This is a genomic window from Pseudozobellia thermophila (assembly GCF_900141855.1).
Taxonomy (GTDB): Bacteria; Bacteroidota; Bacteroidia; order Flavobacteriales; family Flavobacteriaceae; genus Pseudozobellia; species Pseudozobellia thermophila.
The window spans coordinates 519,044-634,386 of record NZ_FQYU01000001.1; the positions used below are offsets into that span (position 1 = coordinate 519,044).

The window sequence follows — 115,343 nt, forward strand, 5'->3', positions numbered from 1 at the left end:
TTTTTGTCCAAATCTTCGCTCTCTACAAGTTCATCCTCATAATCTTCTTCCAACATTACACGGTCTTCGGTAAGGTTGGGGGTGAATGAATAGGCGAATGAAATTTCATGGGTAACACCCAAGGCTTCCAAGTCGGTGGTAAAACCTTTTTCCATGGTATAGCCCAGGGACAACCTTTTGTTGATGTTGAAACCCGCACCGGCCGAGGCACCGTAAAAACTGTCGTAGCCGCCTTGGAGCCAGCCCAATTTGGGAAGGTCGAGAATAAGGCTGCCGCCGAAGGTAATGTCCTGTGAATCGTCGCTGTCAACCGAAACGTAGCGGTTTTGGCCGTTCATGCGAACGCGGGCCAAGGGCATTAGACGGCTTCCTTCCATTATTCCTGAATCGTTGTCGAATGCGTGGGTATACTGCAAGTGGGCCGAATAGGTCTTATCGGCGAAATCGGTTAGCGATTCGCTGGTCTTTAAATTGTAATCAAAAAGATTTTCGGCAAAGACCCCAAAATCGAAATTGCCGTAAGAAATGTTGAAACCGGGTTGAAACGAAAGTACGTTGCTATCTTCTGTACCGTTCAGTCTATAATCTTCGGTGTCAATGACGTCGACGCTGTTGCGATCGAGGCCCGTGCTGTAATAGGCGAGGTTGCCACCAAAGGTAAAGTTACTTTTTTCGCTAAGTTTGACGCCGTAGGCGTAGTTTGCCAGAACACCTATGTTCGAAACCGGCCCTATCGATTGGGTATATAGGCTTAGACCCAGACCGCTTCGGTCACCGATCCTACCACTGTAGCTCAGGAAGTAAGTTTGGTCGTTGTCCTTGAATTGTACCGATTGGTTTCGGTGCAATAGGTTGATGTACGACTTGTCTTCCTGCACGGTGGAGAAGGTGGGGTTGATCAAAAACCTATTGAACTTCAATAGATTTTGCGAAGCGGGGCTATACAAAAGTATAGGGTCGTCTTCCTGTGCCTGTATATTGGTAAACGAAAAGGCAGCGATCAGGGTTAGCGCTAGGTATTTGGCTAGTTTCATTTTGGTTTATCTGATAACGGTTATGGTACCTTGTTTTAAAGTTTCACTAGCGTTCTTTATGACATAGTAGAAAACCATGTTCTGTTGTGTAAATGACGTCGATGACTCGGGCCAGTTGTTTCTATAGTTCGTGACGTTCAACACCTCGGATCCCTTGGCGTTGTAAATAATAACGTTAACGTCCGATTTGTTTGAATACGAGTTGGGTATGACCCACTGGTCGTTGGCCCCATCGCCATTTGGAGTAATCACGTTGGGGATGTTGAACAGGTCGAGGTAGGCAACCGTCACGGGCTTGACCACATCACAGTTTCCTACGGTGGCGACCAAGGTGTAGTTCCCTTCGGTAGAGAAGGTGACCGAGTCGGTGGTCGCTATCTCGTTGTTGTTGGCATCGAACCATCGGTACGATGTTCCCCCGCTGGCGGTAACGGTCTTCGAGCTTCCTTCCGGGAATATGACATCGCCGTCCACGTCAAGGGTAATTAGTTCCGGATCCAATGGGGAGATTTCTATTTCGTTCGAAATCAACGGACATGCACCTTTTCTAACAACTAGGCGGTAGGTGCCCGTTTCGGTAACGTTGAGGGTGGCATCGGTCGAGTTGATTACTTCCCCGTCACGCTCCCAATTAAAGGTTTCGCCGGCCAAATCCGTTGAAGTGCTTAGGGTAATCACATCATCGGAACTGCAATAAACGGTACTGGTGCTGCTAATGACCAGACTGGCGTTGCTCGACAACTGTACGGGCAAGGAATTGGAAGTGCTGGTCATGGAGGCATAATCGCCTTCAACCGCGTACGATCCATTTTCATCGCTGCTGGTCAGGCTGATGGACCTCGATGTTTCTCCGGGCACGGCCGAACCGTCCTTTTGCCATTGATAGCTAAACGAAGAACCCACATCGTCGGTTACATCCAGTTCGCTTGAATCGGCAAGAACCGCATAGACCTTGGTTTCGAGCACGATACTAGATGCAGAACATTCGGTATATTCTGTGGCGTAGTCGATCTCGAGTTTAAATTCCGTAGGGCTTACGACCGTCGTACTTTCGGAGTTGATGGTGGTGGATGAACAGGTGCCCCCGGTTTGTGTTACCGCAACGTAGTAGGTTCCTTGCTGTGAGACCTCAAGGCTCGCACTATCGGAGCCCGGTATCGGGGTCCCGTTGCGGTACCATTGGTAAGTGGGACTGCTGGCATCGGTGGTTACGGTCAAGGTCTGCGTTTGGCTCGGAAGTACGACCAAATTGTCGCTGTTGGTACGGGTCACGGTGAAGGCTCCGGCATTGGTAATGCTCACAGGCGCCGAGGTTTCGGTGCATAGCCCCGCACCCCTTATCTGTACGGTATATTCTCCGGTAAAGCTGGGATCGTTGGTATCTATGGTGTGGGTATAGGCTCCGAGTTGTTCGGACTGGATAACGGCACCATCCTTATACCATGTATAATAATAGGAACCGTTTTGTACATTGGCCTCCAATGCGGGGGCGGCCTCTCCGGCACACAATGCGGTCGATGCGGGCGTGTTGATGGCAATGCCACTGCTCGTACCGGTATTGATGATTATGTGGTTTGATTCGGTATTGGCCGAACCGGTACAATCGCCGTAATCGATATAGACCCAGTACTCGCCATCGCCGCTGGTTTCAATCGAAGGACCTGTTCCGAGTGGCGTGCCGCTCCTATACCACGAATACTGATAGGAGTTGAGTTCGGAGGCCGGTACGTTGTCAACGGTCAAGGTTACATTGCCCCCGCCGCATACCTCCAGGGTTCCCGGGGTGCTTCCGTCGCCATCGGGACTGATGTGCAGATTGGTGGTGAAGCCCAGGTAATACATGGCGTAGGCGTCGGATGCCGGACTTGTGGCGGCCGGACTGGTACTTCTCGTCCGCATTTTATAGCCCGCGCCCTGCATATCGGTGCTTAGGGCGAATTGGGTAGTGAACTCCGAATTGCTGTTTTGGTCGCTTACGGTTGAAAGAACGGTCGGTGATGCAAACGAACCGCTGGCATCGGATAGTTCGAGTATGAATTGGTTGTCCGAGTTGGCGCTACCGGCCCATTTGATGGTAACGAAGTATTCGTTGTAAGTGGCCGATGCACAAGCCCTGTTCCAGGGGGTACTGCTGCCGGTGTTGGGGTTGCCGGCAGGTTCCGGTGCCTGGAGGGCAATGGTCTGTGCGTTGATGTTCTGGCTTGAAAATAGCATAAAGGCTATCGCAAGCGTTGTTCCGGTGGTAAAGAGTGCTTTTTTCATAAGTAGTCGTAGTTTTGGGGTTTACTACACGTTCTGGTTCAGATTTGGGATTCAGCAACGAACGCTAACAAATATGCTACTTTATACACGCGTAGGGAAGTTTATGTTGTATCGACCCCCAAATGTGTTGTGAAATGCAGGAATTTGTTAGGAAAGAAAATTCGGTTCACCGACAATTAGGGCATTTTAACTACCTTTGTCACTTTAATAGAACATCTATGAGCGAGGCTTCAAAATCCTTGAATTTTATCGAGCATATTATAGAGGAAGACCTTAAAAATGGCTATTCCAAACAGGACCTGCGATTTCGTTTTCCGCCCGAACCGAATGGCTATCTGCACATTGGGCATGCGAGTTCCATTTGCTTGAATTTTGGTCTGGGTATTCGCTACAACGCCCCGGTCAACCTGAGGTTTGACGATACCAACCCCGCAAAGGAGGAACAGGAATACGTAGACGCCATCAAGCGCGATGTGGAATGGTTGGGGTTTAAATGGGATACCGAGCGGTATGCATCAGATTATTTTCAACAATTATACGATTGGGCGGTGATGCTGATCAAGGAAGGAAAGGCCTATGTAGACAGCCAGTCGTCGGAGGATATGGCGGTTCAAAAGGGCACGCCTACCCAAGCGGGAAGCGATAGCCCGTACCGAAACCGGTCTGTAGATGAAAATTTACGGCTTTTTCAAGAGATGAAGGATGGCAAGCACGAGTCGGGTAGCCACGTGCTTCGGGCAAAGATCGATATGGCCTCGCCGAACATGCTCATGCGCGACCCAATAATGTACCGAGTGTTACATAAGGCCCACCACCGCACAAATACCGATTGGTGTATTTACCCCATGTACGATTGGACCCACGGGGAGAGCGATTATATCGAACAGGTCTCCCACTCCCTTTGTACCTTGGAGTTTGCCATGCACAGGGAATTGTACGATTGGTTTCTCGACCAAGTGGTGGAACCGGGTAAAATACGGCCCAAACAGCGTGAATTCGCCCGTAGGAACCTTAGCCATACCGTGGTAAGCAAGCGTAAATTGCTACAGCTGGTCGAAAGTGGGGTGGTCAATGGGTGGGACGACCCACGGATGCCTACCATATCGGGCTTGAGGAGAAGGGGCTATACCCCCCGTTCCATCCGCAATTTTGCCGATACCATCGGTATTGCCAAACGGGAAAACCTTATCGATGTATCGCTGTTGGAATTTTGCGCCCGTGAGGACCTGAACAAAACGGCTCCCCGGGTGATGGGCGTACTCAATCCATTAAAGGTGGTCATTACCAACTATCCCGAGGGAGAAACGGAGTGGCTCGAGACCGAGAACAATCCCGAGGATGAATCTGCGGGTACCCGCGAAATTCCGCTTTCAAGGGAAATATTCATCGAAAAGGAAGACTTTAGGGAAGAGGCCAATAGAAAGTTCTTTCGTTTGAAATTGGGGGGCGAGGTGCGCCTAAAATCCGGATACATCATCAAGGCGGAATCCTGTACTAAAGATACCGAAGGGAATATTATTGAGGTACAGTGCACATACGACCCCAAAAGTAAGAGTGGAAGCGGTACCCCCGAGAGTTTGCGCAAAGTTAAGGGCACCCTGCATTGGGTCTCTTGCCAGCATGCCCTTAGGGCCGAGGTGCGGCTTTACGATAGGTTGTTCTCCCACGAGAGTCCCGATACGCAAAAGGACAAAGACTTCATGGAGTTTCTCAATCCCGAGTCATTGCAGATTATCGAGGCCTATGTCGAACCCGGACTTAAAAATGCCAAGGTGGGAGATCGGTTCCAATTTCAACGCATAGGTTATTTCTGTGTGGATCCCGATACGTCCGATGATAAATTGGTTTTTAACAAAACAGTTGGTCTTCGCGATACTTGGGCAAAGCTCGAGTCAAAATAATTTGTCGTCGGGGCGGTTATAGTTTCGAATGGAGACGAAAACCGTTCTTAAGCCCCCTTTTTTTTTGGTCATAGATTTTGATTATCCTATTTTTCTTCACAATCGATTTAGACAATTTAATTTGACGTTCTCATTTACGATTTGAGCCACTTTTGGATTTTTGATGGGTTTGTGGTCATGCGCGGGACATATCGCCGGTGAGCGGGCCTTAAAACCGCAAATCGCCATTCCTTATGTTTGAAAGTTAATTTTTTAATGGATTGCGGCAACAACTGTGCTTCCTGACCGGTAATTTGGTACCGAAGTAGAAATGGAAGCTTGCCTTCCGTCAAATAATTAATTAAAATAAGATTAAATATGTCAAACGATAGTGGAAATATTTTATTGGCCGTTCTGACCGGAGCCATAATTGGCGCGGGGGCGGGAATCCTTTATGCTCCCGACAAGGGAACCAAGACACGGAAAAAAATCAAAAAAGGAGCCTTAAAGACCAAGGAAGACCTGACGCACCGGTTGACCCAGGCCGCGGATGAGTTGACCAAGACGGCCGAGGAGAAAAAGCTTGATTTTGAGCAAAAGCTCGAAGATACCCTTTCCAACATGAGCTATAAGGCCGACGATATCATCTTGACCTTGGAAAAAAAGCTGGAAGACCTTAGAAAGAAAAACGCACAGTTACAAAAGTAGTTTATGGCCTTTGAAGAAATGGAACGGAACCTGTCGGATGCCGAGGTTACTGCACGGGCGTACATCGACAACAGCCTGAGGTACTACAAGCTAAAGGTATTTAAGTTGATGATGAGGTCGATTGGCGCCTTGATCAAAATGGCCTCGGTTTCGATTTTGTTGGTATTGGCCCTTTCTTGTTTTTCGGTCGGGGCCGCCTTGGGCATTGGAGTATTGGTCGGGAGCAATGCCATGGGCTTCGTACTGGTCGGGTCGGGTTATGTTCTGGTCGGTATCTTATTGTATTTTATTCGGGACAGGGTCGATAAACCCCTGCTCAAGAAGTTTTCCGAATTTTATTTTGAAGAGCTATGATACCGAAGAAATATACATCGTATGAGGAAATAGACCGCGACCTTAAGGTGCTTCGGCTTCAAAAGGAAATCGACAGGGAACATCTTAAACTAAGCGCCCAGCGAATCAAAAGAGGATTCTACCCGACCGAGCTCTTGGGCGGAGTAGGGGGCGTGTTGCGCAAGTTCATGGTCTCCGTAGTGGTAGGAAAGCTGCTCAAGAAATTGGGTTAAAGTAAAAATCCCGGTACATGACCGGGATTTGTTCATTTTAAGGGGATTGGCCTACTATCCCTTTTTCTTTTCCTGCTGGGTTTTCTTCATCGATTCGCCGATCATGTTGCTGGCCGTAAACGAGGCCACCATATTGTTCAGCATATCGCTGCCCGCCTGCGGCGAGTTGGGCAATAGGATCAGGTTGGTATTGGTTTCCTCGCCAATAGACTGCAAGGTATCGTAATGCTGCGTCACCACAATGAGGGCGGAAGCTTCCTGAGAGTTGATGCCCACCTTGTTCAGCACCTCTACCGATTCTTCGAGTCCGCGCGCGATCTCACGGCGTTGGTCGGCAATGCCCTGCCCCTGTAATCTTTTGCTCTCGGCCTCGGCCTTGGCCTTTTCAACGATAAGGATCCGCGCCGCATCGCCTTCGAACTGGGCAGCTATCTTTTCGCGTTCCGAGGCGTTGATGCGGTTCATGGCCTCCTTTACCTGGGCATCGGGGTCGATATCGGTGACCAGGGTCTTGATGATGTCGAAGCCGTAATCGAACATCGCCTCCTGCAATTCGGTCTTAACGGCGATGGCGATGTCGTCTTTCTTGACAAAGACATCGTCCAGCTTCATTTTAGGCACTTCTGCGCGCACAACGTCGAAGACGTAGGAGGTAATCTGCTCGTGGGGGTATTCGAGCTTGTAGAAGGCTTCGTATACCTTGTCCTTAAGAACAACGTATTGCACCGATATCTTCAGTTTGACGAAAACATCGTCAAGGGTCTTGGTCTCTACGATAACGTCCAATTGCTGTATCTTGAGACTCAATCGGCCGGCAATGCGGTCGACAATGGGTATTTTCATGTGTAGTCCGGAAGAGCGTATACTTTGAAACTTACCGAACCGTTCAATGGCAACGGCCGTCTGCTGTTTTACGATAAAGAAGGACGAAAACAGAATGACTAGTCCGAAAAAGAGAATTGGAATTAATAGAAATTGGCCCATAATTAGTGATTTAAGTTGTAGGAATGAATATACTCAGACTTTATCATATTTGTAGCCTTTTACCGATAATTGTTACAAAGTTATTCGACAACCCAGGGCCATACCGATAAAACCTTAAGTATTTTCTATGGGCCGGTTCCCTAAAGGACCGAAAGGGCCTTTTCTATTCTGGCGATACTTTCCTCTTTTCCGATCATGGCCATAATATCGAAAAGATGCGGACCCTTCATATCGCCCACGATGACCAAACGGAGTGGGGGCATTACTTTTCCAAAGGAAAGTTCTTGCTCCCCGATCCAGGCCTTTACCCTGTTTTCCACGTTTTCGGACGAGAAATCGGCGAGTTCCTGCAACAGCGATACCAATTGTTTTAAAATCTCGGGAGTTCCTTCCTTCCATTGCTTCTTCACCGCTTTTTCGCTGTAAGAATCGGGCGCTTCGAAGAAGTAATCCGATAGCTCCCAAAAATCGGAGACAAAGGAGGCGCGATCCTTTACCAATCGCACTACGTGTTCGGTGTATTGCGTATCGGGCGACAGGCCTTTTTTGAGCAGTTCCTTTTCAAACATTTGGGCCAGCGTGGCATCGTCGGTGGCTTGAAGGTAGTGATGGTTGTACCATTTGGTCTTGTCGGGGTCGAAACGGGCCCCCGACTTGTTGACGCGCTCAAGGGAAAAGTTGTCGACCAATTCTTGTAGGCTGAAGATTTCCTGCTCGGTACCGGGGTTCCAGCCCAATAGGGCGAGGAAGTTGACCACGGCTTCAGGAAAATATCCGGCCTCGCGATAGCCCTGCGAATCGTTCCAAGATAGCGGGAAGACCGGAAAGCCCATTTTGTCGCCGTCGCGTTTGCTGAGTTTTCCTTTTCCGACCGGCTTCATGATCAAGGGCAGGTGGGCGAACTTCGGGGCCTCCCATCCAAAGGCATCGTACAATTGCTTGTGCAAGGCCAAGGAGGGCAGCCATTCCTCGCCCCTGATCACGTGGGTGATCTGCATAAGGTGGTCGTCGACGATATTGGCCAGGTGATAGGTGGGCATGCCATCGCTTTTAAAGAGCACCTTGTCGTCCAATATGTTCGTATCGATTTCCATATGGCCGCGGATCATGTCTTGCAAGCCCAGTTTTTGGTCCGCCGGCGTTAAGAAGCGAATGACGTAGTCTTCGCCCGAAGCGATTCTTTTTTCTACCTCTTCAGGGGTTAGCGACAGGGAGTTGTCGAGCTTTTGGCGGTTGTGCCAGTTGTAGATAAAGGTCTTTCCCTTGGCTTCGTGGTCCTTTCGATGAAAATTGAGCTTTTCGGCCGTGTCGAAGGCGTAATAGGCCTTGCCCTTTTCCACGAGTTCCATGGCGTACCTTTTATAAAGGCTTTTGCGTTCGCTCTGCCTGTACGGGCCGAAACCGCCTTCCTTTCCGGGTCCTTCATCGTAGGGGATGTTGCACCAATTGAGCGATTCTATGATGTAATCCTCGGCCCCCTCGACAAATCGGTTTTGGTCGGTGTCCTCTATGCGAAGGATAAAGTCGCCTCCCTGCGACTTGGCAAAAAGATAGTTGAATAGGGCGGTACGTAGTCCGCCGATGTGTAAGGGCCCCGTAGGACTGGGGGCGAACCGAACGCGTGGTGTATTGGCCATAGCTGTGTTTTTTCAGGCCCCAAAGATACACATTGACGGAATTATAAGCGAAAGGTAGGCCCTGTAAGTCCGATCTATTTTCTGCCATCCGACCAAGAAAGATCGTAAAATGTCCATGGCCTTGATTTTGACTATCTTTGTTTGTGTATGGATAATTATCAAAACATACTCGAGAAGCTCGACCATTTTACGAGAAAGTACCACACCAAGATACTCATCAAGGGCGTTTTAATGTTCTTGGCCTTGGGATGCCTCTTCTTTTTCGCCATCCTGGCGGTGGAGTATTTTCTCTGGTTGCAACCTACGGGGCGGTTGGTGCTCTTGTTGCTCTTCGTCGCGGTTTTGGCGTATCTGCTGATTATGTACATTATTAACCCCTTGTTCTATCTCTTTAAGATCAAAATGGGGATCAGCGAGAAGGAAGCATCGCGGCTGATAGGGAAACACTTCCCCGAGGTGGGCGACAAATTGTACAATTTGCTCGAACTGGCTGAAAACCGAGAAGACTCCGAACTGGTTCTGGCGAGTATCGAACAGCGTTCTTCGCAATTAGGTCCCGTACCCTTTAAACGAGCCGTGGATTATAGGGAAAACCTGAAATATACCAAATACCTTATTTTTCCGCTTCTCATATTCCTGGCGATTTGGTTTTCGGGCAACCTGTCGTCTTTCTTCGGTTCGGCCGATCGGGTCGTACACTACAAAATGGCGTACGAACCGCCCGCGCCTTTTCACTTTCAGCTGCTGTCGGAAGATCTCGAGGTACTCGACAACGAAACCTTTACCATAGCGGTTACGACCTTGGGCGACGTTCAGCCGGGCGAGGCCTATATCGGGTTGGGGGGAAAGGAGTTGATGATGCAAAGGAAAAACGACCGGTACGAATATACGCTTTCCGCCCCTTTGCAAAGCCAGGATTTTTACTTTACGGCCAATGGGGTACGTTCGAGGGCCTATACCTTAAAGGTGATCCAAACCCCGGTCATTCATGATTTTAAATTGGTGTTGGATTATCCGGCATACATCGGCAAACAATCCGAAACCATTGAGGGCACGGGTAATGCCTCCTTTCCGGAGGGCACGGTGGTTTCATGGCACATCGAAGGGGTCCATACCGACAAGGTCCGGTTGATGACCAAGGACACGATAAGGTCCTTCAAGCAAAATGAAGGGACTTTTCAGCTGTCCCAACGGGTTTTTTCCAATATGGATTATGAATTGGCCACTTCGAACAAGTACGTCGAAGATTATGAGAAACTGGCCTATAGGTTTGAGGTTATCAGGGACGAGTACCCGACCATAGGTGTCAATGAGGTCAGGGATTCGTTGAACCCCAACGTTGCCTACTACGAGGGGCAAGCTACCGACGATTATAGACTAAAGGGTATAAAATTGGTTTGTTACGACGAGTCGGATCCGGAGAAAGTACAGACCATCGGGCTGGCACAGCCCGAAACGAACTTCCACCAGTTTTACTATACCTTCCCTTCTGGACTCCAACTTGAAGAGGGAAGGCGTTACAGCTATTACTTCTCCGCCGTCGATAACGATGCAATTCATGGAGGAAAGGAGGTAAAGAGCCAAGTCTATTCAATGACCCTGCTCAACGGGGATCAATTGAGAAATGAGGACTTGAGGCTCCAGCAGTCCCTTATTCAGAATTTGGACCGCTCCCTGGATACCTTCAAGGAACAGAAAGAGGCCCTGAACCAAATCAATGAGAGCCAGAGGGAGAAGAAGGAGCTTAACTTTAACGACCAGAGCGAGGTGAAGGATTTTCTCCAACGTCAACGGCAGCAGGAAAGCCAAATGGAAAAGTTCAGTAAGCAACTGAGCGAAAACTTGGGGAAGGACGACCGGGACGACCCGATGAAAAAGCTGCTACAAGAACGACTCGAACGTCAGGAAATTGAGGCAAGAAAGAACCAAAAGCTCTTGGAGGAACTCAATAAAGTGGCCGATAAGATTAATAAAAACGAGTTGACACAAAGGTTGGAGCAACTGGCGAAAAAACAACAGAACAGCGAAAGGAACCTCGAACAGCTTCTCGAATTGACCAAACGGTATTACGTAAGCGAAAAGGCGGGCCAACTGGCCAAGGACCTGCAAGAGGAGGCCGAAAAACAGAAGGGGCTTTCAGAGCTGAAACCGGGCGAGGAGTTTTCGCCCGAAGAGCAGGAACAGCTGAATAAAAACTTTGACGCCATCGCCAAAGAACTCGAAGAACTCAAGAAGGATAATTCCAATTTGAAAAAACCCATGGATCTGGAGCTATCCAAGGAGGATGAGGAGGCCGTAAGGAAGGATCAAGAAGATGCCCTAAAGGAAGTCAAGAAACTTCAGGATGGTCAAGAAGCGCCCAATTCCCCCGAAGCCGGGGAGGCCGCCGCCAAGGCTTCCAAAAAACAGAAGTCCGCTGCACAAAAAATGCAGGAAATGAGCGAATCGCTGTCGCAATCGGCCGCTTCTTCAGGAGGTGAATCAAGTGATACCGAGGATGCCGAGATGCTGCGCCAGGTGTTGGACAACCTCGTTACCTTTTCGTTTAAGCAGGAGGGTCTTTACGAGCGTTTGGACGGCACCGACTCCGACAATGCACAGTTTTCGAATACCATCAAGGAGCAACAAAACCTCAGAGAGCTTTTCGAGCATGTAGACGATAGTATTTTCGCCCTGTCCCTGCGTAGGGCCGAACTTTCGGAATTTGTCAACGAACAGATTACCGAGGTTTATTACAACATTGACAAATCGCTTGAAAGTATCGCCGAGAACCAGATATATCAAGGAGCCTCCTACCAAAAATACGTGTTGAACGCGTCCAACAGCCTGGCCGCTTTTCTGGCCCGGGTCTTGGACAATATGCAGCAGAGTATGATGTCGGGCCAAGGCCAGGGCCAGGGCGAAGGAGAGGGTTTCCAATTGCCCGATATCATCAAGAGCCAGGGCGAGCTTAAGGAAAAGATGGAGGGCATGGGCCAGTCGGGCAAGGAAGGGCAGAGCCAAGGGCAAGGGGGCAAGGGACAACAGAAGGGCCAAGGAGAGCAGGGAGAGGAAAACGGTGGTAGTCCATCGGATAAGGAGGGGAACGAACCCGGAAAAGGTTCGGGCCAAAAGGGGAATGGGGCCGACGGATCGGACGGAAATGGCGAAAAGGGCGGTCAAGGAGGGCTCAGTGAAAGTGAACTCAGTGAAATTTATGAGATTTACAAGGAACAGCAGATGTTGCGCCAAAAACTGGAGCAACAGTTGCAGGACATGATGAACGAGGGCGACAAAAAATTGGGCGAAAAGCTGGTCAAACAAATGGAGGATTTCGAGCGTGACCTATTGGAGAACGGAATAACCCAAAGAGGACTTGACAAGGTGAATCGCATTCAGCACGAATTGATGAAACTCGAGAACGCCACGTTGAAACAAGGCAAGAAGTCCGAAAGGGAAAGCAACACCAATACATCTTCCTTTGTCAATCCCATTATTACCAAGCCTTCAGTACTAGAGAATTATCGAAAGGAAGTTGAGATTTTAAATAGGCAAGCCTTACCTTTGCGCCAAAATTACCAAAACAAGGTCAAGGAGTACTTCAAAGGCGATGATTGAATTCAATTACGAGGTCGATTTTAGGATAGAGGACACAACGAAGTTTTCCGATTGGATAACTAGGGTTGTGATGTCGGAAGGCAAGGTTGTGGGCGACATTTCCTATGTGTTTTGCTCTGACGAGTACTTGTTGGATTTGAATCAAAAGTATCTTTCCCACGACACGTATACCGATATCATCACCTTCGATTATTGTCAGGGCAATACGGTTTCGGGCGATATTTTTATTTCCATAGACCGGGTGGAGGACAACAGTAAGACCTTTCAGGTTCCCTTTCATGAGGAAGTACTTCGGGTGTGCGCCCATGGCGTTTTGCACTTGGCAGGGTATAAGGACAAGACCGAAGGGGATGCCCGCTTGATGAGGCAGAAGGAAGAAGAAAAAATTAGAATGTTCCACGTGGAACAATGAACGATTAGAAGAAGGAAAATATGTTTCTAGAGGAATATGATGTGATTGTTGTGGGTGGGGGACACGCTGGTGCCGAGGCTGCCGCCGCGGCGGCCAACATGGGTTCCAAAACCTTGTTGGTTACCATGAACCTGCAGACCATTGGACAAATGTCTTGTAACCCGGCCATGGGCGGTATCGCCAAGGGGCAGATCGTAAGGGAGATCGATGCCTTGGGCGGCTATAGCGGCATTATTTCGGACAAGTCCGCCATCCAGTTCAAAATGCTCAACAAATCGAAGGGCCCGGCGATGTGGAGTCCCCGTTCGCAAAACGACCGGATGCGTTTTGCCGAAGAGTGGCGATTGGCACTCGAAGGCATACCCAAGCTCGATTTTTATCAGGAAATGGTCGGGGGACTTTTGATCGAGAACAATAGAATTGCGGGCGTTAAAACCTCCCTGGGAATTGAGATCAGGGCCAGGGCGGTGGTACTGACAAACGGCACCTTTCTCAATGGGCTGATCCATATCGGGGAAAAACAGTTCGGCGGAGGTCGTGCAGGCGAAAAAGCCGCTACAGGCATTACCGAGGAATTGACCTCCTTGGGCTTTGAATCGGGAAGGATGAAGACGGGTACGCCACCCAGGGTCGATGGAAGGTCCTTGGATTATTCCGTGATGATTCCCCAACCTGGGGATGAACGGCCTGAAAAATTCTCCTATTTGAACACCCCCGTATTGGAGGTGCAGCGCGATTGTTATATGACGCACACCAGTGCCCTGGTACACGATTTGTTACGCGAGGGCTTTGATCGATCGCCCATGTTCAACGGTCGAATCAAGAGTATTGGGCCTAGGTATTGTCCTTCCATAGAGGATAAGATTAATCGCTTTGCCGATAAGGACAGCCATCAGATTTTTGTCGAACCCGAGGGCTGGGATACGGTGGAGGTTTACGTAAACGGATTTTCCACCTCCCTGCCCGAAGATGTCCAATTCAAGGCCCTGCGCTCGGTCAAGGGCTTTGAGAAAGTGAAGTTCTTTAGGCCGGGCTACGCTATAGAATACGATTATTTTCCACCTACCCAACTGAAGCATACCCTAGAGACCAAGCTGGTCGAGAACCTGTATTTCGCCGGTCAGATCAATGGCACTACGGGCTATGAGGAAGCCGCTTCACAGGGACTTATGGCGGGTATCAATGCGCACCTGAAACTGAACGAAAAAGAGCCTTTTGTCTTAAAAAGGGACGAAGCCTATATCGGGGTTTTGATAGACGATTTGATTACAAAGGGCACCGAGGAGCCTTATCGCATGTTTACTTCCAGGGCCGAATATCGAACCTTGTTGAGGCAAGACAATGCCGATTTGAGGTTAACGCCCAAGAGTTTTGCTATGGGGTTGGCCAGCGAGGAGCGTATGAAAAGGATGGAACGGAAGGAGCAAAAGGCGGCCTCATTTGTTTCCTTTTTTAGGGAGACCAGCTTTCGTCCAGAGGATATTAACCCGATTTTGGAGCGCCTTGATTCTTCCTTGGTCAAACAACCGGACAAGATGTTCAAGGTTTTTTCCAGACCCCATGTGACCATGGACCATATGCTGCAATTGGAACCGGTTTCCCGTTTCGTGGAGGAGCACGATTTGGATAGGGAAGTGCTTGAACAGACCGAAATCCAAATCAAATATTCCGGATATATTGAAAAGGAAAAGCTCAATGCCGACAAATTGCACCGTCTCGAAAACGTTCAGATTCCCCCCAATTTTGACTATTCCAAATTGAAATCCCTGTCGTATGAGGCGCGGGAAAAGCTCAACGCCATACAACCGGTTACCATTGCGCAGGCTGCCCGGGTAAGTGGCGTTAACCCTTCCGATATTAGTGTTCTTTTAGTGTATTTAGGCAGATAGGTTATGGTGGAATTGAAACAGGAAAAACCGTTTACCGTCAAAATTTTGGGCGGCTTTTTATTGCTCTTGGTCGCCTTTTTGGTTGGTTCCGGCCATGGTATGCCCTTGAGTCAATTGCTTACCATGGGCGGACTGGGCTTGTTGTTGCTCGGCTACTCGGTTTCGTACGAGATTTATTCGGATTATAACAACAAAAGGTGCTTTAAGCTTTTTGGTCTTCCCCTGTTCAAAAGCGATTTGAAAATTGAATTCCCAGATTATATCTCCTTGTTTTCCGCACGGGTAGGGAAGGGTTCCGATTGGGGTCCGATTGCAGCCATGGGCGGGTCGGCCGGGAGCCAGAGGTATACAGTACGTATGTTTAGGGGCAGGCAGCATTTTACCCTGTATAGAAGCTCAAAGCTTGAAAAGGCCCAGGAGAAATCGGAGGCCTTGGCTAGCTTGTTGAAGGTGCCGGTCAAGGAGAAAATTGGATAAGGTTCCACGTGGAACGTTTGCAATATGGAAACCTTTTTTGCGTTATATCACGTTAAAAAAATTTGCCCTGCACGCGGATTTTTTAACCCTTTGGGTTTTGATTTGAATGCGGGCAAGGACCTAGGCTTTGAGCTTGGTGTGGTTTTTTGATGTGTTCTCGATGTTCTAAAACTAGGTCCATGCGTAAATCAATAGCCATTGCCGGTCTTTTGTTTTTCTCCTTTTCCTGTATCCCCGTCCGGGTGGCCCCCAGCATAAAAGACTATAAAGTCACCAAGGGAAAACGGTTTAAACGATCGCTTTCGAAAAGGAATTTTTTCATTTTCGAAGACCCCAAGGAAGCCAACGAATTTTATAATTATGTCAATACGAAGTTTCAATTGAACCACGTCAACGTGTATGACGATGTTCCTTTTACGATCGACGGACAAAACTATTTTTTTGCCTTTTACGAAATAAGTATTCCCAATAAAACCTTGAATCTTGCACCGGCGCTTTTTAATGTGGCCATGAACAGGCTTCTCGACACCGAGGACGACACCTACATCGATGGACAGGATATGCTCAGAAAGGATGATTGGTACATCGCCATAGAAGTATATAGCGACGCAGAGAAAGATTGTTTAAGTGAGGATTCCCTTTCCAGGGATTCGGTTTTGGCGTATCTTAGGGGTCTGAAAAACGAATACCTGACCATTCACAACTACCATGAAACTGTTTTTAGAAACTAGGGATTTTTCCGTTTCGGGAGAAGAGTTCAAATTGCTGTACGACCAAGAGCTTGATATGTTGGTCACCGATCCGCAGCCCGAAAAATTGGATGCCTATTATCAAAGCAGCTCGTACATTTCCCATACCGATTCGAACGAAACCTTTACCGACAAACTGTATCAGGGCGTAAAGCGATTCAGCCTATGGACCAAGGTTCTGCTGATCAATACGTATGCCAAGGGCGAAAAGACCGTGTTGGATGTCGGTGCCGGTACGGGAGACTTTTTATTGAAGGCCCGCGATATGGGCTGGTCGGTTGCAGGGGTTGAGCCGAATATCGATGCCCGGCTGCGTTCCCGCGAAAAGAAAATGGAACTCCTGCCGAGTTTGGATGCATTGCCCGAAAAACGCTATAAGGTAATTACCTTGTGGCACGTGTTGGAGCACTTGCCCGACCTCGAAGCGCAGATCGCCAAACTGAAATCGTTGTTGGATGACGATGGGGTTTTGGTCGTGGCCGTTCCCAATTTTAAATCTTTCGATGCAAAACATTACGGCAGGTTTTGGGCGGCCTATGACGTGCCCCGACACCTCTGGCACTTTTCGGCCACCGCCGTGGAAAAGGTTTTCGCCAAACAGGGCATGCGATTGGTCAAGAGAAAACCCATGTGGTTCGATTCGTTTTATGTTTCCTTGCTTTCCGAAAAGTACAGGTCGGGCAAATCCAATTTCCTAAAAGCTTTTTATGTTGGCCTGCGATCAAACTTGATGGCTTTGTTGACCCGTGAGTTCTCATCCGCTATCTATATTATCAAAAAGGGCGGATAGGCCTAAAAATCCATTTTAAAGCTTTTTAAGCGCTCAATGAAGTAGGGGTCGATAAGAACGTGTTCCTGCAAAAAATTGTTGCTTAGAAAGCAAATATAGGCGTCGTTTGTGATAGTCCGGGTCAATCGCCACTCATGATTACCATAAAGAAAGATTATGGCTTCCATTTTTCGCTTTTGACCCTTGTGCGGGCATAAATCGCAATTAGAAATTTAAATATGTAGGGTTTCCAAAAAGCTTTCCTATTTTTGCGCATCCCGATAAACGGGAATTAATAAATCTTTAAGAAAATAGTCGAGTATGAAAAATATGGTTTGGGCGATCGTGGTTTTGGCATTTGTTTCGTGCAAGGAGCAAAAGATCGGTTACGTAGACAATGTCAAGTTGATGGAAGCCTATCAGGAAAAAATTGATATCGAGGAGAACTTCAAGGCCAAGGCCGATGCCCTTGCCAAAAAAAGGGACAGTATATCGCAGGCTTTTCAAAGGGAAGCACAGGCCTTTCAAGAAAAGGCGCAAAAGATGTCGCCGAAAAAGGCACAGGAAGAATATGGCATGATGCAGCAAAAAGGCCAGCTGATCGGCCAGCAGCTTCAACAGGAAGACCAACAGCTCCAGATCGAGGGACAAACCGAAATGGACAGTGTGGTAAGCAAGGTCAAGAAAGAGATCAAGGCCTACGGGAAAGCCAATGGCTACACGTATATCTTGGGAGGCGGTGATGGTGGTAGCGTACTTTACGGTACCGAGGCCAACGACCTGACCCAGGAAATCGTTAAGATCCTAAACGAGAAGTACAGCAAATAAAGGTAGTTGCCCTACCTGGGATACCTGCCCCGAACGGCCGACCGTTCGGGGTTTTTTTATGCCTGAAGCAAATGGACCAAGAATATGGCAGGGATAAAATAAACGGCTATGGTCTTGGCGCCATCATAATCCTTGGCCATGCGCTGGCCGAAAAGCAACATCAAAAGGGCCACACAGGAAAGCACGCTTCCGTAAAGGGCGTAGGTCGTCTTGCCCAACACAATGATCTCATAGAGACCTACCGCGCACAAGGCTCCCGATACGGTCTCGAGAACCAGAATGGTAAGCAATAAAAAGGGAACCAAGGCGTGTAGGGGGGTATTGGCGAAATGCTCCTTCAGCCAAGAGACGTTTCCCTTCCAATCAAAAATCTTGTCGATTCCACTTTGTAGAAATACGATTATCAAAAAAATCAAGAGCAGTACATGTGGGACGTAGGTGGTCAAATTTTCCATAATCTATAGTTTTAAACGGTTAACAAATGTAAGCCGGTCACACAAGGGCCGGCATTTGGGGGAAGAAAGAACTAGGCCGCTTTTTTGTGCAACAGGCGGGTCAAGCGGATGGAAAGGTCCGTCAATATAATCTTGGAATTTCCATTTCGTTCGATGTGGTAAATGGCGTCTTCCAGTTCTTTGGCGATATCTAAAATGTTGTTTTCATGGACAAAGGGGGCGAACTTTTCGAGTTGAAACCCTTCGACCTGCACCCTCATATAGGCGAGTTCCCTTACGTTGTAGTTGATGAGCATGGCCTGCCGCATGACCACGAGGCAATAGTGCAAAAACTTCTTCTGGGTTTCTCGTCCGGTTTTCGACACCTCGTCGCTCCACATAATCAGTTCGTGAATGGCACCTTTGTTGCCCTTGGCCTTAAAGGCACTCCTTACCCATTGAACAAACCACTTTTCAAAGACAAGGTCCTCCGAGTCTTCGTTCATCAGGTCGAGGGCCTTGTTAAAGTTTCCGTTGGCCTCATGGGCTATACGCATGGCTTCCTCGCGGGCCATGCCCCTTTCGACAAGGGCATCACCGATGGCCTCTTCGGCCAAGGGAGGAAAGTGTAGAATTTGGCAGCGCGACCTAATGGTCTGGATAATCTGTTCCTCGTCTTCGGCGATAAGCAGAAAAACGGTTTGCTTGGGGGGTTCCTCGATAAGTTTCAGCAACTTGTTGGCGGCAGCATCGTTCATTTTGTCCGCCATCCAGATCAACATCACCTTGTATCCGCCTTCGTAGGATTTTAGGCTAAGTTTTTTTACGATGTCCTGGGCCTCGTCGACACCGATCTGTCCTTGCTTCTTTTCGATTCCGATAAGTCGGTACCAGTCAAAAAGGTTCCCATAGGGTTGCTCGCGCAGAAACTGGCGCCACTCTTCCATGTAATGGTCGCTTACGGCGTGGCTTTTGACCTTGTCGGAATTGGATACGGGAAAGGCAAAATGCATGTCGGGATGCGAGAACGAATCGAACTTGAGGTTACACGATGCGTTTTCGCCCGTGTTTTCACCGCCCCGGTTGTTGCAGATAATGTACTGGGCATAGGCGACCGCCATGGGCAAGGTGCCACAGCCCTCGGGGCCCACGAACAATTGTGCATGCGGAATCCGCCCTGCCTCGGCACTCGTGGCGAGGTGCTTTTTTATATGTGCAAGACCCAAAATATCTTTGAACAACATGGCCCAAAGATAGTTTTTTTGGGGCAAGTGCTTCATGTGGTCCACCATCTTAATTTTTTAAATTTTACACGATAAGGGTATAAGCCGGCACCGGCGAAGATCGACTTCGAATTTTAAGCGTTAAAGTCTTGTTTATATGCCCTTCACCCTAGCGTCTTTTTATTTACATTTGCGATTCTCAAAAACTTTATTCATGAAAACGATCGACGATTTTAATTTTGAAAATAAAAAAGCACTTATTCGGGTAGACTTCAACGTTCCTTTGAACGAATCGTTCGAGGTAACCGATTCGAATCGAATAGAGGCGGCCAAGCCAACGATTATAAAGGTTCTTGAAGATGGTGGCAGTGCCGTCCTTATGAGTCATTTGGGCAGGCCAAAAGGACAAAAAAACCCGGATCTTTCGCTGAAGCATATCGCCAACAAGGTGTCGGAAATAATAGGCGTCAGTGTCAAGTTCGTCGAAGACTCCGTAGGCAAGGTGGCCGAGGAGGCCGTTGCGGCCTTACAGCCGGGCGAGGTGCTTTTGTTGGAAAACCTGAGGTTTCATGCCGAAGAGGAAAAAGGGGATGAGGAGTTCGCCGAAAAGCTGTCAAAGCTGGGCGATATCTATGTAAACGATGCCTTCGGTACGGCCCATAGGGCCCATGCCTCTACTACCATTGTGGCCAAGTTTTTTCCCGAAAACAAATGTTTTGGCTATTTGTTGGCCAAGGAAATCGAAGCGATCGAAAAGGTGATGCGTACCGGAGAAAAACCGGTGTTGGCCATTTTAGGGGGCGCCAAGGTTTCTTCAAAAATTACCATCATCGAGAATATTCTTGACAAGGTAGACCACTTGATCATAGGCGGGGGCATGACCTACACCTTCGTCAAGGCCCAGGGAGGCCATGTAGGGGATTCTATCTGTGAGGACGACAAAATGGACCTCGCCCTGGATATATTGAAACAAGCCAAGGAAAAAGGGGTTCAAGTGCATATTCCCGTCGATGTCTTGGCCGCCAACGACTTTTCGAACGATGCCGAGACCCAGATAGTGGACGTGAACGAAATTCCCGATGGATGGCAAGGATTGGACGCCGGCCCCAAAACACTTGAGCATTTTAAGAAGGTTATCTTGCAGGCCAGAACCATCCTGTGGAACGGTCCGGTCGGAGTTTTTGAAATGGAGGCTTTTGCAAAGGGCACCATCGCCGTTGGCAACTTCATTGACGAAGCTACCCAAAACGGGGCGTTTTCCCTTGTCGGGGGCGGGGATTCGGTAGCGGCCGTGAAGCAGTTCGGCTTTGAAAACAAGGTAAGTTATGTTTCGACCGGAGGAGGGGCAATGCTGGAAAGCCTCGAAGGTAAAACCCTGCCAGGTATTGCCGCAATAATCGGGCAATAAGACCGTTATCGATAAATGGGGGCGGTACGGCCTTGCGGCTTTATCCGGGGAAAGATTTTATTTTTCCGAAAAAATATACGATTTTAGTGGGATGGCGAAGATTGCCCGCCCCACATGTTTCGATGGTCTATCGCTTTTCTATCACATAAGTTTTTCTATGATAAGAACAAGATTTGGTTTTTTGGTTCTACTTGCCGGCTTTTTTTGTGCCGTGCCGATTTGGGCCCAACAAAAGGATTCCCTTTTAGTTGCCCAAAAGGATTCCCTGTTGGCCTTGAACCAAGAGGTGGGCGAGGATACCTTGGCCATGGACATGAAAGGGGTGCAACTAATGGAACGGATGGCCGCCGATTCGACGGAATTGGGCGACACCAGCCTGTCCTTGATCATCGATAAGGTCAGCCGCAAGTACAATTTGAAGGACCACAGCGAAGCCGCGCGTTACGACAGCCTATGGATGAAGGAGCTGGCCGCGAACGCTTCCCTCTCCGAAGAAATGTTCAACGAAGTGGAAGGAATCGATTTCGAAAGAACCTATCCCACGTCCCTTTCGACCGATACCCTAAAGGCACGTTTGGCAAGGCTCAACGAAAAAACCCCGTTCAACGTAGAGTACAATCCTTCCCTTGAGAATGTGATCAAATCCTTTCTCTTTAGAAAAAGGGAATTGATGGAACGTATGCTGACGGCCAGTCAGTTCTACTTTCCGCTGTTCGAGCAAGAACTCGACAATTACAATATTCCCTTGGAAATGAAATACCTTTCCATTGTCGAATCGGCCTTGAACCCCAGGGCGCGCTCAAGGGTGGGCGCAACCGGACTTTGGCAGTTTATGTACGGTACCGGGAGGCAATACAAGCTCAACATCTCGAGTTACGTAGACGAGCGCAGCGACCCTATCAAATCGACAAAGGCGGCCTGTCAGTTTCTTTCCAAGCTATACGAGATCTATGGCGACTGGGACCTGGCCCTGGCGGCGTACAATTCGGGCCCCGGGAACGTTAACAAAGCCATACGGAGGTCGGGCGGACAGAAAAATTATTGGAACCTCCGTCGTTTCTTGCCCCGTGAGACGGCAGGTTATGTGCCCGCCTTTTTGGCGACCATGTACTTGTTCGAATATGCCGAAGAACATGGGCTGAAGGGACAAAAAGTGGAACGCCCCTATTTCGAGACCGATACCGTGCACGTCAAGGCGCTTATAACCTTCGACCAGATATCGGAACTATTGGAGGTAAGCAAGGAAGAGTTGATGGTATTGAACCCATCGTACAAACTAAATGTAATACCTTATATCGAAGGAAAGACACATGCCCTGCGATTGCCAAAGGATGTCATCGGGAAGTTTGTGGCCAACGAGGAAGCGATCTACGAGCATGTTAAAAAAGAATTGGAGAGCAAGGAAAGTCCGCTGCCCCAATTGGTCAAGCAGGCCGAACAAAACCAAATACGCTACAAGGTGCGAAGCGGCGATTACCTCGGCAAGATTGCCGAGCGATACGGGGTGGGCGTAAGCCAGATCAAACGCTGGAACGGCCTGAGGAGCAACAACCTTAGGGTCGGGCAGCGATTGACCATATTCCCGCGTAGAAACCCCGGGGCGGCGGTAGCGAGTTCGGCCACTACCTCGTCTTCGCAATCCTTCCCCCCCGGAACCAAGACCCATACGGTGAGGAGCGGCGACTCGTTGTGGACAATCTCTAGAAAATATCCTGGAATTACTGTTGAGAATTTACGAAAATGGAACGGTATTAGTGGTAAAAACCTAAAACCAGGCACAAAACTAAAATTGTGCGAATGTTCATCGTAAACCAAAATCAGTAATGAAAAAGACCGGAACACTATTTTTACTACTTGCAGCCCTACTTTCCTCGTGTAAGGAATCCAACGAAAAAACCTATTTACCAGAGTCTACCGGCGCCATAAATTCATTGGTGGTAGTGGTCGGTAACGAGATGTGGCGCGGCCATGTCGGCGACACCATACGAAAGCACTTTGCGGCCCCTATCGTGGGTATGCCCATGGATGAGCCCTTGTTCAGCATCGATCAGATAGACCCCAAGTTTTTTACGGGTGCCGTGCGTAAGACCCGATCTATACTCTATGTGAAGAAAGACACCTTGAGCTTGGCCCATATTAAAAAAGACATGTACGCCACGCCCCAGCGGGTAGGCGTCGTAAAGGGAACCACCGATGCCGAGATCATAAAGAACCTTGAGGAGAAAGCGGATGAGATCATCGCAGCCTTTCGAAGAATGGAGATTGTGGCCGCACAAAGGCGTTTTGAACGCTCTTTGAACAAAGAAGGGGTATTGCAGGAGAAGTTTGGTATCGAACTGAAAATACCCTCGATTTACAAAGTGGGAAAGCAGGAAGACAACTTTGTTTGGATCGATCGAGAGATACAAAAAGGCACGGCCAATATCATTGTCTATACCATGCCTCCCAACAGTTTTAAGAACAAGGAGACCTTGGTCAAGGATATAGTCGCCATGAGGGATTCGATAGGCGAAAAATACATTCCGGGCACCACGGTACCCGGTAAGGTTACTTATATGCGCACGGAGCCCGCTTACGCCCCGGCCGTTTTTCCGGTGGAGATTTCGGGCTTGAAAGGCGTTGAGGTACGGGGTATTTGGGATATTAAGAACTATCCCATGGCCGGGCCTTTCCTAACCTATATCCTTAACGACAAGGAGAACGATAGAATATTGGTACTGGAAGGTTTCGTTTTCGCCCCGGCGACCGAAAAACGCAACGACATGTTCGAACTCGAGGCCATCTTAAAGACGCTCCGCTTCGGTAAGACCGAGAAGTAGGCCCCTGCCTGTACAAACAAAAAACGCCCATCGGTTACGATGGGCGTTCTTGTTCTGTCGGAGAAGTATCCTATACAAAGGCAAAGCCTGTAGAGACTCTATAGACAAACGCATATATCACGACCAACAGCAAAGCAAAACAAAACCACGAATAGGCTTTGAAATACTTTTTGAGCAATCGATACGTCCAATCCTTGAATGCCTCAACATAAATCTCCTTAAATAGTAAAAATTTTCTCATACCTTCATTTTTTATATCCAAGGCAAAGTTGCCAACTCCTTGGCAATACCACAGATATATTGGACGAAGTGTGCCTAAAATGGGGTGGAGGCAAGGGCCTATTGTAAAAATTGGACGAACGTCACGGTTAATACGATAGGCTACATACCCCTTTTTCCGGTTTTGGGCAGAATGACACGTTAAAACGCAACGAAGCCGCTATGTTGGGATAGCGGCTTCGGTCAAATATAGGGTTTTTTGTGTTATTACATTTTTACGATGATAAACTCAGAGCGTCTGTTGAGCAGGTGTTCGGCCTCGGAACAAGCTTCGCTGCCATCACATTCGTTGAGCAGCTTGCTCTCGCCATAGCCGATAGCACTTTCTATGCGTTCCGGGGCGATTCCCTGCGATATAATATAGTCGCGGGTCGATTTGGCCCTCTTGTCGGAAAGGTACTCGTTATAGGCCTTACTACCCCTTGAATCGGTATGTGATTCAATTTTGATGACCATGCCGGGGTATTCCTTCATTACGCTGACCAGTTTGTCAAGTTCTTTTGAGGCTTCCGGCCTGATATCATATTTATCGAAACCGAAATGGATCATTTCCGTCTTGATTTTCTTGATGCCGTCTTCAAGGGCGATCATTTCCTCAAGGCGTTTCATGGCAATGTCTATCTCTACACGTTCGTTGTCGACCGTGGCAACGGGCATTTCATGTTCCACAAATTTGTCCTTGCCTATTTTTAAGGTGTATTTGGTCGAACTTTCCAGGTCTTCGAAAACAAAGCTTCCGTCGTCTTCGGTAACCACTTCCTTAAGCTTTATACCGTTTTCGTCCAGCAGTTGAACCAAGGTCTGGGGCATGAACTCCCCGGTAACCAATTCGGTCACCACACCGGCGATGGCATTTTGGTTGACGGGCGTTTCTTCCAAGCTTAGCCTTTTGAACGAATAGATATCGTCGTCTCCCTTGCCCCCTTCGCGGTTGGAGGCGAAGAAACCGTATTCGTTTTCATTGTCCACGATATACGAAAAGTCGTCCTTGTTGCTGTTGACCGGTTTCCCTAGGTTTTTTATTTCCTGAAAACCGTCCTTTTCGTCATAGACCGATTCGTAAACGTCCAAACCACCGAGGCCTATATGGCCATCGGAAGAAAAGTATAGCTTGCTGCCGTCAAAGAACGGAAACATTTCCCGGTGCTCGGTATTGATTTCCTTTCCCAGGTTTCTTGGTTCGGAGAAGCTCCCGTCTTCAAGTACATCCACGACGAACAGGTCGGTCTCTCCCAAACTGCCGGGCATGTCCGAAACAAAAAAGAGCTTTTTCCCGTCGGGGCTCAATGCGGGATGGCCCGTAGAGTAATTGTCGCTATTAAAGGAGACCTCAACGGCCTCGGACCATTTATCGCCTTCCTTTGTCGATTTGTAAATCTTTAAATGGTTGACCCCTTTGCTGTCCCTTTTCAGCTTTTTCCCGTAATTGTTCCGGGTAAAATACATGGTTTTGTTATCCGGTGAAAAGGTAACCGATGCCTCGTGGTATTTGGTGTTGATTTCCTTTGAAAGCTTTACCGTGTTCCTAAGGTCTTGCGATTCTTTATTGAATTGGGCCACATAGAGGTCGAGATAGGGCTGGTTGTTCCATTTGTACCTACGGGTAGTTAAAAAGGAGGAATCCTTGGCAGAAGCGAACACCACTTGGGTAGAATCCAAGAACATGGGCGAGAAATCGGAGTATTCGGTATTGATGCCGAGGTTCTTGATCTCAATGTTTTGCGACAGGTCCAGGATGTTGTCGAGGGCGGCCTCGGTGTCCTGACGGGCATCGGAAACGGCCGTGGCGGCGTCTGTCTCCTCTTTGACCTTACGGTTGTAAAGGCGCATAAGCCTTTTTGAGCGGGCATATTTACCCGTTCCCTTCAAGGAATGGGAGTATTTGAAAAGGTTGTCGGCCGACATGGCCTTACCGTAGTTTTCGTAGAGTACGTTGTACCACTTGTAGGCATTCTCCATATCGGTGTTGAAGTAGTAGGCATCGGCCGCTTTCTGTACATTTTCCTTGGTAAAGTGCTTATCGCCCTTTGAAAGGGCCTGTTCGTACAGTTGGGCCGCTTCGGCGTACCACATCTTATCGAAATAGGCATCGGCCCTTTCGACCAACTTGCTCTTGCCCGTGTTTTCGCTTAAGGGCGGATGGGCCACAGGAAGTTCCTCTTTCCCGCCTTCATCGCTATTTTCAACGGCAGGGGCCATGTTGTGGGCAGGACCTTCCATTTCATCGACGGCCATGTCGTTGCCGCCGATAGCCATGCTGTTTTCGATTTCCAGTATCCACATGTCATTATTGTACCTTCCGTCGAGTTGCGATCTATACGCATCGATGGCCTCAAGCCCGAAAGGGAAATATTCGAGATATACATAATTGAGGCCGTTGTTTTCATTGTGAATGTAACCGGCATTTTCAAAACCTTTTCGGCGCAGTTTTTTTAGGGTCTTCTTTAGCGGGTCGGGATTGCTGAAGACGCTACCGATCAGGTAATAGCCGTTCTCTACGTCTTCAAGACCGCTAAAGCTTCGATAGGCGATTTCGTTCTTTTCGGCGGCCTCTTCAAAACTTGTATCAATGGTCAGGGGGGCTTCGTAAGGTTCGGTCGGTGATTGATGGGCCGATTCGGCCCCGTTTGCTTCGAAGCCGATGTCTTGAAAATCTTGGGCCCCGAGTCCTAGACAAAACATCAAGAGGTAAAGGTTAAATAGTTTTTTCATGATTTGGGATATTGGAAAAACCTAGGGAATTTAATGGGTCGGGCTTCGAGGTTTGATGGTTTTCGAAGCGTTATTGCTTTAAGATTTATGCGCTATTTGCTCGGCATGGTCAAAAGGTTTGCTCGGCCACATCTGACAGTCAAATGGTTGCCGCGTAATTATCTTATCTATAGCTAACGTCCCGAATTAACTTTTCGTATACCCTAAACCATCCGATACGTCAGAAGAAATGGGCAATACGCCGAAATATTCCCGAAACGGAAGTGGTTTTTGTCAAAGGCTTTGGATGAAGTGCACAAAAATGGTCCGAACGGTCGGCCCTTCCAATGGTGTAGAACGAAAAAACCCTTGGTTTTCGCCAAGGGTCTTTTAAATCGGTATGCTGTAAATCTTATTCCTTTTTATCCTCTATGGGCTCGTCTTCTTTGGAAGCATCCTTAAATTCCTTGATACCGCTTCCAAGGCCGCGCATAAGCTCAGGTATTTTTTTCCCTCCGAAAAGAAGAAGAACTACCAAGACCACTATGGCGATTTGCCAAGGTCCAATTGCCAAAAATATATTTGCTATTGTCATATGAATATCTTTTAACGGGTAACAAATGTAATAAAAAACTAGCAACACATGTGTTAATCTTATGGGAATGGGGGTATTTTTAAATAAATACCAAAAATAAACGCACCTTTAATACTCTCATAAATTTTTGGGGTAAGTCCTAGAGTGTGCTTTTCCATCCGTATATTTGTGTATTATGGCGAAGAAAGTCAAGAAAAGAAAGGAAATCAAGAGAAAGCTGCTGCACAAGTATCGCTTGGTTATTCTAAATGAAAGTACCTTCGAGGAGAAAATTTCCTTCAAGCTTAGCCGGTTGAACGTTTTTGTCACGGGCTCTCTTTGCATTATCGGCCTGATCGCCCTTACCACCCTGTTGATCGCTTTTACCCCGTTGCGGGAGTATATACCGGGCTATTCCTCCACCAAATTGAAGAAACAGGCGACGGACCTTACCTACAAGACCGATTCCCTAGTGGCCAACCTATATAATACCAATAAGTATTTGGAAAATATCAGAAAGGTGCTGATTGGGGATATCGAAAACAATGAAATCAATAGGGACTCGCTTCGCGAGCAATTTAAGATCGATCCTTCGAGCATCGATCTAACCCCGATAAAGGAAGATTCGATTCTTAGGGCAGAGGTGGCCCTCGAGGACAAGTACAACCTTTTTGAGCGGAATGTGGACGGTTCGGGCATGGTGCTGTTTCCTCCCCTGAACGGCGAGATCTCGCAAGGCTATGATGTTGAATCCAATCATTTTGCGGTAGATGTGACCGCTCCCATCGATACCCCGGTAAAGGCCGTGGCCAGCGGGACCGTCATTTTTTCGGAATGGACCGCCGATACGGGCTATGTAATAATCGTAGAGCATCGCGACGGACTCTTAAGTGTCTACAAGCACAACGGCTCCTTGAACAAAAGGCAGGGCGATGTGGTACGGACCGGGGAAGTAATTGCCTCCGTCGGGAATACGGGCGAACTGACCACCGGCCCCCATCTCCATTTTGAACTTTGGAACAATGGCAATAGCGTTGACCCTTTGGACTATATTAATTTTTAACCCATTAATAAACCAGTTGGTTTTATTTTGTTCCCTTTGTATTTTTCCGCACAAATAACCCGTTGAATCGCATGACCGTTAAATCGTTTGCCGCCAAGATATTCGCCAAATACATTGTCAAGCAGACCGCAAAATGGAGGGACAACCCCATTGCCGCCCAAGAAAGGGTTTTTAAGAACCTGATCAAACAGGCCGTATCGACCCGGTTTGGCTCCGATCACAATTTCGCTTCGATCCAATCGCATGCCGATTTTGTAAGGCACGTGCCCATACGCGATTACGAAGCGCTAAAACCCTACGTCGAGGAGGTGGTCAGCGGAAAAGCGGACATCCTATGGCCCGGCAAGCCCATATACTTTGCAAAAACCTCGGGAACCACCTCGGGCGCCAAATACATCCCCATTACCAAAACCTCGATCCGACATCAGGTAGAGGCTTCGCGTAACGCGATCCTAACCTATATCCACGAAACAGGCAATTCGGACTTTGTCGATGGAAAAATGATTTTTTTACAGGGGAGCCCGGAACTACAAGAAAAGAACGGTATTAAATTGGGGCGCCTGTCGGGTATTTCGGCGCATTATGTCCCGAACTATCTCCAAAAGAACCGCTTGCCCAGTTGGGAAACCAATTGTATCGAAGACTGGGAGACCAAGGTCGATGCCATCGTCGAGGAAACCATGGTCGAGGATATGAGCGTAATCGCGGGGATTCCTTCTTGGGTGCAAATGTATTTTGAGCGTTTGCAGGCCCGATCGGGCAAAAACGTGGGCGACCTGTTCAAGAATTTCCAACTTTTTATTTACGGCGGTGTCAACTACGAGCCCTATAGGGCAAAATTCGAGCGCTTGATCGGTAGAAAGGTAGATAGTATCGAACTTTTTCCGGCCAGTGAGGGCTTCTTTGCCTATCAAGATTCCCAAACCGAAAAGGGCATGTTGCTTTTGCTGGATTCGGGCATCTTTTATGAGTTTGTAAAGGCCGACGAATTTTTTGGTGAAGCGCCCGAGCGGATTACCATCAAGGATGTTGAGCTGGGGGTCAATTATGTGATGGTCATTTCGACCGACGCGGGCCTTTGGGCCTATAATCTCGGGGATACCGTACAGTTTGTTTCACTTAAACCCTATCGGGTAATCGTCTCCGGGCGGATAAAGCATTTTATTTCGGCCTTTGGCGAGCACGTTATCGCCAAGGAGGTCGAAGAGGCGATGAGGCAGGCCATTGCAGAAACCGATGCCCGGGTAAACGAGTTTACGGTCGCCCCCCAGATTACCCCTGAAAACGGGGAGCTGCCTTATCACGAGTGGTTGGTGGAATTTGAAAGGAAGCCGGCTGACATGGGCAAGTTTATCGCGGTCCTTGACCAAAGCCTGCAACGGCAGAACAGCTATTATTTTGATTTGATGGACGGAAAAATATTGCAACTGCTCAAGGTAACGCCGATCAAGCCGGGCGGTTTTCAGGCCTACATGAAATCGAAGGGAAAGTTGGGCGGTCAGAACAAGGTGCAGCGATTGGCCAATGACCGAAGTGTTGCCGACAACTTGCTCGAATTTAAGGAATAAGGCACCGGGTGAAGCGGCCCGATGAGAACCGGTCGTACGGGGCTAGTATTATTTAATAGGAATTTATTACTATTTTCGAGGGTATAGAGAACAACTTTGTTACGGTATTAAATTGTAATTTTGTTCGAAATTTGAATATGGGCGAATCAACTACTACTACACGGGCTCAAGAATCTACGAACGCCATAGAGCGTTTATACATTACCATGAGGCATTTGTTCAACCGTGGGTTTTACAAACCCACCGGGGTTTCGGGCGAATCGCTTAAAAATGCACTTCTTCAGCTGCGCCCCGAAATTTATGGGTCGGTCGCCGAAGACAAAGTAGAATTGAACGGCCTGACCTATGTCTTGGAAAGGCTGCCGAAAGGAATCGAACAATGCCGCTTTATCAACCTAACCTCTGACGAAGGCTATGGGCACTCGCATTTTCGGCCCATAGTACCCCCAAAACGGAGACGAAACTGTTACCGTATAGACGATGAGCAGATGAATATCGAGATTACCCGGGGGCGTTCCGATATATACGATATTCTCACCCACCTCACCTTTCTCTTCATCGAATCCGAAAAAATCTGTAGAAAGGTCTTGATAGAGGACACCAATAAGACCATTCGCGACTGGGGCAAGCTCGAAGAGGCCGTCAAGAAAGGCAAGTTGACCCAAGCGGAACGCGAAGTGGCGTTGATCCATACCGCCAACATTTTGGGGCGGCCGTTTGTCGAAATACTGGCCGTTCACAAACACTTTGCAACCGAGAAAGAGCCCGAACGCTTTTTAGAGATCATATATTGGCTCGGTAAGTTGGCCATCGAAGAAGAGGTTACGGGCGAAAAGAGGGCCATTACCTTTAGCCTGCTGCTTCGCGAACGGCTGGGGCACCATATTCACGGGGAACGTTGGGCGACCACGATCAAGGAGACCCTAAACAAGAACGGATTGCTGAAAAGGCCCATGCACATCATCAGTGCCAACATGCACAGCGTTATGAACTCCCTTTTTGCCAGAAAGGCCTTGTCCAAGGAATTTCCAAAGTCCGATTCATTGGAAATATACGAAGCCCTGAGCGATTCGGCGAATGGAAAACTCCGCAATAAGGTAACGGCCTGGGCCAAGAAGAACGGCATGATCGCCATCGATGACTTTTCAGGAACGAATATCGATGTCCAAATATTCGACACGGCCAAAATGGGCGACGGTACCTGTTGTTATTCCTTGCCCGACCTTCCGGAGGAGGAAAAACCGATTATATTTGTTATGGATTATGCCTTTGGCGAACAGGCGTACGAGACCATAGACGAGCTGCTCAAACCCTATCACGAAAAAGACAAGAATCCGGTTTTTATGAACGTCGATTCCATATCGATTATGGGTAAGGCCGGTATCTTGGAGGGGGGAAAAGGGGATTTGATGATTCCGTCGGCCCATATTTTCGAGGGAACCGCCGACAACTATCCCTTTAAGAACGAACTGTGCGCCGACGATTTTAAGGGGTACGGACTAAAGGTTTTTGAAGGGACGATGGTGACCGTTTTGGGTACGTCGTTACAGAACAAGGATATTTTGAAGTTTTTTCACAACTCGACCTGGAACGTCGTAGGACTTGAAATGGAAGGGGTGCATTACCAAAAGGCAATCCAGTCCGCCTCGAAGATTCGCAAGAGCATAAGGGAGGACGTTAAGGTAAGGTATGCCTATTACGCCTCCGACAACCCCTTGGTAACCGGAAGCACATTGGCTTCGGGCGGCTTGGGCACCACAGGGGTAAAACCCACCTATTTGATAACCGATAAGATTTTAAAGCAAATTTTTAATTCATAATTATATGGCAGATACTAGCCCCAAGAATACATCCTCGTCCGACGAAATCGATTTGGGTCAGTTGTTACACATGATAGGTAAGGCCTTCAATAGGCTGGGAATATTCTTTTTGCGGGTATTTCTGTTTTTCAAGAAAAATGCCATTGTGCTGGGTATCCTTATCGCGGTGGGCCTGGGCATCAGCTTCGTTTTAAGTACCTTGGGCAACAAAAAGCTTAAAACCGAGGCCATTGTTAGGCCCAATTTTGACAGTACCGACTATGTCTACGATGTCGTAGACGAAATACAATCGAACATCCTCTCAAAGGATACGGCCTTTTTTAAGAAAATCGACGTCGCCGTTGAAGACCTGGAAGGGTTTAGAGTGGAGATAGAGCCTATTAAAGACCCCGAGGAGGCCGAGGCCGAGACCGAGCAGCGCTTGAGTTATTTGGAGCTTCTGCAAAGCTTTAGCGACGAGGGTTTTGCCATAGACATAATGAGGTCTGAACTTACCAAGAAAAGTGTGGAAGACCACCGCATAACCTTTTCCTATATAGACCATGAAAAGGGAAGCAAAGCAGCCGAAAAGCTGTTGGACTATATCAACGATAACGGCTATTACAAGGGTGTGATCGAAACCTTTCGCGACAATGCCCTTACGAGAATTGACCAAAACAAGGTGTTGATCGACCAAATCGACCAGCTGGTGGCCAATTATACCCAAACCTTGCTGAACAAGGAGGCCGACAAAACTTCCGCATCGGTGTATATGGAGAACGAAAGCGCCCTCAACATTAGTGCCCTCCTTACGCTAAAGAACAGGTTCGTCAAAGAAATCGAAGAAAAAAGATTAGATCTGGCCTCGCAAGGGCAATTGGTCAGTGTCTTGAACATGGGTAAGCCACAAGTGGTTCGAAAGCCATTTGTCGCCAATAAATTTTTCTTGATTCCCTTGGCTATGGTTGTCTTGTTCTTTTTGGTTTCCTTTGTTCGTTTTATGAACAGAAAGGCACGCGAACTGCAACTTTAAGTTCCCATAATGGCACGTAAAACGATACTTGTTACAGGGGGTGCCGGCTTTATCGGCAGCAATTTTATCCCCTATTTTCTGTCCGGGCATCACGATGTAAAACTTGTCAATTTGGATAAGCTCACCTATGCAGGCAACCTCGACAACCTCGTTGAGGTGCAAAACAACGATAGGTATGGGTTTGTTCAGGGCGACATCTGTGATAAAGATTTGGTAGAATCCCTTTTTGACGAGCACCAATTTTCGGCGGTAATCCATTTTGCGGCCGAATCGCACGTCGACAATTCCATTTCGGGCCCCGATGCCTTTATCAAGACCAATATCAACGGAACCTTTACCTTACTGGAGGCAGCGAGAAATTGTTGGTTGGAGGCTGTTGGAAGGCCTAGGGCCGGTTTTGAAAATTCGAGATTCGTCCATATTTCCACAGATGAGGTGTACGGGTCCCTGGGCAAGGAAGGCTACTTTACCGAGGAGAGTCCGTATCGACCCAACAGTCCCTATAGCGCTTCGAAGGCATCGTCCGATTTTTTGGCCAGAAGCTATTACCACACCTACGGATTGAATGTTTTGGTGAGCAACTGTTCCAACAATTACGGCCCGAAACAGCACGGTGAAAAGTTGATACCCACTATTATTAAGAAAGCCTTGCAGGGTGAGCCCATACCCATTTACGGAGACGGAAAGAATGTAAGGGATTGGCTCTATGTGCTCGACCATTGTACGGGGATCAACAAGGTGTTCGCCAAGGGGCAACCGGGACAGACCTATGTAATCGGGGGCAACAACGAGGCCGACAACCTGTCGATTGCCTCGAAGGTATGCGCTGTTTTAGATGCGGAATACCCCAAGGAGCGGGGTAGTTACTCAGAGCAGATTACCTTTGTCTCCGACCGGCCGGGCCACGACTTTAGGTATGCCATCGATGCCACCAAGATCAAAAGGGATCTGGGATGGAAGCCCGAAACGGATTTTGATAGCGGCCTGAAGAAAACGGTGGCGTGGTATCTGGAAAAGTTTAAGAACGAAAAGTAAGTTATAATGAAGGGAATAGTACTTGCGGGCGGATCGGGCACCCGATTGTATCCGCTCACCTTGGCGGTGAGCAAACAGCTTATGCCTATTTACGATAAGCCCATGATCTATTATCCGCTCAGTACCTTGATGTCGGCGGGTATCCGTGAAATATTGATCGTTACCACGCCCAACGACCTATCCCTGTTTAAGAATTTATTGGGCGACGGTAGTCAATTGGGCTGTAGGTTTCAATACGCCGTCCAAAATAAACCGAACGGTTTGGCCGAGGCCTTTATAATCGCCGAGACCTTTATCGGGAAAGACAAGGTAGCCTTGGTTCTTGGGGACAATATCTTTTACGGATCGGGCCTCGCCGATCTGCTGCAACAGAACAACGACCCCGACGGAGGGATTATTTTCGGTTACCATGTTCAAAACCCCAATCGATATGGGGTGGTGGAATTTGACGAGAAGGGCCAGGCCATTTCAATTGAGGAAAAGCCTGAGAACCCCAAATCCAATTTTGCCGTACCGGGCATCTATTTTTACGACAACGAGGTCGTCGCTATCGCCAAAAACATATCACCGAGCGAAAGGGGCGAATTGGAAATCACCGATGTGAACAAGGAGTATCTACGGCAGGGAAAATTAAAGGTTTCGGTTTTGGACCGGGGAACCGCATGGCTCGATACCGGCACCTTTCAATCCTTGGCGCAGGCGACACAGTTCGTTCAGGTAATAGAGGAAAGACAGGGCCTGAAAATAGGGGCGATTGAAGAAGTGGCCTTTAAAATGGGCTATATCGACAGGGCCCAGCTGCAATCATTGGCCGAACCGTTGATTACCAGTGGTTACGGAGAATATCTTTTAAAACTATAATAGACTAGAGCAAATGGAAATTGCTTCCACTCCCATACAGGGTTGTTTTGTTGTTCAGCCCCAATTGTTCCGCGACGACCGTGGCCTGTTCTTTGAATCGTACCATGCCAAAAGGTTCCAACAGGCTACCGGTATCCAGGTCGATTTTGTCCAAGATAATATTTCCGTGTCCAAAAAGGGCGTTTTAAGGGGACTTCACTATCAAAAGGGGGCGGCGGCCCAGGCAAAGTTGGTCAATGTGCTAAAGGGCGAGGTATTGGACGTAGTGGTCGACCTGAGAAAGGACAGTGCCAGTTTTGGCCGGTATTTTGGCATAAGGTTGTCGGAAACCAACAGAAAATCCCTTTTTGTGCCAAAAGATATGGCCCACGGCTTCCTTGCCCTTTCCGAAGAAGTAATCTTCTCCTATAAATGCGATGCCTTTTACGATGCCACTTCCGAGGGCGGTATAATTTACAACGACCCCACCATCAACATCGATTGGGATTACCCTGAGGAAGACCTTATCATTTCGGAAAAAGACCTGAAACTACCCACCTTTAAAGAAGTTTTTGATGATATCAGTTTTGGTAACGGGCTCTAGTGGTCAATTGGGCAGGAGTATTCAAGACCTAGCCCCCTCCTTGCCCGAAATACGCTTTGTTTTTAAAACATCAAGTGAGCTCGATATTACCGATTATCGGCAAGTGAAGGAAGCCTTTGCCGATCAGGGGTTTGATTATTGCATCAACTGCGCGGCCTTTACCGACGTTGAAAGAGCGGAGAGGGAGCCACAATTGGCCTTTAAGGTCAATTCGGAAGGGGTAAAAAACCTGGCCGAAACCTGTCTTTTGTCCCATACGGTTCTGATACATGTTTCTACCGATTATGTTTTCGACGGTACGAAGCGCACACCGTACCTCGTTACCGATAAGACCAACCCCATAAATGTTTACGGAGCATCGAAATTGAAGGGCGAAGAGTACATCAAGGGGTTGTTGACGCGGTATTTTATCATCAGGACGTCTTGGCTCTATTCCGAATACGGTAAAAACTTTTATAAGACCATAGTGGCCAAGGTCCAAGAGGGAGAGGACTTGTCCGTTACCGATGCGCAGACCGGATGCCCGACCCATGCCCGCCATCTGGCGCAATTTATCACGAAAATAATTTCGACTGATAGCAGGGCCTATGGCATCCACCATTTTACCGATGGCGAAGTGCACACCTGGTACTCCTTTGCGGTAAAAATCGTAAAAGAAAATCGTCTTGATGAAAGAGTAGAAATCAAGAAAGTAAAGAATTATAGTACTTTTGCTAAAAGACCTGAATACAGTGTCTTGAAAAATACGACCCTCCAACCAGAATAAAATGTCCGAACAAGAGTTTTATGTACATGAAACGGCCGTGGTAGATAACGGCTGTACCATAGGAAAAGGCACCAAAATTTGGCACTTTTCGCATATAATGCCCGAATGCCGAATAGGGGAAAGGTGCAACATTGGCCAGAACGTTGTCGTTTCGCCCCAAGTGGTGTTGGGCAACAACGTAAAGGTCCAGAACAACGTATCGATCTATACGGGGGTTATCTGTGAGGACGATGTCTTTCTGGGTCCCTCTATGGTATTTACGAATGTGATCAACCCGAGAAGCGCTATCGTACGCCGCGACAGTTACCAAGAGACCTTGGTCAAAAAAGGGGCTTCGATAGGTGCCAATGCCACCATTGTCTGTGGCAACGCACTGGGCCGGTTTTGCCTGATAGGCGCCGGGGCCGTTGTAACGAAGGAGGTTCCCGATTATGCCCTCATCGTAGGAAACCCCGGAAGGCAGATAGGCTGGGTAAGCGAATACGGTCATCGTCTAAACTTTAACGAAGACCAATTGGCCGTATGCCCCGAAAGCGGTCAAGAATACAAGTTGGACGGCAATAGTGTAATACGAATAAAATAATCTTAAACAGAGACCCTATATGAAAATCGATTTTGCCAACCTGACCAAGGCCTATGACGAGCATAGTGCCGAATTTGAGCGGGTATCCTTGGATGTGATGTCATCGGCCCGGTATATTCTGGGCAAGGAGACCGAAGAACTGGAGGCATCGCTACAAGAATTTGTAAAAAGCGATTACGCCTTGGGGGTCTCATCGGGTACCGATGCCCTGCTATTGGCCATGATGGCCTTGGGTATACGTGGCGGTGATGAAATCATAACCACGCCCTTTACCTTTATCGCAACGGCCGAGACCATTGCCTGTTTGGGGGCCAAGCCGGTTTTTGTCGATATCGATGAAGAAACCTTCAATATTGATGTTTCCCAAATTGAGAATGCCATAACCGACAAGACCAAGGCCATTATGCCGGTTTCCTTGTACGGACAAATGGCCGATATGGACGAGATCAATGCCATTGCGGGCAAGCATAATCTGGCCGTGATCGAGGATGCCGCACAGAGCTTTGGGGCCCTTTACAAGGGAAAACGGAGCTGTTCGGCCTCAACCATTGGCTGTACCAGTTTCTTTCCCGCCAAACCCTTGGGATGCTTTGGTGACGGGGGAGCCGTCTTTACCCACGACCAAGCACTTTATGACAAGATGAAGGCGATGCGCGTACACGGGCAGGTCAAGCGTTACACCCACAAATACATCGGTATGGGCGGACGATTGGACAACCTTCAGGCCGCTATCCTGAACGTTAAGCTTAAACATTACGCCAAGGATATCGAAAGAAGACAGCAGGTTGCCAAACAATATACCGAACTGCTCAAGGGCCATGTATCGACCCCGAGCGTAAAAGAAGACCGAACCTCGGTCTGGGCCCAGTATACCATCAGGCTCAAAAACCGGGAGGAAGTACAGCCCAAATTAATGGAAGCTGGCATTCCTACCGCCGTACATTATCCGATACCCATGCACTTACAGGAATGTTTTGCCTATTTGGGGCATAAAAAAGGCGATTTCCCCGTTAGCGAAACCTGTGCCTCGGAGGTCATGAGCCTTCCCATGAACCCGTATTTGACCAACGACGAAATAGAATATATAACGACCAACCTAATAAAACTTTTATAGATGAAAAACTTCGCACTAATCGGCGCAGCAGGTTATATTGCGCCCCGGCATATGAAAGCCATAAAGGATACAGGAAACAATTTGCTTACGGCTTTCGATAAGGGCGATAGTGTGGGTATCATCGATTCCTATTTTCCCAATGCCGACTTTTTCGTCGAGTTCGAGCGTTTTGACCGCCATATTGAAAAGCTGAAATACGAGAAGGATACCTACTTGGATTATGTAAGTATCTGTTCACCAAACTATCTGCATGATGCCCATATTCGGTTCGCATTGCGCAGCGGGGCCGACGCCATTTGTGAAAAACCCTTGGTACTCAACCCGTGGAACGTGGATAAGTTGCAGCATGTTGAGGAAAAGACAGGCAAGAAGATATACAACATTTTACAGTTAAGGGTACACCCAAGCATTATTGCCCTTCGCGAAAAGGTAAAGAATGCCAAGAAAGACACCAAGTTTGAGGTAGACCTTACCTATCTTACTTCACGGGGCAATTGGTACCATACCTCATGGAAAGGAGACAAGACAAAGTCAGGCGGAATTGCAACGAATATTGGAGTGCACTTTTATGATATGTTATCGTGGATTTTTGGCGATGTACAAGAAAATATTGTACATGTACACGAAAACGACCGTGCCGCGGGCTATTTGGAGTTCGAGAACGCCAGGGTAAAGTGGTTTCTTTCGATCAGTTCAAAGTACTTGCCAAAAGAAATCAAGGAAAAAGGGCAGACCACCTTTAGGTCCATTACCATAAATGGCGAGGAATTGGAGTTTAGCGGCGGTTTTACGGACCTTCACACCATGGTGTATAAAGATATACTTGCGGGCAAGGGTTACGGCGTTGACGCGGCCCGAACGGCCATTGAGATCGTTCACGATATTCGAAACGCGAAGCCTGTGGGCTTGAAGGGGGAGTATCATAGGTTTTTGAAGTAAGAATAGTCAATATTGAAAAAACTCGGGGAAAAGTTCAGGAAAATCATTCAATCTGAGTTTGCAAGAAACGTACTTACGTTAACATCGGGTACCGCTTTTGCTCAAGTAATCCCCTTATTATTGGCACCCATACTTTCGCGGATTTACTCTCCGGAAGATTTTGGTAGGCTAGCCCTATACCTTTCCATTGTTCAGATTTTAGGCGCTGTATCGAGCGGAAGGTATGAGTTGGCTATTATGCTGCCAAAAGAAAAGAAAAATGGGGTACAGCTTACTTTATTGGCCATTATAATCACAATGGCGGTCTCTTTTACTACCCTGATTGTGGTTCTTTTTTTTTCAAAAGGTATAGCCAACTCCTTAGGAGACCCAAAATTATCCGAATGGTTATTTTTTGTTCCCCTGAGTGTCCTATTGATGGGAATATTCAATGCGCTTAACTATTTCAATACTAGGGAAAAAGAATTTAAGAACATAGCTAAGGCCAATGTATTTAAATCATTGGGAGGCAATGGAGGTCAATTGGTTTTGGGGCTGGTTAAATATACCAGTGGGGGCCTGATTATTGGACAGTTAGCATCTCATTTTTTTGGCAATCTTCGAATGGCTAAAACGTTTTTGAGAAATACGAGCGTAATAAAAAGAACAGATTGCACAGCCCTTAAAGAATTGGCGTCAAGGTATTCGGATTTTCCTAAATTTTCTATGTGGGGTGTTTTTTTGAATACTACTTCTGTAAATTTGACCAATTTTTTTGTTTCCAGTTTTTATAGCCTAAATTATGTTGGTTTTTATTCCTACTCGACGAGGTATATAGGTTTGCCTATTTCGTTAATTGGGAATTCGATAGGCCAGGTTTTTTTTCAAAAACTATCGGAAGAAAGAAACAATGGGCAAAAAGCATATACTATTTTTAAAAGTACCTTTAAAAAATTAGCGCTTTTAGGGAGTATTATTTTTTTACCGGCTTTTTTTATCATCGAGGATGCTTTTGTCCTGGTATTTGGCGAACGGTGGGAAACAGCAGGACAATTTGCTCGCCTTTTAATACCTCTTTATTATTTAAGATTTATATTCGGACCACTTAGTTTGACGAATATTGTTTATGAAAAGCAGAAACTGGCCCTGTTGTGCCAAATGTTGATAATGGCCGGACATCTAATAGTATTATTTTCAGCATGGTATTTCGATTTTGAAATAACAAATCTGTTATTGTTACAAGTGGGGGTTTTAGGTGGTGTGTATTTATATTTATTTTTTATTTTAAAGTCAGTAGTAAAGGGAAAAATTTAATTATGAAGATAGTCTTTGTAGGCGATGTTTTTCTGGGAGGCGACCTTACTGCTAAAGAGTTAAAATCATGTATTGACGTAAAACGCTTTCATCATGCGGATTATAAAATTATTAACCTCGAGCATCCAATAAGTGATGCTCATAATATTGCGGACAAGTCTGTTTTGTTTACGGGGTCTGAAGTGTTGGAAACGCTTAAAAGAAGTGGAATTAATGCAGTTTGCCTAGCGAACAACCACATTCATGACAAGTTGGACATCGGGATTTTGGAGACAATTGAAAACCTTAGAAAACACCGGATATCCTTTTTTGGTGCTGGTAGAAACTTGCACGAAGCAAAAAAACCATTATGGGTTGATAACAATTTATGTTTGTTAGGTTATTGCCAGTTCAATTCACCTACATTGAACAACATACAACTGGCTACGGAAAATAGTCCGGGAGTTGCACCTTTAACCTTGGAGGGCATCGAAAGCGATTTAGATAAAATACCTAACGACTCGAAAGCCATTCTCTATTTGCACTGGGGGAGGGAACATGTTTGGTTTACACAGTATAAAAATATCGAATTGGCCAAAAAGCTTTTAAAAAACGACAAGGTTGCTTTAATCGTGGGTACTCATCCGCATAGGGTTCAGGGTTTCCTGTCGGTCAACAATAAGAGGGCCTATTTTAGTTTGGGAAACTGTTTGTTTCCCAATTTTTTAATAAAACCAAGTATAGAGGTTGTTAATCAAGCATTGGATATAGCATTAACAAAAAAGGTTGATGTAACCCGGCAATACCACTCTGTCAGTAAGTTGACCTATAAGAAATGGAGGTTTGTCAACAGGGTCTCCCAATTGGTCGAATATGATACTGAGAGTAAAACAATAGATCATATATTTCTATATCAACAAGATGATTTTCCAGTAGTGAAGGAGCTTACTGGTATACCCCGGTTTCTGTTTGTTATTATTGTTAATTACCTAAATGTATTATACCGTTTTCCAAAACTTATTTATCGCCCTATGGAAAAACTGTTTTCGAGTATTAGATTTAAAATATGGCGAGTTCAGGTTATATTGTTCAAAATGAGACAAATGGGTTTTGTACACTCAATTAAGAAACGATTTCAAAAATGAAAAACGATGCTTGTGCGGTTGTTTTAGGGGGGTATGTAAACGGTTATTCGATTATACAGGAGCTCGATTATTTTCGTATCAAGAATATTGCTTTGCTTTACCATGGCAATCAAATAGCAAGGTTTAGTAGAAGAATAAATGAAAAACACAGGATAGGAACTAACAAGGAGGATTTACTAAGCGCCTTGGCAGAGTTGCATAAGAAGTACGACAGACTCGTTCTATATCCAACTGATGACCATCAGATGGAAAATCTTCTTGAATTAAGGAACCTAATAGAATCCTATTGCTTTTTGCCTTTTAACCCAGAAAATCTTCACAGGGTGGCAGATAAAGCGGTTCAGTACCAGTTTTGTGAAAAATTGGGTGTGCCCTACCCTAAAACTGCGGAAGTCAAAAAGGATTCTGATATTGATGACATTAAGCTTCTGGCCTTACCTTTAATTATCAAGCCAAATAAAAGGGAAGATTTAAAAATTAAGATCTTTAGGTCTTATACTATTGATTCGTGGAAGGATTTTGAAACTGTTCGGAACCAATTGACAGCCTTTATGGACAAGGGGGTTACGTTTATCGCCTCCGAGATTATCCCAGGGCACACCAACGGGACCATATATGCTTATACCGCCTATAGGAGCCCAAAGACGAAAAAAATTGAGAATGAATGGATAGGAAGAAAATTAACCCAATTCCCCGATGACTATGGCGTTTTTTCATCCGCATCAAATGAGGCCCCCGAAATCATTAGGGAACAGGGGCGGAAATTATTGGAAGGCATGTCGCTCTACGGAATATGTGAGCCGGAGTTTAAATTCGACGAGAGGGACGGAAAGTACAAGCTAATGGAAATAAACCTTAGGTCTATGATGTGGCACCGAACAGGGCATCTCTCAGGGGTTTATTTGCAATACACCCAATGGTGCGATGCTTTGAACATACCTATACCTAACTATGTTCAAAGTTCAGGTTTGCTACATTTTTGTTACTTTAAACATGAGATTATCAATCTAATTTTCAGGAGAGGATACTTTAAGTATTTCAAAAACAATCTGGGGGGTAAAAACATGAGCTTGGCGCTTTGGGATAAAAACGACCCGCTTCCCTTTTTGGTCGACCAAGTCTATACTGTGGTATCCTTGATAAAATTAATGGGGCGTAAAATCATGGGAAAAAATGCCTAAGTCAATTATAAACAGGTTCAAACTGATAATAATAAAATCCCGATTAAAAAGGAAAGGGGTGATTATTTACAACAATACTACTTTTAGCAATGTGATCTATAAGGGCACTGCGGTAATTGAGCCCTATTGTAGGTTGGTAGGAAGTCCTAAAATACAGATTGGGAACAAGTTTTACTTAAATGCAAATTGTCATCTTTTGGGCGATATTACTATTGGGGACAATGTTATGATAGGCCCCAAAACCATTATTTGGAGTAGGGATCATGGTATTGAATTGGGCGAACCTATGAATATGCAACCCCATGTAGAACAACCTATTTCCATTGGCGACGATGTATGGATTGGTGCAGGGGCCATAATTTTAAAAGGAGTCAGCATAGGTGATGGAGCGGTCATAGGTGCAGGGGCGGTAGTGACCAAAGATATTCCTTCCAATGGAATTGCCGTTGGCAATCCTGCCAAAGTCATTAAATATCGGGGATGATGGTCGAAATTCATACGAACAGGATTTGTTTAGCTGAAAAAAAGTACATTTTTCAATTGGTCCTTCACGAGTTTCTTGGTGTTGAGTTTGTTTTGGTCCTAGACGATAACCTTTGTGACATTAGAATTGTCCGTAACGAAAAGAAAATCGTACTTAACGCTGCTTTTTTTCAGCAGTTTATTGATAAAAAGTGGCTGTCTCCGGACACGCTACCTAGTTTGCCCCTAGAATTTGTCAGTGCCGATATATCACGGGAAAACCCAACTAATTACCCTGTTCTATATGGAAAAGCGGAGTACAAGGTAACTGACAATGTCATTGAAATCGGGTTGGATGTTTTTGGGTCTAGCTTTTTTATGTTATCTAGATATGAAGAGATAATCGTCAAGGCAAAGGATTCCCATGGACGATTTCCTGTAAGAGAATCGATAGCCTTTAAAGAAAATTTATTGTTAAGGCCTATAGTAGACGAATATGTAGAATTGTTGTGGGAGCACTTGCATTTTTTATGGCCTAGTTTGCGAAGGAAGAATGAAACCCCCCAGACCTTTATTAGTTGTGATGTAGATCATATATGGGATAAGGGCATTAGGTTCCCAGGTATCTTTTCCCGATTAGTTGCAGATGTATTAAAAAGAAGGTCGCTAATAAGGTTTATGGATTCCTTAAGATTGTTTTTTGTGGTCAATGTTCTTGGTAAGAGGGAGAAAGATCCGTTCAGGTCATTTCAATTTATGATGGATGAATGCGAAAGGCGTAAACTTCAAATGGCCTTTTACTTTATCCCTAGGAACGAGAAAAAGGGTATAGATGGCTATTACGATATTGAAAGTGAAGAAGTTGTTCAGCTTATGGGCGAAATTATTAAAAGAGGTCATGAAGTTGGCTATCATGGAAGCTATGACTCATATAAAGACAAGGAGAAGACCCTTGAAGAAATTAATTTATTGAGAAAAGTATATCGTAAAGCAGGTGGCAACCCAAATGATATAAAAGGAGGGAGACAGCATTATTTAAGATGGGAGACCGGAGTGACGGAGAAAAATTGGGAGGCCGCCGGAATGGAATATGACAGTACCCTTGGCTATGCCGAACACATTGGTTTTAGGTGCGGCACAGCTCGAGAATATAATTTTTATGATAGTATTGAAAGAAAGGCGCTTAATCTTAAAATAAGGCCCTTGATTATAATGGAAGTTTCTATGTTTAATAAGAATTATATGGGGCTAAACGAAGAAAAGGCACTTGCAACCGCTACCAATTTGTTTAACAAACTAAAGACAAAGAATGTTAATTTAACGCTACTGTGGCATAATTCGTCATTTGAAACAAAAAAGAGAAAACAAACGTTCATTACCCTGCTAAGGGAAATGCATAAAAAGGCGCAAAACCCTATTTAACAATAAGATGTATTGAGTAAAAACACCACTTGGCTTAATGTTTAAAATTTCAAAAAATATAGAATATACGACCTTTCAGAATATTCTGCTATGGTTATTGATGACGAGTGGTATTATAAAACCTTTTTTTTCTTACTTAAATGTGCCTTTTGATTGGACATTTGTGATTTTTGTTATAGTAACGCTAGATATCATCTATAATTTAATAACAAGAAATCGACAGATTGTTTTAAACAAGGAGAAATTATTTATGGTTGCAATTCTTCTTGTCCTGTACCTATTAATTTTAATATCCCTTTTTTACACCCCATCAAAAAATTTTTCCATTGTAAAAAGCTTCTTGTTTTCTATTAACGTATTGTTTTTTATTTACCCGTTGTTTATAAAGGCTCTTGATTTAAATCTACAGTATAAATTATTTCTTTTCATATTACTACCCATTACCCTTTGGTTTATTATTGCAAAGACATTGTATTTTTCCCCGCTAAATAGTGGTTATAGGTTGGTGAGTATTAGGTTTTACGATATCAGGAAGTTTTATCTCGGCTTTGGAATGGGGCTTTGTATTTTGACAATCTTACAAGTCTATTTAAAAAAAAACAATTTGGTAGGGGCTCTTTCAATTGTACTATTGTTGGGACTGGGAGCAAGAGGAGCTTTGATTTTTCTCGTAGTAACGCTTTTGGTGTGGAAATGGAAATCGCTTTTGGCCAAGATAATGGACTTTAGAATAAAACGAAAAGTACTTAATAACATAATTGCGGCTTCAACAATCTTGTCGATTATTTTAATCACACAATACGAAAAAATCTATAATTTTTTGTACTTAGGATTAATACGGTTTACTTCACTTTTTCAAATCGGTGAAGACAAGTCTGTTTTGGGCAGGATTGAGCGAATTACATTTACAATCGACTATATTTTTAGTTCTTTATCTACCTTCTTATTCGGTAATGGCATTGGTAGCTTTGGAATCATTTACTCAGGGCAAGACATAAGGGAATACCCCCATAACATTTTTCTTGAGGTATTGTTTGAGCTAGGTATATTTTTTTTACTGTTATTCCTTGTTTTTTTGTTTTTGCCTTTTTTTTACAAAAGAAAGATTGTGTTCAAATTACTTGTTTTTTACTTCTTGTTAAACGCCTTAAAATCGGGTGATTTAATTGGGTTGTGGTTACTTTTTGCTTTCATGGGGTTGTTGGTGTTTAATCCGAAAATTAAAGATGAAGCTACCTCTTGAGTATTTCTTCGTAATAGTATTCCCCTTGGTGTTGGTATTGCCACTACCTCTTTTGGCCAGTTCAATTGCTTTAGGGGCTGCCCTGCTGAACGTTTTGATAGTTTCTGGGGCACGAGGAGGTTGGAGAACAGTTTCGTTTAAAGGGGTCAATCAAAATATTCTAGTGGTTTTCGGAGCTCTTATTATTATAATAGACTCGCTTACAAGTAGTCTACGCAGTTTTAGTCTTGAGCCTGTTTTTCGCGAAGTACGTGTGTCTTTTATAATTGTTCCCTTGGTTTTATGGTTGGTCAAGGACAAGATATATCGGCTTAGACCTCAAATCTTGTTTTCAATGGTTTTGGGAGTATTACTTTATATTTTATATTCATATGGGTACTTGACCTATTTTTATACCAATGTTATTACGAGCAGAAATTTTGAGCTTAGCCATTTCCTAATTTATGATTTAAGGAAAAATTTGCCAGGTGCATATCATCATACTTATATTGGTATGTACATGACTTTTTCCATTGCTATTCTCTTATATGGTTCATTGGGAATAAACAAAATATATTCATATTTGATTGTTTGTTTTATTCTGTTAAACCAAGTGGGGATTGGAAGCAAACTTACTCTTTTAATGAGCCTTGTTCTTATTGCATATTATTCTAAAAAGTATTTTAAAAGTGAATTGACCAGGGCTTTTAAAGTATTTTTGCTTTTTGTTTTAATTCTACTAGTAGTCGGGTTTTTTATATACGAATCGGGAGTGTTTAATTCAATAAGCTTTAGTTCAAGTAACCGTATAGAGTCTTGGCAATGCGCACTCCAGGGGTTTTTTAGGAAGCCCTTTTTGGGGTATGGCCATGAAATGTCGGTTGTTTATATGGACGAGTGTATTACCTCAAATGCCATCAGTACCCATAATCAATATTTGGAAGAATTGCTTAATTATGGAGTTTTCGGAATTTGGCTACCTGTTCTGTTGATGTTTCTTTATCTCAAGTCAAAAAATGATGGCTTATTCAAAATTTTTCTGGTTATGATTATTGTTTTGGGTTTGTTTGAAAATATATTGAGCCTTCAACGTGGTGTACTTTTTTTCGTGTTTTTCAGCACTTTTTTTTGTTTAAAATCAAACAGTATTGAAGGTCATAAGAGATAACATCTTTGTGTTTTTAACTTTTTTTAAAAGGTAGGCCATAAGGATATAAATGCCTTCCTTGGTTTTCAGGGGCAGGTCTAAATTTCTCTATACTGACTTTAGGACCTTGTTTATTGGTATATGCCCATCTTGTACAGATCAAATAAAGCTTAATGTAATTATGGTGCAAATTTAACAGGTAAACCCTATTTTCGCTTTTAGCATTGAAAGCCGTATAAACACTCAATATCTTTTACCTTGATAAGAAACACCGTTCAAAGAAAAGTATGCCATCTAACCACGGTCCACGTACGGTACGACACCCGCATTTTTGTAAAAGAATGTTGTGGCCTTGCCAAAAGCGGATACGATGTTACCCTGATTGTTGCCGATGGAAAAGGGGATGAAAACATGAACGGGGTTAGGATTTTGGATATTGGAAAACCCTCTGGAAGAATAAAACGGCTATTACATTACCATAAAATTATTTTAAGGAAAAGTTTGGCATTGGACGCCGACATCTATCATTTTCACGACCCGGAATTATTGAGAATTGGCCCAGACCTTAAGAGGAAGGGAAAAATAGTTATCTACGATTCCCATGAAGACGTCCCCAGGCAAGTATTGGATAAGGCCTATATCCCTCGATTTCTGAGAAGACCACTTTCAAGAATAATCGAAAAGTATGAAAGCAAAATTGTTTCTCTGCTCTCTGGCGTGGTTACGGTTACCCCAAATTTGGAAAGACGGTTTTTAAAGAACAACAAGAATGTGGTTGAGGTATGTAATTTTCCTAAAATCCAAGAATTTGAAGTTGTCGATTCGCAGATTGTCGCCAAAGAAAATGCGGTCTGTTATGTTGGTGCCATCTCAAAGGTAAGGGGTGTTTTGAATATGGTAGAGGCCATGCGGTTTACGAATGGCACCAAGCTATTTTTAGGAGGCAAGTTTGAAAATGAAGGGCTAAGGGGACAGGCAGCGAGTAGTAAGGGTTGGAAAAATGTTGATGAACTCGGTTTTTTAAGTAGGGAGGAAGTTAGGGCAACATTGGAAAAATCCGTTGCAGGATTGGTTGTGCTCGAACCGACCCAAAGCTATGTAGATAGTATTCCCGTAAAAATGTTCGAATACATGATTGCCGGGATTCCGGTAGTAGCCTCAGATTTTCCCTATTGGAGGGAACTTATCGAAAAAGAGGGTTGTGCTTTGTTCGTTGACCCGCTGAAGCCTGAAGAAATTGGTAGAGCCATTAAAACCTTGGTCAACGAAAGGCAACGCTCGGCAGAGATGGGGTTAAGGGGTAGAAAGGCGGTGTTGGAAAGGTTCAATTGGGCCAGCCAAGAGGACAAGTTAATAGCGTTTTACGACCGCTTTTTTTCCTTATAAATTGGATTTATTTGCTCTCCAATGATACACCTACGGGCGTAATAGTTATTTGTTGTTCCATTAAATGATTGCTTTCAGCTACTAAAAAGGAATATACGGTCAATTATGCTTAGCTTCGGAATCAAGTCAAAGAACATCCGAAATACGTATGCTATGAAAATAATCACAATCGTTGGCGCAAGGCCCCAATTTGTAAAGGCGGCGGTAGTAAGTAGGGCCATTGAAGAGTTTAATGCCGATAACGGAAGGGACAATATCGAAGAATTGATCGTTCACACGGGGCAGCACTTCGATGAGAACATGAGCTCGGTTTTCTTCGATCAAATGAATATTCCCAAGCCCCATTATAATCTTGAGATCAATAGCCTTTCCCATGGTGCCATGACGGGCAAGATGCTCGAGAAGATCGAGGAGGTATTGGTAAAGGAAAGGCCCGATTGGGTGCTGGTTTATGGCGATACCAATTCGACCATAGCAGGGGCTTTGGCGGCCAAAAAACTGCATATTAAAGTAGCCCATGTCGAGGCGGGCCTCCGCTCTTTTAATATGCGAATGCCGGAGGAGATCAATCGAATATTGACTGATAGGATCAGTGATATTCTGTTTTGCCCTACCCAAACGGCCATCGATAACTTGAAGAACGAGGGCTATGGGGGTATTGATGTAAAACAGGTGCTCTGCGGCGATGTTATGTACGACGCGGCATTATTTTATACCGAACGGGCCAATCGACCCGAATCCGTTAATGAAGATGCGGGTTTTGTATTGTCTACCATACACCGGCAAGAGAATACCGACGACAAAGGAAAGTTAAGTTCTATTTTCGAGGCCCTTAAGTCTATAGCCCAAGACCAAAAGGTAATTTTGCCCTTGCACCCGAGAACAATTAAAAAACTGGATGATTTTGGTATTGTACCCGACAGCAATATACAGATTTTAGAACCTGTCGGTTATTTTGAGATGATATGGTTGCTTATAAACTGTAGCTGTGTGATTACTGATAGTGGCGGCTTGCAAAAAGAAGCCTTTTTCTTTAAAAAACCATGTATCACCGCAAGGGAAGAAACCGAATGGGTAGAACTTATCCATAGCAAAGTAAATTTTTTGGCCGGATCCGATAAACATAAAATTCTCGATACCTTTAGGCATATTAAGAAGGCCCAGATCGATTTTGACATTAATCTGTACGGACAGGGAGATACGGGCCACCGAATTGTTCGCGAATTAGTTGGATTTCGATCGTAGTATTGGAGGGGCAATGGGGTCTCAACTAGGCTCTAAATGCGTAAAGATGGATTTTTGGTTTTACTGGTTTTAGGTTTTTTTGCCGCCTAGTAAAAGACCTTGTTGAACGTTGTATGCTTCTGTATAAATAAAAGTAGATACTTTATGGGTTTGGTCAATATGAACTATATTGTGCACTTTTTAAGTGTCTTGGCCCAATATATAGGTTTTTAAACAGCGTTCTTATGCCGAGCAAGGGCAAGACATTTGGTAAGGAGTGTTCGCTACTTGCCAAAAGAAGTGTTCAACCATGGCCAGTTAAATTAATTTAATACGAATGTGCCTAGTCTCCATAGTTACCCCGGTATACAACTCCGAAAAATATTTGGCGGATAATATCGCCTCGGTGCAAGCCCAAACGCATACCCACTGGGAGCATATTTTGGTAGACGATTGTTCCAACGATGGCAGTGCGTCCCTCATTGAATCATATCAAAAGAAGGATCCGAGAATCAAATATTATAAGCTAGAATCAAATTCAGGGGCAGGCGTAGCTAGAAATAAGGCCATAGAGCTAGCCCAAGGGGAATATATCGCTTTTTTGGACAGTGACGACCAGTGGTACCCGACAAAACTTGAGAAGCAACTTGGTTTTATGCGTAAAAACGGTTATCATTTTACGTTTACCGACTATGACATGATAAATGATGCGGGAGAAAAACTGACCAGGCTTATGAAGGCCAAACCCGTTTTGACCTATAGGAAGGCCTTGTACAAAAACCCAATAGGATGTCTTACCGTAATGTACGATGTTGGTTTTTTTGGGAAACAGTATATGCCGTCAATTAGAAAACGCCAAGATTTTGCGCTGTGGTTAAGTTTATTGAAAAGGACGAACGGATACGGGTTAAATGAGTGTTTGGCCAGTTATAGGGTAGGCAATACATCGATTTCTTCCAATAAATTGAGTTTACTCAAGTACGAATGGCAAATATATCGGGAAGTTGAGGGCCTGCCTCTAATACAGTCCGTTTTTTACACCACTTCAGCCATTGTTTTAAAATTGAAAAGTTACTTTTGCTGATTATAAATTAGTAAAAATGCCAAGGCCATCAGTATTAAATTCCGTAGAACGCAAGTTTATACTGCTTGTGGGCGATTTAATTATAGTACTTGCGTCTTTAAACGTATTGGTGAATAATGCCATTGATGCCAAGTACATTTTGATGGGGCTCAAGCTGATTGTCTTTCTTTTCGGTATAACTTGCTATTTGGCGCTGGCCTATATTTTGGAATTCTACGACCTCGAGAAAGTTTCAAAACGAAAGTACGTGTTCTCACAGTCTTTGTACGTTAGTGCATTGTATGTACTCGTGGTTTTTCTCTTTTTAGTAATCGTATACGATGTTAGTTTTTGGCGTATGCCCTTATTGTATTTTTTGGTCTTGACCCCAATTGAAATAGGCCTGTGGCGATTGTTTTTTAGAAACATATTCAATGTAATTCCCGTTACGAAAAATGTACTCTATATTTATGATGGATATGCCAAGGGATTGGTAAAGGAAGACATTGCCTTGATCAACGGAGATGAGATCGAGACCTTTTATAAGGTCAAACTTACCTACCCCTTGGATGATACCAATTATTTTACCAAACCGTCCTTTGTTTCGGCGGCCGATAAAATTGACGCGTACATCATTAATGTGCGCAGCTATGATGAGTTGCCCAAGGATTTGGAAAAAATGCTCTTAAGGGCCATTTTGTTGGGAAGGGAGGTCGTTACCTTTACCTCCTTTTACGAAAACACGTACGAAGCACTCCCTATTAGGTCTCGAAACGATAGCTTTTACGAGATTCTACAGTTAAGAAACCGGAAAATCAGGTATTTGGGAAGATTGTTCACCTTCAGTGTAAATTTTGTCCTATCCATCGTGGTGGGCTTGGTTTGTGTACTCTGTATTCCCATGGTTTGGTTTATGAACCTTTTTTTTAACAAAGGGCCGTTATTCTACACACAGAAACGTGTCGGCCTACACGGAAAGGAGTTCAAGATATATAAGTTCAGGTCAATGGTCGTCGATGCCGAAAAAAGTGGTGCGGCCATGGCGAAGGCCAACGATGCGCGCATTACTCCCTTTGGTAAAATATTGAGGTTGTTCAGGATCGATGAGTTACCACAGATTATTTCAATTATAAAGGGAGACATGCAATTCATTGGACCAAGGCCGGAGCGTAAGGTGTTTGTCGACCAATTAAACGAAATGATACCCTATTACGGGGTAAGGCATTTGATCAAACCCGGTTTGACCGGGTGGGCCCAGGTAAAATATAAGTACGGTGAAAACCTTGAAGATTCTATTCGCAAGCTCGAATATGACCTGTATTATATCAAAAACAAGTCGATAACACTTGATTTTAGAATTCTGTTCAAAACTGTTAGTACCGTCCTATTTTCCAGGGGTGTATGATGGGGTAGTTGGGTAGACGGGTTATTTGCTTGGCACAACAAATGAATATTTTGTGCATTTTGGTGCTAATTCTACTTCAAATCTTATTTTTGCGCAAACCTTACAACATGAACATTCTTATTTTAGGCTCTGGAGGCAGGGAGCACACCCTTACTTGGAAACTTAGCAAATCGAAACACGACGTTAGCCTTTTTGTGGCCCCCGGTAATGCGGGAACGGCCCGAATCGCAACAAATATACCGATTGGTGTAAACGATTTTGCCGAAATTAAGAAAGCGGTTCTTCAAAACAGTATAGACATGGTCGTTGTTGGTCCGGAAGACCCTTTGGTCAACGGGGTACACGATTTTTTCCTGAACGATGCCGAAATCGCGCATATCCCCGTAATCGGACCGGAAAAGGCGGCCGCCCAGCTCGAGGGGAGCAAGGAGTTCGCCAAAGAGTTTATGATGCGCCACAACATCCCTACGGCCGCATACAAAAGTTTTACGGCAGACACTCTCGACGAGGGCTATGCCTTTCTGGAAACCTTGACCCCGCCATACGTTCTAAAGGCCGATGGCCTGGCCGCCGGAAAGGGAGTCTTGATCATCGACAAACTCGAAGAGGCCAAGAAAGAGTTGAAGACCATGTTGGTGGATGAAAAATTCGGCGCGGCAAGTACAACTGTCGTCATCGAGGAGTTTCTTTCGGGCATAGAACTCAGCGTATTCGTTCTAACGGACGGAGAGGGCTATAAGGTGTTGCCTACGGCCAAGGACTACAAACGTATCGGAGAAGGCGACACAGGCTTGAATACGGGGGGTATGGGCGCCATTTCCCCGGTTCCCTTTGCCGATGACCGGTTTATGGCAAAAATTCACGATCGAATCGTCAAGCCTACCATCGAAGGCCTAAAGGCTGATAAACTACCTTACAAAGGCTTTATTTTTATCGGATTGATCAAGGTAGGCGACGACCCCAAGGTTATCGAGTACAACGTTCGAATGGGCGATCCGGAGACCGAGGTCGTGATCCCGAGAATAAAGAACGACCTCGTTGATGTGTTCCAGGCCGTGGCCGATAAAAAGCTCGATGCAGTTGACCTGGAGCTTGACGACCGTACGGCCGCTACCGTGATGTTGGTTTCGGGCGGATATCCGAACGCCTATGAAAAAGGAAAGGAAATGAAGGGCTTCGATACCATTGAAGACTCCTTGGTCTTTCACGCCGGAACGAAAATCGAAGGAAGCAAGGTGCTGACCAATGGAGGAAGGGTCATGGCGATAACCTCGTTCGGCGATAATTTCAAAGAGGCCTTGAAATTATCGTACCAAAACATACAAAACATCGATTTTGAGGGTATGAATTACCGAAAGGATATCGGATTCGACCTATAAAAAAGGTTGGAAAAAAATAGGCTTCCCGCTAGCGGGAAGCCTTGTATACTTTACAAGTAGGAATGTGAACTGATGCTCTTGTCCTCCTCGTTGTTGTCATCGAATTTTTTCAACTGAAGCATCCAATACACGAAAGCGACAAAACCGATCAGCATAAACAACCAATTCAAGAAATTGGCGCCCCACCAACTTTCCATATAGCGCAGTTGGTCAAGTGGCCAAAATAAGTAGTTTACGAACAAATCCTCTATTCCTCTGAAAAATGAAGTCATCTTATTACCTATATTTACCAGCAAAAATATAAAAAGTCGGGATGATTTCAATCATTTTTGGCAAAACAAAGCCGATTAACTACATCATTGTGCTTTCGTTTCTGTTCGTTTTTTATTGGTTGGTACATTTTTCGCTGTTTGACAGAATTGATGCCCCGGACCAGTTGATCGGACATGTATTGATATTGGGCGTGCTCTTTTTCAGCATATTTATCATCAATTTTATTGTCAAACGCAATAAGATTACGGGCACCAATTCCTTTCCCCTGCTGTTCTACGTGCTGTTGACCGTAATTTTTCCGGAGACCTTGACCGATGCCAATGCTGTCTTTTGTAGTTTTTTTCTATTGTTGGCCTTAAGAAGACTGATCAGTATACGCTCACTTAAGGACATCAAACTGAAGATATTCGATGCCACCTTGTGGATTTTGATCGCTACCTTGTTCTACGATTGGGCCGCCCTGTTTTTGATATTGGTGTTTGCGGCGATTTATTTCTACCAACCCAAGATCAGGAACAACTGGCTGGTTCCCCTGGCCGCTGTATTTACTTTTTTCATGATAGGTGAAAGTGTATTGATATTGGCCGGCAAAACCGCTTTTTGGGAAGATCATTACCGGCTCAACTTTTCGCCCAACATGGTTTATTTTTCCTATTGGGGGCATAGCACCAAGCTTGTTTGCTATACCTTGGGAACCATGGTGGCGGGCATCGTGGCCTTTATCAAGCAGGGCAAGGGCAGTGTGGGGGAGATGGTCACCATTAAACTGATCGCGCTATCGTTTGTACTGGGCATAGTAATGAACGTATTAAAGCTGTCCGACAACGTGTATCCCATCATGGTCACTTTTTTCCCTGCCGTGGTTTTTTTTACCAAGTACATCGAATCCGTTAGGCGCGCCAACATCAAGGAAATTATATTGATTGCAAGTATTGCCATACCCTTTGCCGTGTTCTTTGGCAGCCTGGCGCTAAAATAATGATCGCCCCGGGCATCAAAGAACGGGGCAATTGATAACTTTGCTAAAAATTTGAGCTATGTTCAGTGATTTCGCTTATAGGATTTTCGAGGAAAGCATTCGAAACTACCACATCGAGGACTCGGTCGACCAGGCTTTTGTCAACCCCTACACAGATGATGATATTGCACGCTTGTTGTACCGAAAGAATTGGATAGATACCGTTCAATGGCATTATGAGGACTTGATCCGCGACCCGGAAATCGAGCCGGCCGCCGCCTTGGTCCTGAAAAGGAAAATAGACGCCAGCAATCAAGACCGTACCGATCTGGTCGAGTATATCGATAGTTATTTTCTTGAAAAATACCGGTCGGTCGAAATTAAGGAAGGGGCTACCATAAACACCGAGAGTCCGGCTTGGGCCATAGACCGATTGTCCATCCTCGCCTTAAAGATATACCATATGCAAGAAGAGGTTTCGCGTACCGATGCCTCGCCCGAACATATAGAGAAATGCAGTCAAAAGCTGAACGTGTTACTGGAGCAGCGCAAAGACCTTTCCACGGCCATCGACCAGCTTTTGGCCGATATCGAGGCCGGAAAGAAGTACATGAAGGTTTACCGGCAGATGAAAATGTACAACGACGAGGAAATGAACCCCGTGCTTCGTGGACAAAAATAAAAAGGCGCATATTCTGGTCGTCCGCCTTTCGGCCATGGGCGATGTGGCGATGACGGTACCCGTTCTCAATGCACTGGTAAGGCAGTATCCCCACCTGCGCCTGACCGTATTGACCCGGGGCTTTTTTAAGCCGATGTTTGCCCAATTGAACAATGTTGCCGTGTTCGAGGCCGATGTCAAGGGAAGGCACAAAGGGGTGTTCGGGCTTTACAAGCTCTACAGGGAGTTGTCGAAACTCCAAATCGACGGGGTGGCTGATCTGCACAATGTCTTAAGAAGCAACGTTCTCAAAGCTTATTTTAAATTGGGGGGCGTCCCCTTTTTTCAAATCGATAAGGGGAGAGACGAAAAAAGAGCCCTTACGGCACGGAAAAACAAGGTCTTTAAACCTTTGAAGACAACACATCAACGCTATGCCGATGTTTTCGAGGCCCTTGGTTTCCCTATCGATTTAAAGGGTGCACTTTCCATGTCGCGGCAGAAATGTCCTGAAAAGGTTTACGAACTCGTAGGCCGTGAGGCCCGGCCGTGGATCGGTATCGCCCCTTTCGCGGCCTTTAGGGGAAAAATGTATCCCTTGGGGCATATGCAGAGGGTTATCGAGCAACTGAATGCCCTTGACAAGTACAAAATACTGCTTTTTGGCGGGGGCGATGATGAAAGGAATAAATTGGCCAAAATAGCGAAAGCCAATAAGAATGCCTTTAATATGGTAGGCGAACTGTCGTTTCCCGAGGAGCTTGCCCTGATCTCGAACCTCGACCTGATGTTGTCGATGGATAGCGGTAACGGCCATTTGGCCGCCATGTACGGTGTTCCCGTAATTACCATCTGGGGGGTAACGCACCCCTATGCGGGCTTCTATCCTTTTGGCCAAGACCCCGATAACGCCCTGTTGGCCGACCGAAATCTATTTCCCCTTATACCCACCTCGGTTTATGGGAATAAAATGCCGGAAGGCTACGAAAGGGCCATGGAGACCATAACTCCCGATGATGTACTTGCCAAAATAGATAGAGTACTTGTTACGCCATAGGCTTTATAATCGGTTTATGGGGCCAATCGTTAGTCGCGATTGAACGCATTTTCGGGTTTGGGCTCCAATGATTTGAAGTATTGCCTCAATTGCGACATAAAACGGTATTTTCTTGCGCTAGGTGCCGTTTCTACCATGAGTGTGCGAACGCCAATATAGGCGCTCATAAGATAGACCGCAACCCCTTCGCTGTCGACGTGCCTGTCGATGTATCCATTGAACTTGCCCCGTTGTATGGCCGAGACCAGGTTGGCCTCCCATATTCTGAGAATGTCGTTCAGGTGCTTCATAACCTTTTCGTTCTTGCCGTTGAACTCGTTGACGAAATTGCTGAGCACAAAACCAAAATCGAGTTCGTTGTGCACCGCGGTCTCCAAGGCTTCTTCAAAGCAATTGGTAATTAGGTCGATGGTATTCTCATGCCCTTCTATAGGTTCGATAAGCATGCTGTACATTTTACGGACCAATAGGTTTTCTATAATTTGGATAAAGAAATCTTCCTTTGACTCGAAATGGTAGTAGAAGGCGCCCTTGGATAGTGAAAGCTCTTTTAAAATGTCGTCTACACTGGTGTTGTAATAACCTTTTTTGTAAAAAAGTTCAAGTCCGGTCACTTGCATTCGTTGCATGGTGGCCATGCGTTTCAATGTTTTGTCCATGATGTTAAGATTTGGGTTAAACCGACCGTTAAGTCTCACACAAAGAACTCGCAGATAGTGCTTTGGGTGAAGCTAATTGGTTGTATGAACCCATAATCTCGGTCAAAGGTCAAAATACCGATGTACGACATCCTTTTTAAAAAAAGAAACCGACCGGGGGGTCGGTTCAAAGGGGCTTTTTGTTGGATAAAGGGATAGGGTCGATTCTGCGAGACGATCAAAATGAGGGTTGCAGAGGCTGTCCTATAGGCTCCGGTTCGAGCCCTTTGGCCCCAGGTCTTCAGGCCACGGTTCCTTGGCAACTGCTACCGGCACCTGCCGTACATCCGTAGCAATGTTGCGAAATAACAATGTCCCTATCGTTCAATAAGTCTTCGTTGTAGTCTTTGATATGTTTCACTTTACTCGCCACCTTAAGGCCCAGCATTTGGTTGAAGTCGCAATCGTATAACCAACCGTCCCAACTAACGGAAATGGTGTTGGTACACATGACGTTGGCCACTGCGGCGGGGTTGTAGGCCTCCACCAGCGAGTACATGTAGTCTTCGTAGTTTTCCGAGGCGATCAAATAATCCAAGAACCGTGCTATCGGTAGGTTGGTAATGGCGAAAAGGTGATGGAACTGAATGTTAAAGTCTTCCTTTAAGGCCTTTTTGAAATCGCGCTCCATGGCTTCTTGGTCGGCAGGCAAAAATGCCCCGGAAGGGTTGTAGACCAGGTCGAGTCTCAAATCGCTATCGGGCATACCGTAGCCGACGGCATTGAGTTCTTGGAGCGCCTTGATCGACTTGTCGAAAACACCATCGCCCCTTTGCCTATCGGTTTTGCCGCGGGTATAATGGGGCATCGACGATATTACATGTACGTTGTGCTTCTTGAAAAAATCGGGCAGGTCGTGGTATTTTTTGTTCGCGCGTATAATGGTAAGGTTGGAGCGTACGATAAAGTCCTTGATGCCCGCTTTCGAAGCCTCTTCGACAAACCACCTGAAATTCGGATTCATTTCGGGCGCCCCACCGGTGAGGTCCAAGGTATGCGCTCCGGTATTCTTTATGACCTCGAGGCATTGCTGCATGGTCTCGCGTGTCATAATTTCCTTTCGGTCGGGCCCGGCATCGACATGGCAGTGCTCGCACACCTGGTTGCACATGTAGCCTACGTTGATCTGAAGGATTTCCAGTTTGTTGGGCCGAAAAGGATATTGGCCCAGATCGGCAAGTTTGTCCTTGAAATAGGGCAATTCGCCATCGGCGAAAACCCCGCCGTTCAAGATTTCCAATTGCCTGTTGTGTTCGGCAAGCGCATTGTGCCTTGCCTTTAGGGATTTTACAGCCATTTTTGTTATCGGTTGTTGTTATCGTCGGGGAAAACGGGCCTATTCGTCCGCTTACAATCGATTTTCCGACCTTACATACTGAGCTTGTTGTACTTGTTCATCATTTGTACCCCATGTACCAGGGTGGCCCCGCTTTCGATCGCGGCACCGGCATGCACGGCCTCCATCATTTCCTCTTTGGTTATTCCGCGTTGTAGGCCGTCTTTGGTGTATGCATCGATACAATAAGGGCATTTGACCACGTGGGCAACCGCCAGGGCGATCAATGACTTCTCACGGGCCGATAGGGCCCCTTCCTCGAAAACCTTTCCGTAGTACTCGAAGAATTTATTGCCCAGCTCTTCGCTCCATTCCGTAATATTTCCAAATTTTCTTAAATCCGAAGGGTCGTAATAATTATTTGCCATCTTAAATTTTCTTTATCTGTGGGTAATTGGTCTAAGTTAGGGGCAATTCCATACAATTTCACCCGCAATATTGCCCAATTAAGCAAAATTGCCCGTATTAGGGCCCAACTTTTAATTTTTTTTAGCAGTTGCACCTATTTGTTTGGCATAGGAATTGCCCAATAGGCAGCGCAAACAGGTTTCTTAAAAAAATTTATAAATATGGAAAAATTAACAATTCTTTTGACGATATGCGCCCTAATTTACGGTGGTTTCTTGTTTTTGACCCTTAAAACCTTGTGGCGCGATACCTTTTCGAAAAAGTCGATCTTGATTCCTGTCAAATCCGGGAAGCGCAAGGGCGACATCTGGAACGGAACAAAGTAATGAAGGGAAAGGCGACACTTTGTCGCATGGCCAAACTGACAGTCGTATGCCAGGTTTTAATTAAGGTCTAATCATAATTCTATATAAAATGACAACTAAAGCAAACATTACCCAAGGATGGAAAATCTACCTGTTTTCCGCCCTTGTAGCCCTTGCGGTGAGCTTTGCCGTAATCAAAGGGTATCAAATGAACCAAGGGAAAAACATCAACATTACCCAAGTTGAGGGTGTAAAGGGTAAACACGTGCTGTACACGGCCGATAACGAGGGCAATATAAAACCGCTCGACTTTACCGATACCAGCCAAAAGGTGTTGGATGCCGTGGTACACATCAAATCGATACGGACAAGGGAGCAGGGCAGTTTGGGAAGCACTAGGCAGCTTCCGGATCCCTTTCGCGAGTTTTTTGGCGATATGTTCAAAAACCAAATACCCGATGGGGGCATACAGTCGCAGCCCATGGTCGCCACGGGATCAGGGGTGATTATCAACGAAAAAGGGTATATCGTTACCAATAACCACGTTATAGACGATGCCGATGAGGTCGAAGTGACCCTGTACGACAACGAATCGTACAAGGCTACGGTAATAGGTACCGATCCGACCACCGACCTGGCCCTGCTTCAGATCAGGGCCGATAACCTCAAGGCGATCGATCTGGTCAACTCGGACGATGTTGAGGTCGGTGAATGGGTATTGGCCGTAGGAAACCCTTTGGGACTCAACTCTACCGTAACGGCCGGTATCGTGAGCGCCAAGGCACGAAGCATCAACATCAACAAGGAAAAGTTCGCCGTGGAGAGCTTTATTCAGACCGATGCGGCCATTAACCCGGGTAACAGCGGGGGTGCCCTGGTCAACCTCGAAGGCAATCTTATAGGCATTAATACGGCCATAGCGAGCAGGACCGGAAGCTATACCGGTTACGGCTTCGCCGTACCCAGCAATATCGTAACCAAGGTGGTCGAAGACCTTTTGAAGTACGGTAGCGTACAACGGGGTATGTTGGGCGTTACCATCCGTACGATGGACAGTAACCTGGCCAGGGAAAAGGATGTGGAATTCGCCAAGGGCGTTTGGGTAGAAAACGTAGGTGAGGATAGTGCCGCCGACAAGGCCGGAATAAAATCGGGCGATATTATCACTAAGGTGGACGATGTAATTGTACATACCTCGCCCAGGCTGCAGGAAATTATTGCCAGCAAAAGGCCGGGCGACAAGGTAACCGTTACCGTTAAAAGGAAGGGTAAGGAAAAGGAATTTGACGTGGTGCTTGAAAACGCCAACGGAAGCACCGAGATCGTCAAGCGCGAAAAGAAAGAGGTACTGAATTTGTTGGGTGCCGATTTTGAAGCCTTGGATGCCGATCAGGCCAAAGAGCTTGGTATCGACGGAGGAGTAAAGGTGGTACGCCTATACCCGGGCAAGATCCGCAAGCATACCCAGATGCGGGAAGGTTTCATTATTACCCATATCGACGGTAAAAAGATCAAAGATCTCGAAGATGTTGCCAAGGCCTTGGAGAACAAAGCCGGGGGCGTCATGCTGGAAGGTATATACGAGGGTTCGTCCAACAAGTATTATTATGCCTTCGGAATGGATTCGTAATAGAATCCTCATTTTGACTAATTTAGATGCCGTATTGAACAGGTTCAATACGGCATTTATTATTTTTAAGGAACACATGGAGGATATACAAAACAAGTCTATGGGCCTGATCCTTTCGGGGGGAGGTGTGCGGGGCATGGCACATATTGGCGTTATTCGCGCGATGGATGAATACGGAATGTCGGCCGAAATGGTCAGTGGTAGCAGTGTAGGCGCCCTTGTCGGTGCCCTCTATGCCAACGGAAACTCTATAACCGAAATGCTTTCTTTCTTTAAGGAGACCCCGCTCTTTAAATACAATTTTTTGACCATCATGAAGCCGGGCTTTATAAATACCGATAGGTATTTTGATATCTTTCGGGGTTATTTTCCCGATGATTCCTTTGAAACCCTGCAACGCCGTTTGCATGTGGTGGCCACCAATTTGCAAAACGGGGAACAGACCTATTTTTCGCAGGGCGAGTTGATAGGTCCCTTATTGGCCTCGGCCGCACTGCCCCCAGTATTTAGTCCCGTTGAACTGAACGGCCAGTTGTATGCCGACGGGGGCATCATGAATAATTTTCCCTTGGAGCCCGTTGCCGGGAAGGTAGACTTTGTACTGGGCAGTAATGTCTCGGTGGTCGGACGCTTGGAAAAAAAGGCCCTTAAGAATTCGATACAGCTCACGGGACGTGTTACGGGTTTGATGATCTATGCGATCAACCGGCCAAAGTTGGAGGCCTGCGACCTTTTATTGGAGTTCAAGGAATTGGAAAACATCGGGGTGCTCGACCGCAAGGGCATCGAAAAGGCCTATATGGTCGGTTATGACAGGGCCCGCATCGCATTTGACGGCCTGTTGTCGGGGTAGGATCCAAGATACGGAAAAGGCCTTTGGCATAAAAACCAAAAGCCCGCTCTATACGGCGGGCTTTTTAAATTTTTCGGTGATCGCTTGCCGACTATACATCGTCATAGTCTATGGTAAGGGTCGGTGTAAGCGGATGGGCCTGACACGTCAGGATAAAACCTTCCGCAATCTCGCCATCGGTCAAGATTTGGTTTTTTACCATTTCCGCCTTTCCCTCCTTGATCCGTGCAATACAACTACTGCATACCCCTCCCTGGCACGAGTAGGGGGCATCTATATTCTCTTTGAGTACGGCATCGAGAACGATTTCCTTTTTATCCATGGTCAAATTGAACTCCTCGTCGTCGACGATTACCTTTACCTGGGTCTGTCCTTCGACATCAACGGGCATTTCGTCCAAAATCTCGGTGGTGGTAAATAGCTCGAAGTGGATCCTGTCCTTGGGAATATCGTTTTCTTGCAGGGTCTCCGATACCTGGTTGATCATGGCTTCGGGCCCGCAAAGGTAAAAACCGTCGAAATCGGTATCCTTGTGTTTGTTCTTAAGGGCGTAATTGACGGTCGAGCTGTCGATACGGCCAAAAAGGGAATCGCTTTCTTGGGTCTGACTGGTAATAAAATAGGTAAAGAAACGATCGGGATGGTCGAGCTGCAATTTTACCAGATCGGTATAGAACATGGTTTCCTTGTACGATTTGTTGCCATAGACCAAAACGAACTTACTTTTGGGATGGCTGGCCAAAACGGCTTTTGCAATGCTCATGATGGGGGTAATGCCGCTACCTGCCGCAAAGGCGGCTATTTTTTTGGGGCCGCCCGAAGGGGAAAAGGTAAACCGGCCTTCGGGGGGCATGACCTCAAGTACGTCGCCAACCGCCAATTGCGTATTGGCATAGTCCGAAAAACCGCCCTTGTCCACCTTTTTTACCCCGATGGTCAGGCTGTCGCTTTTAGGCGAAGAACAAATGGAATAGGCCCTTCTCAACTCTTTTCCCTTAATTTCCTTCTTTATGGTGATATACTGGCCGGGCGTAAAATCGAAGGTTTGGATAAGGTCTTTGGGTATGGTAAACGTTATGGCCACCGAACTAGGGGTAAGGGGCTTTATGTGTTTTACCGTTAGCGAGTGAAAATGGGTCATTGTAATTATTTTTATACTAGAAGGTTGCAAAATTAAGCATTGGCAGACCGATATGAAACGGAAAAACAAAAAAAGAGTACCCTACTGTAACAAACTCCATATTTTTGACACCTATTCCAAGAACCCTTCAGCGACCCCTATGTTTAAAAAGTTCGCTTCCTTGCAATGGAAATCCTTTTTTAGGTCCTCCGCCCTAGGCAAAAGTTTGGGAGTGAAAGTCTTAATGGGCTTCTTTGCAGTCTATATGTTGGTGTCCTTGGCCCTTCTGGGGGCAAGCCTTTTCTTTCTCTTGCAAAAAACCGTTCCTGAAACCGACCCCCTGTTGGTGGTCAATCGCTTTCTCTTGTACTGGATCCTGGCCGAACTCTTTTTGCGTTACTTTATGCAAAAACTTCCGGTGATGGACATAAGGCCCTTTTTGATCCTTCCGGTCAAGAAGAGCAGTATCGCACACTACGTACTTGCCCGGTCCACCGTGTCGATCTATAACCTGTTAAGCCTGTTCTTCCTTGTGCCATTTTGCACGGTACTCGTTATGAACGGGTATCCGGCGCCCAATGTGCTGTTCTGGTTTTTGGGTGTGGTCGGTATCACCTTGTCCATAAACTATATCAACTTTATAATCAATAAAAGTGACAAGGCCTTGATCGGGGTAATAACGGTTTTGTTGGCCTGTTATGCCCTGGATCGATTTGATGTATGGCCCGTTACCGAATATGTTGGCCGTCTTTTTTATTCCCTGTACGAAAACCCTTTTTGGGTATTGCTTCCCCTGGCCGTGGCAGCGTTGACCTATTACATCAATTATGCATTTCTAAGGAACAGGATTTTCTTGGACGCCGCCCTAAGGAAAAACACCAGGCAGGTCATTGCCTATGATATGGAATGGACCAGGCGCTTGGGCCGTATCGCTCCCTTTCTTCAGCTCGACCTTAAGCTTATTTGGCGCAACAAGCGAACAAAGACCCAGGTCTTTATTTCCTTGGCCATGATTTTATACGGATTGGTATTCTATACCATGGAGGATTTTGGCCCCACCTCGACCATGCTGGTTTTTGTCGGTATTTTTATGACCGGTATCTTTTTAATGAATTTCGGACAGTTCATCCCGGCGTGGGACAGCGAGTACTACAGTATGATGATGTCGCAGAACATTCCGTTGCGAACGTATTTGGAGTCCAAGGCGGTCTTGATCTACGTGAGCATAGGGGCCATGTTTTTATTGTCCATTCCCTATGTCTATTTCGGATGGGAGGCCTTGGCCATCAATTTCAGCTGTGCCCTCTATAATTTGGGTGTAAACGTGCCCATAATCTTGTTTTTCGGTTCGATGAACAAAAAGCGGATCGACTTGACCAAAAGTGCCATAGGAAATATGCAGGGGGCCGGGGCCGCCCAATTTTTGGTGGGGATACCCCTCTTTGTTGTCCCTCTGGTCATTTATTTTTTGGTAAGTTTTCTCGTTTCCTTTGAAATGGCCCTTATTTTACTTTCGCTGATAGGTACGGTCGGTTTTGCCCTGCGCAAGGCCCTACTCGATAAGATTACCAAGGCCTACCAACGGAAAAAATACGGTATGGTCGCCGGTTTTAAGGAAAAGAACAGTTAAGAACGACGGGCCCTAGGCCCGATAAACAAAACATTGAAATGATATCGGTACAGAACCTTACAAAGAAATACGGGGCGCAAACGGTCTTGAATATTGGGCATTTGGAGATACCCAAGGGGCAGAGCTTCGGCTTGGTAGGCAATAACGGGGCCGGAAAGACCACGTTTTTCAGTTTGTTGTTGGATTTGATCCAGCCTACCGAGGGCCATGTCGTAAGCAATGACATCAGGGTAGACCAAAGCGAGGCTTGGAAACCTTTCACCTCTTCCTTTATCGACGAGTCTTTTTTGATCGGTTACCTGACCCCAGAGGAATATTTCTATTTTATCGGCGAATTGCGGGGCCAGAACAAAGCCGATGTCGATGCCCTGCTGGCTACCTATGAAGATTTCTTTCATGGTGAAATCCTGGGCCAAAGGAAGTATTTGAGAGACCTCTCGAAGGGAAACCAGAAGAAGGCGGGAATCGTGGCCTCCTTTATAGGCAATCCTGAAATAATCATCCTCGACGAACCCTTTGCGAACCTCGATCCCACCACCCAAATACGGCTAAAAGGGATCATCAAGGATTTGGCAGCACGGCAAGGGGTGACCGTATTGGTATCGAGCCACGACCTGATACATGTTACAGAGGTATGCGAGCGGATCGTGGTGTTAAACAAGGGCGAAATCGTGAGGGACATCCAAACTTCGGCGGAAACCTTAAAGGAATTGGAAACATTCTTTGCAGGTAAATCTTCCTCAATGGCCGAATAGCTATCTAAAAAAGCGCTTGCAGGTCACCGAACGGAATGGACCTTAAAGTACCGGACCGACCACGGGGTCGGTTGTTGCCTACCTGCCGCTTGCACAGCGAACTTTTGAAGGGGTCAAAGGGCTCAAAATGCCTATAAAATGCTCTTTTGGGGTCCTTGCTTGCCGCCAAAATAGGATGTGCCGACCCATGGGTTGGTTTGAGGGGGCTTTCTCCATTTTTGCATTTTGGCAAAAGGCCTTAAATTATTTCCTTTGTTCGGCACAAGGGGTATTTTACCTGCAATTCGAATCTGTTTTGCCATTTGGGGTCGGGTTCTAGGGCCTGCTTATAAATATTTTATCGACGAAATACATAATAATCCCGTTGTTTTTTAGTTAGTGTTACGTACATAGATCTACAATTTTGAAACTATATTATAAATTGGTTTTGATTTCGGTTTTTGGGGGCGTGGCGTTAAGTGCCTGTTCCACCAAAAAGGATACGTTCGTGAACCGAAACTGGCATGCGATGAACACCAAGTACAATACCTTGTACAATGGCAATATCGCCTTTGATGTGGGTCGTGAGGAGCTCAACAATACCTACAAGGACGATTATTGGGAAATACTTCCGGTAGAGCGTCTCGAGGTAACCGACGAGATCAAATTGGATTCGGAAGACAACAACCCCAATTTTATTATCGCCGAAGAGAAGGCTACCAAGGCCATACAAAAGCACAGTATGGACATTCGCGACGTAGAGCGAAATCCGCAGACCGACGAGGCCTTTCTGCTTTTGGGCAAGGCCCGATACTTCGACCAACGGTACATACCCGCCCTGGAGGCCTTTAACTATATCATCAACAAATACGATTACAGCGACAAGCTGAACGAGGCCCGCATATGGCGCGAGAAGGTCAATATCAGGTTGGAGAACGAGGAGCTGGCCATCAAAAACTTGAAATGGTTGATGAAGTACGAAGACCTCAAAGACCAGGAATATGCCGATGCCCGGGCCATGATGGCCCAGGCCTATATTAATTTGGGGGTTCTCGATACGGCCGTACAGCAATTGAAGATAGCCTCGGCCTATGCCAAAAAGAAGCCTGAAAAAGGCCGGTACTATTACATTATGGGGCAGTTGTTCAATCAAATGGGGCATAAGGACAGTGCCAATTACGCCTTTGAGAAGGTAATCGCACTTAAGCGCAAATCGCCCCGCGTCTATATGATCAATGCCGAATTGGAAAAATTCCGCAATACGGAGATTACCGAGGAGAACAAGGAAGAAATGTTCGAGTATCTGGCCGATTTGGAAAAGAACCGCGAGAACCGTCCGTTTCTGCATAAGATCTACCGCCAGATCGCCGAATACCACCTGGGGCAAAAGAACGATAGCCTGGCCTTGGTCTACTTCAACAAATCGTTGAGGGCCACTACCGACGAACCCAAGTTGAACGCCCTTAACTACGAAAACCTGGCGGTATACAACTTTGACCGCAACGACTACAAGCTGGCAGGGGCCTACTACGACAGTATGCTGACCAACCTCAGCGAGAATACCAAAAAATACAGGGCCGTTAAAAAGAAGCTCGACAATCTTGAGGATGTGATCAAGTACGAGGACATCGTACACCATGCTGATAGCGTGATCACCCTGTACGAATCGCCCGAAGCGGAGCGAATCGCCTATTTCGAAGACTACGTCAATAGCTTGAAGCAGAAGGAAGAGGCGGCCCGGAAAAGGGAAGAAAAAAGAATGAACGCCGGCTTCGCGCAATTTGCCCAGAGCAAGGGCGGCAAGGAGAACAAGGGCAAGTTCTATTTCTACAACGTAACCAGTTTGGGGTACGGCAAAAACGATTTTGCCCAAAGGTGGGGCAAAAGGGAGCTTGCCGACGACTGGAGGTGGAGCGACAAAAGCAGGGTTCGACAGTTGGAGGCTAGGCCGGGGACAGTCGCCGAAAATTCGGGTGGGGCAGCCGACGCTTCGGAAGACGACCGCATGTCGGTCGACTACTACCTGGCGCGTATACCTACCGATGCAGCCATTATCGATAGCCTTAGGGCCGAGCGCAATTTTGCCAATTATCAATTGGGACTCATCTATAAGGAAAAGTTCAAGGAAAACCTATTGGCGGCCAAGAAATTGGAAGATGTACTGGCGTCTAACCCGGAAGAGCGCCTTGTACTTCCCAGCAAGTACAACCTGTACAAAATATATGAGGAAGAGGGGAGTCCGCTCCTGGCTTCAATGCGGGCCGATATTCTCAAAAACCACGGCGATTCCCGCTACGCGGAAATTATTCTCAACCCCAGGGCCGTCCTTGAGGACGATGCCGACAGTCCGGAGGCACGCTATGCGGCATTGTTCAGGCTCTATCAACAACAGGAGTATTTGCAGACCATAACCAAGGCCGAGGAATACATCGACAAATTTACGGGCGACCCCATTGTTCCCAAGTTTGAAATGCTCAAGGCCAATGCCATTGGCCGCCTAAACGGTTTTGAGCCTTTTGAGGAGGCCCTTAACTATGTGGCCCTGACCTACCCCAATACGCCCGAGGGCAAGAAGGCCGAAAAAATGGTTTCGGAACAACTGCCCAAACTGGCGTCGACCGAGTTTTCTACCGAAGAAGGCGCTACCGGAACGGGCAATTGGAAAGTCGTCTTTCCCTTTAGGCGCAGCAACGACCAAATAGCCCAACGGGTAATGAAGGAACTCGAAGATGCCATAAAGGACCTGCGTTACAAAAACAAGGTTTCAAAAGATATTTATACCTTAGAGGAGCAGTTTGTGGTGGTCCACGGATTTAAATCAAAGGATTATGCCTTGGGCTTCGCCGAACTTATAAAATTTAACAAGGATTATCTTATCGACAATGAGAATTTCGTAATTTTATCTAGCAACTATAAGATTGTGCAAGTGCACAAAAACCTACAAGATTATAAAAATCAAATTTTAACCCCAAAACCTTAATAAATGTTTTCCGACAACAAAAAACCAAGAACTATGAACGAAATAGGCGCGCAACCCAATAGAATTTCAAAGAATACAAAGATCAAGGGCGACATCGATTCCGAGGCAGACTTTAGAATCGATGGAAAACTGGACGGTAACGTAAAGACTACCGGAAAAGTGGTTATCGGCAAAGACGGCTACATCCACGGAAAGGTAGAATGTGTTAATGCCGACATCGAAGGAAGTTTCAACGGGGAACTAATGGTTTCCGATTTGTTGTCCCTAAAGTCCTCGGCAGTAATCGAAGGTACGGTATCGGTCACCAAACTGGCCGTAGAGCCGGGAGCCACCTTTAACGCCTCTTGTACCATGAAGGGCAAGGGAGCATCAGGGGCAGGTTCGGCATCCGGCGGTTTTAAATCGAGCTTAGGCTCTACTTCGGCAAATGGCCCGGCAAAAGCCTCGTGACAACTCGCGTCTGATTCGTAATGCGGCAAGCCTTTCGGGCATTGCCATTCAAATGGGGGCCACTATTTATTTGGGCAACCTTTTGGGCGCTTGGTTGGATGTTAAATTCGAAAAAACCTATTTAGAGGATACGGTTACCTTAATTGCCGTATTTTTGTCGATGTACCTGGTCATAAAAAAGGTAATCAACTTGAATAAATAGATGGCATTGTTAAAAACAGTACTATTATATATAGTCGTGTTCACTTTCGTGGGCGCGACTTCTTATTTTCTGCACAATTGGGCGTTGAACGATACCCAAATGGGTTTCCATGCCCTTTTGCGAAAGGCCTATCTCTTTCATGGACTTTTCTCTTTATCGGTACTAATTGCCTTTCGACTGACGGCCGGTTTCGATTCCATCTTTCCCCAACTGGGTTTTATTTACATTGGATCGGTGGTGCTTAAAATCACGGTCTTTACGGCCATGTTTTACCCGCAACTTATGGGAGATCAGGCCATATCGCGTTTTTACAGGGCTTCACTGCTCGTTCCAATGGCTATTTTTTTAATATTGGAAGTTCTTTTTGTTATAAAAATCCTTCAAAGGAAAGAATCGTAGAATTTTATACCTGAAAAATGGTTTGAAATCAACTAAGAATAACTACTTTTGCGCCAAATTTTAGGAGCTTAATTTTTTGATAAAGAACCCATGAAGGAAGTATCAAGATCGGTCGGAAACTTATTACTACTTTTTACGCTTTGCTTTTCACTCCAAAGTTTTGCCTCTTCGGATTCCGAAGGCGAAGGTACGGTAAGTTCCGCCGACGAAGTCAACGAATACATCTTGCACCACATCAAGGATTCGCACGATTTTCACCTGTTTTCATATACCAATGGCTCGGGCGAACGCAAGCATGTCGGCTTTCCCCTACCTGTAATACTTTGGTCGAGCAACGGCCTGGTTACCTTTATGTCGTCCGAGTTCCATCACGACGATTCGGGCAAGGTTGTCGTTGAGAAAAACGGGTCAAAGTTCGTTAAGCTCCACAGCAAGATCTATGAACTCGAGGCCGGGGCTACCGAAGTTGAGTTCGATGAAGAACACCACGCCGTCAACGCCGCAAGGGTATTGGACTTCTCCATTACCAAAAGTGTGCTCGGTATCTTGTTGGTCGGCTTGCTCATGCTTTGGGCCTTTTCTAGCTTGGCCAAACAATACAAGACGAAAAAGGTGCCTACCGGTTTCGGCCGTGTTTTGGAGCCCTTGGTGATTTATGTCAGGGACGAGATCGCCAAACCGAACATCGGGGAGAAAAAATACAGGAAGTTTACAGGATACCTGCTTACCGTATTTTTCTTTATCTGGATTTTGAACCTGTTGGGCCTGACCCCGTTGGGCTTCAACGTAACGGGCCAATTGGCCGTGACCGCCGCATTGGCCGTTTTCACTTTGTTTATCTATACCTTTAGCGGAAACAAGGACTATTGGATGCACATGCTCTGGATGCCCGGGGTGCCCGTTTTGATCAGGCCGGTATTGGCGGTAATCGAGTTGGCCGGGGCATTTTTGATAAAACCGTTTTCACTTTTGGTGCGATTGTTCGCCAATATTTCTGCGGGCCATATCGTGGTGATGAGCTTGATCGCCATCATGTTTACCCTTAAGGAGACCCTTACGGTCGGAGGGGCTACGGTCTTGTCGTTGGTGCTCTCGTTTTTCATCACATTGATAGAAGTACTGGTCGCCTTTTTGCAGGCCTATATTTTTACCATGTTGTCGGCGCTTTTCATCGGAATGGCGGTTGCTGAGCATGATCACGACCATGAGCACGATGCCCATGGGCACGAAATTCCCGATGCGGAAGACGTAAGGGGGGATTTCATCTAGAATCGAGTTTTTTTATTTAATATATAAATCAATTTACTATGTACAACTTAATTGGAGCAGGTTTAATCGTAATCGGAGCAGGTATCGGACTTGGTCAAATTGGTGGTAAGGCAATGGAAGGTATTGCCCGTCAACCAGAAGCGACAGGAAAAATACAAACAGCGATGATTATTATCGCTGCACTTTTGGAAGGTTTGGCATTCGGTGCCTTGTTCTTGGGAAAATAAGAACTTTTAGACCTAAAAGGTAATTTCCTGCAACGGTTGGTTGCAGGAAATACTTTTAATTAATCAATAGCATTTTAAGATATAGTATATATGGAAACTTTATTAAACGATTTTTCACCTGGGTTGTTCATAGTGCAGACCATTCTTTTGTTGGGCCTGATCTTTCTTTTGGTGAAGTTCGCCTGGAAGCCTATCTTAACTTCTTTGAACGAACGCGAAGAAGGGATCCAAGGTGCATTGGAGGCCGCTGAAAAGGCGCGTAAGGAGATGCAGAACCTACAGGCCGACAACGATAAATTGTTGAAAGAGGCACGTGCCGAGCGCGAGGCCATGCTTAAGGAAGCACGCGAGATCAAGGAAAAAATGATCGCCGATTCCAAAGAGCAGGCAAAGGTCGAAGGCGATAAAATGTTGAAGCAGGCACAAGCGGCCATCGAAAGCGAAAAGAAAGCCGCCGTTGCCGATATCAAAAACCAGGTTGCCGAGCTTTCCGTTGAAATTGCGGAAAAAGTGTTGAAAGAGCAATTGGCCGACAAGGACAAGCAGTTGAAGTTGGTCGAGAATATGTTGGGCGACATTAAATTGAATTAGTAAACAGGAAGGGGATCACCACTTTACCAATAACGAATAAAAAATGAGCGATTCTAGAGCAGCAGTACGATATGCAAAAGCCGTTTTAGACCTAGCGGTCGAAAAAAAGGCGGCCGATGCCGTTGAGAAAGATATGCGTTCTATCGTGGCCACTGTATCCGGAAGCAAGGAGCTTCAGGATTTGCTAAAGAGCCCGGTTGTCAAGGCCGAAATCAAAAATGGGGCTTTGAAGGCCGTTTTTGAGGGCGCCAGTGAAATCACCAAGGGGCTTATCGATACATTGACCTCGAACAAGAGAGTCGCCCTATTGGGCGAGGTGGCCCTAAAATACATCATCCTTAACGAAGACTTGAAAGGGGAGGGCGTGGCCCATGTAACCACGGCGGTTGCATTGACCCCCGAATTGGAGAAAAAGGTCTTGGATCAGGTGGCGCGACTAACCGGTAACAAGGTTACCATAGAGAACAAGGTCGATGGGAGCATTATCGGTGGATTTGTGCTTAGGGTAGGTGATTTGCAGTACGATGCGAGCATCGCCAACAAACTCAATAACTTAAAACTAGAATTTACGAATAGTCTATAATAACAACTAAGACACTGAACGTATCAACGGTCTTTGTCAAAGGTCTAACGTTTATAACAAATGGCAGGAGTAAAAGCCGCTGAGGTATCAGCAATTTTAAAGGAACAATTATCAGGATTTGAAGCTACCGCTACCTTGGACGAGGTGGGTACCGTATTACAGGTTGGTGATGGTATCGCCCGTGTTTACGGACTTTCCAATGCCCAATACGGTGAGTTGGTCGAGTTTGACGGCGGACTTAGGGGTATCGTTTTGAACCTGGAGGAAGACAATGTCGGGGTGGTACTGTTAGGACACTCCAAAGAAATTGTCGAGGGTACAACCGTAAAACGAACACAAAGAATCGCCTCCATCAATGTGGGCGAGGGTATTGTGGGCCGTGTAGTTGATACCTTGGGTAAACCTATCGATGGAAAGGGACCCATTTCTGGCGATACTTATGAAATGCCATTGGAGCGTAAGGCGCCTGGTGTTATTTATAGAGAGCCCGTAACCGAGCCAATGCAGACCGGTATCAAGGCGATCGACGCCATGATTCCCGTTGGCCGCGGTCAAAGGGAGTTGGTTATTGGTGACCGTCAAACGGGTAAGACCACCGTTTGTATCGATACCATTTTGAACCAAAAGGAGTTTTACGATGCAGGTGAGCCCGTATATTGTATTTACGTGGCCATCGGGCAAAAGGCCTCTACGGTGGCTGCCATTGCCCAAACACTTGAAGATAAGGGCGCCTTGGCCTATACCACCATTGTGGCGGCCAATGCTTCCGACCCTGCACCCATGCAGGTGTACGCTCCTTTCGCGGGTGCTTCTATCGGTGAATATTTCCGCGATACGGGTAGACCGGCCTTGATCATATACGACGATTTGTCGAAACAAGCGGTGGCCTACCGTGAGGTGTCCCTTCTTTTGAGAAGACCACCAGGACGCGAGGCTTACCCAGGTGACGTTTTCTACCTTCACTCCAGATTATTGGAGCGTTCGGCAAAGATCATCAACGACGATAAGATTGCCCAGAGCATGAACGATTTGCCCGATGTGTTGAAGCCTATGGTAAAGGGTGGAGGTTCGTTAACAGCACTCCCCATCATCGAAACACAGGCAGGCGACGTTTCGGCATATATCCCTACCAACGTAATTTCGATTACCGATGGTCAGATTTTCTTGGAGCAAGACCTTTTCAACCAAGGTGTGCGCCCGGCGATCAACGTGGGTATCTCGGTATCGCGTGTGGGGGGTAATGCCCAGATCAAATCGATGAAAAAGGTTGCAGGTACCTTAAAACTGGATCAAGCCCAGTTTAGGGAACTTGAGGCTTTCGCCAAGTTCGGTTCCGATTTGGATGCCGCTACCTTAAACGTAATCGAAAAAGGTCGACGTAACGTCGAAATACTGAAACAGGCACAGAACGATCCATTTACCGTAGAAGATCAGATAGCTATCATATATGCAGGGTCTAAAAACTTGTTGAGGGATGTTCCCGTTGAGAAAGTGAGGGAATTCGAAAGGGATTACCTCGAGTTCTTGAATGCCAAGCATAGGGACGTATTGGATACCTTGAAAGCGGGCAAGCTGACCGACGAGGTTATCGATACCCTGACAACGGTTGCAAAAGAACTTTCAAGTAAGTACAGAAACTAGTACAAAGTATGGCGGCCCATTGGCGATTAGGGCTGATGGGATACCAAATACGAATTACTAATTACTAAAGGAAAATGGCCAATTTAAAGGAAATACGAAATAGGATCACATCGGTATCTTCTACGATGCAGATTACAAGTGCCATGAAAATGGTATCCGCTGCCAAGTTGAAGAAGGCCCAAGACGCCATTACCGCAATGCGACCCTATTCCGATAAGCTTACCGAACTTTTACAAAGTTTAAGTGCAAGTTTGGATGCCGATTCCGGAAGCAAGTTTGCCGATAATCGCGAAGTCAAAAAGGTATTGGTGGTCGCCATTACCTCGAACAGGGGCTTGGCCGGGGCGTTCAATTCGAATATCCTGAAACAGACTACGGTTTTGAACGATGAGGTATACGCCGGAAAACAGGTCGATTTTGTCGCCATAGGAAAGAAAGCGAACGATTTTTGGGCCAAAAGGGCCAAGGTTATAGCCAACCATAGCGGAATTTTTGACGATTTGACCTTTGATTCCGTTGCCGCTATTGCCGAAGACCTGATGGAACAGTTCGTTTCGGGTAACTATGACCGCATCGATATCGTCTATAACAAGTTCAAGAACGCCGCCACCCAATTGGTAATGACCGAGCAGTTTTTGCCGATCGTTCCCGCAGCGGGCGGTGACGCCATAAGTGCCGACTATACCTTCGAGCCTTCAAAGGCCGAAATCGTTGAGCAATTGATCCCTAAATCGCTTAAAACACAATTGTACAAAGCCGTAAGGGATTCCTTTGCCAGTGAACACGGCGCACGTATGACGGCCATGCACAAGGCTACCGATAACGCTACCGAACTTAGGGACCAGCTTAAGCTGACCTACAACAAGGCCAGACAGGCCGCCATTACCAACGAGATCTTGGAGATCGTCGGTGGCGCCGAAGCCTTGAACAACTAAGTAAGAATGAAATAGAAAGTTTATATAACCAAGACCCCACGGAAATGTGGGGTTTTTTAATTCTTTTGATCCGCACCAAGCTTAGGGTATTGCCGTTAACAAGGGCATATCGATACAATGGACCTCCTGGTTTTGACCCAATAGGTGACGGTATACGGCGTTTTTTGGTACTTATCCGCCTCTGGTCCGGGCACGAAAGGCAAATAAAGGGGAAGGCCATATAGAATACTTTGCCACATCCTTATAAATGGGTACTTTTGGGTATTAAACTTCGCCATTGAATCCGCTCAAAAAACTATTTAAGCAAACGGCTATTTACGGCCTGGCGACGGTACTGCCGCGCATGATGTCCTTTCTTTTGCTTCCGCTCTATACGGGAGTTCTTGAAACGAAGGGCTATGGCGAGATATCGGTCATTTTTGCCTGGTTCGCCATATTCAACGTCCTTCTGGCCTATGGTATGGAGACGGCCTTTTTTAGGTTTTACAACGGCGGCGACAACAAACAAAAGGTGGTATCGACCTCCTTGGTTTCAATCATGGTGAGTACTGCCATCTTTACCATTTTGGCGCTTTTGTTGCAGAATAGCTTGGCCAGGGCCACCGGAATAGGGGTCGAGTTTATACGCTACGCCATCTTCATCATTGCCTTCGATGCCTTGGTGATCATACCGTTTGCATGGTTGCGGGCCAACGAAAAGCCCATGCGCTATGCCGTGGTTAAAATCCTGAATGTCGCGGTCAACCTCGGACTCAACATCTTCTTTCTGCTCGTATTGCCGAAGATGGTTCAAGAGGATCCCGATACTTTTTTCGGGTGGATGTACAGGCCCGACTTTGAGATTTCCTATATTTTTATTTCCAACCTGGTAGCCAGCATACTTACATTGTTGCTGATGTTGAAGTTGTATATCAGAAGGGACTATACCTTCGATACCGAACTTTGGAAACGCATGATGCGGTACGGCTGGCCCGTGTTGGTCGCCGGAATCGCCTTTACCATCAACGAGGTGTTCGACCGGATCCTTTTGGAGAACCTCCTGCCCGCGGATATCGCCAAGAGCGAAGTGGGCAAGTACTCGGCTTGCTATAAATTGGGCCTTTTTATGACCCTTTTTGCCACGGCCTTTAGAATGGGTATCGAACCCTTTTTCTTTAGCCATGCGGGTAGCGAAAACCCGCAAAGGGCCTATGCCCAAATTACCAATTACTTCGTGGTCTTGGGCAGTATCATTTTGTTGGCCGTTGTGGTTTTCGCCGATATCCTTAAACTCCTGTTCGTACGTAACGAAGCCTATTGGGAGGCCATGGATATCGTCCCCTTGATTATTCTGGCGAGTTTCTTCTTGGGTATCTACCACAACCTATCGGTCTGGTACAAGGTAACCGATAAGACCAGGTACGGAGCCTTTATTTCCGTAATAGGCGCCATTATAACCATTGGTATCAATTATGTGTTCATTCCCTATATCGGTTATATGGCATCGGCCATAGCTACCCTTCTGGCCTATGGAAGCATGATGGCACTTTCGTATTACCTGGGGCGATCGCGGTATCCCGTGCCCTATAATTTTAGAAAAATCACCTTCTACCTGGGTATATCCATCTTGTTCTCCACGCTCTCGTTTTATGTTTTCAATAGGAATTTAATAATCGGGATCGTGCTACTTTTGTTGTTCTTGGGCTTGGTTTATAAGCTTGAGAACGATAAATTGAGACAAATTTTTTTCAAAAAAGGACCTAAGCAGGGCTGATCGAAAACCATAACATTTCAACAATCACAAATACGGGCCTTGGCCCCAAGTTACAAGCTATGCACATCAAGATTATCAATAAATCGTCGCATCAACTGCCCCATTACGAAACCGGGGCTTCTGCCGGAATGGATCTACGGGCCAATATTTCCGAACCGATTACGTTACAACCTTTGGAGCGTTCCATTGTCAAAACCGGACTTTTTATCGAACTTCCGGTGGGATACGAGGCGCAGGTTAGGCCGAGGAGCGGTCTGGCCGCCAAAAAGGGAATTACCGTATTGAACGCGCCGGGCACCATAGATGCCGATTATAGGGGCGAAATCGGGGTTATTTTGGTCAACCTCTCCAACGAGCCCTTCACCATAGAAAACGGGGAACGCGTGGCCCAATTGGTAATCGCCAGACACGAAAGGGCCGAATGGGTCGAGGTCGACGAACTCTCCGAAACGGCAAGGGGCGCCGGTGGCTTTGGAAGTACCGGGGTAAAGTAGCCCAATGCCCCAGGGCATGGCCCGATAAGGATAACGAAATATGAAAAAAAGGGGATACATAGCGTTTTTGTCCGTATGGATGCTGTCCGTAGCGATGCCCTCGTATGGCCAGGAAGAGGCGCCGGCGGTAGACGTTGAAAAGAGTGCCGAGCTCTTTTTGGAAAATTATTCCGATGCCTTTCAGGAGACCTTTTTTGAAGCCCTTAAGCAAAAGGGCATCGAGAATTACGACAAGGCCATCAATCTCTTGCTACAGTGCAAGGAGCTCGATGCGGGCAAGGTGGTGGTAGACCACGAATTGGCCAAGGTATACCTCAAGGAAAAACAGTATCCCCTGGCGCAAGACTACGCCCTGAACGCCCTTGAAAACGAACCTGAAAACCTGTGGTATGCCGATACCTTTGTCGAAACCCTTAGAAAGCAGGGCAAGCCGTTCGAGAGTGTTGTGGGCCTGCTCCCGGCCGGTTCCAAAGTAAAGGAGAATTTGGCCCTGGCCTATTTTAAAAAGAAGGATTATGAAACGGCATTGGGCATTTTAAACACGGCCAAGGCATCGAAGTTTACGGCCGAACTTTCGTCAAAGATCAATGATTCCATCAAGAAAAAAACAAAAACATCCCATACCAATGATGTGCCGGCCCGGGTATCGGGCGAGAACGACGATTCTGGGTCCTACCGGCAGTACAAGGAGAAAATCGACCAATTTATTCGCGACGAAGACTTGAACATGTTGGACCAAGTGGCCCAAGAGGCTTTGGATAACTATCCCCTGCAGCCCTTTCTCTACTATGCCAGGGGCTATGCCCTCAACAGGAGGTCCAGTTTCGAAGAAGCTATCGAAGTACTCGAAACGGGCCTCGATTATCTTGTCGACGATGGTTCGTTGGCCAATAGATTCTACCAAGAGCTGTCCGATGCTTATAATTCCATTAACAATTCAGTCAAGGCAAATATGTATCTTCGTAAGATAAAACCGGGTTTTTAGGTCTTTGGCAAGAAATACCGGTTTTTCATAAACATCGCTTCGCTTATGAGAACAAGGTTTCGGTCGGCTTCACGTTTTGTACTACTTGTGGTTTTTGCCCTTATGGCATTTTCGTGTAAATCGAAAAAGGCCCTTGGCGATAGCGGTATCAATAGGGGCCTTTCGGCCAAGTCCATTATACGTACCCACTACCAGAACGCCTTGGATTTTAAGACCATAAGCGGTAAAATGCGGATCGATTATTCCGACGGGGAGTCGACACAGGGCGTATCGGTAAACCTGCGTATGGAAAAGGACAAGGCCATTTGGATCAGCGCTCCTTTTGGAATGGTAAAGGCCTACATTACCCCAGGGCGGGTTTCGTTCTATAACAAGCTGCAAAACGAGTACTTTGACGGCGATTTTGCCTATTTAAGCAGGTATTTGGGCACGGAGCTCGATTTTAAGCAGGTACAGAACCTGCTATTGGGCGAGGCCCTCTTCGATTTGAACGACGGTAAGTACGAGGCCTCGGTGGTAAACGGTAGTTATCGACTTAAGCCCAAGAAAGCCATGGAACTGTTTAAGGTGCTTTTTGAAATAGAACCCAGGAATTTTAAAATGGCATCGCAACAACTGTCACAGCCCCTGAATAAAAGGTTGTTGCAAATCAATTATACAGGTTATCAAAAGGTGAACAAATGGGTGCTGCCCAAAGAAATTGCCGTAGCGGCCATAGAAGGGGATCAGCGCAATACCATAGATATCGAATACCGCAATATAGAGTTCGACCAAGATTTGAGATTTCCATATAATATACCCAAAGGTTTTAAAGAGATTGTTTTAAAGGATGATGCAAGATAAACGGTTATATTTCATTGTTCTTTATGTCTTTTGTTTTGTAGGATGTTTTGGCCTGAGCGCGCAAAGCGATGAACAGGAGGCCCTTGAGGCCAAGCGCGAACAATTGCAAAGAGAGATCGAGCAGATCAACCACCTCTTGTTTGCCCAAAAGGAAAGGAGGGGTACGGTATTGGATCGCATGGAAGCCCTCGACCAAAAAATCAGGGTCAGGCAACGCTTGATCGACGTTACCAACGAACAGGCGAACCTTTTAAATCGAAAGATCAACGAAAACATCAATGCCATAGCGGCGCTAAAGCGCGAATTGGATGATTTGAAAGACGACTATGCCATGATGATACAAAAAGGGTATCAGAGCAAGATACAGCAGAGCAAATTGATGTTTTTGTTGTCTTCGGAAGATTTCTTCCAGGCCTTTAAACGCTTGCAGTACATAAAGCAGTATACCGATTTTCGCAGGCGGCAGGGAGAGAAAATAGTCGTTAAGACCCAAGAGCTGACCGAGCTTAACCAAGATTTGACCGATCAGCGGAAGCAGAAGGATGTTTTGATCGCGGCCAACCGAAAGGCCAGGAACGAATTGACCGCTGAGAAGAAGGCCCAACAGGCGCTGCTGGGCTCCATAAGGAGGAACGAGACCAAATACGCCGCTGAAATCAGGGACAAACAGAACCAGGCCAGGCAAATCGATAAGGAAATAGAGCGTTTGGTGCGAGAATCGGTGGCCATGGCCAATAAAGATGCCGGCAAGGCCGACAATGACCCCAGCAAATTTTTAATGACCCCCGAGGCGGCCATCATCGCCAACAGTTTTTCGGCAAACAAGGGCAGGCTGATCTGGCCTGTTGAAAAGGGGTTTAAAAGCCAAGGGTTTGGGGTGTACAGCGATGCGATCTACCCGGGTATAAAGCATCAAAGCAATGGGGTGATCATTACGACCGACGAAGGGGCCAAGGCCCGTGCCATTTTTAGGGGAGAGGTCATCGCCATCTTGTCCATTCCCGGGGGAAACAAAGCGGTACAGATCAAACACGGAAACTACATCAGCACCTATTACAACCTTACCGAACTCTACGTAAAGAAGGGAGACAGGGTTGAGGCCAAAACCGAATTGGGCCAGATTTATACCAACCGGAACAACGGTCAGACCCGCTTGAAGTTCTACCTGCACCAAAATACGTCCAAGCTAAATCCTGAGGAGTGGGTGTATCAGTTATAGGGGCCAACGGGGCGACTGCCCAAATTTATCAAAAGTTTATTGGCAAGGAAGAGGTTTAAAAAGACCTTATTTTTTAATTTAACGGCTCAATACGTCGCTTGGCCGGCAAGGTCGGGTGGTTTAATCAAATATTCTATCAAAAATGAGCGAGATAACAGATTTGCAGGGCACCTTTACATTGAACAATGGAGTTGAAATACCCTATCTGGGGCTGGGCACCTACCAGGCCGACAACGACCAAGAAGTGGTACACGCCGTAAAGTATGCATTGAATATGGGATACCGCCACATAGACACTGCGGCGATTTACAAGAACGAAGAAGGCGTGGGCAAGGGCATAAAGGAGAGTTCCCTGGCCCGTGAAGACGTATTTCTGACCACTAAGGTGTGGAACTCGGACCAAGGGTATGATGACACCCTAAAGGCATTTGAGGCCAGCCTAGGACGCTTGGGGACGGATTATGTGGACCTGTACTTAATCCACTGGCCGGTGGTCGCCAAATACAAGGAGACCTGGAAGGCCCTGGAAAAACTATACAAGGAAAAACGGGTCCGTGCGATCGGGGTCAGCAACTTTCTTCAACATCACTTGGAAGACCTTCTGACGAGTGCCGAAATCGTGCCCATGGTCAACCAAATGGAATTCCACCCCTATCTGGTACAACAGGATTTGGTCGATTTCTGCACCGCGAAAGGCATTCAATACGAATCTTGGTCGCCCTTTTTACAGGGCAAGCTGTTTCAGCTCGATATTACCAAGGAACTTGAGAAAAAGTATGGCAAGACGGCCGCACAGATTGTTTTGAGATGGAACCTTCAAAAAGGGGTCGTGGCCATCCCAAAATCCGTCCATGAAAACCGGATCGCCTCGAATGCCGAAATTTTCGATTTTGAGCTGAGCGATGAAGAGGTGGCCTACCTCGATGGTATGGACAAGGGGGAACGCACGGGGCCCGACCCCGACAATTTTGACTTCTAGTCTTGATCGCCCATAAATAGGGCCTTTAGTTCGGTGGCGTCTTTGGGGAGCATCTTGCCCGCCAAAACTAGACTTAGTTGTTTTCGCCTGAGGGCGGCCTCAAAACGTTTCTTTTCCAGTTCGGTTTCGGGGATGAGGGGCGGCACTTCGGTTGGGCGCCCATTGTCGTCCACGGCTACAAAGGTATATATGGCTTCGTTGGCCTTGGTCCGTTCGCCGTTGAAACGGTCTTCTACCCAAACATCGATATAGACCTCCATAGAAGTTTTAAAAGCCCGTGAAACGGCTGCTTCTACGGTCAAGACACTTCCTACCGGTACCGATTGGTTAAAGGCTACGTGGTTTACCGACGCCGTTACGGTAATGTGGCGACTATGGCGCCTGGCGGCTATGCTGGCGGCACGGTCCATTCGCGCCAAGAGTTCTCCGCCAAAAAGGTTGTTCAGCGGATTGGTCTCGCTGGGGAGTACCATATCCGTCATGGTCGTTCTTGATTCCTTGGGGGTTTTGCCCTTCATATCTAATTTTTTCGCAAAGATACGTGCTTATGGTGGATTTGGTACAAACCCCTAAACGCGTACAGTGACCTCGTGGCAAAATGGGTTAGAAATCGGGAAAGGGAAGGCCTATTTGACCGATTTCAGCCAAGCGTCCTTTTGGGTAAGCTTGATTTCACGAAGGGCCGTCAAGGCTTTGTCGGCATCGGTAAAGCTGTCGTAGGCCACCATGTAAAGTCCGAAAGAATTGGTGCCAATGTACGACGGATTATACCCCTGCTCCTTTAGCTGGGCTATTTTTCTGTCGGCATTGGTGCGGTACCGAAACGCTCCTGCGATGATATGATGGACCTTCTTGTTCGATGTTTTGTCGGGGCCTATGGCCTTTTTTGAGGTCTTTAAGGTTATGGCAGGAAGCTCCAAGGGGTCCGTGTCGAAGAAGGTGGCTTCTTGAATGCGTTTTGAGACCAGTTCCTGGGCTTCTTCCCGGGCCAATTGTTGGTTGGCCTGATCGGTCTTGTAGTATTTATATCCCGAAAAACCGGCTGTGAGGGCCAAGAGGACTACGGCTGCATATTTTAGATAGGGACGTACGGTCAAGGCTTCCCTTTTTTCCGGGGTAAAGGTAATCGGTGTTTTTCCTTCGAGCTCGGAAACCTCCGTTTTTAGCACTTCCCGGGTTACCGGAACCGATACAAAGGAAGCCATACCAAAAGAAGAGGTAAGGTAATTTACGCTACCTGTCGGCTGAAATTGGATCTTGTCCTCGGTGCCCATCCAAAGCGTGCCTATATCGGAAAGCTCAAGGTGTTCCCCCTTTTGGAGTTGCGACTTCCATTCCAAGACCTCTTCCCGAATCAGCTGGTGCATCTCCTCAAAGGAAAGTTTTTGGACTTCGGCCGCATAGGAGACCAACAGACCATCGTTGGAGACCAACTGCCCGTTGAAGGAAACCGTTTTGCTCGGTGGATAAAACGTATTGGTACCTTCTTGGATCACGGCAGATCTTTCCTGTGTTAGAAAAGCCCCGAACCCAGGCACTATTACACAATTATAGCGGTAAAGTAAATCCTTTATATAGTGTTCTAATCCCATACACCGCAAATTTTATAAAAATTACGGCTTCAAAACAGCCTTGCCCGCACTTTTTATTAACATTATATTTTGTGTATTTTGTGAATAACTTTGAAGAGCTTGTACATGACTAGCGATGAACTACTTGCCGTCTTGAGGTTACAGCACACGCCCCATATTGGCGATGTAACGGCCAAGAAACTCATAGCCCATTGCGGCTCCGCTACCGAGGTGTTCAAGGCCAGGAAGCGCGATTTGCTGCAAATTGAGGGAATAGGCACCCAAGTTCTTAGGGGGCTTTATGATACCGAACATCAAAAAGCGGCCGAGGACGAATTTACCATTATCGAGAAAAGGGGGTGGGATCCGGTCTACTTCGGCGATTCGGATTACCCGGCCTACTTAAAGCATTGCATCGATAGCCCCATATTGCTCTTTAGGGAGGGAAAAATAGACCTTGGCAAGCGAAAGGTCATCAGCGTCGTGGGCACGCGAAACATTACCACTTATGGGCAGGCATTCTGCGAAAAATTCATTGAAGACCTGGTGCCCCTAGACCCGGTAATCGTTAGTGGCTTTGCCTATGGTGTCGATATCGCCGTACAAAAGGCTGCCATCAGGCATGGTCTGCAAACGATTGGTTGCCTGGCCCACGGTCTCAACCAAATCTATCCCAGGGCACATGCCAAATACGTGGACGACGTAAAGGACAACGGCGGCTTCTTCACCGAATTTTGGAGTACGAGCCATCCCGATAGGGAAAACTTTCTAAGGCGTAACCGGATCATTGCCGGGATGGCCGAGGCCACCGTAGTGGTCGAATCGGCCGAAAAGGGCGGTAGTCTGGTTACTGCCGATATAGCCCATAGTTACAATCGCGACGTCTTTGCCGTTCCGGGAAGGGCCAATGATAAATACAGCAAAGGGTGCAATAACCTGATTAAACAACAAAAGGCCCACATGCTCACTTCGGCCGCCGATCTGGTCTATCTGTTGAATTGGGAGGTAGGGGAAAAAGAGGCCCGACCGGTGCAAAAACAACTGTTCGTCGAACTTGACCCTACCGAACAATCCATTTATTCCTTTTTGCAGAAAGACGGGAAGCAGTTGTTGGACAGTATTGCCTTGGAATGCCAATTACCGGTTTTTAAGGCTTCGTCTACCTTGTTGAACATGGAAATGAAGGGTGTGGTAAGGCCCCTGCCGGGAAAAATGTTCGAAGCCATTTAGGCTTGACCGCCGGATTGCCCCGATTTGCCTTCCCCGAAACCGACCGGGTGGTCGGTGACCTATCGGAAATGTGTTTAAAAACACTCCATGGCGTAACTTATCGATAAAAGACTTCTTAAGGACGGGGTGTAAGTCGACCTATCGGAGGCTCGAACAGGGTTAAACCGACCCTGTGGTCGGTTCGGCCCCATATGCCTAGGTAAAAACACAAAGGTTCTTAGGCCTTGGGCGAAGCCGGTCAGGCTCAGTCTTGGGCAATGAATTGAAGCGTGCGGTCGGAACCGGCCAAGGCAAGGATGGTTTCGTAGATGTAGTCGCAAACCATCTTTTCCCCTTCGATATTGATCAGGTCCAAGGTGTCTTCGGGAGTGTGGTATTGAGGATGGCCACCCGTGTGCATGCCAAGAACCGGGATGCCTTTTTTGTAAAAGGATACATGGTCCGATCCCCCGACCGATCCGGCATGGATCACGGGGTTGAGGCCGGCCTTTTTGCCCAGCTCGGCCATAAGCCGTTCCCCTCCGGGGAAAGTGCCTGCGCCTCCCATATAAACATGTTTTTGGTCGTTCAATCGACCTACCATATCCATATTGATCATCAGCTTGATCTGCGAAAGGGGAACGGGAGGGTTCGCTACAAAATGCTTGCTTCCGAGAAGGCCTTGTTCCTCGGCCCCGAAGGCCACAAAAATGACGCTTCGTTGAAGTCGGTCTTTGTTGTGCGCCAACCTTTCGGCAATTTCGAGAAGGGCGGCCGTACCACTGGCATTGTCGTCGGCCCCGGGGTGTACCGCATTCTTTTTGTCCGATTTTGAACTTGGTCCGCCGTACCCCAAATGGTCGTAGTGGGCCCCCAAGACGATATACTCGTTGCGAAGGGTCGGGTGGTTGCCCCGAAGAACACCGATGATGTTCCAGGTCTTGACCTTGGGCTTTTTCTGGGTTTTGCCTGAAACCCGCAGTTCGGCCGTAAATTTTTGCCGGTAAGAGCGCTTTGGTTTTTCGACCCCTGAACTCTTGAGCTCTTGGACGATATAGTTGGTCAGGGCTTTATTCGTTTTACTGCCCGGGTAACGGCCGGCATTGTCGGCAGAGGTCAGAAAGGAAATGTGGTCGTAAAGCTCTTCTTCCGTAATTTCCGCTTGCGAAAACCCTTGGGCCGTACCCATTAGAAAAAGACATAGAATAAACGCCTTTCCCATCAATAACCTACTTTTTCCCTGACCCTGGCGAGTACTTCGTTCGCTACTTTTTTGGCTTTTTCCGCACCTTTGGCCAAGGCTTCGTCCACTTCGTCCAAATTGTTGGTGTAGTACTCGTATTTTTCACGGGCCTCACCGAATTTTTGTAGGATTACTTCGTAAAGGGCTTGCTTGGCGTGTCCGTAACCATAATTCCCGGCCAGGTAGTTGGCACTCATTTCCTCGATCTGCTCTTGTGAGGCCAAAATCTTGTAAAGGGCGAAGACATTATCGGTCGAGGGGTCTTTTGGGTCTTCCATGGGGGTGCTGTCGGTCTGTATGCCCATGATCTGCTTGCGCAATTTCTTGTCGGGTTGAAAGAGGTTGATCAGGTTGCCCCGGCTCTTGCTCATTTTTTGGCCGTCCGTTCCGGGTATGTACATGGTCTCCTCTTGCACCTTGGCCTCCGGTATGACGAAGGTTTCCCCCATTTTGGCGTGAAAACGGGAAGCCACGTCGCGGGTCATCTCGATATGCTGTAGCTGGTCTTTACCAACGGGGACTATATTGGCATCGTATAACAGTATATCCGCGGCCATAAGCATGGGGTAGGTAAACAAACCGGCGTTTACGTCCTCGAGCCTGTCGGCCTTGTCCTTGAACCCATGCGCCAAGGTCAGTCTTTGGTAGGGAAAAAAACAACTGAGGTACCAAGCCAGTTCAGTGGCCTGGGGCACGTCGCTCTGGCGGTAAAAAACGGTCTTTTCGATATCGAGCCCGAAAGCAAGCCAGGTTGAGGCGATCGAATACGTGTTCCTTCGCAGTAATTCGGCGTCTTTTATCTGGGTCAGCGAATGCATGTCGGCGATAAAAAGAAAGGATTCGTTCTTAGGGTCCTGCGCCATTTGAATGGCTGGCATGACCGCTCCTAGAATATTTCCCAAGTGAGGGGTTCCCGTACTCTGTATTCCTGTTAAAATTCGTGCCATCACTTATGTTTTATAAGGCGGCAAAGATAAAGAAATAGGTAATAATAAGGGTAATTTGTTACTTTTGATTTTATGCTCGAACTGCTTAAAAAAATAGGCTACACCTTGTACCGAATCTGGTTCTATATCTTGGTCGCCTTGCCCATACTTGTTTTTTTCCCCTTTCTGTTGCTTACCACCTTTTCCGAAAAATGGTATCCCGCGTTCTTTTGGTTGGCACGAAATTTATGGGCAAAACCGATCTTGTACGGCATGGGTTGTCCCCCCAAGATCGTATACGAAGAAAAAATGGAGCGCGGCAAAAGCTATATGTTGGTGGCCAACCATACCAGTATGTTGGATATTATGCTCATGCTCTACATTAGCAAAAACCCCTTTGTCTTTGTGGGAAAAAAGGAGCTGGTTAAAATTCCCCTTTTTGGCTTTTTTTACAAGAGGGTGTGTATAATGGTAGATCGGGAAGATACCAAGAGCCGAACGGCAGTGTACAGACGGGCGCAACGAAGGCTTAATCAGGGTCTGAGCATCTGCATTTTTCCCGAAGGCGGTGTGCCCGACGATGAGTCGGTGGTTCTGGACCATTTTAAGGACGGTGCCTTTAAGATGGCCATTGCCCATGACATTCCCGTTGTGCCCATGACCTTTATCGACAATAAAAAAAGATTCTCGTTTACCTTTTTTAGCGGTTCACCCGGCCCGCTAAGGGCCAAGGTGCATTCCTTCTTCGATACCACCGATTTGGATGGGGAAGGGACGGCCGAGCTACGGGAAAAAGTAAGGGCCGTTATCTTGGCCGAGCTTCTGGCAGAACAGTAGTGGATATTCGGGACGGCCGACCTTTATGCTCCCCCCGGTTCCTAACCCTGCCCTGCGCCATAGAAATTACCAATACTATAATAATTTAAATCAAGATTGATTATAGTAGGGCATGCCTTGTTTTTCGGTAACTTTATTCGAACCTAAAAAATACTAGCATTATGGATACGAATCAGAATCCCCATGGCGATGCCTGGGACGTTAACGAATCAAGCGCCGCGAGCTGCCCTTTTTTGGATGGAAGCCTCAATCATGTGGCCGGTAGCGGAACAACGAACAAAGACTGGTGGCCCAACCAGCTGAACCTGAACATTCTTAGGCAACATTCATCCCTCTCCGATCCCATGGACCAGGGTTTTAACTACGCCGAGGAGTTCAAAAAACTCGACCTGAAGGCCGTTAAGGAAGATTTGTACAAGTTGATGACCGACAGTAAGGATTGGTGGCCGGCGGATTACGGGCACTATGGTCCATTCTTTATCCGTATGGCCTGGCACAGTGCGGGGACATACCGTATAGCCGATGGCCGTGGGGGCGCGGGTTCGGGGTCGCAACGTTTCGCGCCGTTGAACAGTTGGCCCGACAATGCCAACCTCGATAAGGCGCGCCTGTTGCTTTGGCCTATCAAAAAGAAATACGGAAAGAAACTTTCTTGGGCCGATCTGTTGATCTTGGCCGGTAACTGCGCCCATGAAAGCATGGGCTTTAAAATGTTTGGCTTTGCTGGTGGCCGGGAAGATATATGGCAATCCGAGGAAGATATTTATTGGGGTTCCGAAGGGGAATGGCTGGGAAGTGAAGAGCGCTACGCCAACGAAAACAAATTGGAGAACCCCTTGGCCGCTGCCCACATGGGGCTTATTTACGTAAACCCCGAGGGGCATAACGGAAATCCCGATCCGGTGGAAGCGGCCCACTACATTCGGGACACCTTTGGGCGTATGGCCATGAACGACTACGAGACCGTTGCCTTGATCGCGGGCGGCCACACCTTTGGCAAGACCCATGGTGCCGCCGACCCCTCGAAGTATGTGCAGGCAGAACCTGCCGCTGCCGGTATTACCGAGCAAAGTATGGGGTGGAAGAATACTTTCGGTACAGGAAAAGGAGAGCATACCATTACCAGTGGCCTCGAAGGTGCGTGGACCGATACCCCGACCCAATGGAGCCACACCTACTTTAAAAACCTGTTCGGGTATGAATGGGAACTGACCAAGAGCCCCGGTGGGGCATGGCAATATAAGCCAAAGGGCGATGCCGGTGCCGGTACGGTGCCCGATGCGCACAATCCGGACAAAAAGCATGCGCCGTTCATGTTGGTGACCGATATGTCTTTGCGCATGGATCCCGAATACGAGAAAATATCGCGACATTTTCTTGAAAACCCCGAGGAGTTCGAAGACGCGTATGCGCGTGCATGGTTCAAGCTAACCCACCGCGATATGGGTCCGATCGAAAGGTATTTGGGGCCTGAGGTTCCGCAGGAAGTGCTTATTTGGCAGGATCCCGTACCTGCCGTAGACCATGAACTGGTCAACGACGGTGATATAGCCGGGTTAAAGAAGAGCATCTTGGCGTCGGGCCTTTCGGTTGCCGAACTTGTCTCAACGGCCTGGGCTTCCGCCTCTACCTTTAGGGGGTCCGATAAGCGGGGAGGTGCCAATGGCGCGCGAATCAGACTGGCCCCACAGAAAAATTGGATCGTGAACAATCCGAAGCAATTACAGAACGTGTTGGGCAAACTGGGTGAAATCCAAAAAAGCTTTAACGATGCCCAAGACGACAACAAAAGGATATCCATCGCCGACCTTATTGTTCTCGGTGGATGCGCCGCCGTGGAAAAGGCCGCAATAGATGCCGGCTACCCGATTTCCGTACCTTTCGCACCGGGCCGAACCGATGCTACCGAAGAGCAGACCGATGCCGAGGCCTTCGATGCCCTGGAGCCCAGAGCGGACGGATTCCGGAATTATGTCAAGGAAAAATACAACGTATCCGCAGAGGAAATGCTTGTCGACAAGGCCCAACTTTTGACCTTGAGCCCTCCCGAGATGACGGTTCTAGTTGGTGGAATGCGGGCATTGGACACCAACTACGACGGGTCTAAACACGGGGTGTTTACCGACAGACCAGGGGTTTTGACGAACGATTTCTTTGTCAATATTCTTGATTTGGAATGGAATTGGACGGCCGTAGATGAAGACGAATCGGTATTTGAAGCCCGAAAAAGCGGGTCGGATCAGGTCGTGGCCACCGGAACCCGGGTCGACCTCATCTTCGGATCAAACTCAGAACTTCGGGCCTTGGCCGAGGTGTATGCCTGCGACGATTCGAAAGAAAAGTTCGTCAGCGATTTTGTCGCTGCCTGGAATAAAGTGATGAACCTGGATCGTTTTGATCTGGCCTAGTCATTTTATGTGATTTCTTAGGCAGGGGAGGTACCGTTCGGTACCTCCCTTTTTTTTTACTTGAAATTGAAGAATATCCCTCGGCGACCTGCCTAAAACTTGAAGTTAAGGCCGCTGTACACCCCTACGCTAAAGGGTCTAAAATCACCGGAAATTTCCGAGAAGGTATTAAGCTGGTATTTGAATACCGGTTCTACGTTAAATTGAACGGAAGGGGTGAACTTATAATTGAGACCAAACCCGATGTTGGTACTAAAATTGACATTGTTGACATTGTTGGCCTCGCCCACTTCGGTAACCAGGTCGCCTGAAGACAGGGTAACCGAATTGTCCAATAAAAACAGCGAACTGACACCACCTACAAGGTTTACACCGAACTTGTTGTCGACCAGTACGTAATCGAGCTCCAAGGGCACTTCGATATAGCCCAAATGTTGCGACATGGAACCATTTCGGATGGGCGCACTTGCGTCGCCCACCTCCAAGGCCAGTTCGTTGAGGGGCGAGGAAAGGCTTGAAAATGTGGATGTCTCACTATTTACGATCAGGTTTTTGGCCGTAGAGGTATAGTTGATGTTCTTTATTTTTTCGGTTGAAGACACTTCCAAGGTAGACGTAAAGGCCACATCATCGGTGTCGTAGCCGTAATTGACCTTGTGAATACCCGAACGTAGCCGTAACTTATCGCTTATTTCGTAGGCAACGGAAAGACCGTAACTCAGGTTGGTGTTTCCCGACTTTGAGTTTTGGTTGAAGGCCGAATGTATGGGAGAGCCTTCACCTACACCGTTAAAATAGACGGGAGCAATACTGGGGCCGACCGACCAACGCTTTTGCGAAGATTCGGCGAGGGCCTCTTCCTTTTCGTTCTGCTCTTCGATAACGTCTAGGATCGACTTTTTCTCCGAGGGGTCTTGTTCCAAAATCGGGTCGGCCTCTTTCTGTGCAAGCCCCTCCTTTGTATCGATGACCGGGGCACCTTTCCGTTGGGTATGGTCAGGCTCGGCGCCCAAGGTGTTCTTCTTGTTTTCTTCTTCGAAACCTATCGATGTTTCCTCAGTTGGGGAAGCGTAATTGTCGACTTCGTCATTTTGGGCGACAGAGGGCGTACTGTCGTGTAGGGGGGCATTTTGTGCCGTTCCCACCTTGTTCGCATTAGTCTCGGCCAAAGACTCGGAATCTACCGCTTTTGGGCTTCTTTGGGATGGGCTGCCGTCTTCGGTGTCCAGCGCCCCTTGGTCGTTATGCCCGGCAATCGAAGTGGCCGTGGCCTCGAAGCCCGATTCTTCTTCGGTACCCCAAGTAGCGGGTTCCGAGGTGTTTTTGTCCCCTTCGGTTATTGATTGGTTCCTTTGCTCGAGAGGAAGAACCTCGTTTTCCTTTTGCGGGTGCTCGGACTCGGTTTCCGTAACGGTCGGTATATTGTTTTTGTTCCCGGTCAGGGGATTGAAAACGAACAGTGCGAGCGCCAGTAATGCCGCCGCCCCGCCTAACTTCCACCACAGTGGTAAGGCCCGTTTTTTCTTTCTTTCGTTCAAAGAGGCTTCGATGTTGTCCCAAACGCGTTCGTCGGGGGTTTCCTCGAAGTCCTTGAGCTTCTCCCGAAAGAGTTCGTCAAGATGTTGTCTACCCATTTTTAAGTGTCTTAGGTGGTATATGGTGTCTTTGATGCTTAATAAATCATTTGGTTATGCCCATATTTCTGTAAAAAAGAAAATCAGCACCCCAATAATGGCTTTGTTATGTGTTGTTTCTATGCGTTCCTTTAAAATTTGCCTGGCCCGGGCCAAGTTTGATTTGGACGTTCCGGTCGAGGTTCCCAAGAGTTCGCTTATTTCCTTGTGCGAATAGCCGTCGAGTACGTATAGGTTAAAGGTCAAGCGGTATTTGTTGGGCAGTTCTTGAATGTAACCCAACAAGGTGCTTAGACCAATATCGGTATACTCTTCGTCGACCTCGGTTTCAATTGGTGTGTTTTCGGTCACCAAGGTCATGTATTCCTCCTTTCTATACTTCTGCAAAACCGTGTTGATGGTTATGCGCTTGAGCCATCCTTCGAACGAACCTTTTGATTTATACTGCCCGATTTTCTCGAAAATCACCATAAAACTGTCGTGAAGGTTGTCTTCCGCTTCCGTTTTGTTACGGGAATATTTAAGGCAGATGCCGAACAAGGTCTTGGAATATTTCCTGTACAGTTGTTCTTGGGCACGTCTATTGCCTTTCTTGCAGTTTTTTATGAGTTCTTCGAGACTCAAGGTTTTGGTTCGCTAATTAAGGTTTTTGAACGGGGTTTATTTTACCGGTACTTCAACTTCTATGAATTCGGGGTCCCCGTTTTCGTTATCCCCGGAGTAAAATCTAAAAATATACGGGTCGTTATAGATTACCTCGAACTGAAAGGAATCCCTTATTTCCTCGGATACCTCTTCGCACTCGTCTTTCTCCAGCACGATGCCTATGGCCGATACCGTCCTGATATTGGTCGAATCGGTAGCCGATCGCCTAACGTCAAAGGTGTCCGACATGGTACAGTCGTCCGGTCTTAAAAGGTCTACGTTAATCGTGTAGACCTTGCCGTACTCAAAGGTATCGGGTACTTGCGCATTAACTATTTCGAGGGGGGCATAATAAAAATTGGCACCATCGTCATCCAAACTGCAAGAGGCGAAACCCACGGTAATGGCTACCGAAGTGAAAAGATAAAACAATCGCTTCATAATACATCAATTTTTTCCATTAGATGAAAAAAAACCGTTATGGTTGCGTTGTTTTTCGACTAAGCGAAGCCTGTGTTGCCTCGCTTGGCAAGGGCAGCATTGGCTGCCGGTCAAGGCTCGTGCCGCTTCGTTTTTTTGGCGATGGGGAAGGGCTACTCCGAGAGGGCGCTTATCGCTTCCCTTATCTTGCCGTCCAACTCTTCGAGGAGTTCCGGATTGTCCAGCAAAAGCGATTTTACCGCATCCCGGCCTTGGCCGAGTTTGGTGTCGCCATAGCTGAACCACGAACCGCTTTTTTTGATAATCTCGTACTGTACCCCAAGGTCGATGATTTCTCCTACCTTCGAAATACCCTCGCCGTACATAATGTCGAATTCCGTGGTACGGAACGGGGGCGCCACTTTGTTCTTGACGACCTTTACCCGGGTCTTGTTTCCCTGTATCCCGCCATCGGTGTCCTTGATCTGGGTAGACCTTCGAATATCCAACCTTACCGAGGCATAGAACTTTAGGGCGTTTCCACCGGTTGTGGTTTCGGGGTTGCCGAACATGACCCCGATCTTTTCCCTCAACTGATTGATGAAGATAACGGTGCAATTGGTCTTGCTGATCGACCCCGTTAGTTTACGCAAGGCCTGCGACATTAAACGGGCATGGAGACCCATTTTGGAATCCCCCATTTCGCCTTCTATCTCACTTTTGGGTGTAAGGGCGGCCACCGAGTCGATGACGACGATATCGATGGCACCGGAACGGATGAGGTTATCGGCAATCTCAAGGGCCTGTTCACCGTTATCGGGCTGGGAAATAATAAGGTTGTCGATGTCGACCCCCAACTTTTGGGCATAAAAACGGTCGAAGGCGTGCTCCGCATCGATAAAGGCGGCTATGCCCCCTTGTTTTTGCGCCTCGGCCATGGCGTGCAGGGTAAGGGTTGTCTTACCCGACGATTCCGGGCCGTATATTTCTATAATTCTTCCTCGGGGATAACCACCGACACCTAGGGCGATATCGAGACCTAGAGAACCGGAGGGAATTACCTCTACGTCTTCGACAACGCTATCTCCCATTTTCATTACGGCACCTTTGCCATAGGTCTTGTCCAGTTTGTCCAGGGTCAATTTTAATGCCTTCAGTTTGGCGTCTTTTTCCGAGCTCATATTTTTTCAAATTAGGGAGGCTAAAATACCATTTCTTTTCGCATAAAACCAGTTCTGGGCTACATTTTCTGTTGGATGGAGTGTTAAAGGGGGATGGGGCGGCCCCAGGGAGTAGAAATCCGAACAAAGGCCATGCCCAAGGGCTTGGCCTTGCATTGTAAAGGGTTAAAAATCAACTTTGTAACATTTTCTTTTTTGGCTGACGCAACCTTTTTAAAATCGGTGCATCTTGTATAAAATATTCCAGCGGTCCGCGAGGCCGGGGAACTAACTCAAACAACATTCCCCTAGCTTGTTTTGGGGGAAGCAACGATGACCACTTCCTTTATACGTTTTCCAAAGAATGCTATGAAGAAGATCAAATGGAATGGTCGATTAAAGAGTCCTGATTTCTCGGGACTCTTTTTTTGTCAGATCCCATAATATACCGATCGTTATGGGGTGTTCGGGGGTCTCGAAGTTTCCCAATAAGTACTTGGGAAGCCGTTTTTTTGGCTTCGGCCAAACTTGCGAAGCTTTAACTAGAAGCCTTATAGTTAGTGCCCTAGCATGGAAATATGGCTATATAATGTATCTTTGCATTCCAAAAAAAATATAGCACCTTGTACCTATGACAAGAAATGGAAAGATAGAACTAATGGCCCCGGCCGGGAACTATGAGTCCTTACAGGCAGCTATCGATAATGGGGCCGATTCGGTATACTTTGGCGTGGAGCAATTGAACATGCGGGCCAGGGCAAGTATTAATTTTACGTTGGAAGATTTGCCAGAGATCGCCAGGCGGTGCGGAGAGAAGAATATACGGACCTACCTTACCCTGAATACGATCATATACGATCACGACCTTTCTATCATAAAAACCGTTTTGGACGCGGCCAAGGAAGCGGGTATTACCGCCGTTATTGCCATGGACCAAGCCGTAATTTCCTATGCAAGGCAGATCAATATGGAGGTGCATATCTCTACCCAGATCAATATTACGAACATAGAAACCGTAAAGTTCTACTCCCTGTTTGCCGATACCGTGGTATTGAGCAGGGAATTGAGTTTACGGCAGATAAAGAAGATTTGTTCCCAAATTGAAAAAGAAGAGATAAAAGGGCCTTCCGGTAATTTGGTGGAAGTAGAGGTCTTTGGCCATGGTGCCTTGTGCATGGCGGTATCCGGAAAATGCTATTTGAGCTTACACTCCCACAATTCATCGGCCAACAGGGGGGCCTGTAAGCAGAATTGTCGTAAAAAATACACGGTCATAGACCAGGAAAGCGGTTTTGAGATCGAATTGGACAACGAATATATGATGTCGCCCAAGGATCTTTGTACGCTCGACTTCTTGGACCAGATCATCGACGCTGGGGTAAAAGTGCTAAAGATAGAAGGTAGGGGGCGTGCTCCTGAATATGTGGCCACGGTCATTAAAACCTATAGGGAAGCGATCGACGCCTATTACGAAGGCACTTTTGAAAAGGAAAAAGTAGACGCTTGGATGGAAGCCTTGAAAAAGGTGTATAACCGCGGCTTTTGGGGCGGCTATTACCTGGGGCAGAAACTGGGGGAATGGAGTGATGGCCCTGGATCACAGGCCACGCAAAAGAAAGTCTATGTAGGCAAGGGTGTCCACTATTATTCCAAACCCGGAATCGCCGAATTTAAGATAGAGGCCTATGACATTAAGGTAGGGGACCAACTTTTGGTGACCGGGCCTACCACTGGGGTAAAGGAACTGCAATTGGACGAGATGATGGTGAACGACCTCAAGGCCGAAATGGCCGAAAAGGGAAACAACTGTACCTTCCCTACCGGCTTCAAGGTACGGCCCTCCGATAAATTGTATAAAATCGTCAAGCAATAATGGTCGTTGTTACCTTACAGCGAAAAAAGTGTATCGGGTGCAATTATTGTGTCGAATTGGCGCCCGAACAGTTCCAGATGTCCAAGAAAGACGGGAAAAGCGTCTTGTTGCATGCGGTGGAGAAAAAGGGCTTCCATACCATCAAATCACCTGACAATGCCATTTACGAACCGTGCAGACAAGCCCAACAAGCCTGCCCCGTAAAGATCATTACCACCAAATTGCGCTAATATTAACCTATCTTTGCCCGAATAGACTATTCTGTAACTTAACGATGGGTATAGCATGCAACTGTACAATACATTAAGTGCAAAGGAAAGGGCGGCCCTTATCAAAGAGGCCGGTCAAGAGCGCTTGACGATTTCTTTCTATAAATATGCACACATTGGCAATCCTGCCATTTTTAGAAACCATTTGTTCCTTCATTGGAACGAATTGGACGTTTTGGGCCGTATTTACGTGGCCCATGAGGGCATTAATGCCCAATTATCCGTACCGGCAGAGAATTTTGAAGCCTTCAAAAAACACTTGGACAGCATTTCTTTTTTGGAAAATGTACGCTTGAACATTGCCATAGAACAAGACAACCTTTCCTTTTTAAAGTTAAAGGTCAAGGTGAGGCGCAAAATTGTGGCCGATGGCCTAAACGATAGCGCCTTCGATGTTACCAACAAGGGGGTACACGTAAATGCGGAGCAGTTCAATGAACTTATCGAAGACCCGGACACCGTTTTGGTAGATATGAGAAACCACTACGAAAGCGAGATTGGCCATTTTAAGAATGCCATTACACCCGATGTGGATACATTCCGGGATTCATTGGACATTATAGAAAATGACCTTGCCGACCATAAGGAGGATAAAAAGCTGGTCATGTACTGTACCGGGGGGATCCGGTGCGAGAAGGCAAGTGCCTATTATAAATACAAGGGCTTTAAACAGGTGTACCAATTGGAAGGGGGCATTATAGAATATACCCGACAGGTAAACGCCAAAAAATTGGAGAACAAGTTCGTGGGCAAGAATTTTGTCTTCGACCACCGCAGGAGCGAACGTATTTCAGACGACGTGATCGCACAGTGCCATCAATGTGGCCAACCCTGCGATACCCATGTAAACTGTGCCAACGAGGCCTGTCATCTTCTTTTTATACAATGCGAGGAATGTGCCCGGAAAATGGACAATTGCTGTTCGGATAGCTGCAAAGAGATCCACGCCCTGCCCTACGAAGAACAAAAGGCCCTAAGAAAGGGGAAAACGGCCAGCAATAAGATCTTCAAAAAAGGCCGGTCGGAAGTGTTGAAGTTTAAAAAGTAGGTTTATATCTTTTTGTCGCCAAAGGCCAAATGGGCCAACAAGGTGGTTATGGAGAGGAAAAGGCCAAGGAGCGAAACCCCTGTCCATTGGTAATGTTGCCAGGCAAGGGCGGCTAAGACCGTACCGAGGGCACCTCCCAGGAAAAAGATGACCATATAAACCGTGTTCGTACGGTTTCGGGCATTTACATTTTTGGAGAAGATGATATTCTGGTTGGCTATGTGCAGCGATTGTTGCCCCAGGTCTACCAAAATTACCCCAATGACAATGCCGATTATGGAATGGTCCGAAAACAAGAAGATCGTCCATGAAGCGATAAGTACAAGACTTGACGTAATAACAATGCGGTTTTTGCTCATGCGGTCACTTAGCCTTCCTACCACACTGGCTGCCATTGCCCCTACGACGCCTATAAGACCGAAGGTTCCGGTAACACCGCTGCCGTATCCGAAATTATCCTCCATCAAAAAGACCAAGGTGGTCCAAAAGGCACTTAATCCTGCAAAGGAAAGACCACCGCGAAAGGCTGCCAAACGCAGGGGCGCTTCCGTCTTAAAAAAATGCACCAACGATTTCATTAGATCCCTGTAACTGCCGGTATAAGCCGGGTCGACCCTTGGTAATTTTATCTTTAGGATGATAAAGAGTGCGAGCATCATGGCCGTGGCGACAAAATACATGGTGCGCCAACCAAATTGTTCGCCGATGAAACCGCTGATGGCCCTGCTTCCCAAGATACCGATCAGCAAGCCGCTCATGACAATGCCAATGGCCCGGCCCCTATTTTGTGGGTTTGAGAGTTGGGCGGCCATGGGAACGAACAACTGGGGCAGTGCCGAGGTACATCCTATAAAAAAACTGGCAAGCACGAGCAACCCTAAAGAAGGGGCAAATCCTGCCGCCAACAACGAGGCCAGCATAAGTACAAAATCTATTTTCAATATTTTTTGGTTAGAGACCATATCGCCCAACGGAATCACGAAAAGCAGGCCGGAAGCATAGCCCAGTTGGGTAGCCAGGGCCACATTGCTAACGGCCGATTCGGTGACCCCGAAACTTACCGATATCAAATGGAGGAGAGGTTGGTTGTAATACAGGTTCGCCGCGACCAAGCCCGCGGAGAGGCTCATGAGATAGAGAACGGCATCGCTTAAGCCTTTTTGCTTTTCCATAGAACAAAGCGTCCAATTTTTTTAACCTAGGCGCGGCTAGACCTTGCCGGTGCAAAGGAACAAAGAACAAATGTAAGTTGAGATAACTTTTTCAACACATTAAAAAATTAGTACCTTTACGGTTAAGATAAGTATGAACCCCTTCCCGAGAGACCCCCGTCAGATTAATCGGGATCAAGATATAAAATATGGGCTGTAGCAGTTGTTCGACCGTCAAGGACGGACAACCTCGTGGATGCAAGAACAACGGAACTTGTGGTACCGATGGTTGTAATAAGTTAACGGTCTTTGATTGGCTTTCCAATATGTCGCTACCTAGCGGCGAAAAACCCTTTGATTGTGTTGAAGTCCGCTTTAAGAATAGTCGGAAGGAATTTTTTAGGAATACGGAGAACCTTTCGCTCTCTATAGGCGATATTGTCGCCACCCAGGCACAGGCAGGGCACGATGTTGGTATGGTTACCTTGGTCGGCGAACTTGTCAGGGTACAGATGAAGCGGAAAAAGGTAGATTTTAAGGACGAGAGCCTGCCTAAAATATACCGCAAGGCCTCGCAGAACGATATAGACAAGTGGCAAAAATGCCGGGATCGTGAGGAAGAGATCAAAAAGCGTGCGCGCGAGATCGCCATTATCCTCAAGCTACAGATGAAGATCTCGGACGTGGAGTTTCAGGGCGACGGATCAAAGGCCACGTTTTACTACACGGCCGAAGAACGGGTAGATTTTAGGCAATTGATCAAAGACATGGCCAAGGCCTTTGGTATTCGAATCGAAATGCGCCAAATAGGGTATCGCCAAGAGGCCCAACGTTTGGGAGGCATCGGATCTTGTGGCCGCGAGCTCTGTTGTTCGACCTGGCTGACCGATTTCAGGTCGGTTTCCACTTCGGCGGCCCGCTACCAACAATTGTCGCTGAACCCCCAAAAACTGGCGGGGCAATGTGGAAAGCTCAAATGTTGCCTCAACTATGAGCTCGATATGTACCTGGAAGTGTTAAAGGACTTTCCTTCACAAGATACGAAGCTGCTTACCGAAAAAGGGGTGGCATTTTGCCAGAAAACCGATATTTTCAAGGAAAAACTGTGGTTCTCATACAAGGAAGACCCCTCCAATTGGCACGTGCTGACCAAAGACCAGGTCCTTGAAATTCTAGAAAAAAACAAGAAAAAGGAAAAAGTTGCAAGTCTAGAGGAATATACTGTTGATAACTTCGTTAAGGAAGAAAAGGTATTCGAGAATGTGGTGGGGCAAGATAGCCTGACCCGGTTTGATAGGCCTAAAAGGTCTAAAAGCCGAAAGCGCAATCGAAACCGCTCAAAGTCAAGAAACGGCAATGCCAATTCGAGATCGCAGAACGGTCAAAAAAGCCAGAACAACCAAAAGAACCAAGGCGGACAGAACAACAAAAAAAGGAGAAACCCTAGAAAAAAGCGACAAAAAAATGGGTAACTATTGGGGCGCCATTTGTGCGTTGATTTTACTTTCTTCCTGTAATGAAAATTTGGTCAAGTCAGAATTTCGTGCGACCCAGAACGGGGCGTGGAACAAAGACAGCGTGTATCAATTCACGTTTTCCGAACTCGACACCCTACAAAGGCACCATATGTTCATTACGGTACGCAACGATGCTTCCTATCCCTACAACAACCTGTTTTTGATAGCCGAATTGGAATTTCCTAACGGGGAAACCATAAAGGATACCTTGGAATACGAAATGGCCTTGCCCGACGGAACGTGGTTGGGCAAAGGATACGGAAGTATCAAGGAAAATAAATTGTGGTATAAGGAAAACATCGTTTTTCCCGTCCCCGGCGTATATAGTTTAAGCCTTTCGCATGCCATGCGTAAAAATGGGAGCGTAAACGGAGTGGTCAATCTACAAGGCATTACCGATGTAGGTTTTCAAATAGAAAAAAGTAATTAGATAATATGGCAAAGGTTGCTAAGAAGAAAAAGCCTACCAAGAGTTTCTTCAAATATGTTAAATGGTTCTGGATTCTGTTCGCTGGCGGTGTATTGTCGGTAGCCCTTATTTTTCTGTTGGCCTCCTGGGGCATGTTGGGCATCGATATGCCCGAGTACGAATACTTGGAAAATCCGCAGACGAACCTGGCCTCTGAAATTATTTCGGCCGACGGCAAGACATTGGGCAAGTTTTATTTGGACGACAACCGTACCCCCGTACCCTACGACAGTCTTCCCCAAAATTTGGTAAACGCCTTGATAGCGACCGAAGACGCCCGTTTCTACGATCATTCGGGAATCGACGCCTATGGCTTTATGAGGGCCTTGGTCTACTTGGGCACCAAGGGCGGGGCCAGTACCATAACCCAACAGTTGGCGCGCCAACTTTTCGTAGGGGTGCGCTCCAAGAACAAGATAGAGGCCATTCGGCAAAAGATAATGGAATGGGTCTTGGCCACCCGGCTCGAAAGGCAGTACACCAAGGAAGAGATCATTGCCATGTACCTGAACCAGTACGATTTTCTCAACAATGCCGACGGTATCCGGTCGGCGGCAAAGATATACTTTGGCAAGGAACCCGGGGAACTCAAGGTAGAGGAATCGGCCGTTTTGGTGGGGATGTTGAAGAATTCTTCCTATTTCAACCCCATTCGAAGGGAAGAACTGGTGACCAACCGAAGAAACACCGTCTTGGGGCAAATGGCCAAATACGGCTATATCACCGAAAAGGAAAAGGATTCGTTGCAGGCGCTCAAGATGGACATCAATTACCATCCGGAGTCGCATAGGGAGGGCCTCGCCACCTACTTTCGCATGTACCTACAAGGTTTTATGAACGATTGGATCTCGAAAAATCCCAAGCCGACCATTGACGGAGGGCGCGATAAATGGAGCCTTTGGTTGGACGGACTTAAGATCTACACCACCATCGATTCGCGGATGCAGGCCAATGCCGAAGAGGCCGTACGCCAGCACATGGCCAATTTACAGGCCGAGTTCTTCCATCAAAATACGCCCGACCGAAACCCGACGGCCCCCTTTCTCGATCTCGATAAATCGGAAATAGACCGTATTATGGAGCGCGCCATGAAGAATTCCGATCGTTGGCGAAAAATGAAGAGCCAGGGCAAATCGGAAAAGGAAATACGGGAATCGTTCACCAAAAAGACCGAAATGACCGTTTTCGACTGGAACAGCGATGGTCGTGAACGCGATACCATAATGACTCCCTTGGATTCCATTCGCTACTACAAAACCTTTCTACGTGCGGCCATGATGTCGATGGAGCCCCAAACCGGACACGTAAAGGCCTGGGTTGGCGGTATCGATTACAGGCACTTTCAATACGACAATGTTATCCAAGGTGCCCGTCAGGCCGGTTCGACCTTTAAACCTTTTGTCTATGCGGCGGCCATCGACCAGTTGAGGTTGTCGCCCTGCGACGAATTGCCCGATACCCAATACTGTATCGAGGCCAATAAGCACGGTAACCCCGAACCTTGGTGCCCGAAGAACGCGGTGGGGCAGTATTCCGGTAAGATGTACACCCTTAAGGATGCCTTGGCCAACTCGGTAAATACCGTGACCGCCCAATTGATCGATCGTGTGGGTCCGGGATCGGTGGTATCGATCGTAAAGAACCTGGGCTTGAACAAAGAAATACCCGAGGTGCCTTCGATAGCACTGGGTACGGTCGATTTTAACGTATATGAAATGGTGGGGGCCTACGGTACCTTTGTCAATCAAGGGGTCTATGTAAAACCCGTCATGGTTACCCGCATCGAGGACAAGAACGGGACCGTGCTGTACGAATATGTCCCCGAGACCAAGGATGTTTTGAGCAAGGACGTGGCCTATGCCATGGTGAATTTGATGCAGGGGGTTACCGAAGGGGGCTCGGGTACAAGGCTTAGGCATTCGGGCCAAAAGAACACCACTGTTTACAAAGAAATCATAACCGGTTACCCCTATGGTTTTACCAATCCCATTGCAGGTAAGACGGGTACGACACAAAACCAAAGCGACGGTTGGTTTATGGGCATGGTGCCCAATTTGGTGACCGGTGTTTGGGTCGGCGGGGAAGAACGCTCGGTACATTTTAAATCGATTACCTATGGCCAAGGCGCCTCCATGGCCTTGCCGATCTGGGGGCTCTACATGAAAAAGAACTACCAAAACAAGGATTTGGGCATTTCCGATGGTGAATTCACCAAACCCGAGAACCTCTCCATTAGGATAGACTGTAGTTTGAAGGATGAGGAACAGGAAGAAAATTTGGATAACGAGGAAGATTTGGAGGATATTGATTTTTGATCCCGGCCGAGCCCTAAACAAAATCTTACACGATACCCCTGGCGATTTCAAATCACCGGGGGTTTTTTGTTTGAAAAATCGTAAATTGAACACTAGCTAAACCTTACAATACAGAATGCCATGATTTCTAAAAAAGTAACAGGTGTAGAAGCTGCCCTAAAGGGGGTGAAGGACAAAATGACCCTTATGTTGGGAGGGTTCGGACTATGCGGAATTCCGGAAAATGCCATAGCCGAGCTGGTGCGAATAGGCGTAAAGGAACTGACATGTATTTCCAACAATGCCGGGGTCGACGATTTCGGGTTGGGCCTCTTGTTGCAAAAGCACCAGATAAAGAAAATGATATCCTCGTATGTAGGCGAAAACGAAGAGTTCGAACGCCAGATGTTGAGCGGTGAACTCGAGGTAGAACTGACGCCACAGGGAACCTTGGCCGAAAAGTGTCGGGCGGCCCAGGCGGGTTTTCCGGCTTTTTACACCCCTGCCGGATACGGTACCGAAGTGGCCGAGGGCAAAGAGACCAGGGAGTTTAACGGCAAGATGTATGTGCTCGAAGAAGCCTTCAAAGCCGATTTTGCCTTTGTTAAGGCCTGGAAGGGCGACGAGGCCGGTAACCTAATATTCAAGGGTACGGCGCGTAATTTCAATCCGTGTATGTGCGGCGCTGCCGATATTACCGTGGCCGAAGTGGAAGAACTGGTTCCTGCCGGAGAGCTCGACCCCAACCAAATTCATGTGCCGGGCATCTTCGTCCAGCGGATTTTTCAAGGAAAGAACTACGAAAAACGAATAGAACAACGAACGGTCCGGACCCGAAAATAGGGGCTATGGACCCGTGGATTCTCGATAAAACGATAGTGTAAAACTTCAAACTTGACTTATGCTAGATAAAAACGGAATTGCAAAACGCATTGCCAAAGAGGTGAAAGACGGGTATTATGTCAATTTGGGAATTGGGATACCCACCTTGGTGGCCAATTTTGTAAGGGACGATATCAATGTCGAATTCCAGAGCGAAAACGGCGTGCTGGGCATGGGGCCTTTCCCGTTCGAAGGGGAGGAGGACGCCGATATTATCAATGCAGGTAAACAAACCATTACCACCTTGCCCGGGGCTTCCTTTTTTGATTCGGCCACCAGTTTTGGAATGATTCGCGGCAAACATGTCGACCTGACCATATTAGGGGCTATGGAGGTAGCGGAGAACGGAGACATCGCCAACTGGAAGATTCCCGGTAAAATGGTCAAGGGCATGGGCGGTGCAATGGACCTGGTCGCTTCCGCTGAAAACATAATCGTCGCCATGATGCATACGAACAGGGCCGGGCAATCAAAACTTCTAAAAAAATGTACTTTGCCCCTAACGGGGGTAGGCTGTGTAACCAAAATCGTTACCAACCTGGCCGTGTTGGAGGTAACGGATCGCGGCTTTCTGCTTAAGGAGCGGGCACCGGGGGTTTCGGTAGAACAGATCAAGGAGGCCACCGAGGGCACCTTGGTGGTAGAAGGGGAAGTACCCGAAATGTCCGTGTAATGCCGCCTAAATTCGGGTTGCCCGGTGTTCTGGCTCCTGTGTTTCACTGGTACGGCCCGCGTTTGGCGTTTTTCACAACAATTTGAAGTAGGTTCACAACAACAATTTTATTTTTACGGGAATCCAATGTACTTTTAGGTTGTTATTAATTACAAAGACTACTGATACTGAACCAAACCTATTTTTGAACTAAACCTACAGACTATGGAAGCCCAAATGAACCAAACACAAGAAGATATTCAAGTCTACCGAAACGAGTTTCTCAGCGGAATCGTTATGTTGACCAAAAAGTTGTTTATGCTATAAAACTACATTTTGAAAAAGAAACAAAAAGAGCAATTCTTTCAAGGATTGCTCTTTTTTGTTTGGCCTATTTTCTAATTTTAAGGGTTTTTATACCCGTCTTATGTCCCTATCCCTTAAAAAATGTACCGATGCCGATTTAGATACTTTGGCCTTTGTTTCGCGAAAGACCTTTGTCGACGCCTTTGAGGCCCTCAACGACCCCGAAGACTTTAAGCAATACGTAGACAAGGCTTTTTCCAAAGCCCAACTTGCCAGCGAACTTGCCAATTCGCATTCCTTCTTCTTTTTGGCCTATAAAGACAACGAACTCGTAGGCTACCTTAAATTAAACGAGAGCATGGCCCAGACCGATGTAAGGGATGGGAAGTCCATGGAGCTTGAGCGTATCTATGTTTTAAGGGCGTTTCAGGGGCAGAAAATCGGTGAATGGCTGATCGACGAAGTTAAGGGGATGGCCCGGGAAAGACATAAGGATTTTCTTTGGCTGGGGGTTTGGGAGAAAAATACCCAGGCCATTAAATTCTACGAAAGACAGGGCTTCTCGAAGTTCGGCACCCACCCTTATTTTATAGGCAACGACGAACAGACCGACTGGTTGATGCGTTGGCAGGTCAATCGCCGGCCAAAAAACTAGATTCGACATAAAATTTCCACGGCCTTCTCCAAGGTTTCCCTTTTCTTGGCAAAGCAAAAGCGCAAGACGCCGTCTTGGCGTTCGCCTACGTTAAAGGAAGATATGGGTATGCATGCCAGTTTGTGGTCGGTGATCAGGCGCAGGGCCAGATCTTTATCTGTTTCTTCCGAAAATTGGGTATAATCGAGCAACTGAAAATACGTGCCTTCGGAAGGGGTGAATTTGAATTTGGAGCTTTTGAGGGCCTTCAAAAAGTAGTCCCGTTTTTCTTGATAGAACGAATTGAGCTGCAGGTAGTGGTCTTCGTTCCTTAAGTATTCGGCCATGGCCCGTTGCACCGGGTGGTCTACACAGAACACGGAGAATTGATGGGTTTTTCTAAACTCGTGCATGAGTGCCTCCGGGGCCACACAGTAGCCTATTTTCCATCCGGTAACGTGAAAGGTCTTTCCAAATGAGGCGCATACAAAGCTGCGTCGGGCCAGGTCATCGAAGCGGGAAGCGCTTTGGTGCTCTTTTTCGTCGAAAACGATGTGCTCGTAAACTTCGTCGCTTACCAAAAGAATGTTTGTGTTGCGAAGAATTTCCTGCAGGCGCAACATGTCGTCTTTCGTAAAGACCTTGCCGCTGGGGTTATGGGGGGTGTTGATGATCACCATACGGGTTTTTGGGGTGATTTTTTCCTTGAATTCCTCCCAATCCATCCGATAACCCTTGGCATCTAACTGCACGTACACGGGTCTACCGCCATTGAGCTCGATTACGGGCTCATAGCAGTCGTAGGCCGGCTTGATGACGATGACCTCGTCTCCGGGATGAACAAAGGCGGTAATCGCCGTAAACAGGGCTTGGGTAGCGCCGACGGTAACCGTAATTTCCTTTTCGGGATGATACGCCCTACCGTGCAGCTTTTCGATTTTTTCGGCAATGTTCTCGCGCAACCCGTAATACCCCGGCATGGCGGCATATTGGTTGTGGCCCTGCTGCATGGCGCGGGAAACCAGTTGCATCAGTTTGGGGTCTGCCCCGAAATTGGGGAAACCCTGGGAAAGATCGATCGCATGGTGCTTTCGGGCCAAATTGCCTACCGTGGTAAAAATGGTCGTTTTTACATCGGGTAACTTTGATTCGGGCAATAAATTCCTTGATTCCATTATATCGGATTACAACGGAGGTCAATTTACGACAATGTTATTGATCGTCCATACTTCGTCATAATCACTTATATTTATGGTTACAAAATCGCATTATGAGAACAATTAAAGCAATATCCCTTTTGTTAACGGCGGTCCTTATGGGTGCCCCTTCCTTTTCCCAATCGACCGAAAATCGACCAAAAAAGAAAATTAAGGCGCTGATCGTAGACGGGCAGAACAACCACGGGCATTGGCCTAAGATTACCTATATGTTGAAGACGCGAATGGAAGAATCGGGTCTTTTTACGGTCGATGTGGCGCGATCGGCCTATACGTGGAAGGGAGAGGAGTTCCTTGCCGACTATGCTATCGAGGGAATGGCCCCGACCCAGGCCTTGGAGAAACCAAAGGCCGACCCGAATTTCGCCCCGAACTTTTCAAAGTACGATGTGGTGGTCTGCAACTTTGGATGGAACGCTGCACCTTGGCCCGAAAAGACCAAGAAAAATTTCGAGAAATTCATGAAAAAAGGGGGCGGACTGGTTGTTTTTCACGCGGCCGATAATTCCTTTCCGGAGTGGGAGGCCTATAACCAAATGATCGGATTGGGCGGTTGGGGCGACCGAACCGAAAAAGACGGCCCTTACGTGTATTACAACGATGCCGGTGAATTGATCCGGGACAATTCGCCCGGCAAGGCGGGATCTCATGGCCCGCAACACGAATACCAGATACAAATACGCAATTTCGACCACCCGATCACCAAGGGGATGCCCGAAAAATGGCTGCAGACCAAAGACGAGCTTTACGATCACCTGAGGGGCCCTGCCGAGCATATGGAAATACTGGCCACGGCTTATTCCGCCAAGGAATACAAGGGCACCGGCAGGCACGAACCTGCCCTCATGGTACTGAACTACGGCAAGGGCCGCATCTTTCACAACATTATGGGGCATGCCGATTATTCGGTGGAGAGCGTGGGCTTTATGACCAGTATGTTGCGCGGCGCCGAGTGGGCCGCAACCGGTAAGGTGACCCAAAAAATTCCTGATAACTTTCCAACGGCCGAAAAGTCGAGCGCTGTAAAATTCGAAAAGTAAATGGAGCTTACCCTGAGTATCCCGGCCCTGCTTTTTCCGGCCATTTCATTGACCATGCTCGCCTATAATGCCAGGTATCTGGCCATAGCGGCACTGATCAGGCAATTGCACAAAAAGTACCAAGAAACGGAGTCTTCGGCCATTGCCCTTCAGGTAAGGCAGTTGCGTAAACGTCTTTCCATTATTAAAAACATGCAGGCAACTGCCATTTTCAGTTTTCTTTTGGCGGTAATAACCATGTCGCTGATCTATATCGAACAAAGCCTTTGGGCGAATCTTGTTTTTGGGGCCAGCCTTTTGTCCCTTATGGTGTCCCTCGTTCTTTCCTTGGTCGAGGTACAGCTTTCGACCAAGGCGCTTTCCATCCAACTGGGCGACATGGAAAAATGAATATTCCCTGTCTTCCTTTGGATAATTTTGCCAAACGTTGGCCTGGCCCTTTGTCGTAGGACAAGTTGTGGGGCCATTGTTACATCTCTTGCACGCTATGTTACAATTGTGGCATGCTTTCCTTCGGTTAGCCCTTAATTTTGAAGGCACAGTTTAAAACAAGCCTATGGGATTGACGGCATACCATTTCGTAATAGGGGCCATTGTATTGGCCGTTGCGTTCTTCGTGGTGGAAAAACTTGTCCGTACGTGGCGAAAAAAAAGCGCAAAGGGGGGGCAAGGGCAGGCAACCGAAGGCCTTCATCGGCCAATCAATGATTATTTGGGGAAAGGACTGGTTTGCGTTTTTGACCAAAACGAGCTGGCAAAGCTAGGGAATCACGGAAATCGCCAAGCAGCGGTTCTAAATTACTTTGCTTCATCCCTATTCGACAAGGACACTTTGGAGGCCGTACTATGGGACATAGCCGAAAACTGTATCTCGCAATTGGGACTCGAGGATTGTGTCATCTACACCCTTGACCCCGATAGGAAGGTTTTGGAACAAAAAGCCGCTTATGGCCGTAAGGACCTGGGCGGAAGACAGCTGTTGAGTCCCTTGGAAATTAAAGTGGGCGAGGGCATTGTAGGCGGTGTGGCCCAAACCGGTCAACCCAGGTTGTTGGCCGATACCTCCACAGAGGCACAGTATATCGTAGACGATAAAAAAAGGTATTCTGAATTGGCCGTTCCGATAATGAGCTCGGGCAAGCTACTGGGGGTGCTCGATTCGGAACATTCGGCAAAGGGCTTTTTTACGGAAAGCCACCTTCTTATTTTTCAGTTGATAGCCAAGCTTACCGCCATTAAACTGGAACGGATAGGTGTTCAGAACCCCAAGCCCCTAATCAATGGGACGGTCTATTACAAAGAGTTGACCCGCCTTTTGGCGCAAGAAAAGATGTACCGCGAAGCCAACCTGAGCCTAGGTGCCATGGCCGATATGTTGGACATTAGCGGCACCTACCTCTCGCAATTGGTCAATAAGCTGGGCGGGCAAAACTTTTCCGATCATATCAATTCGTATAGGGTCATTGAAGCAAAGGACATGCTTACCGACCCGAAGTACGAAGATTATACCATTCTTTCCATTGGCCTGGAGGCAGGCTTCAACTCCAAATCTACCTTCTACTCCGCTTTTAAAAAGCACACCGGGGTTACCCCGACCCAGTTTAGAAAGGGCTATTGGAAAGCTGAAATGACGTTAGCATAGGTTGCCGAGCCTTTAAGCTTCATTGTATGGCCCCCTTTTTACCGATATTTTAGAACCCGATTGCCGCTACTGTGTTCGCTTTAGGCCAAGGGATCTACCTGCCCATAGAGCCTAGATCGGTATTCCCATAGAGCATGTATTCTATCTTCCTAAAAAACCTTGAAAAATGCCCGTTTGGTACTTTTTGTATAAATGGTTCCAAATGGTATACAATAGGTCGTGTTTCGATTATGTTTTGTTGACTATCAATATAAATACCTGACAATCAACTAATTAAAAGAGTCCTATTTTTTGTGCTTTGTAAGATATCGGACACAGGAACCCGTGTTGCAATTTAGATTTGGGGTATAGAAATTCTTAAAAATCAATATTATGAAAACTAAATTGTTATGTGTTTTTGTGGCCATGTTGGCTATCGTTTCCTGTTCCAAGGATGGCGAAGATGGTGATATCGGCCCTCAGGGCCCACAAGGCGAGCAAGGTTCCGCAGGTCCACAAGGTGAGGCTGGGGCCCAAGGGGAACAGGGAGAGCCCGGTACGGCCAATGTTATCTATTCCGATTGGTTCGATTCACCTATTGTCGACGATGACGATAATATTGAGGCGTCGACCGCCAATGGTACTGTAGACGTGGCGGGACTTAGCGAAGAGTTGGTCGAGACCGGCACTGTATTGGTATACGGTAAGATAACCTCGAACAACAATGTGTATGCCCTGCCCTATTTGGGCAACCAAGGGGTCAGTTACTACTACTATTTTGACGAGGGCATAATCAATATTAGGCTGGCTACCGTAGACGGTTCGAATATAGGGGCGCCTTTGTTCGATACGTATCGCTATGTGTTGATTCCCGGAGGCGTTGAAGCTGGTGATGGAATAGGGGGGGTAACCAGCAAGGCGTCCGCCATTGATTTTTCGACCCTGTCTTATGAGGAGGTCGTAAGCCGTTTCAATATTTCGGATTAAATCCCAATTGGTGCATCAGGCAGTCTGTAAACTGCCCCTTGGCATAATGGCCGAGGGGTGGTTTCCCCATCTTTTGAATAGCTGGGTGCCGTTCCAAGGAAACAAGTACAACAATAATATAAAGAAATATAAAGAAAAATGATGAAGTATAGTTTAGTTGCCAAGGTAGTAAGTGTGCTTTTGGTCCTCACCCTCAATGTCTCTTGTTCAAAGGACGGTCAAGGTGGGGAAACCGGACCAGCCGGGCCCCAAGGGGAGCAGGGCATACAAGGGGAAACCGGGCCCGCGGGCCAAGATGGTGAAGATGGGCAAAACGGTGCCCAGGGAGCGCAAGGTGAACCGGGCGAAGACGGGCAGGATGGCGAACAGGGCGAAGCCGGTACGGCCAACGTCATCTATTCCGAATGGTTCAACACGGAGTTGGGAGACGACATTGGTGCACAGGCCATTAGTTTTCTGGTAGATTTTCCCGAAGGGAATACCAAACTGATGGATACCGGTGCGATCTTTGTCTTTGGAAGACGTATATTCCTCGAAGGTATTACGGGCGACCTTGTTTATCTTTTTTATCAATTGCCTGTCATGTTTAACGGCTCGAACAACCAATATTCCTTTTTGGTGCACAACGGAGATGAAATTCAGATTTTCGTCCAATCAATGGACGGGGGTCCTGTCGGAGACGGAACGTTTATACAGCAGTACCGCTATGTCGTTATTCCCGGGGGAACGCCTTCTTCCGCAAAATCGATGGAAGGACCCGACTTAGGCCAAATGGACTACGAAGAATTGTGTAGGTACCTTAATATCCCGCAATGAGATCTAAGGGATACAAAATACTGATTATAGGATCGGTGCTACTGGCCGGCGGCTTTCTCGGGTGTTCTAAGGATGAAAAGCCTATTGATGGGGAACAAAGGCCTGAAGAAAGTGAAACGGGCCTACCACGTGAAATTGACATCGACTACAACGATGGCCACAGTGTGGCCTATACGCTTACTTATAACGGCTCGAAACAGATCAGTAGCATCGAAATGCGACGAAACACCAATGGTAATCTCTCTCAGGGAATGACGCGATTTAAGTATGATGAGGACGAAAACTTGATCAGCTCGGTTTTTGAGGACCAAGAAAATGGGTTTACACATGAAATGCTATTTGACTATTCGGCGGATAACGAGCTTTTGGACGTTGCGGTGTTTTTTGACGGAATAGAACAGGACAGTGAGTTGACCTACGATGAAACGAACAATCGCTACCAGATAGACTTCGATTCCGGGTTTACCGTGGGTATTGGCCTAGATTCCGATGGCAATATACGCGAATCCATAGTGGATGAGACCTATATTAAGATGGACGGCGATAATTCGGAAAAAGGACTCTTTCATGAAGCCAATGTTTCCACGGCCATGCGGTTATGGTATGTGATGCTCTACTATTTAAACCTTAACGAACTGTACTTGCTCAGCAAGAAGCATATGGTTTCGATCGGCTGGGAAACGTACAAGATGCTGTTTGAAAACGAGGTGCGCGACATAAATGGGTATTTGCTGGAGTTTTCGGTCCGGTACAATACCGATGATGCCCCGCCTATAGATTATACCATCCGGTACGATTAGAAGAGGGGGTGGGTCTGATCAAGCTTTGGGTTTTGCTTTGAAGCCTTGTGTAGATCTCAATCGCTTGGGCTTGATGTCCCTTGTTTATTATCGCATTACATTTGGAAAATCAAGAAGGTTGCCTTTCCCCGACATGAAAGAGGGCCTCTCCCTGGTTGATGACGGCTTGGTGGTTGATACAGAAGACCAATCCGTCAAAGGGCGCTTTTATTTTTTTTGTACGTCTTCCAAAAGTATCGGAAACCATTCCTATGGTCTGTCCCTTGGTGATTTCACTGCCATTGGTGACCTTCGGTATAAACATTCCCGCAGTAGGTGCGCGTAGCCATTTTCGGTTTTGAAGCCGAATCCCGGTATCCCGCTCAGGCTGTCTTTGTGGTAAGGGCGGCACCATTTTAAAGTGCCCCAAAACGTTCAAAATGCCCCGCATGCCCTCTGAAATGGAGTAATCGTCGAAACGCATGCTTTCACCGGCCTCAAAGACAACCATGGGCTTGTTCATTTTAAACGCGGTGTTTCGAAACGAGCCTTTGATCAACGAAGAGGGAAAGGAGACAGGGGCATTGAAAACTTGGGCCAGGTGTGCACTGTCGGGATCTTCTTCGGTATAACGTACCTGTGGATAATTGTGGCGTTGCCCCCCACCCGTATGCAGGTCGATTCCCATGTCGATATGAGGAAGTATCTCCGAGGTATAATGGTAGGCGATCCTACTGGCCAATGACCCCGATTTCGTTCCCGGAAAGCTGCGGTTTACATCCTTGCCATCGGGTACGTCCCTTGAAAAATGGATAAACCCGAAAATATTGAGGACCGGTACGGCAATTACCGCACCTTTTACCACATGAAGGTGTTTTTCGGCCAACAGCCTGCGTACGATTTCAATACCGTTTATTTCATCGCCGTGCAGCCCTGCCTGGATCAAAACGGTAGGGCCGGGTTTTTTAGCGTTGAAAACATATACCGGTATGTCTATAAGCGTTCCGGTAGGCAGACGGTCGATAGCGATTTGAACCCGTTTGTTTTGGCCCGGTTTTACCGTCGTGCCACCAATGGTAATGTTTTTATTGGTTTCTACCTCCATCTTCGTTGTCTGCAATTGCGTTCTACGTAAAGAATAATTTCCTTGGCAACGTTTACCCCCGTGGCGGCTTCGATTCCCCGTAGTCCCGGGGATGCGTTGATCTCGATCAACAAGGGGCCTTTTCTAGAACGGATCAAATCGATGCCGGCCACCCCTAGGCCTATGTGTTTGGCCGCGCCAACGGCAATTTCCCTTTCCCTTTTCGATAATTTTACCTTTTCGATGGTGCCGCCGCGATGGATGTTCGACCTAAATTCCTCGAGGGCACTGGTGCGTTTCATGCTGGCCACTACTTTATCGCCCACGACGAAAACGCGAATGTCTTCGCCGTTGCTTTCCTCAATGTATTTTTGAAGAAGAATACTGGTGTCCATCTTGTAAAAAGTGTCGATGATCGATTTGGCCGATTTGTTCGACTCCGCCAGAATAACGCCCAGTCCGTGGGTGCCCTCCTGAATTTTTATGATGACGGGGGTGCCTCCCAAAATCTGGATCTGTGCCTCGATGTTGTCGGGGTTGATGGAGAACAGGGTTTCCGGAACCGGAATGCCTTTTTGCGACATCATCTGTAGGGTGCGAACCTTGTTGCGCGCCCTGGCGATGCTCAGCGAACGGGCCGAACTAAAGACCCCGTTGATCTCGAACTGCTTGACGATGGCCACCCCGTGCCGGGTAACCTTGGCGCCGATCCTGGGAATAATGGCGTCGAATGCGTCGGTAATGTTCTCTTCCCTCAGGTAAATGCCCGGTTTCGCCCCCCCGAGCTTTACCGAACACTTGGTGTGGTCTATCTGTTCGATATAATGACCTAGGTTAACGGCCTCTTCGGCTATTCTTTGGGTTGAATAAACGTTGTTGCTCACCGATAAAAGGCCGATATCCATATAAGGTATACAGTGTTTGTATAAATAATGGCCTAAAAATACAATTTGTTAAGAAGTTTGGGCGAAAATTTTTGGCAAGGGGCCTTGTTGCCCCTGTTTTGGTAGCCATACTGGCCAATCGTCTGAAAACAAAGGGGTAAAATTGGGTTTAAGCCTTTTTCCGTTTTGCCCGAACCCCTCCAAAGTGACGTTTTTTGACGCAAGGGTACCGCGACGTGTTTGGCTTGCTTAAAATGGGTCTAAATTACCTGAGTAAAGACTTTTAAAGTTTGTTAAAGCCGAGGCTATGCCCTAATTTTGTAGACCGTCTAAAAATTAATTGATACTATTATAATGAGCGGATTGATAAAATCTTCGATTGCCCGAAAGGTCGTAATGGCCTTATCGGGTCTTTTTTTGGTCTTCTTTCTGGCCCAACACTTTACCATTAACATTACTTCCGTAGTGGCTCCCGATACCTTTAACGAGTGGTCCCATTTTATGGGATACAATGGTTTGGTGCAATTTATCCTCCAGCCAATCCTGATAGCTGGGGTTATTGTACACTTTGTAATGGGTATTGCCTTGGAGATCAAGAACAACAAGGCCAGGGCGATCAAATACAAAAAGTATAACGGAGCGGCCAATGCCTCATGGGTTTCCCGTAACATGATCATTACCGGCCTTGTGGTCTTGGCTTTTCTCGGACTTCACTTTTACGATTTCTGGGTTCATGAGATCGACTACAAGTACATTGCCGGCAATGCGGAAGATCCCACGCGATATTATCATGAGACCGTTGAGAAGTTTGAGCCTTTTTGGCGTACGGCCCTGTACGTAGTATCTTTTGTGTTGTTGTCGCTGCACTTGTGGCACGGGTTTGCCTCTTCGTTTCAAAGTATGGGGGTGAACAACAAATACACTCCGGCAATACAGACATTTACCAAAATATATGCGATCGTGATTCCCCTAGGGTTCATATTTATCGCACTTTACCATCATTTTAACCCAATAACACATTAATATGGGCATATTGGATTCTAAAGTTCCATCTGGGCCGCTGGCCGAAAAATGGACCAACCATAAGAATAATATAAACCTTGTTAACCCGGCCAACAAGCGTAACATCGATATCATTGTCGTTGGTACCGGTCTTGCCGGAGGTTCTGCTGCGGCTACCTTGGCCGAACTGGGGTATAATGTAAAGACCTTTTGCTATCAAGATTCACCACGTAGGGCTCACTCCATTGCGGCCCAAGGAGGTATCAATGCGGCGAAAAACTACCAAGGCGATGGCGATAGTGCCTACCGTCTCTTTTACGATACCATCAAAGGGGGCGATTACCGTTCCCGGGAAGCGAATGTTTATCGCCTAGCGGAAGAATCGGTGAACATTATCGACCAATGTGTGGCCCAAGGGGTTCCTTTTGCAAGGGATTATGGCGGCATGTTGGACAACCGTTCTTTCGGTGGGGTATTGGTTTCAAGAACTTTTTACGCTAAGGGGCAGACCGGGCAACAATTGTTGTTGGGCGCCTACGCGGCCATGAACCGCCAGATCAATAGAGGAAAGATAAAGCCGTACAACCGTCATGAAATGATGGATTTGGTCTTGGTCGACGGTAAGGCCAGGGGCATTATCGCACGAAATCTGGTCACGGGGGAAATAGAACGCCATTCGGCCCACGCCGTGGTATTGGCCACGGGGGGATATGGAAACGTGTTCTTTCTGTCTACCAACGCCATGGGCAGTAACGTAACGGCGGCCTGGAAGGCGCATCGCAGGGGGGCCTTCTTTGCCAACCCTTGTTTTACACAGATCCACCCGACCTGTATCCCGGTTTCGGGCGATCATCAGTCGAAATTGACCTTGATGTCGGAGTCACTGCGTAACGATGGTAGAATATGGGTGCCCAAACGATTGGAAGATGCCCAAGCGATTCGCGAAGGCAAATTGAAGCCCACCCAATTAAAGGAAGAGGACAGGGATTACTATCTGGAAAGACGTTACCCCGCATTCGGTAACCTCGTGCCCCGCGACGTTGCATCAAGGGCGGCAAAGGAACGCTGTGATGCCGGTTTCGGTGTCAATAAAACGGGTGAGGCCGTTTACTTGGATTTTGCCTCGGCCATTCAACGCTACGGAAAAGAGACCGCCCTTACAAGGGGAATAAAGAACCCTGACAATAAAACGATTACCAAGTTAGGTAAGGAAGTTATAGAGGCCAAGTACGGCAACCTTTTTCAGATGTACGAGAAGATCGTCGATGAAAACCCGTACGAAACGCCGATGATGATCTATCCTGCGGTACACTATACCATGGGAGGACTATGGGTAGATTACAACCTACAAACCACCATCGAAGGCTGTTACTGTGCCGGTGAGGCCAATTTCAGCGACCATGGTGCCAACCGACTCGGGGCATCCGCATTGATGCAAGGCCTTGCCGATGGCTACTTTGTGCTGCCCTATACCATTGGCGATTACCTTTCCAATGATATTCGAACAGGGGCCATTCCCACCGATTTGCCGGAGTTCGATCAAGCGGAAAAAGACGTACAGGACCGCATCAATAAGTTGATGTCGGGCAGCGGGAAGCATTCCGTTGATTATTACCACAAGAAGTTGGGCAAGATCATGTGGAACAAATGCGGCATGGCAAGGAACGCCAAAGGCCTTGAGGAGGCCATGGAAGAAATTTCCGCCCTCCGGGCCGATTTCTGGGAAAACGTCAAAGTACCCGGTGCTGCCAACAGTATGAACGCCGAGCTTGAAAAAGCCGGTAGGGTGGCCGATTTCTTGGAGTTGGGCGAGCTCTTCGCCAAAGATGCCCTTACGAGAAACGAATCCTGTGGAGGACATTTCCGGGAAGAGTACCAAACCGAAGAGGGCGAGGCCCTTCGCGACGACGAGAACTTTAAGTTCGTTTCGGCATGGGAGTACAAGGGAGAACCTAAGGACGCCGTTCTACACAAGGAAGAACTGGTCTACGAGAATATTGAATTAAAAACAAGAAGTTATAAGTAGTTTATAGTTGAAGGTTTATGGTAGTTGCCGAAGGCATTTTACTGTTTACAGTCAACCCCAACTAAAATAGAAACTATGAAGTTAAACTTAAAAATATGGCGTCAGAAAGACGCCAATTCCAAAGGGGAACTGGTCGACTACACCCTTGACGGGGTTGAGGGCGATATGTCGTTTTTGGAAATGTTGGACGTACTGAACGAAGACCTGATCAACAACGGAAAGGAGCCGGTACATTTCGACCACGACTGTCGTGAGGGTATCTGCGGAACCTGTTCCTTGCAGATCAACGGTGAGCCGCACGGTCCCGATCGTTTGGTGACTACCTGCCAATTGCACATGAGAAAATTCAAGGATGGCGATACCATTGTCATCGAACCCTTTAGGGCAACGGCGTTTCCCGTAATAAAGGATTTGGTGGTCGACCGAAGCGCATTCGACAGAATTCAGCAAGCCGGGGGGTATATATCGGTAAACACATCGGGTAATACGGTAGATGCCAACGCCATTCCGATCAACAAGCACGATGCCGACGATTCGTTCTATGCGGCCACCTGTATCGGCTGTGGCGCCTGTGTCGCTGCCTGTAAGAACGCCAGTGCCATGTTGTTTACCTCGGCCAAGGTTTCGCAGTTCGCATTGCTCCCACAGGGGCGT

Annotated in this window: 108 protein-coding genes (2 of these 108 running past the window's edge); 82 read left to right on the plus strand and 26 right to left on the minus strand. The window is 46.9% G+C overall.

All coding sequences use genetic code 11. From position 1 onward, the window contains the following. Positions 1-1,034, minus strand: the 5' end (the start) of a protein-coding gene (locus BUB37_RS02160; protein ID WP_072987783.1) for a PorP/SprF family type IX secretion system membrane protein. The gene continues 1,075 nt to the left of window position 1, outside the view; 1,034 of the gene's 2,109 nt are visible here — the first part of the coding sequence; it begins with the start codon at positions 1,032-1,034; its stop codon lies off the left edge, out of view. Between the two features lie 6 nt (positions 1,035-1,040). After that, the gene (locus BUB37_RS02165) at positions 1,041-3,296 is read right to left on the minus strand and encodes a T9SS type B sorting domain-containing protein (protein WP_072987786.1); all 2,256 of its coding nucleotides are present in this window, start codon (positions 3,294-3,296) and stop codon (positions 1,041-1,043) included. 218 nt (positions 3,297-3,514) lie between these two features. On the opposite strand from BUB37_RS02165, the gene BUB37_RS02170 reads away from it, so the two are divergent. From BUB37_RS02170 to BUB37_RS02185, 4 genes are all read left to right on the plus strand, one after another. Next, positions 3,515-5,197 carry a glutamine--tRNA ligase/YqeY domain fusion protein gene (locus BUB37_RS02170; RefSeq protein WP_072987790.1) on the plus strand — a complete coding sequence of 561 codons (1,683 nt, stop codon included), beginning with the start codon at positions 3,515-3,517 and terminating at the stop codon, positions 5,195-5,197. A 357-nt stretch (positions 5,198-5,554) separates the two neighbouring features. After that, positions 5,555-5,884, plus strand: coding sequence for a YtxH domain-containing protein (locus tag BUB37_RS02175; protein ID WP_072987793.1), 330 nt, complete (start codon positions 5,555-5,557; stop codon positions 5,882-5,884). Positions 5,885-5,887: 3 nt separating this feature from the next. Continuing rightward, on the plus strand, positions 5,888-6,238 hold the full coding sequence (locus tag BUB37_RS02180) for a hypothetical protein (RefSeq protein WP_072987796.1): 351 nt from the start codon (positions 5,888-5,890) through the stop codon (positions 6,236-6,238). Next, a complete protein-coding gene (locus BUB37_RS02185; RefSeq protein ID WP_072987799.1) occupies positions 6,235-6,450 on the plus strand; it encodes a DUF6327 family protein in 216 nt (71 codons plus the stop codon). Before BUB37_RS02180 ends, BUB37_RS02185 begins: the two co-directional genes overlap by 4 nt. A 54-nt stretch (positions 6,451-6,504) precedes the next feature. On the opposite strand, the gene BUB37_RS02190 is transcribed toward BUB37_RS02185, so the two are convergent. After that, positions 6,505-7,434, minus strand: coding sequence for an SPFH domain-containing protein (locus tag BUB37_RS02190; protein WP_072987802.1), 930 nt, complete (start codon positions 7,432-7,434; stop codon positions 6,505-6,507). A gap of 140 nt (positions 7,435-7,574) precedes the next feature. Next, positions 7,575-9,071 carry a glutamate--tRNA ligase gene (gltX, locus tag BUB37_RS02195; protein ID WP_072987805.1) on the minus strand — a complete coding sequence of 499 codons (1,497 nt, stop codon included), beginning with the start codon at positions 9,069-9,071 and terminating at the stop codon, positions 7,575-7,577. Positions 9,072-9,218: 147 nt separating this feature from the next. Between gltX and BUB37_RS02200 the strand changes: the two genes are divergently transcribed. From BUB37_RS02200 to BUB37_RS02230, 7 genes are all read left to right on the plus strand, one after another. Further along, complete coding sequence (locus BUB37_RS02200) at positions 9,219-12,668, plus strand: hypothetical protein (RefSeq protein ID WP_072987808.1); 3,450 nt, start codon at positions 9,219-9,221, stop codon at positions 12,666-12,668. Further along, positions 12,661-13,080: an rRNA maturation RNase YbeY gene (gene ybeY / locus BUB37_RS02205; protein WP_072987811.1), complete on the plus strand. Its 420-nt coding sequence runs from the start codon at positions 12,661-12,663 to the stop codon at positions 13,078-13,080. The genes BUB37_RS02200 and ybeY overlap by 8 nt, the downstream gene beginning before the upstream one ends. 20 nt (positions 13,081-13,100) lie before the next feature. Further along, positions 13,101-14,969, plus strand: a complete 1,869-nt coding sequence (gene mnmG, locus BUB37_RS02210) for a tRNA uridine-5-carboxymethylaminomethyl(34) synthesis enzyme MnmG (protein WP_072987814.1) — start codon at positions 13,101-13,103, stop codon at positions 14,967-14,969. Positions 14,970-14,972: 3 nt separating this feature from the next. After that, on the plus strand, positions 14,973-15,446 hold the full coding sequence (locus BUB37_RS02215; protein ID WP_072987817.1) for a hypothetical protein: 474 nt from the start codon (positions 14,973-14,975) through the stop codon (positions 15,444-15,446). Between the two features lie 179 nt (positions 15,447-15,625). Then, on the plus strand, positions 15,626-16,177 hold the full coding sequence (locus BUB37_RS02220; protein WP_072987820.1) for a hypothetical protein: 552 nt from the start codon (positions 15,626-15,628) through the stop codon (positions 16,175-16,177). Continuing rightward, positions 16,155-16,985 carry a class I SAM-dependent methyltransferase gene (locus BUB37_RS02225; RefSeq protein WP_072987823.1) on the plus strand — a complete coding sequence of 277 codons (831 nt, stop codon included), beginning with the start codon at positions 16,155-16,157 and terminating at the stop codon, positions 16,983-16,985. The genes BUB37_RS02220 and BUB37_RS02225 overlap by 23 nt, the downstream gene beginning before the upstream one ends. Positions 16,986-17,285: 300 nt before the next feature. Then, positions 17,286-17,792, plus strand: coding sequence for an OmpH/Skp family outer membrane protein (locus tag BUB37_RS02230; RefSeq protein WP_072987826.1), 507 nt, complete (start codon positions 17,286-17,288; stop codon positions 17,790-17,792). Positions 17,793-17,848: 56 nt separating this feature from the next. On the opposite strand, the gene BUB37_RS02235 is transcribed toward BUB37_RS02230, so the two are convergent. Next, positions 17,849-18,247, minus strand: coding sequence for a DoxX family protein (locus BUB37_RS02235; protein WP_072987829.1), 399 nt, complete (start codon positions 18,245-18,247; stop codon positions 17,849-17,851). A gap of 71 nt (positions 18,248-18,318) precedes the next feature. Then, complete coding sequence (gene holB, locus BUB37_RS02240; protein WP_072989676.1) at positions 18,319-19,470, minus strand: DNA polymerase III subunit delta'; 1,152 nt, start codon at positions 19,468-19,470, stop codon at positions 18,319-18,321. Between the two features lie 193 nt (positions 19,471-19,663). On the opposite strand from holB, the gene BUB37_RS02245 reads away from it, so the two are divergent. The 3 genes from BUB37_RS02245 to BUB37_RS02255 all read left to right on the plus strand — a co-directional run bounded on the left by BUB37_RS02245 (position 19,664) and on the right by BUB37_RS02255 (position 23,676). After that, positions 19,664-20,857 (plus strand): phosphoglycerate kinase, encoded by a 1,194-nt coding sequence (locus tag BUB37_RS02245; protein ID WP_072987832.1) that lies wholly within the window; start codon positions 19,664-19,666, stop codon positions 20,855-20,857. Between the two features lie 157 nt (positions 20,858-21,014). After that, a complete protein-coding gene (locus tag BUB37_RS02250) occupies positions 21,015-22,667 on the plus strand; it encodes a lytic transglycosylase domain-containing protein (protein WP_072987836.1) in 1,653 nt (550 codons plus the stop codon). A gap of 13 nt (positions 22,668-22,680) precedes the next feature. Next, positions 22,681-23,676, plus strand: a complete 996-nt coding sequence (locus BUB37_RS02255) for a DUF4837 family protein (protein ID WP_072987839.1) — start codon at positions 22,681-22,683, stop codon at positions 23,674-23,676. Between the two features lie 70 nt (positions 23,677-23,746). Here BUB37_RS02255 and BUB37_RS21970 read toward each other — a convergent pair whose 3' ends face one another. The 3 genes from BUB37_RS21970 to tatA all read right to left on the minus strand — a co-directional run bounded on the left by BUB37_RS21970 (position 23,747) and on the right by tatA (position 27,241). Further along, entirely contained in the window at positions 23,747-23,917 is a 171-nt protein-coding gene (locus BUB37_RS21970; RefSeq protein WP_317616538.1) for a DUF6747 family protein, read from the minus strand. 245 nt (positions 23,918-24,162) lie between these two features. Then, complete coding sequence (locus BUB37_RS02265; protein WP_072987844.1) at positions 24,163-26,667, minus strand: OmpA family protein; 2,505 nt, start codon at positions 26,665-26,667, stop codon at positions 24,163-24,165. 391 nt (positions 26,668-27,058) lie between these two features. Then, complete coding sequence (gene tatA / locus BUB37_RS02270) at positions 27,059-27,241, minus strand: twin-arginine translocase TatA/TatE family subunit (protein WP_072987846.1); 183 nt, start codon at positions 27,239-27,241, stop codon at positions 27,059-27,061. Between the two features lie 175 nt (positions 27,242-27,416). On the opposite strand from tatA, the gene BUB37_RS02275 reads away from it, so the two are divergent. The 23 genes from BUB37_RS02275 (at position 27,417) to purD (ending at position 52,872) form a co-directional block, all read left to right on the plus strand. Then, a complete protein-coding gene (locus BUB37_RS02275; RefSeq protein WP_072987848.1) occupies positions 27,417-28,283 on the plus strand; it encodes a M23 family metallopeptidase in 867 nt (288 codons plus the stop codon). 71 nt (positions 28,284-28,354) lie between these two features. Continuing rightward, positions 28,355-29,851 carry a GH3 auxin-responsive promoter family protein gene (locus BUB37_RS02280; RefSeq protein ID WP_072987850.1) on the plus strand — a complete coding sequence of 499 codons (1,497 nt, stop codon included), beginning with the start codon at positions 28,355-28,357 and terminating at the stop codon, positions 29,849-29,851. 137 nt (positions 29,852-29,988) lie between these two features. After that, positions 29,989-31,671, plus strand: coding sequence for a DUF6909 family protein (locus BUB37_RS02285; protein WP_072987853.1), 1,683 nt, complete (start codon positions 29,989-29,991; stop codon positions 31,669-31,671). Between the two features lie 4 nt (positions 31,672-31,675). After that, positions 31,676-32,683 carry a hypothetical protein gene (locus BUB37_RS02290; protein WP_072987855.1) on the plus strand — a complete coding sequence of 336 codons (1,008 nt, stop codon included), beginning with the start codon at positions 31,676-31,678 and terminating at the stop codon, positions 32,681-32,683. Between the two features lie 9 nt (positions 32,684-32,692). Then, positions 32,693-33,718: a dTDP-glucose 4,6-dehydratase gene (gene rfbB / locus BUB37_RS02295; RefSeq protein ID WP_072987857.1), complete on the plus strand. Its 1,026-nt coding sequence runs from the start codon at positions 32,693-32,695 to the stop codon at positions 33,716-33,718. 6 nt (positions 33,719-33,724) lie between these two features. Next, entirely contained in the window at positions 33,725-34,579 is an 855-nt protein-coding gene (gene rfbA, locus BUB37_RS02300; protein ID WP_072987858.1) for a glucose-1-phosphate thymidylyltransferase RfbA, read from the plus strand. A 13-nt stretch (positions 34,580-34,592) separates the two neighbouring features. After that, on the plus strand, positions 34,593-35,162 hold the full coding sequence (gene rfbC, locus BUB37_RS02305) for a dTDP-4-dehydrorhamnose 3,5-epimerase (protein ID WP_072987861.1): 570 nt from the start codon (positions 34,593-34,595) through the stop codon (positions 35,160-35,162). After that, complete coding sequence (gene rfbD, locus BUB37_RS02310) at positions 35,134-35,928, plus strand: dTDP-4-dehydrorhamnose reductase (protein ID WP_072987864.1); 795 nt, start codon at positions 35,134-35,136, stop codon at positions 35,926-35,928. The genes rfbC and rfbD overlap by 29 nt, the downstream gene beginning before the upstream one ends. Before the next feature lies 1 nt (position 35,929). Then, complete coding sequence (locus tag BUB37_RS02315) at positions 35,930-36,511, plus strand: acyltransferase (RefSeq protein WP_072987867.1); 582 nt, start codon at positions 35,930-35,932, stop codon at positions 36,509-36,511. Positions 36,512-36,530: 19 nt separating this feature from the next. After that, on the plus strand, positions 36,531-37,625 hold the full coding sequence (locus BUB37_RS02320; protein ID WP_072987870.1) for a DegT/DnrJ/EryC1/StrS family aminotransferase: 1,095 nt from the start codon (positions 36,531-36,533) through the stop codon (positions 37,623-37,625). Beyond that, positions 37,626-38,564, plus strand: coding sequence for a Gfo/Idh/MocA family protein (locus BUB37_RS02325; protein ID WP_072987872.1), 939 nt, complete (start codon positions 37,626-37,628; stop codon positions 38,562-38,564). A gap of 12 nt (positions 38,565-38,576) precedes the next feature. Next, entirely contained in the window at positions 38,577-39,857 is a 1,281-nt protein-coding gene (locus tag BUB37_RS02330; RefSeq protein ID WP_072987875.1) for a lipopolysaccharide biosynthesis protein, read from the plus strand. Positions 39,858-39,859: 2 nt separating this feature from the next. Then, positions 39,860-40,981, plus strand: a complete 1,122-nt coding sequence (locus BUB37_RS02335) for a CapA family protein (RefSeq protein ID WP_072987878.1) — start codon at positions 39,860-39,862, stop codon at positions 40,979-40,981. Then, positions 40,978-42,162: a hypothetical protein gene (locus tag BUB37_RS02340; RefSeq protein WP_072987882.1), complete on the plus strand. Its 1,185-nt coding sequence runs from the start codon at positions 40,978-40,980 to the stop codon at positions 42,160-42,162. Before BUB37_RS02335 ends, BUB37_RS02340 begins: the two co-directional genes overlap by 4 nt. Next, positions 42,155-42,646: a DapH/DapD/GlmU-related protein gene (locus tag BUB37_RS21975; protein WP_072987885.1), complete on the plus strand. Its 492-nt coding sequence runs from the start codon at positions 42,155-42,157 to the stop codon at positions 42,644-42,646. The genes BUB37_RS02340 and BUB37_RS21975 overlap by 8 nt, the downstream gene beginning before the upstream one ends. Beyond that, entirely contained in the window at positions 42,643-44,046 is a 1,404-nt protein-coding gene (locus BUB37_RS02350) for a polysaccharide deacetylase family protein (RefSeq protein ID WP_072987888.1), read from the plus strand. The genes BUB37_RS21975 and BUB37_RS02350 overlap by 4 nt, the downstream gene beginning before the upstream one ends. A 37-nt stretch (positions 44,047-44,083) precedes the next feature. Continuing rightward, on the plus strand, positions 44,084-45,289 hold the full coding sequence (locus BUB37_RS02355) for an O-antigen ligase family protein (RefSeq protein WP_072987890.1): 1,206 nt from the start codon (positions 44,084-44,086) through the stop codon (positions 45,287-45,289). Continuing rightward, on the plus strand, positions 45,273-46,436 hold the full coding sequence (locus BUB37_RS02360) for an O-antigen ligase family protein (RefSeq protein WP_072987892.1): 1,164 nt from the start codon (positions 45,273-45,275) through the stop codon (positions 46,434-46,436). Before BUB37_RS02355 ends, BUB37_RS02360 begins: the two co-directional genes overlap by 17 nt. A 237-nt stretch (positions 46,437-46,673) precedes the next feature. Continuing rightward, entirely contained in the window at positions 46,674-47,801 is a 1,128-nt protein-coding gene (locus BUB37_RS02365) for a glycosyltransferase family 4 protein (protein ID WP_094766502.1), read from the plus strand. A gap of 153 nt (positions 47,802-47,954) precedes the next feature. Continuing rightward, the gene (wecB, locus tag BUB37_RS02370) at positions 47,955-49,046 is read left to right on the plus strand and encodes a non-hydrolyzing UDP-N-acetylglucosamine 2-epimerase (RefSeq protein ID WP_072989683.1); all 1,092 of its coding nucleotides are present in this window, start codon (positions 47,955-47,957) and stop codon (positions 49,044-49,046) included. A gap of 316 nt (positions 49,047-49,362) precedes the next feature. Beyond that, complete coding sequence (locus tag BUB37_RS02375; protein ID WP_072987895.1) at positions 49,363-50,109, plus strand: glycosyltransferase family 2 protein; 747 nt, start codon at positions 49,363-49,365, stop codon at positions 50,107-50,109. Between the two features lie 16 nt (positions 50,110-50,125). Beyond that, the gene (locus tag BUB37_RS02380) at positions 50,126-51,493 is read left to right on the plus strand and encodes a sugar transferase (RefSeq protein ID WP_072987898.1); all 1,368 of its coding nucleotides are present in this window, start codon (positions 50,126-50,128) and stop codon (positions 51,491-51,493) included. A gap of 107 nt (positions 51,494-51,600) precedes the next feature. Continuing rightward, the gene (gene purD, locus BUB37_RS02385) at positions 51,601-52,872 is read left to right on the plus strand and encodes a phosphoribosylamine--glycine ligase (protein ID WP_072989687.1); all 1,272 of its coding nucleotides are present in this window, start codon (positions 51,601-51,603) and stop codon (positions 52,870-52,872) included. 50 nt (positions 52,873-52,922) lie between these two features. On the opposite strand, the gene BUB37_RS02390 is transcribed toward purD, so the two are convergent. Then, a complete protein-coding gene (locus BUB37_RS02390) occupies positions 52,923-53,144 on the minus strand; it encodes a DUF6341 family protein (protein WP_072989691.1) in 222 nt (73 codons plus the stop codon). 41 nt (positions 53,145-53,185) lie between these two features. Here BUB37_RS02390 and BUB37_RS02395 point away from each other — a divergent pair, with 41 nt between their 5' ends. From BUB37_RS02395 to BUB37_RS02405, 3 genes are read left to right on the plus strand one after another with little or no spacing between them, the layout of a single operon-like run. Then, positions 53,186-54,124 (plus strand): DUF6427 family protein, encoded by a 939-nt coding sequence (locus tag BUB37_RS02395; protein ID WP_072987901.1) that lies wholly within the window; start codon positions 53,186-53,188, stop codon positions 54,122-54,124. A gap of 58 nt (positions 54,125-54,182) precedes the next feature. Further along, on the plus strand, positions 54,183-54,785 hold the full coding sequence (locus BUB37_RS02400) for a DUF4254 domain-containing protein (RefSeq protein WP_072987904.1): 603 nt from the start codon (positions 54,183-54,185) through the stop codon (positions 54,783-54,785). Next, positions 54,772-55,821 carry a glycosyltransferase family 9 protein gene (locus BUB37_RS02405; protein WP_317616539.1) on the plus strand — a complete coding sequence of 350 codons (1,050 nt, stop codon included), beginning with the start codon at positions 54,772-54,774 and terminating at the stop codon, positions 55,819-55,821. The genes BUB37_RS02400 and BUB37_RS02405 overlap by 14 nt, the downstream gene beginning before the upstream one ends. A 29-nt stretch (positions 55,822-55,850) precedes the next feature. Here the strand turns inward: BUB37_RS02405 and BUB37_RS02410 are convergent, their stop codons facing one another. The 3 genes from BUB37_RS02410 to BUB37_RS02420 form a co-directional block, all read right to left on the minus strand. Then, complete coding sequence (locus BUB37_RS02410; RefSeq protein ID WP_072987907.1) at positions 55,851-56,480, minus strand: TetR/AcrR family transcriptional regulator; 630 nt, start codon at positions 56,478-56,480, stop codon at positions 55,851-55,853. 280 nt (positions 56,481-56,760) lie between these two features. Then, the gene (arsS, locus tag BUB37_RS02415) at positions 56,761-57,816 is read right to left on the minus strand and encodes an arsenosugar biosynthesis radical SAM (seleno)protein ArsS (RefSeq protein WP_072987911.1); all 1,056 of its coding nucleotides are present in this window, start codon (positions 57,814-57,816) and stop codon (positions 56,761-56,763) included. A gap of 71 nt (positions 57,817-57,887) precedes the next feature. Next, the gene (locus tag BUB37_RS02420) at positions 57,888-58,223 is read right to left on the minus strand and encodes an arsenosugar biosynthesis-associated peroxidase-like protein (RefSeq protein WP_072987914.1); all 336 of its coding nucleotides are present in this window, start codon (positions 58,221-58,223) and stop codon (positions 57,888-57,890) included. Positions 58,224-58,424: 201 nt separating this feature from the next. On the opposite strand from BUB37_RS02420, the gene BUB37_RS21560 reads away from it, so the two are divergent. From BUB37_RS21560 to BUB37_RS02430, 3 genes are all read left to right on the plus strand, one after another. Then, complete coding sequence (locus BUB37_RS21560) at positions 58,425-58,589, plus strand: hypothetical protein (protein WP_170863102.1); 165 nt, start codon at positions 58,425-58,427, stop codon at positions 58,587-58,589. Positions 58,590-58,677: 88 nt separating this feature from the next. After that, positions 58,678-60,198 carry a Do family serine endopeptidase gene (locus tag BUB37_RS02425; protein WP_072987917.1) on the plus strand — a complete coding sequence of 507 codons (1,521 nt, stop codon included), beginning with the start codon at positions 58,678-58,680 and terminating at the stop codon, positions 60,196-60,198. A 13-nt stretch (positions 60,199-60,211) separates the two neighbouring features. Continuing rightward, positions 60,212-61,051, plus strand: coding sequence for a patatin-like phospholipase family protein (locus tag BUB37_RS02430; RefSeq protein ID WP_317616540.1), 840 nt, complete (start codon positions 60,212-60,214; stop codon positions 61,049-61,051). A gap of 91 nt (positions 61,052-61,142) precedes the next feature. Here the strand turns inward: BUB37_RS02430 and BUB37_RS02435 are convergent, their stop codons facing one another. Then, entirely contained in the window at positions 61,143-62,192 is a 1,050-nt protein-coding gene (locus BUB37_RS02435) for a ferredoxin--NADP reductase (protein ID WP_072987920.1), read from the minus strand. Between the two features lie 139 nt (positions 62,193-62,331). On the opposite strand from BUB37_RS02435, the gene BUB37_RS02440 reads away from it, so the two are divergent. From BUB37_RS02440 to BUB37_RS02530, 18 genes are all read left to right on the plus strand, one after another. Next, entirely contained in the window at positions 62,332-63,801 is a 1,470-nt protein-coding gene (locus BUB37_RS02440) for a DUF5687 family protein (RefSeq protein WP_072989701.1), read from the plus strand. Positions 63,802-63,839: 38 nt separating this feature from the next. Next, positions 63,840-64,556: an ABC transporter ATP-binding protein gene (locus BUB37_RS02445; protein WP_072987923.1), complete on the plus strand. Its 717-nt coding sequence runs from the start codon at positions 63,840-63,842 to the stop codon at positions 64,554-64,556. Positions 64,557-64,959: 403 nt separating this feature from the next. Then, the gene (gene porW / locus BUB37_RS02450; RefSeq protein ID WP_072987926.1) at positions 64,960-67,515 is read left to right on the plus strand and encodes a type IX secretion system periplasmic lipoprotein PorW/SprE; all 2,556 of its coding nucleotides are present in this window, start codon (positions 64,960-64,962) and stop codon (positions 67,513-67,515) included. Between the two features lie 3 nt (positions 67,516-67,518). Continuing rightward, on the plus strand, positions 67,519-67,965 hold the full coding sequence (locus BUB37_RS02455) for a bactofilin family protein (protein ID WP_072987929.1): 447 nt from the start codon (positions 67,519-67,521) through the stop codon (positions 67,963-67,965). After that, positions 67,943-68,167 (plus strand): AtpZ/AtpI family protein, encoded by a 225-nt coding sequence (locus BUB37_RS02460; protein ID WP_072987932.1) that lies wholly within the window; start codon positions 67,943-67,945, stop codon positions 68,165-68,167. The genes BUB37_RS02455 and BUB37_RS02460 overlap by 23 nt, the downstream gene beginning before the upstream one ends. Positions 68,168-68,173: 6 nt before the next feature. After that, positions 68,174-68,566, plus strand: coding sequence for a DUF6168 family protein (locus BUB37_RS02465; RefSeq protein WP_170863103.1), 393 nt, complete (start codon positions 68,174-68,176; stop codon positions 68,564-68,566). A 90-nt stretch (positions 68,567-68,656) separates the two neighbouring features. Further along, on the plus strand, positions 68,657-69,835 hold the full coding sequence (gene atpB / locus BUB37_RS02470; RefSeq protein WP_072987942.1) for a F0F1 ATP synthase subunit A: 1,179 nt from the start codon (positions 68,657-68,659) through the stop codon (positions 69,833-69,835). A 38-nt stretch (positions 69,836-69,873) separates the two neighbouring features. Continuing rightward, a complete protein-coding gene (gene atpE / locus BUB37_RS02475) occupies positions 69,874-70,062 on the plus strand; it encodes an ATP synthase F0 subunit C (RefSeq protein WP_013993139.1) in 189 nt (62 codons plus the stop codon). 90 nt (positions 70,063-70,152) lie between these two features. Further along, positions 70,153-70,653 (plus strand): F0F1 ATP synthase subunit B, encoded by a 501-nt coding sequence (locus tag BUB37_RS02480; RefSeq protein WP_072987945.1) that lies wholly within the window; start codon positions 70,153-70,155, stop codon positions 70,651-70,653. Positions 70,654-70,696: 43 nt separating this feature from the next. Next, a complete protein-coding gene (atpH, locus tag BUB37_RS02485) occupies positions 70,697-71,236 on the plus strand; it encodes an ATP synthase F1 subunit delta (protein ID WP_072987948.1) in 540 nt (179 codons plus the stop codon). A gap of 60 nt (positions 71,237-71,296) precedes the next feature. After that, positions 71,297-72,877 (plus strand): F0F1 ATP synthase subunit alpha, encoded by a 1,581-nt coding sequence (gene atpA, locus BUB37_RS02490; RefSeq protein ID WP_072987951.1) that lies wholly within the window; start codon positions 71,297-71,299, stop codon positions 72,875-72,877. 74 nt (positions 72,878-72,951) lie between these two features. Beyond that, complete coding sequence (gene atpG, locus BUB37_RS02495) at positions 72,952-73,812, plus strand: ATP synthase F1 subunit gamma (RefSeq protein ID WP_072987956.1); 861 nt, start codon at positions 72,952-72,954, stop codon at positions 73,810-73,812. Positions 73,813-74,089: 277 nt separating this feature from the next. Continuing rightward, complete coding sequence (locus tag BUB37_RS02505; protein ID WP_072987963.1) at positions 74,090-75,565, plus strand: lipopolysaccharide biosynthesis protein; 1,476 nt, start codon at positions 74,090-74,092, stop codon at positions 75,563-75,565. 59 nt (positions 75,566-75,624) lie between these two features. After that, positions 75,625-76,059, plus strand: a complete 435-nt coding sequence (gene dut / locus BUB37_RS02510; protein ID WP_072987966.1) for a dUTP diphosphatase — start codon at positions 75,625-75,627, stop codon at positions 76,057-76,059. 40 nt (positions 76,060-76,099) lie between these two features. Continuing rightward, positions 76,100-77,044 carry a tetratricopeptide repeat protein gene (locus BUB37_RS02515; RefSeq protein ID WP_139278056.1) on the plus strand — a complete coding sequence of 315 codons (945 nt, stop codon included), beginning with the start codon at positions 76,100-76,102 and terminating at the stop codon, positions 77,042-77,044. Positions 77,045-77,089: 45 nt separating this feature from the next. After that, complete coding sequence (locus BUB37_RS02520) at positions 77,090-77,887, plus strand: lipoprotein insertase outer membrane protein LolB1 (protein WP_072987972.1); 798 nt, start codon at positions 77,090-77,092, stop codon at positions 77,885-77,887. Then, a complete protein-coding gene (locus BUB37_RS02525) occupies positions 77,874-79,106 on the plus strand; it encodes a murein hydrolase activator EnvC family protein (RefSeq protein WP_317616541.1) in 1,233 nt (410 codons plus the stop codon). The genes BUB37_RS02520 and BUB37_RS02525 overlap by 14 nt, the downstream gene beginning before the upstream one ends. Before the next feature lie 142 nt (positions 79,107-79,248). Beyond that, positions 79,249-80,085, plus strand: a complete 837-nt coding sequence (locus tag BUB37_RS02530) for an aldo/keto reductase (protein WP_072987975.1) — start codon at positions 79,249-79,251, stop codon at positions 80,083-80,085. Here the strand turns inward: BUB37_RS02530 and BUB37_RS02535 are convergent. Continuing rightward, complete coding sequence (locus tag BUB37_RS02535; protein ID WP_072987978.1) at positions 80,082-80,603, minus strand: acyl-CoA thioesterase; 522 nt, start codon at positions 80,601-80,603, stop codon at positions 80,082-80,084. The two genes, BUB37_RS02530 and BUB37_RS02535, sit on opposite strands and share 4 nt — an antisense overlap. Positions 80,604-80,711: 108 nt before the next feature. Then, a complete protein-coding gene (locus BUB37_RS02540) occupies positions 80,712-81,677 on the minus strand; it encodes an HU domain-containing protein (protein ID WP_072987980.1) in 966 nt (321 codons plus the stop codon). Positions 81,678-81,782: 105 nt separating this feature from the next. On the opposite strand from BUB37_RS02540, the gene dprA reads away from it, so the two are divergent. Further along, a complete protein-coding gene (dprA, locus tag BUB37_RS02545) occupies positions 81,783-82,886 on the plus strand; it encodes a DNA-processing protein DprA (protein ID WP_072987983.1) in 1,104 nt (367 codons plus the stop codon). A 244-nt stretch (positions 82,887-83,130) separates the two neighbouring features. Here the strand turns inward: dprA and BUB37_RS02550 are convergent, their stop codons facing one another. Next, positions 83,131-84,087, minus strand: coding sequence for a M28 family metallopeptidase (locus tag BUB37_RS02550; RefSeq protein WP_072987986.1), 957 nt, complete (start codon positions 84,085-84,087; stop codon positions 83,131-83,133). Next, positions 84,087-85,055, minus strand: coding sequence for a tryptophan--tRNA ligase (trpS, locus tag BUB37_RS02555; protein WP_072987990.1), 969 nt, complete (start codon positions 85,053-85,055; stop codon positions 84,087-84,089). Before trpS ends, BUB37_RS02550 begins: the two co-directional genes overlap by 1 nt. Before the next feature lie 72 nt (positions 85,056-85,127). Here trpS and BUB37_RS02560 point away from each other — a divergent pair, with 72 nt between their 5' ends. Together BUB37_RS02560 and katG are read left to right on the plus strand one after the other, a co-directional pair. Beyond that, positions 85,128-85,871: a lysophospholipid acyltransferase family protein gene (locus BUB37_RS02560; protein WP_072987993.1), complete on the plus strand. Its 744-nt coding sequence runs from the start codon at positions 85,128-85,130 to the stop codon at positions 85,869-85,871. Between the two features lie 161 nt (positions 85,872-86,032). After that, the gene (katG, locus tag BUB37_RS02565) at positions 86,033-88,279 is read left to right on the plus strand and encodes a catalase/peroxidase HPI (RefSeq protein ID WP_072987996.1); all 2,247 of its coding nucleotides are present in this window, start codon (positions 86,033-86,035) and stop codon (positions 88,277-88,279) included. Between the two features lie 92 nt (positions 88,280-88,371). On the opposite strand, the gene BUB37_RS02570 is transcribed toward katG, so the two are convergent. From BUB37_RS02570 to recA, 4 genes are all read right to left on the minus strand, one after another. Beyond that, positions 88,372-89,913, minus strand: coding sequence for an outer membrane beta-barrel protein (locus BUB37_RS02570; protein ID WP_072987998.1), 1,542 nt, complete (start codon positions 89,911-89,913; stop codon positions 88,372-88,374). A 54-nt stretch (positions 89,914-89,967) separates the two neighbouring features. Continuing rightward, positions 89,968-90,537, minus strand: a complete 570-nt coding sequence (locus tag BUB37_RS02575; RefSeq protein WP_072988000.1) for an RNA polymerase sigma factor — start codon at positions 90,535-90,537, stop codon at positions 89,968-89,970. A 36-nt stretch (positions 90,538-90,573) separates the two neighbouring features. After that, entirely contained in the window at positions 90,574-90,999 is a 426-nt protein-coding gene (locus BUB37_RS02580) for a hypothetical protein (RefSeq protein WP_072988002.1), read from the minus strand. Positions 91,000-91,151: 152 nt separating this feature from the next. Then, positions 91,152-92,159, minus strand: a complete 1,008-nt coding sequence (gene recA / locus BUB37_RS02585; protein ID WP_072988004.1) for a recombinase RecA — start codon at positions 92,157-92,159, stop codon at positions 91,152-91,154. Positions 92,160-92,769: 610 nt separating this feature from the next. On the opposite strand from recA, the gene BUB37_RS02590 reads away from it, so the two are divergent. The 3 genes from BUB37_RS02590 to trhO are packed head-to-tail and all read left to right on the plus strand — an operon-like array spanning position 92,770 to position 95,328. Then, positions 92,770-94,011, plus strand: coding sequence for a peptidase U32 family protein (locus BUB37_RS02590; protein WP_072988006.1), 1,242 nt, complete (start codon positions 92,770-92,772; stop codon positions 94,009-94,011). Then, entirely contained in the window at positions 94,011-94,241 is a 231-nt protein-coding gene (locus BUB37_RS02595; protein ID WP_072988010.1) for a ferredoxin, read from the plus strand. Before BUB37_RS02590 ends, BUB37_RS02595 begins: the two co-directional genes overlap by 1 nt. Before the next feature lie 55 nt (positions 94,242-94,296). Further along, positions 94,297-95,328, plus strand: a complete 1,032-nt coding sequence (gene trhO, locus BUB37_RS02600; protein WP_072988013.1) for an oxygen-dependent tRNA uridine(34) hydroxylase TrhO — start codon at positions 94,297-94,299, stop codon at positions 95,326-95,328. Between the two features lie 2 nt (positions 95,329-95,330). On the opposite strand, the gene BUB37_RS02605 is transcribed toward trhO, so the two are convergent. Further along, positions 95,331-96,500, minus strand: a complete 1,170-nt coding sequence (locus BUB37_RS02605) for an MFS transporter (protein ID WP_072988016.1) — start codon at positions 96,498-96,500, stop codon at positions 95,331-95,333. Between the two features lie 188 nt (positions 96,501-96,688). Here BUB37_RS02605 and BUB37_RS02610 point away from each other — a divergent pair, with 188 nt between their 5' ends. The 6 genes from BUB37_RS02610 (at position 96,689) to BUB37_RS02635 (ending at position 103,254) form a co-directional block, all read left to right on the plus strand. After that, positions 96,689-97,951, plus strand: a complete 1,263-nt coding sequence (locus BUB37_RS02610) for a PSP1 domain-containing protein (protein WP_072988019.1) — start codon at positions 96,689-96,691, stop codon at positions 97,949-97,951. After that, positions 97,944-98,426, plus strand: coding sequence for a gliding motility lipoprotein GldH (locus tag BUB37_RS02615; protein WP_072988021.1), 483 nt, complete (start codon positions 97,944-97,946; stop codon positions 98,424-98,426). Before BUB37_RS02610 ends, BUB37_RS02615 begins: the two co-directional genes overlap by 8 nt. A gap of 5 nt (positions 98,427-98,431) precedes the next feature. Next, a complete protein-coding gene (locus tag BUB37_RS02620) occupies positions 98,432-100,780 on the plus strand; it encodes a penicillin-binding protein 1A (RefSeq protein ID WP_072988032.1) in 2,349 nt (782 codons plus the stop codon). Between the two features lie 120 nt (positions 100,781-100,900). Next, the gene (locus tag BUB37_RS02625; protein WP_072988035.1) at positions 100,901-101,602 is read left to right on the plus strand and encodes a CoA transferase subunit A; all 702 of its coding nucleotides are present in this window, start codon (positions 100,901-100,903) and stop codon (positions 101,600-101,602) included. Positions 101,603-101,660: 58 nt separating this feature from the next. Then, positions 101,661-102,314, plus strand: coding sequence for a CoA transferase subunit B (locus BUB37_RS02630; protein WP_072988039.1), 654 nt, complete (start codon positions 101,661-101,663; stop codon positions 102,312-102,314). 406 nt (positions 102,315-102,720) lie between these two features. Next, on the plus strand, positions 102,721-103,254 hold the full coding sequence (locus tag BUB37_RS02635; protein WP_072988042.1) for a GNAT family N-acetyltransferase: 534 nt from the start codon (positions 102,721-102,723) through the stop codon (positions 103,252-103,254). Here the strand turns inward: BUB37_RS02635 and BUB37_RS02640 are convergent. Next, positions 103,251-104,408, minus strand: a complete 1,158-nt coding sequence (locus BUB37_RS02640) for a methionine aminotransferase (RefSeq protein WP_072988043.1) — start codon at positions 104,406-104,408, stop codon at positions 103,251-103,253. The two genes, BUB37_RS02635 and BUB37_RS02640, sit on opposite strands and share 4 nt — an antisense overlap. A gap of 95 nt (positions 104,409-104,503) precedes the next feature. Between BUB37_RS02640 and BUB37_RS02645 the strand changes: the two genes are divergently transcribed. The 6 genes from BUB37_RS02645 (at position 104,504) to BUB37_RS02670 (ending at position 109,714) form a co-directional block, all read left to right on the plus strand. Next, entirely contained in the window at positions 104,504-105,490 is a 987-nt protein-coding gene (locus BUB37_RS02645; RefSeq protein WP_072988046.1) for a ThuA domain-containing protein, read from the plus strand. Continuing rightward, positions 105,491-105,880: a DUF2721 domain-containing protein gene (locus BUB37_RS02650; protein WP_072988062.1), complete on the plus strand. Its 390-nt coding sequence runs from the start codon at positions 105,491-105,493 to the stop codon at positions 105,878-105,880. It begins immediately after the preceding gene. Between the two features lie 166 nt (positions 105,881-106,046). Beyond that, on the plus strand, positions 106,047-107,132 hold the full coding sequence (locus BUB37_RS02655; protein ID WP_072988067.1) for a helix-turn-helix domain-containing protein: 1,086 nt from the start codon (positions 106,047-106,049) through the stop codon (positions 107,130-107,132). 372 nt (positions 107,133-107,504) lie between these two features. Beyond that, positions 107,505-108,098 carry a collagen-like triple helix repeat-containing protein gene (locus BUB37_RS21775; RefSeq protein ID WP_072988070.1) on the plus strand — a complete coding sequence of 198 codons (594 nt, stop codon included), beginning with the start codon at positions 107,505-107,507 and terminating at the stop codon, positions 108,096-108,098. 141 nt (positions 108,099-108,239) lie between these two features. Next, complete coding sequence (locus BUB37_RS02665; protein ID WP_072988073.1) at positions 108,240-108,914, plus strand: collagen-like protein; 675 nt, start codon at positions 108,240-108,242, stop codon at positions 108,912-108,914. Further along, positions 108,911-109,714 carry a hypothetical protein gene (locus BUB37_RS02670; RefSeq protein WP_072988076.1) on the plus strand — a complete coding sequence of 268 codons (804 nt, stop codon included), beginning with the start codon at positions 108,911-108,913 and terminating at the stop codon, positions 109,712-109,714. Before BUB37_RS02665 ends, BUB37_RS02670 begins: the two co-directional genes overlap by 4 nt. Before the next feature lie 109 nt (positions 109,715-109,823). Here the strand turns inward: BUB37_RS02670 and BUB37_RS02675 are convergent, their stop codons facing one another. Further along, positions 109,824-110,798: a succinylglutamate desuccinylase/aspartoacylase family protein gene (locus BUB37_RS02675; RefSeq protein WP_072988079.1), complete on the minus strand. Its 975-nt coding sequence runs from the start codon at positions 110,796-110,798 to the stop codon at positions 109,824-109,826. Continuing rightward, the gene (locus BUB37_RS02680; RefSeq protein WP_072988082.1) at positions 110,789-111,682 is read right to left on the minus strand and encodes an ATP-grasp domain-containing protein; all 894 of its coding nucleotides are present in this window, start codon (positions 111,680-111,682) and stop codon (positions 110,789-110,791) included. Before BUB37_RS02680 ends, BUB37_RS02675 begins: the two co-directional genes overlap by 10 nt. Positions 111,683-112,015: 333 nt before the next feature. Between BUB37_RS02680 and BUB37_RS02685 the strand changes: the two genes are divergently transcribed. From BUB37_RS02685 to BUB37_RS02695, 3 genes are all read left to right on the plus strand, one after another. Then, entirely contained in the window at positions 112,016-112,684 is a 669-nt protein-coding gene (locus BUB37_RS02685) for a succinate dehydrogenase cytochrome b subunit (protein WP_072988085.1), read from the plus strand. A gap of 1 nt (position 112,685) precedes the next feature. Continuing rightward, positions 112,686-114,689, plus strand: coding sequence for a fumarate reductase/succinate dehydrogenase flavoprotein subunit (locus BUB37_RS02690; RefSeq protein ID WP_072988088.1), 2,004 nt, complete (start codon positions 112,686-112,688; stop codon positions 114,687-114,689). 75 nt (positions 114,690-114,764) lie between these two features. Then, positions 114,765-115,343 carry the 5' portion of a succinate dehydrogenase/fumarate reductase iron-sulfur subunit gene (locus BUB37_RS02695; protein WP_072988092.1) on the plus strand. Its footprint extends 168 nt past the window's final position, so only the first 579 of its 747 coding nucleotides appear in the window; it begins with the start codon at positions 114,765-114,767; the stop codon falls past the right edge of the window.

Excerpts from the sequence above, each read along its gene's own strand:
- BUB37_RS02165 (WP_072987786.1), bottom strand. The coding sequence starts at position 3,296 with ATGAAAAAAGCACTCTTTACCACCGGAACAACGCTTGCGATAGCCTTT.
- BUB37_RS02170 (WP_072987790.1), top strand. The coding sequence starts at position 3,515 with ATGAGCGAGGCTTCAAAATCCTTGAATTTTATCGAGCATATTATAGAG.
- BUB37_RS02175 (WP_072987793.1), top strand. The coding sequence starts at position 5,555 with ATGTCAAACGATAGTGGAAATATTTTATTGGCCGTTCTGACCGGAGCC.
- BUB37_RS02180 (WP_072987796.1), top strand. The coding sequence starts at position 5,888 with ATGGCCTTTGAAGAAATGGAACGGAACCTGTCGGATGCCGAGGTTACT.
- BUB37_RS02185 (WP_072987799.1), top strand. The coding sequence starts at position 6,235 with ATGATACCGAAGAAATATACATCGTATGAGGAAATAGACCGCGACCTT.
- BUB37_RS02190 (WP_072987802.1), bottom strand. The coding sequence starts at position 7,434 with ATGGGCCAATTTCTATTAATTCCAATTCTCTTTTTCGGACTAGTCATT.
- gltX (WP_072987805.1), bottom strand. The coding sequence starts at position 9,071 with ATGGCCAATACACCACGCGTTCGGTTCGCCCCCAGTCCTACGGGGCCC.
- BUB37_RS02200 (WP_072987808.1), top strand. The coding sequence starts at position 9,219 with ATGGATAATTATCAAAACATACTCGAGAAGCTCGACCATTTTACGAGA.
- ybeY (WP_072987811.1), top strand. The coding sequence starts at position 12,661 with ATGATTGAATTCAATTACGAGGTCGATTTTAGGATAGAGGACACAACG.
- mnmG (WP_072987814.1), top strand. The coding sequence starts at position 13,101 with ATGTTTCTAGAGGAATATGATGTGATTGTTGTGGGTGGGGGACACGCT.
- BUB37_RS02215 (WP_072987817.1), top strand. The coding sequence starts at position 14,973 with ATGGTGGAATTGAAACAGGAAAAACCGTTTACCGTCAAAATTTTGGGC.
- BUB37_RS02220 (WP_072987820.1), top strand. The coding sequence starts at position 15,626 with ATGCGTAAATCAATAGCCATTGCCGGTCTTTTGTTTTTCTCCTTTTCC.
- BUB37_RS02225 (WP_072987823.1), top strand. The coding sequence starts at position 16,155 with ATGAAACTGTTTTTAGAAACTAGGGATTTTTCCGTTTCGGGAGAAGAG.
- BUB37_RS02230 (WP_072987826.1), top strand. The coding sequence starts at position 17,286 with ATGAAAAATATGGTTTGGGCGATCGTGGTTTTGGCATTTGTTTCGTGC.
- BUB37_RS02235 (WP_072987829.1), bottom strand. The coding sequence starts at position 18,247 with ATGGAAAATTTGACCACCTACGTCCCACATGTACTGCTCTTGATTTTT.
- holB (WP_072989676.1), bottom strand. The coding sequence starts at position 19,470 with ATGTTGTTCAAAGATATTTTGGGTCTTGCACATATAAAAAAGCACCTC.
- BUB37_RS02245 (WP_072987832.1), top strand. The coding sequence starts at position 19,664 with ATGAAAACGATCGACGATTTTAATTTTGAAAATAAAAAAGCACTTATT.
- BUB37_RS02250 (WP_072987836.1), top strand. The coding sequence starts at position 21,015 with ATGATAAGAACAAGATTTGGTTTTTTGGTTCTACTTGCCGGCTTTTTT.
- BUB37_RS02255 (WP_072987839.1), top strand. The coding sequence starts at position 22,681 with ATGAAAAAGACCGGAACACTATTTTTACTACTTGCAGCCCTACTTTCC.
- BUB37_RS21970 (WP_317616538.1), bottom strand. The coding sequence starts at position 23,917 with ATGAGAAAATTTTTACTATTTAAGGAGATTTATGTTGAGGCATTCAAG.
- BUB37_RS02265 (WP_072987844.1), bottom strand. The coding sequence starts at position 26,667 with ATGAAAAAACTATTTAACCTTTACCTCTTGATGTTTTGTCTAGGACTC.
- tatA (WP_072987846.1), bottom strand. The coding sequence starts at position 27,241 with ATGACAATAGCAAATATATTTTTGGCAATTGGACCTTGGCAAATCGCC.
- BUB37_RS02275 (WP_072987848.1), top strand. The coding sequence starts at position 27,417 with ATGGCGAAGAAAGTCAAGAAAAGAAAGGAAATCAAGAGAAAGCTGCTG.
- BUB37_RS02280 (WP_072987850.1), top strand. The coding sequence starts at position 28,355 with ATGACCGTTAAATCGTTTGCCGCCAAGATATTCGCCAAATACATTGTC.
- BUB37_RS02285 (WP_072987853.1), top strand. The coding sequence starts at position 29,989 with ATGGGCGAATCAACTACTACTACACGGGCTCAAGAATCTACGAACGCC.
- BUB37_RS02290 (WP_072987855.1), top strand. The coding sequence starts at position 31,676 with ATGGCAGATACTAGCCCCAAGAATACATCCTCGTCCGACGAAATCGAT.
- rfbB (WP_072987857.1), top strand. The coding sequence starts at position 32,693 with ATGGCACGTAAAACGATACTTGTTACAGGGGGTGCCGGCTTTATCGGC.
- rfbA (WP_072987858.1), top strand. The coding sequence starts at position 33,725 with ATGAAGGGAATAGTACTTGCGGGCGGATCGGGCACCCGATTGTATCCG.
- rfbC (WP_072987861.1), top strand. The coding sequence starts at position 34,593 with ATGGAAATTGCTTCCACTCCCATACAGGGTTGTTTTGTTGTTCAGCCC.
- rfbD (WP_072987864.1), top strand. The coding sequence starts at position 35,134 with ATGATATCAGTTTTGGTAACGGGCTCTAGTGGTCAATTGGGCAGGAGT.
- BUB37_RS02315 (WP_072987867.1), top strand. The coding sequence starts at position 35,930 with ATGTCCGAACAAGAGTTTTATGTACATGAAACGGCCGTGGTAGATAAC.
- BUB37_RS02320 (WP_072987870.1), top strand. The coding sequence starts at position 36,531 with ATGAAAATCGATTTTGCCAACCTGACCAAGGCCTATGACGAGCATAGT.
- BUB37_RS02325 (WP_072987872.1), top strand. The coding sequence starts at position 37,626 with ATGAAAAACTTCGCACTAATCGGCGCAGCAGGTTATATTGCGCCCCGG.
- BUB37_RS02335 (WP_072987878.1), top strand. The coding sequence starts at position 39,860 with ATGAAGATAGTCTTTGTAGGCGATGTTTTTCTGGGAGGCGACCTTACT.
- BUB37_RS02340 (WP_072987882.1), top strand. The coding sequence starts at position 40,978 with ATGAAAAACGATGCTTGTGCGGTTGTTTTAGGGGGGTATGTAAACGGT.
- BUB37_RS21975 (WP_072987885.1), top strand. The coding sequence starts at position 42,155 with ATGCCTAAGTCAATTATAAACAGGTTCAAACTGATAATAATAAAATCC.
- BUB37_RS02350 (WP_072987888.1), top strand. The coding sequence starts at position 42,643 with ATGATGGTCGAAATTCATACGAACAGGATTTGTTTAGCTGAAAAAAAG.
- BUB37_RS02355 (WP_072987890.1), top strand. The coding sequence starts at position 44,084 with ATGTTTAAAATTTCAAAAAATATAGAATATACGACCTTTCAGAATATT.
- BUB37_RS02360 (WP_072987892.1), top strand. The coding sequence starts at position 45,273 with ATGAAGCTACCTCTTGAGTATTTCTTCGTAATAGTATTCCCCTTGGTG.
- wecB (WP_072989683.1), top strand. The coding sequence starts at position 47,955 with ATGAAAATAATCACAATCGTTGGCGCAAGGCCCCAATTTGTAAAGGCG.
- BUB37_RS02375 (WP_072987895.1), top strand. The coding sequence starts at position 49,363 with ATGTGCCTAGTCTCCATAGTTACCCCGGTATACAACTCCGAAAAATAT.
- BUB37_RS02380 (WP_072987898.1), top strand. The coding sequence starts at position 50,126 with ATGCCAAGGCCATCAGTATTAAATTCCGTAGAACGCAAGTTTATACTG.
- purD (WP_072989687.1), top strand. The coding sequence starts at position 51,601 with ATGAACATTCTTATTTTAGGCTCTGGAGGCAGGGAGCACACCCTTACT.
- BUB37_RS02390 (WP_072989691.1), bottom strand. The coding sequence starts at position 53,144 with ATGACTTCATTTTTCAGAGGAATAGAGGATTTGTTCGTAAACTACTTA.
- BUB37_RS02395 (WP_072987901.1), top strand. The coding sequence starts at position 53,186 with ATGATTTCAATCATTTTTGGCAAAACAAAGCCGATTAACTACATCATT.
- BUB37_RS02400 (WP_072987904.1), top strand. The coding sequence starts at position 54,183 with ATGTTCAGTGATTTCGCTTATAGGATTTTCGAGGAAAGCATTCGAAAC.
- BUB37_RS02410 (WP_072987907.1), bottom strand. The coding sequence starts at position 56,480 with ATGGACAAAACATTGAAACGCATGGCCACCATGCAACGAATGCAAGTG.
- arsS (WP_072987911.1), bottom strand. The coding sequence starts at position 57,816 with ATGGCTGTAAAATCCCTAAAGGCAAGGCACAATGCGCTTGCCGAACAC.
- BUB37_RS02420 (WP_072987914.1), bottom strand. The coding sequence starts at position 58,223 with ATGGCAAATAATTATTACGACCCTTCGGATTTAAGAAAATTTGGAAAT.
- BUB37_RS21560 (WP_170863102.1), top strand. The coding sequence starts at position 58,425 with ATGGAAAAATTAACAATTCTTTTGACGATATGCGCCCTAATTTACGGT.
- BUB37_RS02425 (WP_072987917.1), top strand. The coding sequence starts at position 58,678 with ATGACAACTAAAGCAAACATTACCCAAGGATGGAAAATCTACCTGTTT.
- BUB37_RS02435 (WP_072987920.1), bottom strand. The coding sequence starts at position 62,192 with ATGACCCATTTTCACTCGCTAACGGTAAAACACATAAAGCCCCTTACC.
- BUB37_RS02440 (WP_072989701.1), top strand. The coding sequence starts at position 62,332 with ATGTTTAAAAAGTTCGCTTCCTTGCAATGGAAATCCTTTTTTAGGTCC.
- BUB37_RS02445 (WP_072987923.1), top strand. The coding sequence starts at position 63,840 with ATGATATCGGTACAGAACCTTACAAAGAAATACGGGGCGCAAACGGTC.
- BUB37_RS02455 (WP_072987929.1), top strand. The coding sequence starts at position 67,519 with ATGTTTTCCGACAACAAAAAACCAAGAACTATGAACGAAATAGGCGCG.
- BUB37_RS02460 (WP_072987932.1), top strand. The coding sequence starts at position 67,943 with ATGGCCCGGCAAAAGCCTCGTGACAACTCGCGTCTGATTCGTAATGCG.
- atpB (WP_072987942.1), top strand. The coding sequence starts at position 68,657 with ATGAAGGAAGTATCAAGATCGGTCGGAAACTTATTACTACTTTTTACG.
- atpE (WP_013993139.1), top strand. The coding sequence starts at position 69,874 with ATGTACAACTTAATTGGAGCAGGTTTAATCGTAATCGGAGCAGGTATC.
- BUB37_RS02480 (WP_072987945.1), top strand. The coding sequence starts at position 70,153 with ATGGAAACTTTATTAAACGATTTTTCACCTGGGTTGTTCATAGTGCAG.
- atpH (WP_072987948.1), top strand. The coding sequence starts at position 70,697 with ATGAGCGATTCTAGAGCAGCAGTACGATATGCAAAAGCCGTTTTAGAC.
- atpA (WP_072987951.1), top strand. The coding sequence starts at position 71,297 with ATGGCAGGAGTAAAAGCCGCTGAGGTATCAGCAATTTTAAAGGAACAA.
- atpG (WP_072987956.1), top strand. The coding sequence starts at position 72,952 with ATGGCCAATTTAAAGGAAATACGAAATAGGATCACATCGGTATCTTCT.
- dut (WP_072987966.1), top strand. The coding sequence starts at position 75,625 with ATGCACATCAAGATTATCAATAAATCGTCGCATCAACTGCCCCATTAC.
- BUB37_RS02515 (WP_139278056.1), top strand. The coding sequence starts at position 76,100 with ATGAAAAAAAGGGGATACATAGCGTTTTTGTCCGTATGGATGCTGTCC.
- BUB37_RS02520 (WP_072987972.1), top strand. The coding sequence starts at position 77,090 with ATGAGAACAAGGTTTCGGTCGGCTTCACGTTTTGTACTACTTGTGGTT.
- BUB37_RS02525 (WP_317616541.1), top strand. The coding sequence starts at position 77,874 with ATGATGCAAGATAAACGGTTATATTTCATTGTTCTTTATGTCTTTTGT.
- BUB37_RS02530 (WP_072987975.1), top strand. The coding sequence starts at position 79,249 with ATGAGCGAGATAACAGATTTGCAGGGCACCTTTACATTGAACAATGGA.
- BUB37_RS02535 (WP_072987978.1), bottom strand. The coding sequence starts at position 80,603 with ATGAAGGGCAAAACCCCCAAGGAATCAAGAACGACCATGACGGATATG.
- BUB37_RS02540 (WP_072987980.1), bottom strand. The coding sequence starts at position 81,677 with ATGGGATTAGAACACTATATAAAGGATTTACTTTACCGCTATAATTGT.
- dprA (WP_072987983.1), top strand. The coding sequence starts at position 81,783 with ATGACTAGCGATGAACTACTTGCCGTCTTGAGGTTACAGCACACGCCC.
- BUB37_RS02550 (WP_072987986.1), bottom strand. The coding sequence starts at position 84,087 with ATGGGAAAGGCGTTTATTCTATGTCTTTTTCTAATGGGTACGGCCCAA.
- trpS (WP_072987990.1), bottom strand. The coding sequence starts at position 85,055 with ATGGCACGAATTTTAACAGGAATACAGAGTACGGGAACCCCTCACTTG.
- BUB37_RS02560 (WP_072987993.1), top strand. The coding sequence starts at position 85,128 with ATGCTCGAACTGCTTAAAAAAATAGGCTACACCTTGTACCGAATCTGG.
- katG (WP_072987996.1), top strand. The coding sequence starts at position 86,033 with ATGGATACGAATCAGAATCCCCATGGCGATGCCTGGGACGTTAACGAA.
- BUB37_RS02570 (WP_072987998.1), bottom strand. The coding sequence starts at position 89,913 with ATGGGTAGACAACATCTTGACGAACTCTTTCGGGAGAAGCTCAAGGAC.
- BUB37_RS02580 (WP_072988002.1), bottom strand. The coding sequence starts at position 90,999 with ATGAAGCGATTGTTTTATCTTTTCACTTCGGTAGCCATTACCGTGGGT.
- recA (WP_072988004.1), bottom strand. The coding sequence starts at position 92,159 with ATGAGCTCGGAAAAAGACGCCAAACTGAAGGCATTAAAATTGACCCTG.
- BUB37_RS02590 (WP_072988006.1), top strand. The coding sequence starts at position 92,770 with ATGACAAGAAATGGAAAGATAGAACTAATGGCCCCGGCCGGGAACTAT.
- BUB37_RS02595 (WP_072988010.1), top strand. The coding sequence starts at position 94,011 with ATGGTCGTTGTTACCTTACAGCGAAAAAAGTGTATCGGGTGCAATTAT.
- trhO (WP_072988013.1), top strand. The coding sequence starts at position 94,297 with ATGCAACTGTACAATACATTAAGTGCAAAGGAAAGGGCGGCCCTTATC.
- BUB37_RS02605 (WP_072988016.1), bottom strand. The coding sequence starts at position 96,500 with ATGGAAAAGCAAAAAGGCTTAAGCGATGCCGTTCTCTATCTCATGAGC.
- BUB37_RS02610 (WP_072988019.1), top strand. The coding sequence starts at position 96,689 with ATGGGCTGTAGCAGTTGTTCGACCGTCAAGGACGGACAACCTCGTGGA.
- BUB37_RS02615 (WP_072988021.1), top strand. The coding sequence starts at position 97,944 with ATGGGTAACTATTGGGGCGCCATTTGTGCGTTGATTTTACTTTCTTCC.
- BUB37_RS02620 (WP_072988032.1), top strand. The coding sequence starts at position 98,432 with ATGGCAAAGGTTGCTAAGAAGAAAAAGCCTACCAAGAGTTTCTTCAAA.
- BUB37_RS02625 (WP_072988035.1), top strand. The coding sequence starts at position 100,901 with ATGATTTCTAAAAAAGTAACAGGTGTAGAAGCTGCCCTAAAGGGGGTG.
- BUB37_RS02630 (WP_072988039.1), top strand. The coding sequence starts at position 101,661 with ATGCTAGATAAAAACGGAATTGCAAAACGCATTGCCAAAGAGGTGAAA.
- BUB37_RS02635 (WP_072988042.1), top strand. The coding sequence starts at position 102,721 with ATGTCCCTATCCCTTAAAAAATGTACCGATGCCGATTTAGATACTTTG.
- BUB37_RS02640 (WP_072988043.1), bottom strand. The coding sequence starts at position 104,408 with ATGGAATCAAGGAATTTATTGCCCGAATCAAAGTTACCCGATGTAAAA.
- BUB37_RS02645 (WP_072988046.1), top strand. The coding sequence starts at position 104,504 with ATGAGAACAATTAAAGCAATATCCCTTTTGTTAACGGCGGTCCTTATG.
- BUB37_RS02650 (WP_072988062.1), top strand. The coding sequence starts at position 105,491 with ATGGAGCTTACCCTGAGTATCCCGGCCCTGCTTTTTCCGGCCATTTCA.
- BUB37_RS02655 (WP_072988067.1), top strand. The coding sequence starts at position 106,047 with ATGGGATTGACGGCATACCATTTCGTAATAGGGGCCATTGTATTGGCC.
- BUB37_RS21775 (WP_072988070.1), top strand. The coding sequence starts at position 107,505 with ATGAAAACTAAATTGTTATGTGTTTTTGTGGCCATGTTGGCTATCGTT.
- BUB37_RS02665 (WP_072988073.1), top strand. The coding sequence starts at position 108,240 with ATGAAGTATAGTTTAGTTGCCAAGGTAGTAAGTGTGCTTTTGGTCCTC.
- BUB37_RS02670 (WP_072988076.1), top strand. The coding sequence starts at position 108,911 with ATGAGATCTAAGGGATACAAAATACTGATTATAGGATCGGTGCTACTG.
- BUB37_RS02675 (WP_072988079.1), bottom strand. The coding sequence starts at position 110,798 with ATGGAGGTAGAAACCAATAAAAACATTACCATTGGTGGCACGACGGTA.
- BUB37_RS02680 (WP_072988082.1), bottom strand. The coding sequence starts at position 111,682 with ATGGATATCGGCCTTTTATCGGTGAGCAACAACGTTTATTCAACCCAA.
- BUB37_RS02685 (WP_072988085.1), top strand. The coding sequence starts at position 112,016 with ATGAGCGGATTGATAAAATCTTCGATTGCCCGAAAGGTCGTAATGGCC.
- BUB37_RS02690 (WP_072988088.1), top strand. The coding sequence starts at position 112,686 with ATGGGCATATTGGATTCTAAAGTTCCATCTGGGCCGCTGGCCGAAAAA.